Annotated in this window: 100 protein-coding genes, 1 tRNA gene, 1 pseudogene and 1 riboswitch (2 of these 103 only partly in view); of the genes and pseudogenes, 31 read left to right on the top strand and 71 right to left on the bottom strand. The window is 72.4% G+C overall.

Going from position 1 to position 113501, the window contains the following annotated elements:
- The 3 genes in view from ACTYVM_RS01105 to ACTYVM_RS01115 are tightly spaced (at most 5 nt apart) and all read left to right on the top strand, a layout consistent with a single transcriptional unit that may run on beyond the window.
- Positions 1-18, top strand: the end of a protein-coding gene (locus tag ACTYVM_RS01105) for a branched-chain amino acid ABC transporter permease (RefSeq protein WP_445524071.1). Its footprint begins 1812 nt before the window's first position; only the last 18 of its 1830 coding nucleotides appear in the window; its start codon lies off the left edge, out of view; it ends in the stop codon at positions 16-18.
- A 5-nt stretch (positions 19-23) separates the two neighbouring features.
- Complete coding sequence (locus ACTYVM_RS01110) at positions 24-1004, top strand: ABC transporter ATP-binding protein (protein WP_445524072.1); 981 nt, start codon at positions 24-26, stop codon at positions 1002-1004.
- Positions 1001-1717, top strand: coding sequence for an ABC transporter ATP-binding protein (locus ACTYVM_RS01115; RefSeq protein WP_400026215.1), 717 nt, complete (start codon positions 1001-1003; stop codon positions 1715-1717). The genes ACTYVM_RS01110 and ACTYVM_RS01115 overlap by 4 nt, the downstream gene beginning before the upstream one ends.
- 88 nt (positions 1718-1805) lie before the next feature.
- Here ACTYVM_RS01115 and ACTYVM_RS01120 read toward each other — a convergent pair whose 3' ends face one another.
- Positions 1806-2477, bottom strand: coding sequence for an ANTAR domain-containing response regulator (locus ACTYVM_RS01120; protein ID WP_445524073.1), 672 nt, complete (start codon positions 2475-2477; stop codon positions 1806-1808).
- Positions 2478-2583: 106 nt separating this feature from the next.
- Between ACTYVM_RS01120 and ACTYVM_RS01125 the strand changes: the two genes are divergently transcribed.
- Positions 2584-2656 (top strand) — tRNA-Leu (locus ACTYVM_RS01125).
- Positions 2657-2685: 29 nt separating this feature from the next.
- On the opposite strand, the gene pyk is transcribed toward ACTYVM_RS01125, so the two are convergent.
- Together pyk and ACTYVM_RS01135 are read right to left on the bottom strand one after the other, a co-directional pair.
- Complete coding sequence (pyk, locus tag ACTYVM_RS01130) at positions 2686-4122, bottom strand: pyruvate kinase (RefSeq protein ID WP_445524074.1); 1437 nt, start codon at positions 4120-4122, stop codon at positions 2686-2688.
- 158 nt (positions 4123-4280) lie between these two features.
- Complete coding sequence (locus ACTYVM_RS01135; RefSeq protein ID WP_445524075.1) at positions 4281-5003, bottom strand: SIMPL domain-containing protein; 723 nt, start codon at positions 5001-5003, stop codon at positions 4281-4283.
- Between the two features lie 139 nt (positions 5004-5142).
- On the opposite strand from ACTYVM_RS01135, the gene ACTYVM_RS01140 reads away from it, so the two are divergent.
- The gene (locus tag ACTYVM_RS01140; RefSeq protein ID WP_445524076.1) at positions 5143-6963 is read left to right on the top strand and encodes a bifunctional metallophosphatase/5'-nucleotidase; all 1821 of its coding nucleotides are present in this window, start codon (positions 5143-5145) and stop codon (positions 6961-6963) included.
- Between the two features lie 33 nt (positions 6964-6996).
- Here the strand turns inward: ACTYVM_RS01140 and ACTYVM_RS01145 are convergent, their stop codons facing one another.
- The 5 genes from ACTYVM_RS01145 to ACTYVM_RS01165 all read right to left on the bottom strand — a co-directional run bounded on the left by ACTYVM_RS01145 (position 6997) and on the right by ACTYVM_RS01165 (position 14298).
- The gene (locus ACTYVM_RS01145; protein ID WP_445524077.1) at positions 6997-8418 is read right to left on the bottom strand and encodes a lysine N(6)-hydroxylase/L-ornithine N(5)-oxygenase family protein; all 1422 of its coding nucleotides are present in this window, start codon (positions 8416-8418) and stop codon (positions 6997-6999) included.
- On the bottom strand, positions 8415-9818 hold the full coding sequence (locus ACTYVM_RS01150) for a pyridoxal phosphate-dependent decarboxylase family protein (protein WP_445524078.1): 1404 nt from the start codon (positions 9816-9818) through the stop codon (positions 8415-8417). Before ACTYVM_RS01150 ends, ACTYVM_RS01145 begins: the two co-directional genes overlap by 4 nt.
- 134 nt (positions 9819-9952) lie before the next feature.
- Positions 9953-10783, bottom strand: a complete 831-nt coding sequence (locus ACTYVM_RS01155; protein ID WP_445524079.1) for an NmrA family NAD(P)-binding protein — start codon at positions 10781-10783, stop codon at positions 9953-9955.
- A 546-nt stretch (positions 10784-11329) separates the two neighbouring features.
- Positions 11330-13843 (bottom strand): aminopeptidase N, encoded by a 2514-nt coding sequence (gene pepN, locus ACTYVM_RS01160; protein ID WP_445524080.1) that lies wholly within the window; start codon positions 13841-13843, stop codon positions 11330-11332.
- 107 nt (positions 13844-13950) lie between these two features.
- Positions 13951-14298 carry a chorismate mutase gene (locus ACTYVM_RS01165; protein ID WP_445524081.1) on the bottom strand — a complete coding sequence of 116 codons (348 nt, stop codon included), beginning with the start codon at positions 14296-14298 and terminating at the stop codon, positions 13951-13953.
- 115 nt (positions 14299-14413) lie between these two features.
- Between ACTYVM_RS01165 and ACTYVM_RS01170 the strand changes: the two genes are divergently transcribed.
- Together ACTYVM_RS01170 and ACTYVM_RS01175 are read left to right on the top strand one after the other, a co-directional pair.
- Complete coding sequence (locus ACTYVM_RS01170) at positions 14414-15313, top strand: hypothetical protein (protein WP_445524082.1); 900 nt, start codon at positions 14414-14416, stop codon at positions 15311-15313.
- 270 nt (positions 15314-15583) lie between these two features.
- Positions 15584-16498 (top strand): chitosanase, encoded by a 915-nt coding sequence (locus tag ACTYVM_RS01175; RefSeq protein WP_445524083.1) that lies wholly within the window; start codon positions 15584-15586, stop codon positions 16496-16498.
- A gap of 330 nt (positions 16499-16828) precedes the next feature.
- Here the strand turns inward: ACTYVM_RS01175 and ACTYVM_RS01180 are convergent, their stop codons facing one another.
- From ACTYVM_RS01180 to hisI, 14 genes are all read right to left on the bottom strand, one after another.
- Complete coding sequence (locus ACTYVM_RS01180) at positions 16829-18292, bottom strand: glutamate synthase subunit beta (protein WP_445524084.1); 1464 nt, start codon at positions 18290-18292, stop codon at positions 16829-16831.
- Positions 18285-22823, bottom strand: a complete 4539-nt coding sequence (gltB, locus tag ACTYVM_RS01185) for a glutamate synthase large subunit (protein WP_445524250.1) — start codon at positions 22821-22823, stop codon at positions 18285-18287. The genes ACTYVM_RS01180 and gltB overlap by 8 nt, the downstream gene beginning before the upstream one ends.
- A gap of 509 nt (positions 22824-23332) precedes the next feature.
- Entirely contained in the window at positions 23333-24064 is a 732-nt protein-coding gene (locus ACTYVM_RS01190) for a VIT1/CCC1 transporter family protein (RefSeq protein ID WP_445524085.1), read from the bottom strand.
- A 333-nt stretch (positions 24065-24397) separates the two neighbouring features.
- Positions 24398-25408 carry a prolipoprotein diacylglyceryl transferase gene (lgt, locus tag ACTYVM_RS01195; RefSeq protein WP_445524086.1) on the bottom strand — a complete coding sequence of 337 codons (1011 nt, stop codon included), beginning with the start codon at positions 25406-25408 and terminating at the stop codon, positions 24398-24400.
- Positions 25409-25492: 84 nt separating this feature from the next.
- Entirely contained in the window at positions 25493-26266 is a 774-nt protein-coding gene (locus ACTYVM_RS01200) for a DsbA family protein (protein WP_445524087.1), read from the bottom strand.
- Positions 26267-26355: 89 nt separating this feature from the next.
- Positions 26356-27192, bottom strand: coding sequence for a tryptophan synthase subunit alpha (trpA, locus tag ACTYVM_RS01205; RefSeq protein WP_445524088.1), 837 nt, complete (start codon positions 27190-27192; stop codon positions 26356-26358).
- Entirely contained in the window at positions 27189-28472 is a 1284-nt protein-coding gene (gene trpB / locus ACTYVM_RS01210; RefSeq protein ID WP_445524089.1) for a tryptophan synthase subunit beta, read from the bottom strand. The genes trpA and trpB overlap by 4 nt, the downstream gene beginning before the upstream one ends.
- Before the next feature lie 216 nt (positions 28473-28688).
- Positions 28689-28877, bottom strand: coding sequence for a tryptophan biosynthesis modulator TrpM (gene trpM / locus ACTYVM_RS01215; RefSeq protein WP_361411586.1), 189 nt, complete (start codon positions 28875-28877; stop codon positions 28689-28691).
- Positions 28878-28924: 47 nt separating this feature from the next.
- Positions 28925-29734, bottom strand: a complete 810-nt coding sequence (gene trpC / locus ACTYVM_RS01220) for an indole-3-glycerol phosphate synthase TrpC (RefSeq protein WP_400025974.1) — start codon at positions 29732-29734, stop codon at positions 28925-28927.
- Between the two features lie 176 nt (positions 29735-29910).
- Positions 29911-30414, bottom strand: coding sequence for a DUF2752 domain-containing protein (locus tag ACTYVM_RS01225; protein ID WP_445524090.1), 504 nt, complete (start codon positions 30412-30414; stop codon positions 29911-29913).
- A 92-nt stretch (positions 30415-30506) separates the two neighbouring features.
- On the bottom strand, positions 30507-30752 hold the full coding sequence (locus tag ACTYVM_RS01230; protein WP_400025970.1) for an HGxxPAAW family protein: 246 nt from the start codon (positions 30750-30752) through the stop codon (positions 30507-30509).
- Positions 30753-30895: 143 nt separating this feature from the next.
- Positions 30896-31543: a TIGR02234 family membrane protein gene (locus ACTYVM_RS01235; RefSeq protein ID WP_445524091.1), complete on the bottom strand. Its 648-nt coding sequence runs from the start codon at positions 31541-31543 to the stop codon at positions 30896-30898.
- Positions 31544-31604: 61 nt separating this feature from the next.
- Entirely contained in the window at positions 31605-33119 is a 1515-nt protein-coding gene (locus tag ACTYVM_RS01240; protein WP_400025968.1) for an anthranilate synthase component I, read from the bottom strand.
- Positions 33120-33130: 11 nt separating this feature from the next.
- Positions 33131-33532, bottom strand: coding sequence for a phosphoribosyl-AMP cyclohydrolase (gene hisI, locus ACTYVM_RS01245; RefSeq protein ID WP_445524092.1), 402 nt, complete (start codon positions 33530-33532; stop codon positions 33131-33133).
- A 164-nt stretch (positions 33533-33696) separates the two neighbouring features.
- Here hisI and ACTYVM_RS01250 point away from each other — a divergent pair, with 164 nt between their 5' ends.
- Positions 33697-34332, top strand: a complete 636-nt coding sequence (locus ACTYVM_RS01250; protein ID WP_445524093.1) for a TIGR03085 family metal-binding protein — start codon at positions 33697-33699, stop codon at positions 34330-34332.
- 24 nt (positions 34333-34356) lie between these two features.
- Here the strand turns inward: ACTYVM_RS01250 and ACTYVM_RS01255 are convergent, their stop codons facing one another.
- From ACTYVM_RS01255 to hisD, 10 genes are all read right to left on the bottom strand, one after another.
- Positions 34357-35613, bottom strand: a complete 1257-nt coding sequence (locus ACTYVM_RS01255) for an MFS transporter (protein ID WP_445524094.1) — start codon at positions 35611-35613, stop codon at positions 34357-34359.
- A 28-nt stretch (positions 35614-35641) separates the two neighbouring features.
- Entirely contained in the window at positions 35642-36229 is a 588-nt protein-coding gene (locus ACTYVM_RS01260) for an ArsR/SmtB family transcription factor (protein WP_445524095.1), read from the bottom strand.
- A 123-nt stretch (positions 36230-36352) separates the two neighbouring features.
- Positions 36353-37108 carry an imidazole glycerol phosphate synthase subunit HisF gene (hisF, locus tag ACTYVM_RS01265; protein ID WP_445524096.1) on the bottom strand — a complete coding sequence of 252 codons (756 nt, stop codon included), beginning with the start codon at positions 37106-37108 and terminating at the stop codon, positions 36353-36355.
- On the bottom strand, positions 37105-37509 hold the full coding sequence (locus tag ACTYVM_RS01270; protein WP_445524097.1) for a RidA family protein: 405 nt from the start codon (positions 37507-37509) through the stop codon (positions 37105-37107). Before ACTYVM_RS01270 ends, hisF begins: the two co-directional genes overlap by 4 nt.
- A complete protein-coding gene (gene priA / locus ACTYVM_RS01275; protein ID WP_445524098.1) occupies positions 37506-38231 on the bottom strand; it encodes a bifunctional 1-(5-phosphoribosyl)-5-((5-phosphoribosylamino)methylideneamino)imidazole-4-carboxamide isomerase/phosphoribosylanthranilate isomerase PriA in 726 nt (241 codons plus the stop codon). The genes ACTYVM_RS01270 and priA overlap by 4 nt, the downstream gene beginning before the upstream one ends.
- 4 nt (positions 38232-38235) lie before the next feature.
- Positions 38236-38880: an imidazole glycerol phosphate synthase subunit HisH gene (gene hisH, locus ACTYVM_RS01280; RefSeq protein ID WP_445524099.1), complete on the bottom strand. Its 645-nt coding sequence runs from the start codon at positions 38878-38880 to the stop codon at positions 38236-38238.
- The gene (locus ACTYVM_RS01285) at positions 38877-39041 is read right to left on the bottom strand and encodes a CG2302 family histidine operon protein (RefSeq protein WP_445524100.1); all 165 of its coding nucleotides are present in this window, start codon (positions 39039-39041) and stop codon (positions 38877-38879) included. The genes hisH and ACTYVM_RS01285 overlap by 4 nt, the downstream gene beginning before the upstream one ends.
- The gene (gene hisB / locus ACTYVM_RS01290; RefSeq protein ID WP_400025950.1) at positions 39038-39640 is read right to left on the bottom strand and encodes an imidazoleglycerol-phosphate dehydratase HisB; all 603 of its coding nucleotides are present in this window, start codon (positions 39638-39640) and stop codon (positions 39038-39040) included. The genes ACTYVM_RS01285 and hisB overlap by 4 nt, the downstream gene beginning before the upstream one ends.
- Positions 39637-40752 (bottom strand): histidinol-phosphate transaminase, encoded by a 1116-nt coding sequence (locus ACTYVM_RS01295; protein WP_445524101.1) that lies wholly within the window; start codon positions 40750-40752, stop codon positions 39637-39639. Before ACTYVM_RS01295 ends, hisB begins: the two co-directional genes overlap by 4 nt.
- Positions 40749-42074 carry a histidinol dehydrogenase gene (gene hisD / locus ACTYVM_RS01300; RefSeq protein WP_445524102.1) on the bottom strand — a complete coding sequence of 442 codons (1326 nt, stop codon included), beginning with the start codon at positions 42072-42074 and terminating at the stop codon, positions 40749-40751. Before hisD ends, ACTYVM_RS01295 begins: the two co-directional genes overlap by 4 nt.
- 195 nt (positions 42075-42269) lie before the next feature.
- On the opposite strand from hisD, the gene ACTYVM_RS01305 reads away from it, so the two are divergent.
- From ACTYVM_RS01305 to ybaK, 4 genes are all read left to right on the top strand, one after another.
- Complete coding sequence (locus tag ACTYVM_RS01305) at positions 42270-43844, top strand: oxidoreductase (protein WP_445524103.1); 1575 nt, start codon at positions 42270-42272, stop codon at positions 43842-43844.
- A gap of 140 nt (positions 43845-43984) precedes the next feature.
- Complete coding sequence (locus ACTYVM_RS01310) at positions 43985-45031, top strand: hypothetical protein (RefSeq protein WP_445524104.1); 1047 nt, start codon at positions 43985-43987, stop codon at positions 45029-45031.
- A gap of 11 nt (positions 45032-45042) precedes the next feature.
- A complete protein-coding gene (locus ACTYVM_RS01315) occupies positions 45043-45783 on the top strand; it encodes an LON peptidase substrate-binding domain-containing protein (protein WP_445524105.1) in 741 nt (246 codons plus the stop codon).
- 22 nt (positions 45784-45805) lie between these two features.
- Positions 45806-46342 carry a Cys-tRNA(Pro) deacylase gene (ybaK, locus tag ACTYVM_RS01320; protein WP_445524106.1) on the top strand — a complete coding sequence of 179 codons (537 nt, stop codon included), beginning with the start codon at positions 45806-45808 and terminating at the stop codon, positions 46340-46342.
- Between the two features lie 16 nt (positions 46343-46358).
- Here the strand turns inward: ybaK and ACTYVM_RS01325 are convergent, their stop codons facing one another.
- Both ACTYVM_RS01325 and ACTYVM_RS01330 read right to left on the bottom strand, forming a co-directional pair.
- Positions 46359-47975, bottom strand: coding sequence for an amidohydrolase (locus tag ACTYVM_RS01325; protein WP_445524107.1), 1617 nt, complete (start codon positions 47973-47975; stop codon positions 46359-46361).
- Between the two features lie 49 nt (positions 47976-48024).
- Positions 48025-49566: an APC family permease gene (locus ACTYVM_RS01330; protein ID WP_445524108.1), complete on the bottom strand. Its 1542-nt coding sequence runs from the start codon at positions 49564-49566 to the stop codon at positions 48025-48027.
- A gap of 175 nt (positions 49567-49741) precedes the next feature.
- Between ACTYVM_RS01330 and ACTYVM_RS01335 the strand changes: the two genes are divergently transcribed.
- Positions 49742-50350: a TetR/AcrR family transcriptional regulator gene (locus tag ACTYVM_RS01335; RefSeq protein ID WP_445524109.1), complete on the top strand. Its 609-nt coding sequence runs from the start codon at positions 49742-49744 to the stop codon at positions 50348-50350.
- 226 nt (positions 50351-50576) lie between these two features.
- On the opposite strand, the gene ACTYVM_RS01340 is transcribed toward ACTYVM_RS01335, so the two are convergent.
- The 5 genes from ACTYVM_RS01340 to ACTYVM_RS01360 all read right to left on the bottom strand — a co-directional run bounded on the left by ACTYVM_RS01340 (position 50577) and on the right by ACTYVM_RS01360 (position 54751).
- Positions 50577-51170, bottom strand: a complete 594-nt coding sequence (locus tag ACTYVM_RS01340) for a DUF2567 domain-containing protein (RefSeq protein WP_445524110.1) — start codon at positions 51168-51170, stop codon at positions 50577-50579.
- Between the two features lie 253 nt (positions 51171-51423).
- Complete coding sequence (locus tag ACTYVM_RS01345) at positions 51424-52245, bottom strand: ABC transporter permease (RefSeq protein WP_400025935.1); 822 nt, start codon at positions 52243-52245, stop codon at positions 51424-51426.
- Positions 52242-52445 (bottom strand): hypothetical protein, encoded by a 204-nt coding sequence (locus ACTYVM_RS01350; protein WP_445524111.1) that lies wholly within the window; start codon positions 52443-52445, stop codon positions 52242-52244. The genes ACTYVM_RS01345 and ACTYVM_RS01350 overlap by 4 nt, the downstream gene beginning before the upstream one ends.
- Positions 52442-53416, bottom strand: a complete 975-nt coding sequence (locus tag ACTYVM_RS01355; RefSeq protein ID WP_400026597.1) for an ABC transporter ATP-binding protein — start codon at positions 53414-53416, stop codon at positions 52442-52444. Before ACTYVM_RS01355 ends, ACTYVM_RS01350 begins: the two co-directional genes overlap by 4 nt.
- 117 nt (positions 53417-53533) lie before the next feature.
- The gene (locus ACTYVM_RS01360) at positions 53534-54751 is read right to left on the bottom strand and encodes an NYN domain-containing protein (RefSeq protein ID WP_445524112.1); all 1218 of its coding nucleotides are present in this window, start codon (positions 54749-54751) and stop codon (positions 53534-53536) included.
- A 236-nt stretch (positions 54752-54987) separates the two neighbouring features.
- Between ACTYVM_RS01360 and ACTYVM_RS01365 the strand changes: the two genes are divergently transcribed.
- Positions 54988-55167, top strand: coding sequence for a hypothetical protein (locus ACTYVM_RS01365; protein ID WP_445524113.1), 180 nt, complete (start codon positions 54988-54990; stop codon positions 55165-55167).
- Positions 55168-55256: 89 nt separating this feature from the next.
- Here the strand turns inward: ACTYVM_RS01365 and dnaE are convergent, their stop codons facing one another.
- Positions 55257-58796 (bottom strand): DNA polymerase III subunit alpha, encoded by a 3540-nt coding sequence (gene dnaE, locus ACTYVM_RS01370; protein ID WP_445524114.1) that lies wholly within the window; start codon positions 58794-58796, stop codon positions 55257-55259.
- Between the two features lie 230 nt (positions 58797-59026).
- Between dnaE and ACTYVM_RS01375 the strand changes: the two genes are divergently transcribed.
- The 3 genes from ACTYVM_RS01375 to ACTYVM_RS01385 all read left to right on the top strand — a co-directional run bounded on the left by ACTYVM_RS01375 (position 59027) and on the right by ACTYVM_RS01385 (position 62015).
- Positions 59027-60343, top strand: a complete 1317-nt coding sequence (locus tag ACTYVM_RS01375; RefSeq protein ID WP_445524251.1) for a DUF2252 family protein — start codon at positions 59027-59029, stop codon at positions 60341-60343.
- 69 nt (positions 60344-60412) lie between these two features.
- Positions 60413-61111, top strand: a complete 699-nt coding sequence (locus ACTYVM_RS01380) for a hypothetical protein (protein WP_445524115.1) — start codon at positions 60413-60415, stop codon at positions 61109-61111.
- Positions 61112-61196: 85 nt separating this feature from the next.
- The gene (locus tag ACTYVM_RS01385) at positions 61197-62015 is read left to right on the top strand and encodes a thioredoxin domain-containing protein (RefSeq protein ID WP_445524116.1); all 819 of its coding nucleotides are present in this window, start codon (positions 61197-61199) and stop codon (positions 62013-62015) included.
- Between the two features lie 167 nt (positions 62016-62182).
- Here the strand turns inward: ACTYVM_RS01385 and ACTYVM_RS01390 are convergent, their stop codons facing one another.
- The gene (locus ACTYVM_RS01390) at positions 62183-62761 is read right to left on the bottom strand and encodes a dienelactone hydrolase family protein (RefSeq protein WP_445524117.1); all 579 of its coding nucleotides are present in this window, start codon (positions 62759-62761) and stop codon (positions 62183-62185) included.
- 149 nt (positions 62762-62910) lie between these two features.
- On the opposite strand from ACTYVM_RS01390, the gene ACTYVM_RS01395 reads away from it, so the two are divergent.
- Positions 62911-64032, top strand: a complete 1122-nt coding sequence (locus ACTYVM_RS01395; RefSeq protein WP_445524118.1) for a mechanosensitive ion channel family protein — start codon at positions 62911-62913, stop codon at positions 64030-64032.
- Between the two features lie 26 nt (positions 64033-64058).
- Here the strand turns inward: ACTYVM_RS01395 and ACTYVM_RS01400 are convergent, their stop codons facing one another.
- From ACTYVM_RS01400 to ACTYVM_RS01425, 6 genes and pseudogenes are all read right to left on the bottom strand, one after another.
- On the bottom strand, positions 64059-64799 hold the full coding sequence (locus ACTYVM_RS01400) for an SDR family NAD(P)-dependent oxidoreductase (RefSeq protein WP_445524119.1): 741 nt from the start codon (positions 64797-64799) through the stop codon (positions 64059-64061).
- 51 nt (positions 64800-64850) lie between these two features.
- Complete coding sequence (locus ACTYVM_RS01405; RefSeq protein WP_445524120.1) at positions 64851-66437, bottom strand: Na+/H+ antiporter; 1587 nt, start codon at positions 66435-66437, stop codon at positions 64851-64853.
- An 88-nt stretch (positions 66438-66525) separates the two neighbouring features.
- On the bottom strand, positions 66526-66993 hold the full coding sequence (locus ACTYVM_RS01410) for a GNAT family N-acetyltransferase (protein ID WP_445524121.1): 468 nt from the start codon (positions 66991-66993) through the stop codon (positions 66526-66528).
- Entirely contained in the window at positions 66990-67934 is a 945-nt protein-coding gene (locus ACTYVM_RS01415) for an RluA family pseudouridine synthase (protein WP_445524122.1), read from the bottom strand. The genes ACTYVM_RS01410 and ACTYVM_RS01415 overlap by 4 nt, the downstream gene beginning before the upstream one ends.
- Before the next feature lie 42 nt (positions 67935-67976).
- Positions 67977-68654 carry a signal peptidase II gene (gene lspA, locus ACTYVM_RS01420; protein WP_445524123.1) on the bottom strand — a complete coding sequence of 226 codons (678 nt, stop codon included), beginning with the start codon at positions 68652-68654 and terminating at the stop codon, positions 67977-67979.
- A gap of 61 nt (positions 68655-68715) precedes the next feature.
- Positions 68716-69282: pseudogene (locus ACTYVM_RS01425) on the bottom strand (TraR/DksA family transcriptional regulator); the annotation flags it as partial.
- A 1448-nt stretch (positions 69283-70730) separates the two neighbouring features.
- On the opposite strand from ACTYVM_RS01425, the gene ileS reads away from it, so the two are divergent.
- Positions 70731-73871, top strand: a complete 3141-nt coding sequence (gene ileS / locus ACTYVM_RS01430; RefSeq protein ID WP_445524124.1) for an isoleucine--tRNA ligase — start codon at positions 70731-70733, stop codon at positions 73869-73871.
- 206 nt (positions 73872-74077) lie between these two features.
- Here the strand turns inward: ileS and ACTYVM_RS01435 are convergent, their stop codons facing one another.
- From ACTYVM_RS01435 to rsmH, 16 genes are all read right to left on the bottom strand, one after another.
- The gene (locus ACTYVM_RS01435) at positions 74078-75280 is read right to left on the bottom strand and encodes a DivIVA domain-containing protein (protein ID WP_445524125.1); all 1203 of its coding nucleotides are present in this window, start codon (positions 75278-75280) and stop codon (positions 74078-74080) included.
- A 52-nt stretch (positions 75281-75332) separates the two neighbouring features.
- Positions 75333-75623, bottom strand: coding sequence for a YggT family protein (locus ACTYVM_RS01440; RefSeq protein ID WP_141361753.1), 291 nt, complete (start codon positions 75621-75623; stop codon positions 75333-75335).
- Positions 75624-75674: 51 nt separating this feature from the next.
- Positions 75675-76316: a cell division protein SepF gene (locus tag ACTYVM_RS01445; RefSeq protein ID WP_400025907.1), complete on the bottom strand. Its 642-nt coding sequence runs from the start codon at positions 76314-76316 to the stop codon at positions 75675-75677.
- Between the two features lie 127 nt (positions 76317-76443).
- Positions 76444-77163, bottom strand: coding sequence for a YggS family pyridoxal phosphate-dependent enzyme (locus ACTYVM_RS01450; RefSeq protein ID WP_445524126.1), 720 nt, complete (start codon positions 77161-77163; stop codon positions 76444-76446).
- A 6-nt stretch (positions 77164-77169) separates the two neighbouring features.
- Entirely contained in the window at positions 77170-77898 is a 729-nt protein-coding gene (gene pgeF, locus ACTYVM_RS01455) for a peptidoglycan editing factor PgeF (RefSeq protein ID WP_445524127.1), read from the bottom strand.
- A complete protein-coding gene (gene ftsZ, locus ACTYVM_RS01460; protein ID WP_400025902.1) occupies positions 77895-79106 on the bottom strand; it encodes a cell division protein FtsZ in 1212 nt (403 codons plus the stop codon). The genes pgeF and ftsZ overlap by 4 nt, the downstream gene beginning before the upstream one ends.
- Before the next feature lie 278 nt (positions 79107-79384).
- Positions 79385-80182: a cell division protein FtsQ/DivIB gene (locus ACTYVM_RS01465; protein ID WP_445524128.1), complete on the bottom strand. Its 798-nt coding sequence runs from the start codon at positions 80180-80182 to the stop codon at positions 79385-79387.
- A 28-nt stretch (positions 80183-80210) separates the two neighbouring features.
- The gene (murG, locus tag ACTYVM_RS01470; RefSeq protein ID WP_445524129.1) at positions 80211-81299 is read right to left on the bottom strand and encodes an undecaprenyldiphospho-muramoylpentapeptide beta-N-acetylglucosaminyltransferase; all 1089 of its coding nucleotides are present in this window, start codon (positions 81297-81299) and stop codon (positions 80211-80213) included.
- 6 nt (positions 81300-81305) lie between these two features.
- Positions 81306-82691: a putative lipid II flippase FtsW gene (gene ftsW / locus ACTYVM_RS01475; RefSeq protein ID WP_445524130.1), complete on the bottom strand. Its 1386-nt coding sequence runs from the start codon at positions 82689-82691 to the stop codon at positions 81306-81308.
- Between the two features lie 96 nt (positions 82692-82787).
- Entirely contained in the window at positions 82788-84215 is a 1428-nt protein-coding gene (murD, locus tag ACTYVM_RS01480) for a UDP-N-acetylmuramoyl-L-alanine--D-glutamate ligase (RefSeq protein ID WP_445524131.1), read from the bottom strand.
- Complete coding sequence (gene mraY, locus ACTYVM_RS01485) at positions 84197-85267, bottom strand: phospho-N-acetylmuramoyl-pentapeptide-transferase (protein WP_445524252.1); 1071 nt, start codon at positions 85265-85267, stop codon at positions 84197-84199. Before mraY ends, murD begins: the two co-directional genes overlap by 19 nt.
- Positions 85267-86682: a UDP-N-acetylmuramoyl-tripeptide--D-alanyl-D-alanine ligase gene (locus tag ACTYVM_RS01490; protein WP_445524132.1), complete on the bottom strand. Its 1416-nt coding sequence runs from the start codon at positions 86680-86682 to the stop codon at positions 85267-85269. Before ACTYVM_RS01490 ends, mraY begins: the two co-directional genes overlap by 1 nt.
- Before the next feature lie 4 nt (positions 86683-86686).
- Positions 86687-88207 carry a UDP-N-acetylmuramoyl-L-alanyl-D-glutamate--2,6-diaminopimelate ligase gene (locus tag ACTYVM_RS01495; RefSeq protein ID WP_445524133.1) on the bottom strand — a complete coding sequence of 507 codons (1521 nt, stop codon included), beginning with the start codon at positions 88205-88207 and terminating at the stop codon, positions 86687-86689.
- 196 nt (positions 88208-88403) lie between these two features.
- On the bottom strand, positions 88404-90353 hold the full coding sequence (locus ACTYVM_RS01500) for a peptidoglycan D,D-transpeptidase FtsI family protein (protein ID WP_445524134.1): 1950 nt from the start codon (positions 90351-90353) through the stop codon (positions 88404-88406).
- 244 nt (positions 90354-90597) lie between these two features.
- Complete coding sequence (gene ftsL, locus ACTYVM_RS01505; RefSeq protein ID WP_445524135.1) at positions 90598-91176, bottom strand: cell division protein FtsL; 579 nt, start codon at positions 91174-91176, stop codon at positions 90598-90600.
- A 14-nt stretch (positions 91177-91190) separates the two neighbouring features.
- Positions 91191-92147: a 16S rRNA (cytosine(1402)-N(4))-methyltransferase RsmH gene (rsmH, locus tag ACTYVM_RS01510; RefSeq protein WP_445524136.1), complete on the bottom strand. Its 957-nt coding sequence runs from the start codon at positions 92145-92147 to the stop codon at positions 91191-91193.
- A 421-nt stretch (positions 92148-92568) separates the two neighbouring features.
- On the opposite strand from rsmH, the gene ACTYVM_RS01515 reads away from it, so the two are divergent.
- From ACTYVM_RS01515 to ACTYVM_RS01530, 4 genes are all read left to right on the top strand, one after another.
- Positions 92569-93117, top strand: a complete 549-nt coding sequence (locus tag ACTYVM_RS01515; RefSeq protein ID WP_445524137.1) for a beta-class carbonic anhydrase — start codon at positions 92569-92571, stop codon at positions 93115-93117.
- A 272-nt stretch (positions 93118-93389) separates the two neighbouring features.
- Positions 93390-94463 (top strand): AAA family ATPase, encoded by a 1074-nt coding sequence (locus tag ACTYVM_RS01520; protein ID WP_445524138.1) that lies wholly within the window; start codon positions 93390-93392, stop codon positions 94461-94463.
- Positions 94463-95836, top strand: a complete 1374-nt coding sequence (locus tag ACTYVM_RS01525) for a DUF58 domain-containing protein (RefSeq protein WP_445524139.1) — start codon at positions 94463-94465, stop codon at positions 95834-95836. The genes ACTYVM_RS01520 and ACTYVM_RS01525 overlap by 1 nt, the downstream gene beginning before the upstream one ends.
- A 106-nt stretch (positions 95837-95942) precedes the next feature.
- Complete coding sequence (locus tag ACTYVM_RS01530) at positions 95943-98366, top strand: transglutaminase TgpA family protein (protein WP_445524140.1); 2424 nt, start codon at positions 95943-95945, stop codon at positions 98364-98366.
- Positions 98367-98480: 114 nt separating this feature from the next.
- Here the strand turns inward: ACTYVM_RS01530 and ACTYVM_RS01535 are convergent, their stop codons facing one another.
- The 3 genes from ACTYVM_RS01535 to ACTYVM_RS01545 form a co-directional block, all read right to left on the bottom strand.
- On the bottom strand, positions 98481-98876 hold the full coding sequence (locus tag ACTYVM_RS01535; protein WP_400025878.1) for an SCO2097 family morphological protein: 396 nt from the start codon (positions 98874-98876) through the stop codon (positions 98481-98483).
- A gap of 276 nt (positions 98877-99152) precedes the next feature.
- On the bottom strand, positions 99153-99980 hold the full coding sequence (locus ACTYVM_RS01540; RefSeq protein ID WP_445524141.1) for a methyltransferase: 828 nt from the start codon (positions 99978-99980) through the stop codon (positions 99153-99155).
- Positions 99981-100176: 196 nt separating this feature from the next.
- Positions 100177-100782, bottom strand: a complete 606-nt coding sequence (locus ACTYVM_RS01545) for an SAV_6107 family HEPN domain-containing protein (RefSeq protein WP_445524142.1) — start codon at positions 100780-100782, stop codon at positions 100177-100179.
- Between the two features lie 210 nt (positions 100783-100992).
- Between ACTYVM_RS01545 and ACTYVM_RS01550 the strand changes: the two genes are divergently transcribed.
- The 3 genes from ACTYVM_RS01550 to ACTYVM_RS01560 all read left to right on the top strand — a co-directional run bounded on the left by ACTYVM_RS01550 (position 100993) and on the right by ACTYVM_RS01560 (position 104073).
- A complete protein-coding gene (locus ACTYVM_RS01550; protein WP_445524143.1) occupies positions 100993-101622 on the top strand; it encodes a TetR/AcrR family transcriptional regulator in 630 nt (209 codons plus the stop codon).
- 248 nt (positions 101623-101870) lie between these two features.
- Positions 101871-102488, top strand: coding sequence for a DUF4126 domain-containing protein (locus ACTYVM_RS01555; protein ID WP_445524144.1), 618 nt, complete (start codon positions 101871-101873; stop codon positions 102486-102488).
- Between the two features lie 88 nt (positions 102489-102576).
- Complete coding sequence (locus ACTYVM_RS01560) at positions 102577-104073, top strand: phytoene desaturase family protein (RefSeq protein WP_445524145.1); 1497 nt, start codon at positions 102577-102579, stop codon at positions 104071-104073.
- A gap of 72 nt (positions 104074-104145) precedes the next feature.
- Here the strand turns inward: ACTYVM_RS01560 and ACTYVM_RS01565 are convergent, their stop codons facing one another.
- The 5 genes from ACTYVM_RS01565 to ACTYVM_RS01585 all read right to left on the bottom strand — a co-directional run bounded on the left by ACTYVM_RS01565 (position 104146) and on the right by ACTYVM_RS01585 (position 108810).
- Positions 104146-105114 (bottom strand): SCO2102 family sporulation regulator, encoded by a 969-nt coding sequence (locus tag ACTYVM_RS01565; protein ID WP_445524146.1) that lies wholly within the window; start codon positions 105112-105114, stop codon positions 104146-104148.
- 56 nt (positions 105115-105170) lie between these two features.
- Positions 105171-106094 carry a methylenetetrahydrofolate reductase [NAD(P)H] gene (gene metF / locus ACTYVM_RS01570; RefSeq protein WP_445524147.1) on the bottom strand — a complete coding sequence of 308 codons (924 nt, stop codon included), beginning with the start codon at positions 106092-106094 and terminating at the stop codon, positions 105171-105173.
- Between the two features lie 201 nt (positions 106095-106295).
- Positions 106296-106961: a thiamine phosphate synthase gene (thiE, locus tag ACTYVM_RS01575; RefSeq protein WP_445524148.1), complete on the bottom strand. Its 666-nt coding sequence runs from the start codon at positions 106959-106961 to the stop codon at positions 106296-106298.
- A 187-nt stretch (positions 106962-107148) separates the two neighbouring features.
- Positions 107149-107514 carry an Rv2175c family DNA-binding protein gene (locus tag ACTYVM_RS01580; RefSeq protein ID WP_445524149.1) on the bottom strand — a complete coding sequence of 122 codons (366 nt, stop codon included), beginning with the start codon at positions 107512-107514 and terminating at the stop codon, positions 107149-107151.
- Positions 107515-107580: 66 nt separating this feature from the next.
- Positions 107581-108810, bottom strand: a complete 1230-nt coding sequence (locus ACTYVM_RS01585; RefSeq protein WP_445524150.1) for an NAD(P)/FAD-dependent oxidoreductase — start codon at positions 108808-108810, stop codon at positions 107581-107583.
- 121 nt (positions 108811-108931) lie between these two features.
- A riboswitch (TPP riboswitch) is annotated at positions 108932-109043 on the top strand.
- Here ACTYVM_RS01585 and thiO point away from each other — a divergent pair.
- From thiO to ACTYVM_RS01610, 5 genes are all read left to right on the top strand, one after another.
- Positions 109041-110207, top strand: a complete 1167-nt coding sequence (gene thiO, locus ACTYVM_RS01590; protein ID WP_445524151.1) for a glycine oxidase ThiO — start codon at positions 109041-109043, stop codon at positions 110205-110207. It overlaps the preceding riboswitch by 3 nt.
- An 8-nt stretch (positions 110208-110215) precedes the next feature.
- The gene (thiS, locus tag ACTYVM_RS01595) at positions 110216-110416 is read left to right on the top strand and encodes a sulfur carrier protein ThiS (RefSeq protein WP_400026595.1); all 201 of its coding nucleotides are present in this window, start codon (positions 110216-110218) and stop codon (positions 110414-110416) included.
- A gap of 3 nt (positions 110417-110419) precedes the next feature.
- Positions 110420-111214: a thiazole synthase gene (locus tag ACTYVM_RS01600; protein WP_445524152.1), complete on the top strand. Its 795-nt coding sequence runs from the start codon at positions 110420-110422 to the stop codon at positions 111212-111214.
- 111 nt (positions 111215-111325) lie between these two features.
- Positions 111326-113278 carry a Stk1 family PASTA domain-containing Ser/Thr kinase gene (gene pknB, locus ACTYVM_RS01605; protein ID WP_445524153.1) on the top strand — a complete coding sequence of 651 codons (1953 nt, stop codon included), beginning with the start codon at positions 111326-111328 and terminating at the stop codon, positions 113276-113278.
- 48 nt (positions 113279-113326) lie between these two features.
- A protein-coding gene (locus ACTYVM_RS01610) for a deoxyribonuclease IV (RefSeq protein WP_445524154.1) crosses the window boundary here: on the top strand, positions 113327-113501 show its beginning. 716 nt of this gene lie beyond the right edge of the window; 175 of the gene's 891 nt are visible here — the first part of the coding sequence; its start codon is at positions 113327-113329; its stop codon lies beyond the right edge, outside the window.

Genomic DNA, 113501 nt, shown 5'->3' on the forward strand with positions numbered 1-113501 from the left:
AGCAAGACGGGGGCCTGACCACCATGACCACCGACACCACCACCACGGAAACGCCGGCCACCACCACCCCCGGCAACCCCGTCCTCGAAGCCCGCGGCGTCACCATGCGCTTCGGCGGCCTCACCGCCGTACGCGGAGTCGACCTCACCGTCAACAGCGGCGAGATCGTCGGCCTCATCGGACCCAACGGCGCAGGCAAGACCACCTTCTTCAACTGCCTCACCGGTCTCTACGTCCCCACCGAGGGCGAGGTCCGTTACAAGGGCGAGGTCCTGCCGCCCAAGTCCTTCAAGGTCACCGCGGCAGGCATCGCCCGCACCTTCCAGAACATCCGGCTCTTCGCCAACATGACCGTCCTGGAAAACGTGCTCGTGGGCCGTCACACCCGCACCAAGGAGGGCTTCTGGTCCGCCGTCCTGCGCGGACCGGGCTTCCACCGGGCCGAGGCCGCCTCCAAGGCCCGCGCCATGGAACTCCTCGCGTTCGTGGGCCTCGACCACAAGGCGGAACACCTCTCCCGCAACCTCCCGTACGGCGAACAGCGCAAGCTGGAGATCGCCCGGGCACTGGCCAGCGAACCCGGTCTGCTGCTCCTCGACGAGCCGACCGCCGGCATGAACCCGCAGGAGACCCGCGCCACCGAGGAACTGGTCTTCGCCATCCGCGACATGGGCATCGCCGTGCTCGTCATCGAGCACGACATGCGGTTCATCTTCAACCTCTGCGACCGCGTCGCCGTCCTCGTCCAGGGCGAGAAACTGATCGAAGGCGACAGCGCCACCGTCCAGGGCGACGAACGCGTCGTCGCCGCCTACCTCGGCGAACCCTTCGAGGGCGCGCCCGGGGACGAGGAGGTGGCCGAGGTCGAGAGCGCCGAGGCACAGGCCGAGGCCGCACAGGCCCAGGAGCAGGAAGAGACACCGGCCGACGCGGCACCGACGGACAACAACACCCCCGCCGCGACCCCGGCGGACGCCGTGCCCGGCAAGGAGGACGACCGATGACCGCACTGCTCGAGGTCGAGGACCTCCGCGTCGCCTACGGCAAGATCCAGGCCGTCAAGGGCATCTCCTTCACGGTCGAAGCCGGCCAGATCGTCACGCTCATCGGGACCAACGGCGCCGGCAAGACCACGACCCTGCGTACCCTCTCCGGCCTGCTCAAGCCGGTCGGGGGCCAGATCAGGTTCGAGGGCAAGTCGCTCAAGAAGATCCCGGCCCACAAGATCGTCTCGCTGGGGCTCGCCCACTCCCCGGAGGGGCGGCACATCTTCCCCCGCATGTCCATCGAGGACAACCTGCTCCTCGGGGCGTTCCTGCGCAGCGACAAGCAGGGCATCGAGAAGGACGTCCAGCGGGCCTACGACCTGTTCCCCATCCTCGGGGAGCGCAGGAAGCAGGCGGCGGGCACCCTGTCCGGCGGCGAACAGCAGATGCTGGCCATGGGCCGGGCCCTGATGTCCCAGCCCAAGCTGCTCATGCTCGACGAGCCGTCCATGGGGCTCTCCCCCATCATGATGCAGAAGATCATGGCGACCATCGCCGAGCTGAAGTCCCAGGGCACCACCATCCTGCTCGTGGAGCAGAACGCCCAGGCGGCGCTCTCCCTCGCTGACCAGGGCCACGTCATGGAGGTGGGCAGCGTCGTCCTCTCCGGCACCGGCCAGGAGCTGCTGCACGACGAATCGGTCCGCAAGGCGTACCTGGGCGAGGACTGACCCCGGCAGGCGACCACCGAGACGAGAAGGGGCCCGCATCCCGTGAGGGGACGCGGGCCCCTTGCCCGTCGGGGCCGGTCCGCCCGGCTCAGTCCTTGTCGGGCCTGGCGTCCTTCGCGGCCTTCTTCTCGTCGCTGTCCTGGATGACCGCCTCCGCGACCTGCTGCATCGACATACGGCGGTCCATCGAGGTCTTCTGGATCCACCGGAACGCGGCCGGCTCGGTCAGCCCGTACTCGGTCTGCAGGATCGACTTGGCGCGGTCGACCAGCTTGCGGGTCTCCAGCCGCTGGCTGAGGTCCGCGACCTCCTTCTCCAGCTCCTTCAGCTCGGTGAACCGCGAGACGGCCATCTCGATGGCGGGAACGACGTCGCTCTTGCTGAACGGCTTGACGAGATACGCCATCGCCCCGGCGTCCCGGGCGCGCTCCACCAGGTCGCGCTGCGAGAAGGCGGTGAGCATGAGCACGGGCGCGATCCGCTCCTCGGCGATCTGCTCCGCCGCCGAGATGCCGTCGAGCTTGGGCATCTTCACATCGAGGATCACCAGGTCCGGGCGGTGCTCGCGGGCCAGCTCCACGGCCCGCTCCCCGTCACCTGCCTCACCGACGACCCGGTAGCCCTCCTCCTCCAGCATCTCTTTGAGGTCGAGCCGGATCAGCGCCTCGTCCTCGGCGATGACGACGCGGGTCGTCAGCGGAGGCACGTGCGACTTGTCGTCGTCGGACACGTCTACGGGCTCGGGCGACTCGGCGGTCACGGGGGCGCTCCTTGTTCCGGGGCGGGCGGGTACTGCTCCAAGAGCGTACCCAGCTGCGGTAAGGTGAGGGGACGGCGGGTGACCGCCGGTCTTTGTTTCAAAGGGGGCCCCGGTAGCCCAGCGGTAGAGGCAATGGTCTCAAACACCATCCAGCGTCGGTTCGAATCCGACCCGGGGTACGTTTCCTCCGAATCCAAGGTCACGCGTTCTACCTGGGAGTGTCGTCCTCCCCGATGTGGTGAACCCTGACCAGGTTCGTCGAGCCCGCCACCCCCGGCGGTGAGCCCGCTGTGATCACCACCACGTCGCCCTTCTCGCAACGGCCGTACCGCAGCAGCAGTTCGTCGACCTGCCCGACCATGGCGTCGGTCGAGTCGACGCGCGGCCCCAGGAACGTCTCCACGCCCCAGGTGGCGCTGAGTTGGGAGCGGGTGGCCGGTTCCGGGGTGAAGGCGAGCAGCGGGATGGGCGAGCGGTAGCGGGAGAGCCGGCGGGCGGTGTCGCCCGACTGCGTGAAGGCGACCAGGAACCTGGCGCCCAGGAAGTCACCGATCTCCGCGGCGGCACGGGCGACGGCGCCGCCCTGGGTCCGCGGCTTGTTGTGGTCGGTCAGCGGCGGCAGGCCCCTGGCGAGGAGGTCCTCCTCGGCGGCCTCGACGATGCGGGCCATCGTCCGCACCGTCTCCACCGGGTGCTTGCCCACGCTGGTCTCGCCCGAGAGCATCACCGCGTCCGTGCCGTCGAGCACCGCGTTGGCCACGTCCGAGGCCTCCGCGCGGGTCGGGCGGGAGTTGCCGATCATCGAGTCGAGCATCTGGGTGGCGACGATCACCGGCTTGGCGTTCCGCCGGGCCAGCTTGATCGCGCGCTTCTGGACGATCGGGACCTGCTCCAGCGGCATTTCCACGCCCAGGTCGCCGCGGGCGACCATGATGCCGTCGAAGGCGGCCACGATGTCGGCGACGGCCTCCACCGCCTGCGGCTTCTCGATCTTGGCGATGACCGGGACGCGGCGCCCCTCGTCGTCCATGACGCGGTGGACGTCGAGGATGTCCCGGCCGCCGCGGACGAAGGACAGCGCGACGACGTCGAAGCCGGCGCCCAGCGCCCAGCGCAGGTCGTCCTCGTCCTTCTTGGACAGGGCGGGGACCGAGACGGCGACGCCCGGCAGATTGAGCCCCTTGTGGTCGGAGATCACGCCGCCCTCGACCACCCGGGTGCGGACGCGGGGGCCGTCGACGGCCGTGACCTCGAGGCACACCCTGCCGTCGTCGACGAGGACACGCTCGCCGGGGGTGACGTCCTCGGCGAGACCGGCGTGGGTGGTGCCGCAGATGTGACGGTCGCCCTCGACGCCCTCTTCGACGGTGATGGTGAAGGTGTCGCCGCGTTCGAGGAGTACGGGCCCTTCACGGAAGCGGCCGAGCCGGATCTTCGGGCCCTGAAGGTCGGCGAGGACTCCGACGCTGCGTCCGGTCTCGTCGGCGGCCCTGCGTACGTGCCGGTAGCGCTCCTCGTGTTCGGCGTGGCCGCCGTGGCTGAGGTTGAATCGGGCGACGTCCATTCCGGCGTCGACCAGTGCCTTGATCTGGTCGTACGTGTCGGTGGCGGGCCCCAGAGTACAGACGATCTTTGCTCGGCGCATGAGGTGAGCCTAGGCCTTACCAGTGGGTAGACGTTTGGTACGACGTGACCACTCAACAACCTTTGGATGAAGGAGTATTGACAGCTGTTGAACCGTGCGGGGCGGTGCCGGGACGAGCGTTCGACCCGTTCGCGGACCGAAAGACGCAACGGACACGGTCACAGTCTGGGCGGTGCCATGGTGAACCGCGCGTCGAGTTGCGCGTGGACGTGCTGGCGCTCGGGTTCGAGGTCCAGGGGCGCGGCCTCGTCCTGCGGCGCGGCGCCCCCGTAGGCCCGCATCGCCCTCATCCCTCCTCCGGGCGCCGGCGCCCAGGGCTGGGCGTTCTCCGCGCCGATGTCGGCGATCTCGACCAGGGCGGTGAGTGAGGTGCCGAGCGCCTCGGCGTACTCCCTGGCTCGTTGGACGGCCTCCTGCACGGCCTGCCGGCGTGCCTCCCGGTGGGCCGGTGAGCCAGGGCGCAGCGCCCACCACGGGCCGTCCACCCGGGTGAGTTCCACGTCGGCCAGTCGGGTGGTGAGTTCACCCAGCGCGGTGAAGTCGGAGAGTTCGGCGGTGACACGGACGGCGCCGTGGTACGCGCGAACGCGCTCGCCGCGGCCGTGCCGGGTGGGTTCGGGCGCGATGGAGAAGGCACCGGTCTCCAGGTGTTCCACCGCCTGGCCGTAGGACTTGACGAGGTCGAGGACGTGGGCGTTGCGCCGGGTGAGGTCGTCCAGGGCGGAACGGCGGTCCTTGCCGCGGGCGGTGACGGTGATGCCGATCCGGGCGATCTCGGGGTCGACTTCGAGGTGTGCCTCGCCGCGGACGGCGATCCGGGGTGCGTCGGGGGTGCCGTAGGGGACGGCGGGGCCGGGCTCCGGTGCGGGGGCTGAGGTCATACGCCCCACTCTGTCACCTGTACCCGGTGCTCCACGCCCGCCGGTCACCAGATCGCAACCTTCCAGGGGTGTTGCGGTTCGCCGCGGGCGGCCAGAATCTACGCGCGTCATCGACCTGTTTCATCGAGGAGAGCCTGACATGCCGTTGAACCGCCGGAAGTTTCTGACGAAGTCCGCCGCCACCGGGGCGGGGGTGGCGCTGGTCGGCGCCGCGGCGGCTCCGGCGGCCGAGGCCGCGCCGGCCTCTCCCGCGGCGGGCAAGAAGCCCGAGAAGCCGGGCAAGCGCTACTCGCTGACCATCATGGGCACGACCGACCTGCACGGGCACGTGTTCAACTGGGACTACTACAAGGACAGCGAGTACAGCGACGCGGCGGGCAACGCCCAGGGGCTGGCCCGGATCTCGACGCTGGTGGACCAGATCCGCACGGAGAAGGGCCATGAGCACACGATGCTCCTGGACGCCGGTGACACGATTCAGGGCACCCCGCTGACGTACTATTACGCGAAGGTCGACCCGATCACCGCCAAGCGCGGTCCGGTGCACCCGATGGCCAAGGCGATGAACGCCATCGGGTACGACGCGGTGGCGCTCGGCAACCACGAGTTCAACTACGGCATCGAGACGCTGCGCAAGTTCGAGGAGCAGTGCGACTTCCCGCTGCTCGGTGCGAACGCGGTGGACCACAAGACGCAGAAGCCGGCCTTCCCGGCGTACTTCATGAAGAAGTTCCACTCGCCGGGTGCCGCCCCGGTGACGGTGGCCGTGCTGGGCCTGACCAACCCGGGCATCGCGATCTGGGACAAGGCCTACGTGCAGGGCAAGCTGGACTTCCCCGGTCTGGAGGAGCAGGCCGCGAAGTGGGTGCCCAAGCTGCGTTCGATGGGCGCTGACGTCGTCATCGTCTCGGCGCACTCGGGCACGTCCGGCACCTCGTCGTACGGCGACCAGCTGCCGTACGTGGAGGACGCCGCCGCGAACGTCGCCCGGCGGGTGCCCGGCATCGACGCGATCCTGGTGGGCCACGCGCACCTGGAGATCCCGGAGCTGAAGGTCGTCAACGAGCAGACCGGCAAGACGGTCGTGCTGTCGGAGCCGCTGTGCTACGCCGAGCGGCTCTCCCTCTTCGACATCGAGCTGGTGTTCGTCAAGGGCAAGTGGGAGGTGGAGTCCGTCTCCGCCTCGCTGCGCAACACCAACACCGTCGCCGACGACCCGAAGATCACCAAGCTGCTCAAGGACGAGCACGCGAAGGTCGTGACGTACGTCAACCAGGTGGTCGGCCGGGCCACGGAGACCCTCACCACGGTCGACGCCCGCTACAAGGACGCCCCGATCATCGACCTGATCAACAAGGTCCAGGAGGACGTGGTCAAGGCCGCCCTGGAGGGCACGCAGTACGCCGCGCTGCCGGTCGTCTCGCAGGCCTCCCCCTTCTCGCGCACCTCCGAGATCCCGGCCGGCGACGTCACGATCCGGGACCTGTCCAGCCTGTACGTGTACGACAACACGCTGGTCGCCAAGTTGATGACGGGTGCCCAGCTGCGGGCGTACCTGGAGTACTCGGCGCAGTACTTCGTGCAGACGGCCGCCGACGCGCCGGTCGACGTGGACAAGCTGACGAACGCGGGCGGTCGCCCGGACTACAACTACGACTACGTGTCGGGGCTGCAGTACGACATCGACGTCGCGCAGCCGGTCGGTTCGCGGATCAAGAACCTGACGTTCGACGGTGCGGCGCTGGACGACGCGCAGGAGTTCGTGATGGCGGTGAACAACTACCGCGCGAACGGCGGCGGTGACTTCCCGTACGTGGCGTCGGCGCAGGAGCTGTGGGCGGAGTCGACCGAGATCCGCACGCGGATCGCGGAGTGGGTCACGGCCAAGGGCGAGCTGGACCCGAAGGACTTCGCGTCGCTGGACTGGAAGCTGACGCGCAACGGCACGCCGGTGTTCTGATCGGCCTACCAGGGTCTTTCGTGAGGGACGGCCTCAGATCCCGTCCGCCAGGGGCGTCAGCGTCCTGATCTGGCGGGACGGCGGGATCTGGGGCCGTCGCCGTTCCAGGCCGAAGGTGGTGAAGGCGGTGCGGGCGGGCAGCGGGTAGGCCTGTGTCCCGGTCACCGCGTTGAGGATGGTGGCGCTGCGCCAGGCGGCGAGGCCGAGGTCGGGGGCGCCGACGCCGTGCGTGTGGCGTTCGGCGTTCTGCACGTAGACGTGGCAGCCGGTGGCGGTGATGGCCGGGTCGAGGGCGAGGCGGAACTGCTCGTCGACACGGAGGCGTTCCTTGCCGTCGCGGCGCAGGTAGGGGTCGAGGCCGGCGAGGACGGGCGTGAGGGGGCGTTCGCGGTAGCCGGTGGCAAGGACGACGGCGTCGGTGGTGAACCGGGTGCGGGTGCCCTGTTGAAGGTGTTCCAGGTGGAGTTCGATCCGGGCGCCGGCGACCCGGCCGGCGGTGCGGACCCGGACGCCGGGGGTCAGGACGGCGTCGGGCCAGCCGCCGTCCAGCGTGCGGCGGTAGAGCTCGTCGTGGATGGCGGCGAGGGTGTCGGCGTCGACGCCCTTGTACAACTGCCACTGACCGGCGACGAGCCGGTCGCGCACGGGTTCGGCCAGGGCGTGGAAGTAGCGCATGTAGTCGGGGGTGAAGTGCTCCAGGCCGAGCTTGGAGTACTCCATCGGGGCGAAGGCCTCGGTGCGGCCGATCCAGTGCAGCCGCTCGCCGCCGGCCGGGCGGTGGCGCAGCAGGTCGAGGAAGACCTCGGCGCCGGACTGCCCGGAACCGACGACGGTGACGTGGCCGGCCGCGAGGAGGGCGTCGCGGTGGTCGAGGTAGTCGGCCGCGTGGACGACGGCGACGTCGGGGGCGTCGGCGAGGGGCCTCAGCGGGGCGGGCACGTGGGGTTCGGTGCCGATGCCGAGGACGACGTTGCGGGTGTGGGCGCGGCCGACGGCCTCCGCTTCGCCGTCGGCGTCGAGCTGGGTGAAGTCGACCTCGAAGAGGCGGAGTTCGGGGTTCCAGCGGACGGCGTCGACATGGTGGCCGTAGCGCACCGCGGGCAGGTTCTCGGAGACCCAGCGGCAGTAGGCGTCGTATTCGGCGCGCTGGATGTGGAAGCGCTCGGCGAAGTAGAAGGGGAAGAGCCGGTCGCGGATCCTGAGGTAGTTGAGGAAGGACCAGTCGCTGGCCGGGTCGGCGAGGGTGACCAGGTCGGCGAGGAAGGGCACCTGGACGCGGGCGCCGTCGATGAGCAGGCCGGGGTGCCAGCGGAAGCGGGGGCTCTGCTCGTAGAAGACGGTGTCGAGACCGGTGAGCGGGTGGGCGAGCGCGGCCAGGGAGAGGTTGAACGGTCCGATGCCGATGCCGACCAGGTCGCGGGGTGCCTGGGGTGCGGGGTGCGCGGGGTGGTTCATCGGGGGGTGCTTCCTTCCACCAGTTTCAGCAGGGCGGCCAGGTCTTCGGTCCGGGTGTCCGGGTTGAGCAGGGTGGCCTTGAGCCAGAGCCGGTCGTCGAGACGGGCCCGGCCGAGGACGGCGCGGCCTTCGGTGAGGAGTCGGCGGCGCACGGTGGCGACCGCGTGGTCGGAGGCGCCGGCGGGCCGGAACAGGACGGTGCTGATGGTGGGCCGGTCGTGGAGCTCGAAGCCGGGGTGGTCGTGGATGAGGTCGGCGAACTCGCGGGCGCGGGCGCAGACCTGGTCGACGAGGGCGCCGAGGCCACTGCGGCCGAGCGCCTTGAGGGTGACGGCGATCTTGAGGACGTCGGGGCGGCGGGTGGTGCGCAGGGAGCGGCCGAGCAGGTCGGGCAGGCCGGCCTCGGTGTCGTCGCCGGCGTTCAGGTAGTCGGCGCGCTGGTGCAGGACGGCGAGGTCGCGGGGGTGGCGGACGGCGAGGAGGCCGGCGGCGACCGGCTGCCAGCCGAGCTTGTGCAGGTCGAGGGTGACGGTGTGGGCGGCTTCGAGTCCGGTCAGCTTGTCCCGGTGGCGTTCGCTGAACAGCAGTCCCCCGCCGTGGGCGGCGTCGATGTGCAGCCGGGCGCCGTGGGCGGCGCACAGTCCGGCGATCTGCGGGAGGGGGTCGATGAGGCCGGCGTCGGTGGTGCCTGCGGTGGCGGCTACGACGACGGAGCCGCGGGAGCCGCGCGTGCCGCCGAGGTCGGTGAGGGCGCCGTGCAGGGCCGCGACGTCGAGGGTGCCCAAGGGGGCGGGCACGATCACGGGGTCGGGCAGGCCGAGCAGCCAGGCGGCGCGGGGCAGGGAGTGGTGGGCGTTGGCGCCGCAGACCAGGCGGACGCCGCTGCCGCAGGACTCGCGGGCGAGCAGGAGGGCGAGCTGGTTGGACTCGGTGCCGCCGGTGGTCACGACGGCGTCGGCGAGGCCGGTCTCGTGGGCGAGCGCGCGGGTGACGAGGGCTTCGAGCGCGGAGGCGGCGGGGGCCTGGTCCCAGGAGTCCAGGGAGGGGTTGAGGGCGCTGACGGCGAGGTCGGCGGCGGTGGCCACGGCGAGCGGCGGGCAGTGCAGATGGGCCGCGCACAGCGGGTCGGCGGGGTCGGCGGCGCCTTCGGCGAGAGCGTGTACGAGGCCGCGCAGGGCGTCCGGGTCGCCGTGCTCGGGCAGGACCTCGCCCACGGCGCCGCGCACCCGGGCGGCGACCGCCTCGGGCCCTCCCGCGGGCAGGGGGCCGCCGCGGGCGCGGCGGCCGCTGTCGAGGGCGTCGAGCACGGTGTCCAGCAGGGTCCGCAGGGCGTGCGGGCCGCCGGGACCGGAGGCGAGGCGGGCGGGGTGGTCCGGCGGCGGGGTGCACGGGGTGCTCATGGGGCTGTCCTCCGTGGCGCGGGGGCAGGGACCTCCAGCTTGTACGCAGTGAAGCCGGATACGCCCGAAGGATCGACGATCGGAACCCGAAAGTGGGTACTGCCGTACGGGGAAAGCCTGTTGGGGTCCCGCCGTCAGCCGAGGAAGTCGGGCCGGTGGTCCTCGGCCCAGCGGGCGAAGGGGCGGGCCGGCGCGCCGGTGATCTCCTCGACGGTGCGGGTGATCTCCGGGGGAACGCCGACGGTGGACTCGAAGGTCCTCATGAGGCCCTGGAACAGGTGCGGCGGCACGTGCGGGAAGAGCTCGGGGCCGGCCTGTTCCGGTGGGACCTCGACGAAGGCCAGGTCACGGCCGAGGGCGCGGCCGATCGCGGCGATCTGTCCGGCGTTGGTGACGGCCTCCGGACCGGTGAGGCGGTGGACGGCGCCCTCGTGGCCGGGGTCGAGGAGGGCGCGTTCAGCCACGGCCGCGATGTCGTCCTCGTGGATGGGCGCGGTCAGGGCGTCGGCGAAGACGCCGCGGACGGTGTTCCCGGCGCGGATCTGGGGCGCCCACTGGAGGGCGTTGGCGGCGAAGGCGTTCGGCCGCAGGAAGGTCCACGCGAGGCCGCTGTCGCGGATCCTCCGCTCGGCACCGGCGTGCATGACGTGGATGGGATGGGTCTCGTCGGCGCCGTCGCGGACGATCCCGGAGGAGAGCAGCACGACGTGCCGGACGCCGGCCTCGCGGGCCGCCCGCAGCAGGGCGCCGCCGTCACCGGCGGCCTGGACGTACAGGAAGAGTCCGGTCACCCCCGCGAACAGGGCGGCCGGGTCGTCGGTCCGGAACCGCACGGCCTCGGCGCCCGCGGGCAGCGCGGCCCGTTCCGGGTCGCGGGTCAGCGCGCGCACGGGCCGGCCGGCGGCGACGAGACGTTCGACGAGGGCACGGCCGACGTTGCCGGTCGCTCCGGTCACTGCGATCACGGGTCCGCCTCCGGGGGCTCGGCCGGTCGTCCTGACTCCAGCAGCCTAGGCCCTGTCGTCAAACTCCCGTCTGCCCCGCGACGCCATGCACGCTCCCCCAAGCTCTTCGAGCAGGGGGAACCCCCACTCGCCGCACCGGGCCCTGACCCAAGTACATCCAGTACGAGGGCCAGGGCCCGGCACTCCCCCAAGCTCTTCGAGCAGGGGGGACCCCCAGAGCACGCACCTGACGCCGCGAGGCCCGCCCTCCGGGCGGACGACGGGAGTTTGACGACAGGACCTAGGAGCGGACGGCCGACCCCGCACGGAAACACCGGCAACCGCGCGCCCCACCCGGCCCACCGGTCCGCCCGGTCGGCGCGCTCGCCGAGGCCTGCCCCCTGCACCCCGGCGTCGCCCACGTTCAGCGGTTCGCCGCCGTGCCGGTGGTCGCGGGTACCGGCGCGGGCGTCGGCCGGGTGGTGGCTCGCGCCGCGCACCCCCCCCGGGTCGGCCGGATCGCCCCGGCCGAGCCGGCGGGCGACCGGCTCGGACCCGGAGTTCGCGCTACGCCTCCCGGACGCGCAGTGCGCGGGCCAGGTCGTCGAGTTGGTCGACGAGCTTGCGGCGCAGCGCCGGGGTGGGGTCGCCGTCGCGCAGGCAGGCCTCGCCCCGGCGCAGGTGATCGGCGTCGACGGCGTACATCGGGAACGCCCAGCGTCCGGCGGCCTCGGCGATGGCGGGGCCGCGGCGGGCGGCGAGGGCGATGGCGTCCTCGTAGAAGCGGGAGACGTAGTCCTGTACGAGATCGGCCTGTTCGGGCTGCCAGAAGCCCTGCGCGGTGGCGGTGAACAGGTAGTTCGACAGGTCGGTGCGCTCGTCGGTGGCGAACATCGACTCCCAGGCGGCGCGTTTGGCCTCGGCGTCGGGCAGCGCGGCCCGGCAGCGGGCGGCACCCTCCTGGCCGGTGGCGGACGGGTCGCGGTCCAGTTCGGCGGCGATGGCGGCCTCGTCGGTGGCGCCGAGGGCGGCGAGGCGGGCCAGGACGCGCCAGCGCAGCTCCGGGTCGAGTTCGGGGCCGCCGGGGACGGTGCCGTCTGTGAGCCAGGCGGCGATGGTGTCCGGGTGGGCGGCGACGTCGATGAAGTTGCGTACGGCGGTCAGGCGCAGGCCGGGGTTGTCGCCGTCCTCGGTGCGGCGGATGAGGTCGCGGCACAGGGAGCTGAGGGTGGCCAGGGCGGCGGGCCGCTGGTCGGGGCGGGTGTACCGGTCGGCGATCTGCGCGGTGGCGAAGGTCAGGACGCCCTGGACGAGGGCGAGGTCGGTCTCCTCGGGCAGATGGGCGCAGGCGGCCGTCAGGTAGTCGGCGGGGGCGAGTTCGCCGTCGCGGACCATGTCGCGCAGCGCGTTCCACACCACGGCGCGGGTGAGCGCGTCGGGGATGCCGGACAGGCCGCGCAGGGCGGTCTCCAGGGAGGTCTCGTCCAGGCGGATCTTGGCGTAGGTCCGGTCCTGGTCGTTGGGCACGACGAGGGCGGGCCGGGTGCCGGAGCGGGGGCGGCGGGTGCCGTCCTGCGGGACGTCGATCTCGTAGCGCTCCCGGACCACCAGGCTGCGGCCGTCGCCCAGGTCGCGGTCGTAGACGCCGACGGTGACGCGGTGCGGGCGGCTGCCGTCGCGGTCGAGGGCGAGGGTCCACTGGCCGGGCTCGGCGTCGACGGACGCGGTGAGCGTGTCCACGCCGGTGGTGCGCAGCCAGGACTCGGCCCAGGCGTGCACGTCGCGGTCGGTGGCGGAGGCGAGGGAGTCGATGAAGTCGGCGAGGGTGGCGTTGGCGAACCGGTGCCGCTCGAAGTGGGTGTTGATACCGGCCAGGAAGTCCTTCTCACCGAGCCAGGCGACCAGTTGGCGCAGGGCGGAGGCGCCCTTGGCGTAGGAGATGCCGTCGAAGTTGAGCAGCGCGGAGGCGGTGTCGTCGACGGCGTCGGGGGCGACGGGGTGGGTGGAGGGGCGCTGGTCGGCGTCGTAGCCCCAGGCCTTGCGGGCGACACCGAAGTCGGTCCAGGTGTCGGTGAAGCGGGTGGCCTCGGCGGTGGTCTGGTAGCCCATGTACTCGGCGAAGGACTCGTTCAGCCAGATGTCGTCCCACCACCTGAGGGTGACCAGGTCACCGAACCACATGTGGGCCATCTCGTGGGCGATGACCATGGCGCGGGTCTGCCGCTCGGTGTCGGTGACGGCGGAGCGGTAGACGAACTCGTCGCGGAAGGTGACCAGGCCCGGGTTCTCCATGGCGCCCGCGTTGAACTCGGGGACGAAGGCCTGGTCGTAGGAGTCGAAGGGGTAGGGCTCGTCGAACTTCTCGTGGTAGCGGTCGAAGCAGCCGCGGGTGACGTCGAGGATCTCGTCGGCGTCGGCGTCGAGGTGGGGCGCGAGCGAGCGGCGGCAGTGGATGCCGAAGGGCAGGCCGCGGTGCTCGGTGCGTACGGAGTGCCAGGGGCCGGCGGCGACGGCGACGAGGTAGGTGGAGATCAGCGGGGTGGGCGCGGCCTTCCAGACGCCGTCGCCGGTGTGCTCGGTGACCCCGTTGGCGAGAACGGTCCAGCCGTCGGGGGCGGTGACGGTGAGGTCGAAGACGGCCTTGAGGTCGGGCTGGTCGAAGGCGGCGAAGACGCGCTGGACGTCTTCCATGAAGAGCTGGGTGTAGACGTAGGTCTCGCCGTCGGTGGGGTCGGTGAAGCGGTGCATGCCCTCGCCGGTACGGGAGTAGCGCATGGCGGCGTCGACGCGCAGTTCGTGCTCACCGGGGGTGAGGTTCTTCAGCGGCAGGCGGTTCTCGACGAGGTCCTGCGGATCGAGGGGCCGGCCGTCGAGGGTGGCGGAGCGCAGGTGGGCGGGCTTGAGCTCGACGAACGTGTCCGTGCTGTCCCGGCCCGCCCGTACGGTGAACCGGATCACGGTCACGGAGTCGAAGGTGTCGTCCCCACCGGTCAGGTCGAGGTCGACGCTGTAGTGGTGGACGTCGAGGAGCGTGGCACGGGTCTGCGCTTCGTCGCGCGTGAGTACGGACATGGACGCCATGCTGCCTGATGGCCCCGAGCGGGCACGAGGGGGTGTCGCCGACGGACTCGAGACGTTCGCGGCCCACGGGGGCGCGTTCGGCGGCGCGCGGGCGGTCGGGCCGGCGGTCAGGTCGCCGGGGTCTCGCCGTTGCCGGCGTCCTCGGCGATGCGCTCGTGGTGGCGGATCACCTCGGCGATGATGAAGTTCAGGAACTTCTCGGCGAATGCCGGGTCCAGTTTGGCGTCCTCGGCCAGGGCGCGCAGGCGGGCGATCTGCCGGGCCTCGCGGGCCGGGTCGGCGGGCGGCAGCTGGTGGGCGGCCTTGAGGTGGCCGACCTGCTGGGTCGCCTTGAACCGCTCGGCGAGCATGTGGATGACGGCCGCGTCGATGTTGTCGATGCTGTCGCGCAGCCGCGCGAGTTCTTCGTTGACGGCGGGGTCGGCGTCACCGGTGGCGGTGTTGCTGGTGGTCATGGGCTCCCACCCTACGGGGTGGGCGGGCGCCGGACGGGCGGGTGAGGATCCGCGGGCCCGCGCCTGCCCGCCTACAGTGGGAAGCAGTTGAGGGCGTCTCCTTGGGGGTTCGGACGTGGCGAACGGCGGACCGGTGGTGCACGGCTACCCGCATCTGGAGACGGTGCGGGCCGCGATCACCTCGCTCTACAAGCGGCTCTCGTACGGCACCGTGCAGACGTTCGCGACCAGCGTGGCCCCGGCCGACGTGGCCTTCTGCGACACCGACGACCTGCATCTGGGGACGCAGCGCGTGGCCCACGAGCTGGTCCGCCACTTCCGGCTGCCGGACGCCCGCATGATCGTCAGCTTCCGCGAGATGACGCACGCGGCGAACGTCGAGCTGGCGGCGGGCCCCGAGTACTTCGTCGAGCTGAACGACCGCTTCCGCACCCACCGCCGGGACATCGGCGCGGCCCTCGCCCACGAGGTGACCCACGTCTACCTGCACCGCCTGGACCTGTCCTTCCCCAGCACCCGCGACAACGAGATCCTCACGGACACGGTGGCGACGTACCTGGGCGCGGGCTGGCTGCTGCTGGACGCCTTCCGGGAGGACGGCGTGTCGTCGCAGAAACTCGGCTACCTCACGCCGGAGGAGTTCGGCTATGTGCTGGCCAAGCGGGCGCTGGTGTTCGGCGAGGACCCCTCGACGTGGTTCACCAGCCCGCAGGGGTACGAGGCGTACGTCAAGGGCATGGCCAGGGCCCGCCGTGACGAGCAGCAGCCGCCCCTGACGGCGGCGGGCTGGGCGGGCCGCCGCCGGTACGCGCGCGACCGCCGGCACGCCCAGGACCACGGCCAAGTGCCGCTCCCCCAGCCGGAAGCGCCGTACTGCTTCAGCCCCGGCGGCCGCGAGCCGCTGCGGGTGTCCTTCGCCTGCCCCACCTGCCACCAGCGCATCAGGGTTCCGGTCCAGGGCCGGATGCGCGCCCGGTGCGCCCTGTGCCGCACGGTTCTGGAGTGCGACACCTGACCCGAGTGCGGTTCCGGGATCGCGGGCCCCGCCTTTACCATCTGTCACAGCAGTTCGCTATTTTGTTCGCCGCCGTCCCCACCGATGCTCGGGCGCGGGCCGGCGGGGGGCGGCGTCGACCGGTGCATGGCGGGCCTGCTGCTGTGGTTGGTGTCTTCGCCGGCCTCACGTCCCGGCGGGCCCTGCTGGTCCTGCTCATGACGCTCAGCTGGGCGAAGGTCTCGGAACTGTCGGGAGGGGCGGCCTGATCAGGCCGTACAGGTATCTGTCATGAAACGTCCTGGAATATTGCTTCTGGTGGCCGCTCCAGTCGTCGCGTTCGCGGTGCTGCTCGCCGTCGATCCCCGGGATCCGGGTCCGGCCGCGGGGACGGGGAAGCACGCGTCGGTCGCCCACGAGTCCCGCAAGGGCACCAAGGCGCGTGCCGAGCGGTCGCAGGAGGAGGCCGAGGACGACGAGGTGGTCGCCGATGCCGCTCCGGGCCTCGCCGCGCCCAAGAAGAAGGATCTGGCCCAGCAACTCGTGGCGAGCGCCGTGCACTCCACGCTCGACTGGCGCAGCAGCTACGGCTCCATCGAGGACTTCGGCGACGGCCAGGGGTACACCGCGGGCGTCATCGGCTTCTGCACCGGCACCCAGGACCTGCTCACGCTGGTCGAGCACTACACCAAGGACCACCCGGACAACGCCCTCGCCGCGTACCTGCCGGCGCTGCGCGAGGTCGACGGCACGGACTCCCACGAGGGCCTGGACCCCGGCTTCACCGCGGCCTGGAAGGCCGAGTCGGAGCTGCCGGCCTTCCGCGAGGCCCAGGAGGCGGAGCGCGACCGCGCCTACTTCAACCCCGCCGTCCGCCTCGCCAAGCTGGACGGCCTGGGCACGCTCGGCCAGTTCGTCTACTACGACGCGATGGTCTTCCACGGCCCCGGCACCGACCCCGACAGCTTCTACGGCCTGCGCGAGCGCGTCCTGCAGGAGGTCGACACCCCGGCCATGGGCGGCAGCGAGAAGGCGTACCTCGACATCTTCCTGGACATTCACCGCAAGATCATGAAGGAGACGAAGCCCGACGTCGGCACCGAGCGCATCGACGCGGCCCAGCGGCAGTTCCTGAACGACGGGAACATGGATCTTCGGACTCCGCTGGTGTGGACGCTGCACGGCAAGACGTACCGGGTGCCCTAGTGCTGTGACCGGAAAGGTTTGCCGGGAAGCTCGCGGCGTCCGGTGCTGGGGGTACCTCCCACGCCGTCCAGGCAGTGGGGGAGCATCGCAAGGCGGAGCATCGCCCGCGTACTGGATGTACTCGGGTGATGCGACAACGCGGCGAGGTGCCGTGCCGGGCGCCGCGAGCCGGTGAACCTTTCCGGTCGCAGCACTAGGCGCTGGTCACGGTGCATGCGGCGGCGCCTGCCCAGTCGTCCGGTCGGGGACTGGGGCAGGCGCCGTCTGGTGCTCCGTACGCCGTTGTACGGACGTCTGCACGGGGACCGTCCGGTCCCCCGGTGGCCGTCGTCAGACCGTCAGCGCGCGGTCCGTCGGCCGGATCGGGGCCGGCAGGTCGCCGGCGCCCCTGAGGTGGCGGTCGACACCGCTGGCGGCGGAGCGGCCCTCGGCGATGGCCCACACGATGAGGGACTGGCCGCGGCCGGCGTCACCGGCGACGAAGACACCCGGCACGTTGGTCTGGAAGTCGGCGTCACGGGCGATGTTACCGCGCTCGTCCAGTTCCAGGCCGAACTGGTCGACCAGGCCGTTCTCCCGGTCGGTGCCGGTGAAGCCCATGGCGAGGGTGACCAGCTGGGCCGGGATCCTGCGCTCGCTGCCCGGCTTCCGGGCCGGCCTGCCGTCGACGAACTCGACCTCGGCCAGGTGCAGCCACTGCACGTTGCCGTCCTCGTCGCCCTCGAAGTGGGTCGTGGAGGCCGAGTAGATCCGCTCGCCGCCCTCCTCATGGGCCGAGGTGACCTTGTAGAGGATCGGGAAGGTCGGCCAGGGCTGGTCGACCGGGTGCCGCTCGTCGTTCGGGCGGGGCATGATCTCCAGCTGGGTGACGGAGGCCGCGCCCTGGCGGTGGGCGGTGCCCACGCAGTCCGCGCCCGTGTCGCCGCCGCCGATCACGACGACGTGCTTGCCCTGCGCCGAGATCGGGGCCACCACGTAGTCGCCCTCCTGGACCTTGTTGGCCAGGGGCAGGTACTCCATCGCCTGGTGGACGCCCCGCAGTTCACGGCCGGGGACGGGCAGGTCGCGGGCGGTGGTGGAGCCGGCGGCGATGACGACCGCGTCGTAGCGCTTCCTCAGGTCGGTGGCCTTGAGGTCGCGGCCGACCTCGACGCCGGTGCGGAAGCGGGTGCCCTCCGCGCGCATCTGCTCGACACGGCGGTTGATGTGCCGCTTCTCCATCTTGAATTCGGGGATGCCGTAGCGCAGGAGGCCACCGACGCGGTCCGCGCGCTCGTAGACGGCGACCGTGTGGCCCGCCCTGGTCAGCTGCTGGGCGGCGGCCAGGCCCGCCGGTCCCGAGCCGATGACGGCGACGGTCCTGCCGGACAGCCGCTCGGGGACGCGCGGGGCGACGTCGCCGTTCTCCCACGCCTGGTCGATGATCGAGACCTCGACGTTCTTGATGGTCACCGGCGGCCGACTGATGCCGAGCACACAGGCCGACTCGCAGGGCGCCGGGCACAGCCGGCCGGTGAACTCGGGGAAGTTGTTGGTCGCGTGCAGCCGTTCGGAGGCGGCGGCCCAGTCCCCGCGGTAGGCGTAGTCGTTCCACTCCGGGATCAGGTTCCCGAGCGGACAGCCGTTGTGGCAGAACGGGATGCCGCAGTCCATGCACCGGCCGGCCTGCCTGCTGATGATCGGCAGCAGCGAGCCGGGGACATGGACCTCGTTCCAGTCCTTGGTGCGCTCCTCGACCGGGCGGGACTCGGCGACCTCGCGGCCGTGGTTCAGAAAGCCCTTCGGGTCAGCCATGGATCGCCGCCTCCATCATCTTCTCGGTGATCTCGGTCTCGGACAGACCGGCCCGCTCGGCGGCGTCCTTGGCGGCGAGCACTGCCTTGTACGTACGGGGGATGATCTTGCTGAAGCGCTCCACCGCCGTGTCCCACTCGGCGAGCAGCTTCTCGGCGACGGTCGAGCCCGTCTCCTCCTGGTGCCGGCGCACGACGTCGTGCAGCCACTGCCGGTCGAAGTCGTCCAGCGCCTCGACCGCCGCCGCGTTGCCGGGGTTGACGTTGTCGCGGTCGAGGTCGACGACGTAGGCGATGCCGCCGGACATGCCGGCCGCGAAGTTGCGGCCGGTCTCGCCGAGGACCACCGCGCGCCCGCCGGTCATGTACTCGCAGCCGTGGTCGCCCACGCCCTCGGAGACGACCGTCGCGCCGGAGTTGCGCACGCAGAACCGCTCACCGGTCCTGCCACGCAGGAACATCTCGCCCCCGGTCGCGCCGTAGGCGAGGGTGTTGCCCGCGATGACGCTGTACTCGGCGAGGTGGTCGGCGGCGCGGTCCGGACGGACCACGATCCGGCCACCCGACAGGCCCTTGCCGACGTAGTCGTTGGCGTCGCCCTCCAGGCGCAGCGTGATGCCGCGCGGCACGAAGGCGCCGAAGGACTGGCCCGCCGAGCCGGTGAAGGTGATGTCGATGGTGTCGTCGGGCAGTCCCGCGCCGCCGAACCGCTTCGTCACCTCGTGGCCGAGCATGGTGCCGACCGTGCGGTTGATGTTGCGGATGGCGACCCGGGCGCGCACCGGCTGCGCGTCGGCGGCGCCCGTCGCGGCCAGGGAGTCGGCGGCGAGCCTGATCAGCTCGTTGTCGAGCGCCTTCTCCAGGCCGTGGTCCTGGGCGGTCACCTGGTGGCGCACCGCGCCCTCGGGCAGCTGGGGCACGTGGAACAGCGGCTCCAGGTCCAGGCCCTGCGCCTTCCAGTGGTCGACCGCCCGGGTCACGTCGAGGGCCTCGGCGTGGCCGACGGCCTCCTCGATGGAGCGGAAGCCCAGTTCGGCGAGGAGTTCGCGGACCTCCTCGGCGATGAACCGGAAGAAGTTCGCCACGTGCTCGGCCTGCCCGGTGAACCGCTCGCGGAGCACCGGGTTCTGGGTGGCGATGCCGACCGGGCAGGTGTCCAGGTGGCACACGCGCATCATGATGCAGCCGGAGACGACCAGCGGCGCGGTCGCGAAACCGAACTCCTCGGCGCCCAGGAGCGCGGCGATCACCACGTCGCGGCCGGTCTTGAGCTGGCCGTCAGTCTGCACGACGATGCGGTCCCGCAGTCCGTTGAGCAGGAGCGTCTGCTGGGTCTCGGCCAGGCCCAGCTCCCAGGGGCCGCCCGCGTGCTTCAGCGAGGTCAGCGGGGAGGCACCGGTACCGCCGTCGTGTCCGGAGATCAGGACCACGTCCGCATGCGCCTTGGAGACGCCCGCGGCGACCGTGCCGACGCCGACCTCGGAGACCAGCTTGACGTGGATCCGCGCCCGCGGGTTCGCGTTCTTCAGGTCGTGGATCAGCTGGGCCAGGTCCTCGATGGAGTAGATGTCGTGGTGCGGCGGCGGGGAGATCAGGCCGACGCCGGGGGTCGAGTGCCGGGTCCTGGCCACCCACGGGTAGACCTTGTGGCCGGGCAGCTGGCCGCCCTCGCCGGGCTTGGCGCCCTGGGCCATCTTGATCTGGATGTCGTCGGAGTTGACGAGGTACTCGCTGGTCACCCCGAAGCGGCCGGAGGCCACCTGCTTGATGGCGGACCGGCGGGCCGGGTCGTACAGGCGGTCCGCGTCCTCGCCGCCCTCGCCCGTGTTGGACTTGCCGCCCAGCTGGTTCATGGCGATGGCGAGGGTCTCGTGCGCCTCCTTGGAGATGGAGCCGTACGACATGGCGCCGGTGGAGAAGCGCCTGACGATCTCGCTGAGCGGCTCGACCTCGTCGACGGGGATCGGCGCGCGGCCGGAGGCGAAGCCGAACAGGCCGCGGAGCGTCATCAGGCGCTCGGACTGCTCGTTCACCCGGTCCGTGTACTTCTTGAAGATGTCGTAGCGGCCGGTGCGCGTGGAGTGCTGGAGGCGGAAGACCGTCTCCGGGTCGAACAGGTGCGGCTCGCCCTCGCGGCGCCACTGGTACTCGCCGCCGATCTCCAGCGCGCGGTGCGCCGGGGCGATGCCGGAGGCCGGGTAGGCCTTGGCGTGGCGGGCGGCGACCTCCTCGGCGATGACGTCGATGCCGACGCCGCCGATCTTGGTGGTGGTGCCGTTGAAGTACTGGTCGACGAAGTCGTCGTCCAGGCCGACGGCCTCGAAGACCTGGGCGCCGCGGTAGGAGGCGACGGTGGAGATGCCCATCTTGGACATGACCTTCAGCACGCCCTTGCCGAGGGCGTGGATGAGGTTGCGCAGGGCGTTCTCGGGCTCGCCGCCCGGCAGGAAGGTGCCGGCGCGGACCAGGTCCTCGACGGACTCCATGGCCAGGTACGGGTTGACTGCGGCGGCGCCGTAGCCGATCAGCAGGGCGACGTGGTGGACCTCGCGGACGTCGCCGGCCTCCACCAGCAGGCCCACGTGGGTGCGCTGCTTGGTGCGGATCAGGTGGTGGTGGACGGCCGCGGTGAGCAGCAGCGACGGGATAGGGGCGTGCTCGGCGTCCGAGTGGCGGTCGGACAGGACGATCAGGCGGGCGCCGTTGCCGATGGCGGCGTCGGCCTCGGCGCATATCTCCTCGATGCGCGCGGCCAGCGCGTCGCCGCCGCCGGAGACCCGGTACAGGCCGGAGAGGGTCGCGGCCTTGAAGCCGGGCATGTCGCCGTCGGCGTTGATGTGGATGAGCTTGGCCAGCTCGTCGTTGTCGATCACCGGGAAGGGCAGGACGACGCTGCGGCAGGAGGCCGCGGTCGGCTGGAGCAGATTGCCCTGCGGGCCGAGCGAGCTGCGCAGGGAGGTGACCAGCTCCTCGCGGATCGCGTCCAGCGGCGGGTTGGTGACCTGCGCGAACAGCTGGGTGAAGTAGTCGAAGAGCAGCCGCGGGCGCTCGGAGAGGGCCGCGATCGGCGAGTCGGTGCCCATGGAGCCGATCGGCTCGGCGCCGGTCCTGGCCATCGGTGCGAGCAGGACGCGCAGCTCCTCCTCGGTGTAGCCGAAGGTCTGCTGGCGGCGGGTGACCGAGGCGTGGGTGTGCACGATGTGCTCGCGCTCGGGCAGGTCGCCCAGCTCGATCTCGCCGGCCTGGACCCAGTCGGCGTAGGGCTGCTCGGCGGCGAGGGACGCCTTGATCTCGTCGTCCTCGATGATGCGGTGCTCGGCGGTGTCGACGAGGAACATGCGGCCGGGCTGGAGGCGGCCCTTGCGGACGACCCTGGCCGGGTCGATGTCGAGCACGCCGACCTCGGAGCCGAGGACGACGAGGCCGTCGTCGGTGACCCAGTAGCGGCCGGGGCGCAGGCCGTTGCGGTCGAGCACGGCGCCGACCTGGGTGCCGTCGGTGAAGGTGACGCAGGCCGGTCCGTCCCAGGGCTCCATCATCGTGGAGTGGTACTCGTAGAAGGCGCGCCGGGGCGGGTCCATGGCGTCGTGGTTCTCCCACGCCTCCGGGATCATCATCAGCACGGCGTGCGGCAGCGAGCGGCCGCCGAGGTGGAGCAGTTCCAGGACCTCGTCGAAGGAGGCGGAGTCGGAGGCGCCCGGCGTGCACACCGGGAAGATCCGCTCCAGCTTCTCCCGGGGACCGAACAGGTCGGAGGCCAGCCGGGACTCCCGGGCGCGCATCCAGTTGCGGTTGCCCTGGACGGTGTTGATCTCGCCGTTGTGCGCGACGAAGCGGTACGGGTGCGCGAGCGGCCAGCTCGGGAAGGTGTTCGTGGAGAAGCGGGAGTGGACGAGCGCGATGGCCGAGGCGAAGCGGCGGTCGGACAGGTCCGGGAAGAAGGGCTCCAGCTGACCGGTGGTGAGCATGCCCTTGTAGACAAGGGTGCGGGCCGACAGCGACGGGAAGTAGACGCCGGCCTCGCGCTCGGCGCGCCCCCGCAGCGCGAACGCCTTGCGGTCCAGGGCGATGCCCTCGCTCATGCCTCCCCCGGACTCCGTCCGGGAGGTGCCCCCAGAGACGAACAGCTGGCGGAAGACGGGCATGGTGGAGCGGGCGGTGGCGCCGAGCAGTTCGGGAGCGACCGGGACCTCGCGCCAGCCGAGGACGGTCAGGCCCTCGTCCGCCGCGATCGTCTCGATGCGGGAGACGACCTCCTCGGTGCCGTCCTCGGGCAGGAAGGCGATACCGACGGCGTAGGCGCCGGCCGCGGGCAGTTCGAATCCGGCCACCTCGCGCAGGAACGCGTCGGGCACCTGGGAGAGCAGGCCGGCGCCGTCGCCGGAGTCGGGCTCGGAGCCGGTCGCGCCGCGGTGTTCCAGGTTGCGCAGAACCGTGAGCGCCTGCTCGACCAGCGCATGGCTCGCCTCGCCGGTGAGGGTGGCGACGAAGCCGACGCCGCAGGCGTCGTGCTCGTAGCGGGGGTCGTACATGCCCTGTGCGGCAGGGCGGGCATCCATGAACGACCAGTTCTGGTCGTTCGCGGAGTGCTGGGACGGCTGGCGCGGCATACGCATCGGCTCTCCCGTCGTCGTCATCTGGCTGGGGGTCCCCTCCAGGCCGTTCAGGCTCTGGGGGAGCGCGTGCCGAGGGACGACGCTGGCCCTCTGTCTGAAATACGATATTTCGTGCAGATTACATGATGGAGGGTTTCTCGGGAATCGGAAACCGTGTTCCAGCATGCGGGCACCCCGGACTGACGGCGATGCACCGCGCCCGGCGGTGGAAGCTGTGGGGCGACGGCGGACGAGATCGGTCGGATCGGTGTCCGTCGGCCCGGGAGAGAGCAGGAAAGGGCGGAGTCGCCCGGCCCTGCGCATGCGGGTCAGGCCTCATTGCCTGTGAGTGCTTACGGCTCATGCCCCGCGGTCACACGGTCGAAACCAACGAGTGGACGAGCGACGGTGTACTTGTACGGTGATGCGCACAAGTATCAGCGGCCTCATCCTACGGCGGTTCCGAACAGGGTGCCCAGGGCGTAGGTCACAGCGGCGGCGGCACCACCCAGGGCAAGCTGCCGCAGACCGCTGTACCACCAGGTCCGCGCCGTCACCTTGGCCACCACCGCGCCACAGGCGAACAGTCCGACGAGGGCGAGCAGCACGGCCGGCCACAGCGCGGAGGCACCCAGCAGGTACGGCAGCAGCGGCAGGAGCGCGCCGAGCGCGAACGAGCCGAACGACGACACCGCGGCGACCAGCGGGGAGGGCAGGTCGCCGGGGTCGATCCCCAGCTCCTCCCGGGCGTGAATCTCCAGGGCCTGCTCGGGGTCCTTCGACAGCTGCCGGGCCACCTCCTGGGCGAGCCCGGGCTCCACGCCGCGCGAGACGTACAGGGCGGCGAGCTCCCGCTCCTCGTCCTCCGGATGCTTGCGCAGCTCACGGCGCTCGACGTCCAGCTCGGCCTGGACCAGCTCGCGCTGCGAGGCGACGGAGGTGTACTCGCCGGCGGCCATGGAGAAGGCACCCGCCGCAAGACCCGCGAGGCCGGTGAGGACGATGGTCTGCTGGCCCACCGCGCCGCCCGCCACACCGGTCATCAGGGCGAGGTTGGAGACCAGGCCGTCCATCGCGCCGAAGACCGCGGGGCGCAGCCAGCCACCGTTCACGTCGCGGTGCGTGTGGTTGTCGCGGTGCGCCTCGTGGAGCGTCGCTTCGGTGTCGATGATGGCCATGGCGTGGTCCCCCTGAGAGCTGGGCGCGAACTTAGGTAAGGCTGACTTTTGGACAAGTTCTATTTTTCGACAACGCCGAATCTACGCTCGAAATTTCACCGCCGCCAGCAAGGGAAGGCTGGGCTAACCTGCGGTTTTGCGTTGTCGCGCTCGTTCGCGACCTGACCTACGGCACCGACGTGGCGGGCGTCGACCGGGAGGAGGCGGCAGCCCCGGACCGCAAGGAGTACGCCCGCACGACCACCGCCCCGGGGGCGCCGAGGACGGGGCGCCGAACGACGAGGGCGCCCCGGTGGTCCGGGGCGCCCTCGCCTGCGTACGACCGGCCGGCCGTCAGCTCTTCCGCGCCGACTCGGCTCCGTCCTTCAGGTCGTCCTTCGCATCGTCGTCCGCGCCGTCCTTCGCTCCGGGGGACACGTCGGCGGTCGCTCGCGCGTCCTCCGTGCCCCGCGCGTCCCGCTCTCCGGCCGGCTTCTCGTCCTCGGTGCCCGCGCCGGTCCCGGCCGCGGTCGCCTCCTCGGCGGGTGCCAGGTCCGGCTCGACCTGCGGTTCGCGGCCCGGCCGCTTCTTGGCGGACACCCAGATGTAGGCCACCGCGAGCAGGAAGACGAGCAGCGCCGTCCAGTCGTTCAGGCGCACGCCCAGGAAGTGGTGGGCGTCGTCGACGCGCATGTACTCGATCCAGGCGCGGCCCACGCAGTACGCGGCGACGTACAGCGCGAACGCCCGTCCGTGGCCCAGCTTGAAGCGGCGGTCGGCCCAGATGACCAGGAAGCCGACACCGACGCACCACAGGGACTCGTACAGGAACGTCGGGTGGTAGTACCCCGGCATCCGGCCGTCCGTCGCGGAGGTGATGTGCAGCGCCCACGGAACGTGCGTCTCGCTGCCGTACAGCTCCTGGTTGAACCAGTTGCCCCAGCGGCCGATCGCCTGGGCGAAGGCGATGCCCGGTGCCACGGCGTCGGCGTACGCGGGCATCGGGATGCCCCGGCGCCGGGCGCCGATCCAGGCGCCGAGCCCGCCGAGCGCGATCGCGCCCCAGATACCGAGGCCGCCCTCCCACACCTTGAAGGCGTCCACCCAGTCACGGCCCTCGCTGAAGTACAGCTCGTAGTCCGTGATCACGTGGTAGAGGCGTCCGCCGACCAGGCCGAAGGGCACGGCCCAGACCGCGATGTCGGCCACCGTGCCGGTCCGCCCGCCCCGGGCGATCCAGCGCTTGTTGCCGAGCCAGACGGCAACGAAGACGCCGATGATGATGCAGAACGCGTAGCCGCGCAACGGAATCGGGCCGAGGTACAGCACACCGCGCGACGGGCTGGGAATGTAGGCAAGTTCCATGGCAGGGTCGACGCTACCGCAGCCGGAGCGGGACGGCCGCAAGCAGCCCGGCTACGGGTCCATAACGGGCGGTTCGTGCCTCACTCATTTGGTGTCGGCCGCCTCCACCATCTGCTTCAGCTTCGCCGGCGTCATCGTCTGGTCCTGGAGGATGTTCTTCCCGTTCAGCAGGACGGTCGGGGTGCCCGAGAAGCTGCCGGCCTGGAAGGCCTGGTGGGACTTGTCGACCCAGCCGTCGTGCGTGCCGTCCTTGACGCACTTGTCGAAGGCCGGGGTGCTCAGGCCGCTCACCTTGCCCGCGAGCTGGATGAGCTTGGTGTTGTCGGCGAAGGCGTCGTCGGTCTCCTTGGGCTGGTTGTCATAGAGCACGTTGTGGTAGGCGGGGAACTTGCCGGCGTCCTGGGCGCAGGCCGCCGCGTTGGCCGCGCGCAGGGAGCCGGTGCCCCCGAGGTTGCCGTCGATCAGCCTGACCAGGTGGTACTCGATTCTGAGCTTGCCGGAGTCGGTCAGCTCGCGGATCGTCGGCCGGTACGCCGTCTCGAAGGCCTGGCAGGCCGGGCAGCGGAAGTCCTCCCACACGGTGAGCGTCGACTTGGCTCCGTCCCGGCCGACCGGGATCGCCAGGCTGTCCTTGCCCTGCGCGCCGGAGGGCGCCACGACCGGGCCCGCGCTGCTGCTCTTGTGCTTGCCGGAGTTGGCGGCCACCACGCCGATCACCGCCGCCAGGCCCAGGACGCAGACCACGGTCGCGGCCACGATCAGCGTGCGCCGCCGCCTCTCCGCGGACTTCTGCTTCTCGCGCTCGGCCGCCAGACGCTGTCTGGCGCTGCGCTTTCCCTGATGGTTCTTCTCGCTCACACCCCCTGAACGAACCGGGGAGGCCCAATGTGCCTCCCCGGTGCGCGGACCACTCGTTCGGGCGATCGAGGGCGGTGCCGCGGCCGTCGTCACGCCTGCCGGCGCACCCCGCTCGCCAGCTCGCCCGCGAGGGCGCGGACGGCCTCGACGCCGGCCGCCGGGTCCGGGGCCTCCAGCATCCGCTTGACGAAGGCCGAACCGACGATCACACCGTCGGCGAAGCCGGCGACCTCCGCGGCCTGGGCGCGGTCGGAGACGCCGAGGCCGACGCAGACGGGCAGGCCCGTGCCGGTGGCCCGGGTGCGTTCCACCAGGTCCTGGGCCTGTGAGCCCACCGACTCACGAGTGCCGGTGACGCCCATCAGGGAGGCGGCGTAGACGAATCCGGAGCCGGCCGCGGTGATCTCGGCGAGCCGCTCGTCCTTGCTGCTGGGCGCGACGACGAACACCGTCGCCAGGCCGTGCTTCTCGGCGTGCTCCCGCCACAGGGCCGACTCCTGGACCGGCAGGTCCGGCAGGATGCAGCCGGCGCCGCCCGCCTCGGCGAGTTCGGCGGTGAACCGCTCCACGCCGTAGCGGTCGACCGGGTTCCAGTACGTCATGACGAGCACCGGCTTGCCGGTGGCCGCGTGGGCCTCCTTCACCGTGCGCATGACGTCCGCGATCCTGACACCGCCGCGCAGGGCGATGTCGTCGGCCGTCTGGATGACGGGGCCGTCCAGGACCGGGTCGCTGTGCGGCAGCCCGACCTCGACGACGTCGGCGCCCCCGTCGAAGACCGCCTTGATGGCCTCGATGCCGCCGTCCACGGTCGGGAACCCGGCCGGCAGGTAGGCGATGAGGGCGGACCGGCCCTCGGCCTTGGCGGCGGCCAGGGTGTCGGCCAGCAGCCGGCCCTGCCCACCGGTCGTCGTGGTCGCGCTCACTTGGCGTCCCCCTCGATCTCGGCGGTGTCGGCCGCGTCGGCGGCCACCGCGGCGTCGGCGTCGTACAGGCCGAAGTAGCGGGCGGCGGTGTCCATGTCCTTGTCGCCGCGGCCGGAGAGGTTGACCACGATCAGCCCGTCCTCGCCCAGTTCCCGGCCCACCTCGAGGGCGCCGGCCAGCGCGTGCGCGCTCTCGATCGCCGGGATGATGCCCTCGGTGCGCGACAGCAGCCGCAGGGCCTGCATGGCGGCGTCGTCGGTGACCGCGCGGTACTCCCCGCGGCCGGAGTCCTTGAGGTAGGAGTGCTCGGGGCCGATGCCCGGGTAGTCCAGGCCGGCGGAGATGGAGTACGGCTCGGTGATCTGGCCCTCGTCGTCCTGGAGGACGTAGGAGCGGGAGCCGTGCAGGATGCCGGGCTCGCCCGCGGTCAGGGTGGCCGCGTGCTCGCCGGTCTCGATGCCGTGCCCGGCGGGCTCGCACCCGACGAGGCGGACGTCGGCGTCCGGGATGAAGGCGTGGAAGAGGCCGATGGCGTTGGAGCCCCCGCCGACGCAGGCGACGGCCGCGTCGGGCAGCCGCCCGGCGTGCTCCAGGATCTGACGCCGTGCCTCGACGCCGATGACCCGGTGGAAGTCGCGGACCATGGCCGGGAAGGGGTGCGGTCCGGCGACGGTCCCGAACAGGTAGTGGGTGCGGTCGACGTTGGCCACCCAGTCGCGGAATGCCTCGTTGATGGCGTCCTTCAGGGTGCGGCTGCCGGACTGCACGGCGACGACCTCGGCGCCGAGCATGCGCATCCGGGCCACGTTCAGGGCCTGCCGCTTCGTGTCGATCTCACCCATGTAGATCGTGCACTGGAGGCCGAAGAGCGCGCAGGCGGTGGCGGTCGCGACGCCGTGCTGCCCGGCGCCGGTCTCGGCGATCACCCGGGTCTTGCCCATCCGCTTGGTGAGCAGGGCCTGGCCGAGCACGTTGTTGATCTTGTGGGAGCCGGTGTGGTTGAGGTCCTCGCGCTTGAGGAACACCCGGGCGCCGCCGGCGTGCTCGGCGAAGCGGGGCACCTCGGTCAGGGCGCTGGGGCGGCCGGTGTAGTGGGCGAGCAGGTCGTCGAGTTCGCGGGCGAACTCGGGGTCGGCCTTGGCCTTGTCGTACTCGACGGCGACCTCGTCCACGGCGGCGACCAGCGCCTCCGGGATGAACTTGCCGCCGAACGCGCCGAAGTAGCCCTCGGCGCTCGGCACCTGGCCCTCCGGGTCGGGAATGAAGAACTCGCTGGGCATGCGGATACCTCACAGGGGCGTCTGCCCCGGGATCGGTCGGTCTGAGGGTCACGGTGGTCGCGTGCGCGTGCCGTGCCGTGCTCCGTGCGTACCCGCACGGGCGTCAGCGGGCGGGCCACCGGGCCGGCGGCCGAACCGCGGTCGGGGTACGACGACGGGGGCCGGGAGCGGCGGGGACCGGGGCGACCGACTGGAAACCGGACGACGCGGCTCGGCTCACCGCTGGTGGCGCGCACGCGGGCGACGCCATCGCATGCCGTTGACCTGGCCCGGTTCGTCACCGATGACGTACCGCACCCTGCGGCCGTGCACGCGGCGTGCGGGCGCGCGGCAACCACGGGGCCGGCAGCCGCGCGCGAGGCGGGCGTACGGGTCCCGGGAGGGTTCGGCGATCGGGAGGGTCATCGCGGCACACTCTACCGGCGTGCGGCCACTCGGGTGAGCGGCTCGCGTCAGCCGCGCCCGTGCCTCAGCGCCGGGTGCGCCCCGGCCGCCACCATGTCGGCGACCGCCGTCTTCGGGTCGCGGCCGGTGACGAGGGACTCGCCGACCAGGACCGCGTCGGCGCCGGCGTTGGCGTAGGCGATGAGGTCGTGCGGGCCGCGCACCCCGGACTCGGCGACCTTGACGAGACCGTCGGGGATCTCCGGGGCCACCCGCTCGAAGGTGTCACGGTCGACCTCGAGCGTCTTCAGGTTGCGCGCGTTGACACCGATCACCTTGGCGCCCGCGTCCACCGCGCGCTCGGCCTCCTCCTCGTCGTGGACCTCGACGAGCGGGGTGAGCCCGATGGACACCGCGCGCTCGATCAGCGACTCCAGGGCCGGCTGGTCCAGGGCGGCGACGATGAGCAGGGCGAGGTCGGCGCCGTAGGCCCGGGCCTCCCACAGCTGGTACGAGGTGACGATGAAGTCCTTGCGCAGGACCGGGATGTCCACGCGTGCGCGGACCGCCTCCAGATCGGCCAGCGAGCCGCCGAAGCGGCGCTGCTCGGTCAGCACCGAGATGACGGAGGCGCCGCCGGCCTCGTAGTCCGCGGCGAGCCCGGCCGGGTCGGCGATCGCGGCCAGCGCGCCCTTGGACGGGCTGGAGCGCTTGACCTCGCAGATGACCTTGACGCCGTCGCCACGCAGCGCGGCGGCTCCGTCCTTGGCCGCGGGCGCCTTCGCCGCGCGCTCCTTGAGCTCGTCGAGGCTGACGCGCGCCTGCCGCTCCGAAAGGTCGGCACGGACTCCGTCGATGATCTCGTCGAGCACACTCACGCGAGCGGCCCCCTTCCGGGCGGTGGACTGTTCCAGCGGGTCGATCGGCCCCCGGCGGTCCGCCGCGAGCCGACGAGGCGGGCGGAACCGGTGGTCACTGCGATGGTATCCGGAGCTGGGCGCCGACCTCGCATCCGGTGGACGGCGGTCCCACTACCTGGACATACCGTGCCCGATCAAGGATGGAGCAGGCCACCGAACGGCAGGTTCCGGACAACGGTGAATAGCAGCAGCAGGGCACCGAGGCTCCACAGGTGCGCCGGCCCGAGCACGAGGCGCGTGGGCCGCCCGCGTGCGGCGCGCACGGCCCACAGCGTCCACCCCACGGCGAAGACCAGGTAGCCCACGACGGCGAGGGCGTTGTCGTGCAGGGCGGTCGCGAGGTCCCCGTGGACGAAGGCGTGGGCGCTGCGCAGCCCGCCGCAGCCGGGACAGTAGACACCGGTGTAGCGCAGCAGGGGGCAGACCGGATAGTGGCCGGGCTCGTTGGGGTCCACGGCCCCGACGTAGGCGAAGGCCCCGGCGACGGCGGCCAGGACCCCGGCGGGTACCGCGAGCCGCCCGAGCACGGAGGTGGCGCGGCCGGGGACGGCGGTGGCGTCCTGGACGCGGCGTGGGCGGGGCAGGGGCGTCCGGCCGTGCGTCACCTTCTGGTGGCTGTCGGGGTTCACGCCTCGCATTCTGCCTCCGACCGGGCACACACGCGCGCGAGGGGCGGCACCGGGCCGCCCCTTCCACGGTCGAGTCGTACGGGTCCCGCCCCGCGCGGACCTCAGCTCTCGACGCGGGCCGCCTCGCGCGGGCCGACCTGGTGCACCGGGTGCTCGTTCTTCTGACCGAGGCCCATCATGCGCATGATGCCGCCGACGACGCCGCCGGCCAGCACGATCCCGATGCCGACCCAGAAGCCGACCGGCTGGGCCATCACCATGAAGGCGCCCGCGACGCAGAAACCGATGAAGGCGATGATGACACCGGTCCAGGCGGCCGGGGTGTGACCGTGGCTGCTGCCCGCCATGACTTGCTCCTCGTTGCTGTGTTCTTGTCTGAGCCGGACGCTCGGCTCCATTGTCCCGCACGCGTGCACACGACGTGAGCGGGGGTGGCTCCTCGCGACCGCCGTTCGGGCCCGGCGGGAATCGCGTCCCGGCCGGGCCGCGGTCAGGCGGGTCCGGTGCCGGTCGGGTCCTCGCCGCGGTCGAGGGCCTTCCACAGGTCCTCGGGGCGGTCGGGGTCGGCCGGGCGGGGCGCGCGGGAGCGGGGGGCGCCGGAGCGCTCGTAGCGGCCGGACATGCCCGGCCACAGGCGCCCGTAGCGCAGGGCGAGCAGGCCGGACAGGAGCAGCAGCACCCCGCCGACGGCCGCGACGTAGGGCCAGCCGGTGTGGCCGAGCGCGGCGGCGGTCGCGGCGGTGTCGCCGGAGACCTGGGCGGCCTTCTCGTCGAGGGCGGCGCCGTCGGCGGCGCCGAGCAGGGCGGCGGCGACCGTGCCCGCGCCGGAGAGCGCGAGCAGCAGGGCGACCAGGACGCGGCCGGAGCGGCGGACGGCGAAGACGGCGACGAGCGCGGCCAGGCCCACTATGGCGAGCGCCGCGGGCACGCCCGTGACCTCGCTGCCCTTGGCGGTCAGCGGGAAGGCGCCGCCGGCCACCGTCGCGGTGCCCTCCGCCCAGCGCTGCCGGGAGGCGAGCAGCGCCACGGCCGCGCCGAGCGCGCCGCAGAGCAGGGCGACGGCGAGGCTGCGGCGGCCGGACCGGACGGGGTCGGCGGCTTCGGAACGGGGGTGAGGTAGGGCAGTCACGTACTCCACTATCGCTCGGACCGCGGGCGCGGCGTCATCCGGGGTTCATGTGCCGGACGTGAGAAACGCCCTACTGTCCCAGCCGGTTCGCGGTGTGCACCGCCCGCAGCACGGCCGCGGCCTTGTTGCGGCACTCGGTGTCCTCGGCCACCGGGTCGGAGTCGGCGACGACGCCGGCGCCCGCCTGGACGTAGGCGGTGCCGTCGCGCAGCAGGGCGGTGCGGATGGCGATGGCGGTGTCGGAGTCGCCGGCGAAGTCCAGGTAGCCCACGCAGCCGCCGTACAACCCCCGCCGGGACGGCTCGAGTTCGTCGATGATCTGCATGGCCCGGGGCTTCGGCGCGCCCGACAGGGTGCCGGCCGGGAAGCAGGCGGTGAGCACGTCGAAGGAGGTGCGGCCCGCCGCGACCCGTCCGGTCACGGTGGAGACGATGTGCATGACGTGCGAGTACCGCTCGACGGACATGAAGTCGACGACCTCGACGGAGCCCGGCTCGCAGACCCGGCCCAGGTCGTTGCGCCCGAGGTCGACGAGCATCAGGTGCTCGGCGCGCTCCTTGGGGTCGGCGAGCAGCTCTTCGGCGAGGGCCTGGTCCTGCTGCGGGGTGGCGCCGCGCGGCCGGGTGCCGGCGATGGGGTGGACCATGGCCCGCCCGTCCTCGACCTTCACCAGGGCCTCCGGGGACGAGCCGACGACGTCGAAGGCGTCTCCGTCCCCGCAGGGGAAGCGGAACAGGTACATGTACGGCGAGGGGTTGGTGGCCCTGAGCACCCGGTAGACGTCCAGCGCGCTCGCCGTGCACGGCGTCTCGAAGCGCTGCGAGGGGACGACCTGGAAGGCCTCGCCCGCGCGGATGCGCTCCTTGACGTCCTCCACGGCCGCCTGGAAGTCCGCGCCGCCCCACAGCGCGGTGTACTCGGGCAGTTCGGAGGGCGGCAGCGCGGCGGGTGGCTGGACGACCGGGCGGGACAGGTCCGCCTCCATGGCGTCCAGTCGGGCCACCGCGTCGGCGTACGCCTCGTCGACGCCGGTGTCCAGGTCGTTGTGGTTGATCGCGTTGGCGATCAGCAGGACCGTGCCGTCCCAGTGGTCGAGGACCGCGAGGTCGGAGGTGAGGAGCATGGTCAGCTCGGGCAGCCGCAGGTCGTCGCGCTCGCCGGGGCCGATCTTCTCCAGGCGGCGCACGATGTCGTAGCCGAGGTAGCCCACCATGCCGCCGGTGAAGGGCGGCAGGCCCAGGTCGTGGGCGAGGTCGCGGGGGGTGTGCAGGGTCTCGACGGTGGTGCGCAGGGCGGCGAGCGGGTCGCCCTCGGCGGGGACGCCGACGGGCGGGGTGCCGAGCCAGTGGGCCTGCCCGCCGCGCTCGGTGAGGGTGGCGTCGCTGCGGACGCCGACGAAGGAGTACCGGGACCAGGTGAACGCGTTGCTGCCGTTCTCCGCGGACTCCAGCAGGAAGGTGCCGGGGCGTTCGGCGGCGAGCTTGCGGTAGAGCCCGACCGGGGTGTCGCCGTCGGCGAGGAGCTTGCGCGTGACCGGGATGACGCGGCGGTCGGTGGCGAGCTTGCGGAACGTCTCGAGGTCCATGGCCGCTGACCCTACTGACCTTCGGTGTCCGCGCCGGAACCGGCGTCCTTCAGCAGGACGTCGGCGTCGAAGCAGGTGCGGTCGCCGGTGTGGCAGGCGGCGCCCACCTGGTCGACCTTGACCAGCACGGTGTCGGCGTCGCAGTCCAGGGCGACGGACTTGACGTGCTGCACGTGCCCGGAGGTGTCGCCCTTGACCCAGTACTCCCGGCGGCTGCGCGACCAGTAGGTGCAGCGGCCGGTGGTCAGCGTGCGGTGCAGCGCCTCGTCGTCCATCCAGCCGAGCATCAGTACCTCACCGGTGTCGTACTGCTGGGCGATGGCGGGCAGGAGGCCGTCGGCGCTGCGCTTGAGGCGGCGGGCGATCTCCTGGTCGAGGCTGCTGGGCGTGGGTGAGCCGGGCGTGCTGGTCATGGGTGCCATTGTGCCGCGCGGGACCGCCGCCCGGGGCCGGTGTTCCACTGGGTGGGCGCCGTGGCGCGACGGGGCCTTCGGGCGCCGGCCCCGAGGGGTCCCGTCGCCGCGGGGTGGCCGGTCGACGAGTGGGCGTGCGCGCTACGTGGTCGTAGGCTGGCTGTATGTCGACCTTTGCCAAGCGTGAACGGCTCCTTCTCGCCGATCTCTTGGAGACCGCCGGTCCCGAGGCGCCCACCCTCTGCGAGGGGTGGCTCACCCGTGACCTGGCGGCGCACGTGGTGGTGCGTGAGCGGCGTCCCGACGCGGTCGGGGGCGTCCTGATCAAGCCGCTGGCTCCCCGCCTCCAGAAGGTGATGGAGGAGTACGCGGCGAAGCCGTACGAGGAGCTGATCCAGCTGATCCGTACCGGCCCGCCGCGCTTCTCACCCTTCCAGCTCAAGCAGATCGACGAGGTGGCCAACACCGTCGAGTTCTACGTCCACACCGAGGACGTGCGCCGCGCCCAGCCCGACTGGGCGCCGCGCGAGCTCGACCCGGTCTTCCAGGACACCCTGTGGTCCCGGCTCGAGCGCACCGCCAAGCTGCTGGGCCGGGGCATCCCCACCGGCCTGGTCCTGCGCCGGCCCGACGGCCGGACGGCCGTCGCGCACCGGGGCACGCCGGTGGTGACGGTGACCGGCGAGCCGTCGGAGCTGCTGCTGTTCGCGTTCGGCCGGCAGAGCGCGGCCCGGGTCGAGGCGGTCGGTGACCAGGACGCGGTCACGAAGCTTTCGGAGACCAAGCAGCTGGGGCTCTGAACCCCGCCGCGCCGCCGTGCGCGGTCAGGTGGGCAGTTCGGCGCGGCGCAGGGCGGGGGTGGCCAGGGCGACGACCCCGCCCAGGGCGCACACCGCCGCGCTGCCGGCGAACACCGGGCCGGTCCCCCAGGCCCCGATCGCGGCGGCGGACAGCGGCATGCTGAGCGGGGCGAAGCCGAGGCTGGCCAGACTGGCGACGGCGGTGACCCGGCCGAGGTAGGCGGGTTCGGACTGGGTCTGGAGCAGCGCCCCGCACAGGGCGCCGCTCAGGCCGGTGAGAAGGCCGACCAGCACGGCCACCGCGCCGGCGCCGAACACGTTGGGCACGTAGGCAAGGGCGCCGATGGCCGCCGAGCCGACGAAGATCGAGCAGCCGGCCAGGCTCCCCGCGCGGGGCATCCGCCCGCGGACGGTCAGCAGCAGGGAGGCGGCTCCGGCCCCGATGCTGAACCCGGCCACCACCCAGCCCATGCCGGAGGCACCCCAGCCGCGCTGGTCGGCCAGCAGGGCCAGCCCCACGTTGAGCGGGCCGACGAAACCGAGGTCGCCGAGGGCGATGGCCAGCATCAGCGGGGCGAGGACGCGGTGGTGGCGGATGTACCGCAGGCCGCCCACCAGGTCCCGCCAGGCGGTGGAGTCACCGGCGCCGGCGGCGTCGTCCGGCGGCAGGTCCCCGATCCGTACGGAGACCAGCAGCGGCACCGACACGGCGATCAGCAGCCCGGCCAGCCCGAACGCCGTGGCGGCGCCCCCGAGGGCGACACCGAGGCCGCCGAGCGGAGCGCCGACGACGCTCGCGAAGCGGATCGCCAGCCCGCGCATGCCCTGTACGCGAGCGAGTTGGCCCCGGCTCGTCACCCGCGCGGGCAGGGCGCCCACGGCGGGCATGAACACGGCGTCGACGGCGCCGAAGACCAGGGCGAGCAGGGCCAGCGGCCACAGGCCGGGACTGGTCGTCCAGAGCAGCGCCGCCACGGCGAGCACGGCGGCGCACCGCACGACGTCGCTGCCGATGACGACCCTGCGCGGCCCGAGCCGGTCGGCGATCACTCCCCCGCCCAGCATCAGCAGGGCCCTGGGCAGCGCGCTGACCGCCATCACCACTCCGGCCTGCGCGGGCGACCCGGCACGGACGGCCGCCCAGGACAGGGCGATGTAGTAGACGTTGTCGCCCATCATCGAGGCGGTGTAGGCGGCGAGCCAGCGCAGCACGTTGCCGTCGCGGTGGGCGGGGCGCTCGGCGGCGCGTTCGCCGTCGGATATCGCGGAGGCGGTGGTCAAGGCAGGACCTCTCTCGGACGCGGAACTCTCAGACACGGAACGGGAACCCGTACGTGTGCAGCGCGATGTGTTCGCGCCCTTCGGTGTCGCCGGCCGCCTCGCGGGCCCGGCTCTGCTCGTCGTACTTCCTCACCAGGTCGTGCATGGCCTCTTTGAGCTCGGCCAGTTCGGCGGCCGTCAGCCGCAGCAGCGACTCCGAGTCGAACGCGGCCTCGTTCCACTCCCGTCCCCAGTGGGAGCGCTCGTCGAGGTACGTGCGGTACATCTCGACCCGCTGCGCCAGGAAGAGCCGGGAGGCCGCGAGGTGCGCCGCCACCTTCTCGGGCGCGTCCTGGAAGTCCTTGTCGCGGATGGAGACGCCGGCCGAGGCCGGCTGCCACCAGCGTTCCCGCGCGTCCCCGCTGCGCGGCTCGGCCTGCTCGATCAGACCGTGCTCGGCGAGCTTGCGCAGGTGGTAGCTGACCAGGGACACCGCTTCGTCCACCTGTTCGGCCAGGTGTGAGGCGGTCGCCGTCTCGGCCACGAACAGCAGCCGGTAGAGCTTCATGCGCAGTGGATGGGCGAGCGCCTTGAGCGTGCCCAGATCGGTGATCTTCCGGTTCTCCTCGCTTGGCATGCACCCACCCTAGATACGAAAGAAACGTTGCACAATAAGAATTGCGCAACTTTCCTTTCGCGTGTCCCCATGAGAAGGCCCCGGCCACCTCGCAGGGCGACCGGGGCCGTGTGCTGCCTGGGGCTACCTGACGGGGTGCCCCGCCTCGCGCAGGGTCTCCTTGACCTGGCCGATGCGCAGGTCGCCGAAGTGGAAGACCGAGGCGGCCAGGACCGCGTCCGCGCCCGCCGTGACGGCCGGCGGGAAGTCGGCGAGCCGGCCGGCGCCGCCCGAGGCGATCACCGGTACCGTCACGTGCTTGCGGACGGCGGAGATCATCTCCAGGTCGTAGCCGTCCTTCGTGCCGTCCGCGTCCATCGAGTTGAGCAGGATCTCGCCCGCGCCCAGCTCCGCCGCCCGGTGCGCCCACTCCACCGCGTCGATGCCGGTGCCCCGGCGCCCGCCGTGGGTGGTCACCTCGAAGCTCCCGGACGGGGTGCGGCGGGCGTCGACGGACAGGACCAGCACCTGGCGGCCGAAGCGCTCGGCGATCTCCCGGACCAGGTCCGGGCGGGCGATCGCGGCCGTGTTGACGCCGACCTTGTCCGCGCCCGCCCGCAGCAGCCTGTCCACGTCCTCGGCGGTGCGGACGCCGCCGCCCACCGTCAGCGGGATGAACACCTGCTCGGCGGTGCGGCGCACCACGTCGTACGTCGTCTCCCGGTCGCCCGAGGACGCGGTGATGTCCAGGAACGTCAACTCGTCGGCGCCCTCGGCGTCGTACACCTTGGCCATCTCGACGGGGTCGCCGGCGTCACGCAGGTTCTGGAAGTTGACGCCCTTGACCACCCGGCCGCCGTCCACGTCCAGGCAGGGGATGACTCGGACCGCCAGGGTCATGAATCCACGGCTCCTCTGTATGCCTCTAGCTCGATCTCGACCAGGATGCGCGGATCCACGAAGCCCTCGACCACCAGCAGGGTCGAGACCGGACGCACCGAGTCGAAGAGTTCCTTGTGGGCCCGGCCCACCTCGTCCACGTCCCGCGAATGGGTCAGGTACATCCGGGTCAGGACCACCGCCTCGGGGCCCAGACCGAACTCGGCGATCGCCTCCAGCGCGTCGGCGAACGCGGTCTTCGCCTGCTCGTACGGATCGCCCTCCCCGTACAGCACATGGCCCTTGAAGGCCGTCGTGCCGGCCACCAGGACCCGGTCGCCCGCCGCGACGGCGCGCGCGAAACCGAAGGTCTCTTCCCAAGGACTTCCGCTCTGCACGCGCCGTACGGCTTTTGACGTCATGACGCCACTGCCTCCAAGGCCTCTTCCAGGGTGAACGCCTTCGCATACAAGGCCTTCCCGACGATGGCGCCCTCGACACCGAGCGGCACAAGGCCGGCGAGCGCCCGCAGGTCGTCCAGCGAGGAGACGCCGCCCGACGCGACCACCGGGCGGTCGGTGGCCGCGCAGACGTTCTTCAGCAACTCCAGGTTGGGGCCCTGAAGGGTGCCGTCCTTGGCGATGTCGGTGACGACGTAGCGGGCGCAGCCCTCCTTGTCGAGGCGCTCCAGCGTCTCGTACAGGTCGCCGCCGTCGCGGGTCCAGCCGCGGCCGCGCAGCGTGGTGCCCCGTACGTCCAGGCCGACCGCGATCCGGTCACCGTGCCGGGCGATGACCTCGGCGACCCACTCGGGGGACTCCAGGGCGGCGGTGCCGAGGTTCACGCGGGTGCAGCCGGTGGCCAGGGCGGCGGCGAGGGTGTCGTCGTCGCGGATGCCGCCGGACAGCTCCACCTTGATGTCCATGGCGTGGGCGACCTCGGAGATCAGCGCGCGGTTGTCGCCGGTGCCGAACGCGGCGTCCAGGTCCACCAGGTGCAGCCACTCGGCGCCCGCGCGCTGCCAGGCCAGGGCGGCCTCCAGCGGGGAGCCGTACGAGGTCTCCGTGCCGGACTCGCCGTGCACGAGGCGCACGGCCTGGCCGTCGCGGACGTCGACGGCGGGGAGGAGTTCGAGCTTGGCCATGTCTCTACAGGGTTCCGATCCAGTTGGTGAGCAGCTGCGCGCCGGCGTCGCCGGACTTCTCGGGGTGGAACTGGGTGGCCCACAGGGCGCCGTTCTCCACGGCCGCCACGAAGGGCTTGCCGTGCGTCGCCCAGGTCACCCTGGGGGCGCGCAACGCCGGGTTGAGGCTCTCCAGCCGCCAGTCGTGGACGGCGTAGGAGTGCACGAAGTAGAAGCGGGCTTCCTCGTCCAGGCCGGCGAACAGCTCCGAGCCGTCCGGCGCCTGCACGGTGTTCCAACCCATGTGGGGCACGACGTCCGCCTGGAGCGGCTCGACCGTGCCCGGCCACTCGTCCAGGCCCTCCGCCTCCACCCCGTGCTCGATGCCGCGCGCGAAGAGGACCTGCATGCCGACGCAGATGCCCATGACCGGGCGCCCGCCGGACAGCCGGCGGTCGATGATCCAGTCGCCGCGCACGTCCTTCAGGCCGCGCATGCAGGCGGCGAACGCGCCCACGCCCGGCACGAGGAGGCCGTCGGCGTTCATCGCCGCGTCGTAGTCGCGGGTGATCTCGACGTCGGCTCCCGCGCGGGCGAGGGCCCGCTCGGCGGAACGGACGTTGCCGAAGCCGTAGTCGAGGACCACCACTCTTTTCGTACCGGTGCTCAATTCCACGCCTCCAGCCGCATCACGCCCGCGACGAGGCACATCGCCGCGCCGATGGACAGCAGCACGATGAGGCTCTTCGGCATCTGCTGCTTGACGAAGGAGACGATGCCGCCGAGCAGGAACAGGCCGACGACGATCAGCAGGGTCGACAGACCGGTCACAGCGCGCCCTTCGTGGAGGGGATGATGCCGGCCGCGCGCGGGTCACGCTCGGACGCGTACCTCAGGGCCCGGGCCAGCGCCTTGAACTGGCACTCCACGATGTGGTGCGCGTTGCGCCCGTAGGGCACGTGCACGTGCAGGGCGATCTGCGCCTGGGCGACGAAGGACTCCAGGATGTGGCGGGTCATCGTGGTGTCGTACTCGCCGATCATGGGCGCCATCTTCTCGGGCTCGGTGTGCACGAGATACGGACGGCCGGACAGGTCGACGGTGACCTGGGCGAGGGACTCGTCCAGCGGGACCGTGCAGTTGCCGAAGCGGTAGATGCCCACCTTGTCGCCGAGCGCCTGCTTGAAGGCGGCGCCCAGCGCGAGGGCGGTGTCCTCGATGGTGTGGTGGGAGTCGATGTGCAGGTCGCCGTCGGTCTTCACGGTCAGGTCGAACAGACCGTGCCGGCCGAGCTGGTCGAGCATGTGGTCGTAGAAGCCGACGCCGGTGGCGATGTCGGTCCTGCCGGTGCCGTCGAGGTCGATCTCGACCAGGACCGAGGTCTCCTTGGTGGTGCGCTCGACCCTGCCGACGCGTCCCTCGCGAGTCATCCGCTCTGCTCCTGTTCCTTCTTCAGTTCCCGTGCCGCGTCGAGGAACGCGTCGTTCTCCTGGGGCGTTCCGGCACTGACCCGCAGCCATCCCGGCACGCCGTTGTCCCGGATCAGGACGCCCCGGTCCAGGATCCGCCGCCAGGCGGTGTGGGCGTCCTCGAACCGCCCGAACTGGATGAAGTTGGCGTCCGACTCGACCACGTCGTAGCCGATCGCGCGCAGTTCGCCGACGAGCCGGTCCCGCTCGGACTTCAGCTTCTCGACACAGGCCAGCAGCGTGTCGGTGTGCTCCAGGGCGGCCAGCGCCGTCGCCTGCGTGATCGCCGAGAGGTGGTACGGCAGCCGGACCAGCTGCACGGCGTCCACGACCGCCGGGTGCGCCGCGAGGTAGCCCAGGCGCAGGCCCGCGGCGCCGAACGCCTTCGACATGGTGCGGGAGACGACCAGGTTCGGCCGGCCGTCCAGCAGCGGCAGCAGCGAGGCGCCGTGGCTGAACTCGACGTACGCCTCGTCCACGACCACCATGGACGGCTTGGCCGCCTGCGCCGCCTCGTACAGCGCGAGGACCGCCTCGGGCGGCACCGCGTTGCCGGTGGGGTTGTTGGGGGTGGTGACGAAGACGACGTCGGGGCGGTGCTCCGCGATCGCCCGCTCGGCGGCGGCGACGTCGACCGTGAAGTCCTCACGCCGCGGCCCGGAGATCCAGCCGGTGCCCGTGCCGCGTGCGATGAGCGCGTGCATGGAGTACGAGGGCTCGAAGCCGATCGCGGTGCGGCCGGGACCGCCGAAGGTCTGCAGCAGCTGCTGGATCACCTCGTTGGAGCCGTTGGCCGCCCAGACGTTCTCGACGCCGACCCGGTGGCCGCCCGTCCTCGTCAGGTACCTGGCGAGTTCGGTCCGCAGTTCCACCGCGTCCCGGTCGGGGTAGCGGTTGAGGTGGCGGGCCGCCTCGCGGACCCGTTGGGCGATCCGCTCGACCAGCGGCTCGGGCAGCGGGTAGGGGTTCTCGTTCGTGTTCAACCGTACGGGGACGTCCAACTGCGGCGCGCCATAGGGGGACTTGCCGCGCAGCTCGTCCCGTACGGGAAGATCGTCGATTCCGAAGCTCACTTGCTCGTCGGTACCTTCCAGCCGAACCTCGCCTTGACCGCCGCGCTGTGCGCGGGCAGGTCCTCCGCCTCCGCCAGCGTCACCACGTGGTGGGCGACCTCGGCGAGGGCGTCCCGGGTGTAGTCCACGATGTGGATGCCGCGCAGGAAGGACTGGACGGACAGGCCCGAGGAGTGACAGGCGCAGCCGCCGGTGGGGAGCACGTGGTTGGAGCCGGCCGCGTAGTCGCCGAGGGAGACCGGCGCCCAGGGGCCGACGAAGACCGCGCCGGCGTTGCGCACCCGGTCGGCGACCGCCGCCGCGTCGGCCGTCTGGATCTCCAGGTGCTCGGCGCCGTAGGCGTCTACCACCTTCAGGCCCTCGTCGAGTCCGTCGACCAGGACGATCGCGGACTGCTTGCCGGACAGCGCCGGACGGATCCGGTCCTCGACGTGCTTGGTCGCCGCGACCTGCGGCTCCAGCTCCTTCTCGACCGCGTCCGCGAGCTCCACGGAGTCGGTGACCAGGACGGCGGCGGCCAGCGGGTCGTGCTCGGCCTGGCTGATCAGGTCGGAGGCGACGTGCACCGGGTCGGCGCCGGCGTCCGCGAGGATCGCGATCTCGGTGGGGCCGGCCTCGGTGTCGATGCCGATCCTGCCGGTGAAGTAGCGCTTGGCGGCGGCGACCCAGATGTTGCCGGGGCCGGTGACCATGTTGGCGGGCGGGCAGGACTCGGTGCCGTGGGCGAACATCGCGACGGCCTGGGCGCCGCCCGCCGCGTACACCTCGTCGACGCCGAGCAGGGCGCAGGCGGCGAGGATCGTCGGGTGCGGCAGCCCGCCGAAGTCGGCCTGAGGGGGCGAGGCGAGCGCGACCGACCCGACGCCGGCCTCCTGGGCGGGCACGACGTTCATGACCACGGAGGACGGGTAGACCGACCGGCCGCCCGGCGCGTACAGCCCGACACGCTCGACCGGCACCCACTTCTCGGTCACGGAGCCGCCGGGCACCACCTGGGTGGTGTGCGTGGCGCGGCGCTGCTCGCGGTGGACGAGCCGGGCGCGGCGGACGGACTCCTCCAGGGCCGCGCGCACCTTGGGGTCGAGCTGCTCCAGCGCGTCCTTGAGCGCCTGGACCGGGACCCGCACCGACTCCAGCCGTACGCCGTCGAACCGCTCCGCGAAGTCGATCAGCGCCGCGTCGCCACGATGATGCACGGCCTCGCAGATCGGACGCACCTTCTCCAGGGCGGCCGAGACGTCGAAGTCGGCTCGGGGCAGCAGGTCGCGCAGGGCGGGGCCCTCGGGGAGGGCGTCGCCGCGCAGATCGATTCGGGAGATCACGGTGCCAATTCTCTCAGACCGCACGCGGGCACCGTCCGTCCGTATCAGTGGCTGATACAGAACGCCGCACCAGTGGCTGATGCGGCACACGGAAGGCCGCCTTCACGTTTCGTGTTCAGAGCGTCACCGATCGGGCATGACCGGTTGTACGAAGCGTAGTCAACCCGAGAACAGCCGGGGGAGGGAGGGAGGCTCGTGGCCGAGGGGGCCGGCTTCCACTCGGGGGACCTGTCCGACGACCTGACCGCCACCGAGGCGGGGATGTGGCAGGCCTTCCGCAACGGCAGCGTGTACGACCTGCGCAGCGGCGACGCCGCGGTCGACGATCCGCATGGCGGGCATCCCTGGGGGCCCGAGCGGACCGTGCGGGCGCGCGTCGTCTGCTGGCTGCTCCTCGACGGGCCGCCCGCGCTCGCCGGCCGCGTGTCGTCCCTGAAGCTCCGCGGCCTGCGGATCACGGGCGCCCTGGACCTCGCCGGGGGCGCGGTGCTGCCGTACGTGGAGCTGAACGGCTGCCGGTTCGACCAGGAGGTCCTGCTGCCGGAGGCGCACTTCACCACCGTGCGTCTGGTGGACTGCTCGGTGCCGCGGCTGGAGGCGGCGCGTGTGCACACCGAGGGCGACCTGCACCTGCCGCGCTGCCGGTTCACCGGCGGGATACGGCTGACCGACGCGCACATCGGCACGGACCTGCTGCTCAACCAGGCGGTCGTGCACCGGGACCGGGCCGGCCGCTCGATCACCGCCGACGGGATGACGGTGGGCCAGGACCTCCAGGCGGAGCTGCTGGAGTCGTACGGCGAGTTCAGCCTGCGCAGCGCGAAGATAGGCGTCTCGCTGAGCCTGCGCGGCGCGCGGCTCGCCAACCCGCGGGAGCAGTTCGCGCTGAACGCGCCGCAGCTCACCGTGGAGCGCACCCTGTACCTCACCCCGGCGGGCGTGGGCGGCCCGCTGAGCGGGGTCACGCCCGCGCACGGCACGCGGATTCAGCCCTTCGAGTGCCGGGGCGGGGTGCGTCTGGACGACGGGCGGTTCGGCGACGCCGTCGATCTGGAGCGGGCCCGTTTCACCCTGACCGACGAGCAGGTGCTGTCGCTGCGCCGGGTGCAGACGCCGGAGCTGCGCTTCCTCGGGGAGCGTCCGCCGCGCGGGCAGGTGCTGCTGTCCGGGGCGCGGGTCGTCACCCTCGTCGACCGGGCGAGCAGCTGGCCGGGCCCGGGCAGTCTGCACATGGGCGGCTTCGCCTACGAGAACCTGGTGCCGCGGGGCCCGTTCCCGCTGACCGCGCGGCTGGACTGGGTGGCGGCGGCGACCGCCGAGTACAACCCGGAACCGTACGAGCGGCTGGCCGCCGTGCTGCGGGAGGCGGGCGAGGACGTGGACGCGCGCGAGGTGCTGCTGGCCAAGCAGCGCCGCCGCCGCGAGACCCTGCCGCTCGCCGCCAAGCTCGTGGGGTACGTGCAGGACTGGACGGTGGCCTACGGGTACCGGCCGGGCCGGGCCGCGGTGTGGATGGCGGTGCTGTGGGCGGCCGGCTCGCTCGCCTTCGCGCGCGCGGGCCCACCCCCGGCCGACCCCGGCGGCCACCCGGAGTGGAACCCCGCCCTGTTCGCCCTGGACCTGCTGCTGCCGGTCGTCGATCTGGGCCAGGCGCGGGAGTGGCAGCTGCACGGCGGCTGGCAGTGGCTCGGCGCGGCGCTGATCCTGCTGGGCTGGACCCTGGCCACCACGGTGGCGGCGGGCGCCACACGGCTGCTGCGGCGGGGCTAGGCGGAGCCGTTCTCCGCCGCTCCCGCACAGCGTGTCCACAGTTGTTGAACCGTCACCTTTTACTTGACCTTGACTGTCCGCCGTACAACTTTCCTCGCCTTGCCCGAACCCCCTGGCGCGTCCGCGACCTGCGTCTTTCAATGGTCGGCACCATGGCATCGCTGCCCGCGTTCATCCGCCCCACCCGGATGGCAAGAACCGCCCCCCGCCCCGCTGCCGGGCTCACCACCGCCGGGCTCGTCCCCGACGACGAGGTGCTCCTCGACGCGCCGGACGAGCCCCTCGGCCCGGCGCTGGTCGCCGCCGCCCGGGGCGTGTACCGGCCCGCCGCGGCACTGCTCGCCGGCACCCGGGAGGGGGCCCGGTGGGAGGAGCGCGACCGGTACGCGACCCGGCTCGCCGCCATCGCCCGCTCGCGCCCGGAGTGGCTGGACGCGTGGCGCGCCGCCGCCCCGCACGACCCGGACGCGCTGCTGGTCGCCGCCCAGCTCGCGGTCGACCGCGCCTGGCCCTCGCCCGCGCGGACCGAGCTGCTGCGCGCGGTCAGCCCGCTGATCACGGCCGCCGCACGCGCCGACGGCCGGGACCCGGTGCCGTGGCGGGTCGCGCTGGACCACGCGCGCGGCAGCCGCGCCGGGCACCGGTACTTCGAGGAGCTGTGGGCGGCCGCGGTCCGCCGTGCCCCGCACCACTACGGCTGCCATGTGGCCGCCCTGCGCTATCTGGCCGCCGCCTGGCGCGGCTCGCACCGCGCGTGCTGCGACTTCGCCGACCTGGCCGCCCAGGACGCCCCGGCCGACTCGCTCGTCCAGGCACTGCCGGTGCGGGCCGCCTACGCCTGCCTGACCGACGGCTGCGGGCCGCAGGTGCCGCGGGCCCGGCTGCACGCGGCGGCCGACCGGGCGATCGCGTTCTCCGCCCGCTTCCCGGCGGCCGTGACCTGGCCCGCGGAGATGCGCAACCTGCTGACCTGCGTCCTGCTGCGGCTCGGACGCCACGATGACGCCCTCGCGCAGCTGCGCCTCATCGGCCCGTACGCCACCTCCTTCCCCTGGGACCGGCTGTCGGACGACCCGCTGGGCCTCTTCCTGGAACTGCGTGCCGATCTGGGGTCGGCACCGCCCCCGCGGCCGTCCCGGCGCCCTCGATACGGGCTCGGCGGACGCGCCGGTCGCGGCGAGCATTAGGCTTTTGCGCCGTGACCACCGTCCGCCTTCCGCTCTTCCCCCTGAACACGGTGCTGTTCCCGGGGCTGGTGCTGCCCCTGAACGTCTTCGAGGAGCGCTACCGCGCCATGATGCGCGCGCTGCTGAAGACACCCGAGGACGAACCGCGCCGGTTCGCCGTCGTCGCGATCCGCGACGGCCACGAGGTGGCCGTCAGCGCCCCGGGCATGCCCGATCCGATGGCGCTGCCCGACCGCGGCCCCACCGCCGGGTTCGGCTCCGACCCGGCCAAGGCCTTCCACTCCGTGGGCTGTGTGGCGGACGCGGCGACGATCCGGGAGCGGGCCGACGGCACCTTCGAGGTGCTGGCCACGGGCACGACCCGGGTCCGGCTGCTGTCGGTGGACGCCTCCGGCCCGTTCCTCGTGGCGGAGCTGCGGGAGCTGACCGAGGAGCCCGGCGACGAGGCGGGCGCGCTGGCCGAAGGCGTGCTGCGGTCCTTCCGCCAGTACCAGAAGCGGCTGGCGGGCGCGCGGGAGCGGTCGCTGTCGACGGCCGCGGAGCTGCCGGACGAGCCGAGCGTGGTGTCGTACCTGGTGGCGGCGGCGATGATGCTCGACATCCCGACGAAGCAGCGGCTGCTCCAGGCGCCCGACATCTCCTCCCGGCTGCGTGACGAGCTGAAACTCCTTCGCGGGGAGACGGCGATCCTCCGTAGCCTGCCCTCGTTGCCGGCCGCGGAGCTGACCCGCGGCCCGACGAGTCTCAACTGAAGGACCGAGGGAACGGGTCGGGATGGCCAAGAAGGCGAAGAAGCAGCAGGGAATGCAGGGAAAGCAGGGAAAGCAGGAAAAGGGGTCGGGCGGCACCCCGGCGACGGTGGCGCTGACCGCGGCGGGCGTGCACTACACCGTGCACGCCTACGACCACGACCCCTCCCACCCCTCCTACGGCGAGGAGGCGGCCGAGGCGATGGGCGTCTCCCCGGACCGGGTCTTCAAGACCCTGGTGGCGGACGTCGACGGCGCCCTGACGGTGGCCGTGGTGCCGGTCGCGGGCTCCCTGGACCTCAAGGCCCTGGCGGCAGCGGTCGGCGGCAAGCGCGCGGCGATGGCCGATCCCGCCCTCGCGGAGCGCACCACCGGCTACGTCCGCGGCGGCATCTCCCCCCTCGGCCAGCGCAAGAGGCTTCCCACGGTCCTGGACGACTCGGCCCCCGCCCACACCACCATCTGCGTCTCGGCGGGCCGCCGCGGCCTGGAGGTGGAACTGTCCCCCGGCGACCTCGCCCACCTCACGGACGCGACGCTGGCACCGATCGCACGCGCGTGACCGGCAGCACCGTGCCTCACACACCGGCGCGGTGCACCACGCGGCCGTCGACCACGGTGGCCGCCACCGGCAGCCGCGGCAGCTCGTCGGCCGGGCAGTTCAGCGGGTCGCCCGCGAACACCGTCAGATCGGCGCGCAGTCCGGGGGCGATCCGGCCCGCGACCGCCTCCTCGCCGGCGCCGTACGCGGCGCCGACGGTGTAGCCGCGCAGGGCCTGCAGCGGGGTGAGGGCCTGCCCGGGCAGGTGCGGGGCGCGGCCGGTCTGTCCGGCGGGCCTGCGCAGCACGGCGCCGGCCATGACCTCGCGCGGATCGTAGGGCGCGATGGGCCAGTCCGAGGCGAGGGCGACCTGGCCGCCGGCGGCCAGGATGTCGGCGTAGCGCCACGCCTGGCCCGCGTGCACGGGGCCCACCCGGCGCGACCAGTTGTCGTTGCCGTCCGGGAGGGTCCAGTCCATGTGGGTGGGGTTCATCGAGGCGACGACGTCCAGCTCCGCGAAGCGCGCCACGTGCTCGTCGTGCAGCACCTCGATGTGCTCGATCCGGTGGCGTCCGCCGCCCACGGGCTTCCCGGCGTCGGCGTAGGCCTGGAGCGCGTAGGCGACGCCCTCGTCCCCGATGGCGTGGGTGAAGCAGGGCAGGCCGAGGGCGGTGAAGGTGGCGACGGCCGCGCGGTACGCCTCGGGGTCGCGCCAGAGGGACCGGTCGTTCTGCCCGAGGTGGTCGGCGTGGCAGAGCCAGGCGCCACCGCCGTCCACCGCGCCGTCCACGAAGAGCTTGACCGCGCCGGTGCGCCACAGCCGTCCGCCGCGCTCGCGCAGCCGGGCGATCAGTTCGACGGTGGCGTCCGTGGAGCCGGGCAGGCACCAGGGGGCCAGCAGGGTGCGTACGGTCAGCTCGTCACGGGAGTCGAGCAGGCGCAGGACGTCGTCGGTGCCGGGCATGAAGTCGAGGATGTGCACGCCGGTGACGCCGGTCCGGTTCTGGGCGGCGAACAGCTCCTTGAGCCGTGCTGCGAACTCCTCGGTGGTGGGGGCCGGCACCGCCGCCTGCCCCAGCAGCACCGCCTGGAGTTCGTGCAGCTCGCCGGTGGGCGTGCCGTCGTCCTCGACCACGATCCGCGAGCTGTCGGCGAACTCCCGCTCGCCGCTGATGCCCGCCCGCCGCAGGCCGTCGCTGCTCAGCAGCGCCGTGTGCCCGTCGACCATCCACAGGAAGGCGGGCCGGCCGCCCACGGCCTCGTCGATCAGCGAGCGGTGCAGGGGCCGGGTGCCGAAGGCGTTGTACTGGACGCCGTGGGCCACCACCCAGTCGTCCGGCCCGAGCCGGTCGGCTTCGGCGCGCAGCCGGGCCAGCACGGTGTCCAGGTCGTGCGCGTCCATGAGGTCCAGCCCCCGGGACTGGGCGATGCCCATCAGCGGGTGCTGGTGGGAGTCGACAAGACCGGGGGTGACGGTCAGTCCGCGCCCGTCCAGCTCCTCGGTGCCGGGACCGGCCAGCGCACGGATCTCGGCGTCCGTGCCGACGGCGGTGATCAGGCCGCCGGAGACGGCGACGGCGGTGGCCGCCGGGTGGGCGGGGTCCAGAGTGTGCACCGTTGCGCCGGTGATGACGAGTGCGGTCTGCGGGGACATGCGGAGCTGCTCCTCCTGGTGGTGCGGGGGTGGTGCGGTGCGAGGCGGTTCAGACGGCGGGGCCGGAGTCGGCGAAGGCGGCGCTGCGGCGGACCTTGTCCTGCGGCCGGGCGACGGCCAGGTACACCAGGCCGACGGCCAGGGCGATCGCGGTGACCAGGGGCGCGGCCCAGATGACCCACCAGGGGGCGCCGGGTGGCGCGAGCACGCTGCGCGGCCAGGCGATGTTGATCAGTTCGAAGCCGAGCCACAGCACCGCCAGGACGTTGGCGACGGTGCCCAGGCGGCCGAGGCGGACATGTCCCGACGGCACCCAGGTGCCGCGCAGCCGGGCGATCAGCGCGGCCACGGCGATCAGCAGGAACTGCAGATACAGGCCCGCGCTGCCGAAGGTCAGCAGGGCGGCGACGGCCGAGCCGTTCAGGGTGAACACCAGTCCGGCCAGGCCCACGACGGTGACCACGCTCAGGGCGACGACCGGCACCTGACGCCCGCTGACCCGCTTCAGCTGCCGTGATCCGGGCAGTACGTCGTCACGGGCGATGGAGTAGAGGTTGCGGGCGCAGGCGCCCTGGGCGGCCAGGCCGCAGGCGAGGAACGCGATCACCACGACCACCGCGAAGGGCTTGGCGGACCAGGAGCCGAAGGACGCGGCGACCGCGGTGGACACCGGGTCGGCGTCCTTGCCCGCGACCACGGCGGCCGGGTCGGGGTGGGCCAGTTCGGTGGCGACGGCGCCCACGATGACCATGGCACCCACGCTGAGCAGCGCGATCCACACGGCGCGCGGCACGTGCCGGGCCGCGTCGCGGGTCTCCTCGGCGGTGGCCACGCAGGCGTCGAAGCCGATGAAGGCCCAGCCGCCGATCGCGACGGCGGTGACGAACGCGGTGGTGAAGGAGCCGCCGGACAGGGACTGGGCGCCCAGGCTGTCGAACAGCAGCGACCAGGGCTGCTGCCGGAAGACCAGCAGCAGGGCGAAGCCCACCAGCACCGAGGCCACCGCCTCCGCGGCCACGCCCAGGGCGAGCGCCCGGCGCAGCACGTCCACGCCGAGGCCGTTGAGCAGTGAGCACAGAATGACGAATCCGGCGGCGACGGCGGTCGTGCGCGCCGCGGTCGGGGCGAGGCCGGCCACCGAGAGCACCCAGGGGGCGGCCAGGTAGGCGATGGTGGTGTTGGCGACCAGGGCACCGAACAGGGCCAGCCAGCCGTTGAGCCAGGCGTAGCCGGGGCCGATCAGCCGACGGGTCCACTGGTAGGCGCCGGCCGACACGGGGAACTGTGAGGCGAGTTCGGAGTAGACGACCAGCAGCAGGCACTGGCCGAGCAGACACACCGGCAGGGCCCACACCCAGGCGGGTCCGGCCACGACGGTGCCGATCAGCGCGACGGCGTAGAGGCCGACGACGGGCGAGATGGTGGCGAAACCCATGGCCACGTTGCCGAACACGCCCAGCCCGCGGCGCAGTTCCGGTTCGTAGCCGAGTTCGCGCAGCCGGGCGGCGTCGGCGTCCGCCGCGGGGGCCGTCGGGGGAGCCGTCGGGGAACCGCCCGTAAGGGCGGAGCCGACAGGGGTGTCCTCCTGCACAGGGGACTCCTTCGCGTTAACTAACTAAGTTAGTCACGCACTGTAGACGTCCTGGGTGCCGGTGGGAATACCTCGTTCCCCAGCACTTCCGGGCGGCTCGCTAGACTCCACCGGTGCCGCGTCCGCACGCGTCCACGCAGGCGAGCGCGGGGAGAGAAGCGGAAGGGGAGGGCGCATGGCCAGGGCCGGAGGGGCGGGGCTGAGCCGGCGGACCATCGCCGGGGCGGCGCTGGCGGTCATCGACGAGGAGGGGGCCGACGCGCTCACCGTCCGCCGGATCGCCGACCGGCTGGGGGTCCGGGCGCCCTCGCTCTACAACCACGTCCCCTCACGCGACGACATCCTCGACGCGGTCACCGAACTCATCATCGAAAAGATCGACTTCAGCGCGCTGGACTCCCCCGACCCGCACACCGGGATCGCCGCCCTCGCCCGCTCCTACCGCCGCGCCTTCGGCGCCCATCCGAACGCGGTCGGCCTGATCGGCGGACGCTCGGTGCGCACCACCATGGCCCTGAGCCACTACGACGGCATGGTGGCCGCCCTGCTGCGGGCGGGCCGGCCGGCCGACGACGCGATGCGGATCCTGCTCGCCATCGACTACCTGGCGCTCGGCGCCGCCTTGGCCCCCTTCGCCGCGGGCTTCGGCCACCTCACCGGCACGACGGGCGGCGAGGGCGACCATCCGCACCTCAGCGCGGCACTGGCCGCCGTCGACCCGGCGACCGTCGACGACCAGGCGTTCGAGCGGGTTCTGGCCGCCTTCCTCGACACCATGACGTGACCGGCCCCGCCGGCCCGGTGCCGTCCACTCGACGAACGGCCCGGATTGGGCTGGTATGGAGACATGTCGAAGAGGACCCGCAAGCGCTCATGGCGCATGAAGAAGGGCCATGCGAATCACGGCCACCGCCCGGCGTGACCCCACGCCCCGACCCGGGCGCCGGACCGCCCCACGGCTGCTCCGGCGCCCGCAGGACGACCGGGGCGTACGACTCACCGCGTACGGCTCACACCGGTGGCAGGGTCGGTCCGAACGGCGCCGTGTCCGGCTCCGGGTCCCGCGGCCCGAACAGGGCCGTCATCCCCAGGTGGACGAGCAGCGCGGCCAGCGGCCAGGCCAGCAGCGCACCCTGGGCCTGGAGCTTCAGCGGTGCCGGGAACGTCACACCTTTGCCCACCGCCTTGGCGTGGGCGATCACGTTCTGCTCGGGCCCGAGCCACACCCCGAGCCGCCACGCCAGCAGCGACCCGAGCAGTCCTCCGACGCACAGGGCCACCACCAGCGGCACGCCTCCGCGCCGCCGCCACAGGAAGACGGCCACCGCGCTCAGCACGCCGAGGGCCAGGGCCAGCAGCGTGAACGTGCCGTCGACGCCGATCGCCTGCTCCCCCTCGGTGTCCTTGAGGTAGACGACCCAGTTGCTCCCCGACACATCGGCGATCAGCGGCACCCTCGGCGCCAGCCGCAGCCAGAGCAGTCCCAGCGGCACCCCGCAGAGCGCCACGGCGACCATGACGACGAGGGCCTCCCGGATCTCGGCCGCCCATCCGGGCCCGTCCTGTTCGTAGGCGCTCACCGGCCGGGCTCCGGCGGGCGGCACCTGCCAGGGCGAGACCGGCCCCGGCTGCCGGGCCTGCCCGGACTCCGAGGACTCCGAGGACTCCGAGGAACCCGAGGAACCTGAGGAACCTGAGGAACCCGAGGACTCTGAGCGCGCTGAGGGCTCTGAGCGCTCAGAGGGATCTGAGGACCCGGACGGCCCGGACTGCTGTGAGGAGCGCCGGTGCGGCGGCGGTGGCGGAGTCAACGGAGCTGTCACCTTGTCATCGTGCCAGGTGCGGGGGACGGCCGCGTCACCGGACGGCAGCCCGGCGATAGGCCCAGGTGGCGACGGCCAGCGAGACCACCCCGACCCCGGCGCAGACGGCCATGTCACCGGCCACCAGAGCCCAGTCGGGACGGGCCGCGAAGGTGTGCGCGTACGCCTCCACACCGTACGTGGACGGCAGCAGGTCGCGCAGGAGCCGTACCGCCTCGGGCATGCGGTCGGGGGGCAGCACGCCCAGCAGCAGCGCCGCGGACATGCCCAACTGACCCAGCAGGGTGGCCAGTTCAGGGCGCGGTGCGAGCAGCCCGCAGGCCGCGCCGAGCCCGGAGAGCGCGGCACCGGCGAGCGGGATCACCACCACCAGCACCCACAGGTTGCCGAGCGGCAGCCCGAACAGCACGCACCCGAAGACCGCGGTCACGAGTGTGCCCGGCACCGTGAAGGAGGCGTACGCGGCCGCCGCGCCCAGCACCACGGCCGCGGGCGGCACCGGCAGGGTCGCGTAGTGGTCGAGCCCGCCGCTGGCCCGCAGCTGCCCGAAGTACTGGGCGAGCAGGTTCAGGGCCACGTAGGCGACGACGACGACCGAGGCGCCGGACACCACGAACCGGGCCTCCCCGCCGCCGCTCACCACACCCCGCATCATGATCATGATGCCGACGGACTGGAAGGTCGCCACGAACAGCAGCGGGATCCGCGCCACCCGCGCCCGGGACAGCTGGGCCCGGTACACGGCGGCCAGCGAGGGCCACAGCCGTGCCCGCGGCCCGAGCACGGCCGCCTTGGCGGCACTGCCGTCCTGTACGGCCGTCGCGCCCGGCAGCACACCGGCGGGTACGACACTCACGTCGAACTGCTCCTCTTCCCTGCGGCAGCGAGCGCGGCCGGCTTGTCCACGGCGGCGAACGCGGCCCGCACGGCGGGCGCGGTCGCGTCTCCCGCGCCGGACGTGTTCCCCCCGGCGCCCGCGCGGTCCCCTACGAAGTAGTCCCTTGCGAAGTAGTCCCCTGCGTGGTCCCCGCCGAATCCGTCGGTCCCAGCGTTCATGCCTTCACCAGCCCCTGCCGGGCGGCGCCGCCCAGTGCCAGGTACACGTCCTCCAGGCTGGGCGTGGTCAGGGTGAAGTCGTCCAGGGCGGCGAAGGCGGCCCCGCCGGTGACCGTGGCGACGGCGGCGCGGGCCTCCTCGGGCGCCAGCCGCAGCGTCCAGCGGCGCCCCGACTCCACGGCCCGCTCCCTGAGCGCGGCGACCGCCGCCACCTCCAGGGGTGCCTGCTCCCGCCACACCAGCTCGACCCGCACCTCGCCGGAGACGCGCTCCTTGAGCCGGGCCGGGGTGTCGCAGGCGATGACCCGGCCCCGGTCCAGGACGGCGACCCGGTCCAGGACGGTCTCGGCCTCGATGACGTTGTGGGTGACCAGGACGACGGTCGTGCCGTGTTCGGCCCGCCGCCGGTCGACGGCGGACCACACCGCCCGCCGGGCCACCGGGTCCATGCCGGTGGTCGGCTCGTCGAGCACGAGCAGCGGGCGTTCGCCGACCAGCGCGGCCGCGAAGCAGGCGAGCCGCCGCTGGCCGCCGGAGAGCTTCTTCAGCGGGCGCCCGGCGATCGGCGCGAGACCGAGTTCGTCGAGGACGGCGTCCCGCTCGGCGCGCGCCCGCCTGAGGTCCAGGCCGCGCAGCCGCCCGGTGGTCTCGGCGGCGAGCGAGACGGTCAGCTCGTCCAGGGCGGAGGACTCCTGCCCGAGGTAGGCGAGGATCCGCGCGGCCCGCTCGGGGTGCGCCACGATGTCGTGGCCGAGGATCTCGACCGTGCCGCTGTCGGGGCGCAGCAGCCCGGTGAGCTGGCGTACGAGGGTGGACTTGCCGGCGCCGTTCGGCCCGAGCAGTCCGAAGATCTCGCCGCGCCGGACGTCGAGCTCGACCGCGTCGGTGGCCAGCACCGCGGGCGTCCCGGGGGCACCGCGTCGGCCGCGCACCGCGGGGTAGGTCCTGGTCAGTCCGCGCACCGCGCACACGACGTCGTCCCCGGGGCGAAGTGCCTGTGCCGTGCGCGTACTCACAAGGGACGAGGGTACGGGGTCGCGGAGTCCTCCTCGCCCTCGGGGCGCCTCGAGCCGGTCCGGTCCCGCGGTTCAGTCGCCTGCGGGAGCGCGCTCGGTGGACGTCCGTACGTCGATCTCCCGCCAGAACCCGGCGCGGATGGCATACCGGTCGTGCTCGTCGATCTGGTCGTCCTTGTGCGCGAGCAGTCCGAAGCGGGCGGCGTAGCGCAGCAGCTCGCCGTCGACGCGGTGCGGGATGCGGGGGTACATCGACGACAGTTTCTGAAGGTGCGCGGGGTCGCCCAGCCGCTCCACCCAGCGCCGGGCGAAGACCTGCCCCACCTCGTACGGGTCGCCGCCGACGGTCGTGATGTCCTCCTCCCGGTCCGCCCAGCGCTGCTCGGCCGTCGTCAGCTGGGCGAGCGTCGGCATGGAGGCGGCCTCGGCGGGTTCGCCGGGCTGGCCCGGCCGGTCCACCCAGCCGCGGTCCGAGGACCAGCGCAGGGTCGCCGTGGTGGGGTGCTGCGCGGGCGGGGTGCCGGGGGCGCGCAGGGCGGCGAGGTCCTTGGGGGTGGGCACGCCCTTGGCGACGGTCACCCGCTCCTCGGCCGCGCCGCGCCCCGCGACTGCGGCCGGGTGCTGCCGTTCTTCGGCGGGGCTCTCGGCGGGCTGGGTGAGTGTGGACTCGGGCAGCGGCGCGGAGAGGATCGCGGCGATCTCGGGACGGGGCGCGGGCGGTGGCGCGCAGACACCGCCGAGTTCCTTGGCGCGTACGGCCTTGGTGATCCAGGTGCGGTCCAGCACGCGCCGCTCGTCGGCCTCGGCGACCAGGTCCTCGGACTGGTTGTAGTCGCCGTCGGCGGCCTGCACCGCCCACAGGTGGACGGCGACGCCGTGTTCCTTGGCGGCCATCATGCCGGGCAGCAGATCGCCGTCGCCGGTGACGAGGACGACGTCGGAGCAGGCGCGGTTGCGGGCCAGTTCGGTCAGTTCGGCGTGCATCGCGGCGTCCACGCCCTTCTGCGCCCAGCGCCCGTCGCTGCGGGTGAGCGCGCCGAGCCGGACGGTGACCCGGGGCATCACGCGCAGCCGACGGTGCTCGGGCTGCGGTACGCGGTCGGGCGCGCCGTCGAACCAGTAGATGCGCAACAGGGGCCGCTCCGTGTCGCACTCGGCCTGTTCACGCAGCCCCTGCACGAGGGCGGTGTGGTCGACGGTGATCCGGGAGCGCGACGGCTCCCCGGCAAGGAGACTGGCCGCGGCGCCCAGCAGATACCCGGCGTCCACCAGGACGATGCAGCGGTCCACGCGATCCACCCTCTTTCCGGGAGGTTGCTCAGGGATGTGCTTCGGGATGTGCTTCGAGTCTGCCCGACCCGGCCGGGGTTAACGGCCCGAACTCGATCTTCGGCGTGGCGTTTCGGGCGCCCGCGCGCCGACACCCCGCGTTACATACGGTAATTATCCAACATGCGTTCATTGTCGGCCTATGTGAATCTGGTCCCGGCCCTGGCCCCTAGATCCCCCACAGGAGGCTGATCACCATGGCCAAGAACCGCAAGCAGGACCGCAGCCGGCAGAAGGCGTCCGTGGCCGCGAACGGCCCGCAGGAGACGGAGCACTCCGCGTCGGAGCAGCCGTCCGAGCACCACGCCCACGGGCCGCAGACGAGTCCGACTGCCATGGCCCGCAAGGGACGTCAGAAGCGCTTCGGTCACAACTGAGCGCGTTTCATGGGCTGTTGAGCACGTGCGGTAAGCCGGTAATCGACGAGGGGCGTACCCGATGCGCACGGGTACGCCCCTCGTTCGTCTCAGCCGGCCAGGCAGGACGGGCCGAGCAATACCTTCAGATCGCCGAACAGCGCCGGATCCGGCTTGACCCGGTGCCGGTCAAGACGCAGCACGGTCGTCCTGCTCGGCCCCTGGAGCTTGATGCGGACCTCGCTGTCGCCCTTGTGGTGGCTGAGGATCTCGCCGAGGCGGCTGACCATGGGCGGGGTCACCTTCAGCGCCGGGATGGTGAGGACCACCGGCGCATTGCTCCCCGCGTTCGACAGGTCGGGGATCATCAGCTCCATCGCCACCAGGCGCGGCACGTCCTCCCGCTTGTCGAGCCGACCCTTGACGAACACCACGGCGTCCTCGACGAGTTGGGTCGACACCAGCTGGTAGGTCGCCGGGAAGAACATGCACTCGATGGAGCCGGCCAGGTCCTCGACGGTGGCGATCGCCCAGGCGTTGCCCTGCTTGGTCATCTTACGCTGGAGGCCGGAGATGATGCCGCCGATGGTGACGACCGCGCCGTCGGCGTGCTCGCCGCCGGTGAGCTGGGCGATGCCCGCGTCGGCCTTGTCCGCGAGCACGTGCTCCAGGCCGAAGAGCGGGTGGTCGGAGACGTACAGACCGAGCATCTCCCGCTCCTGGGCGAGCAGATACGTCTTGTCCCACTCCTCGGTGGAGAACTCCACGTCGAGGCCGAAGCCGGGCTCACCGCTGGGCTCCTCGCCCATCCCGCCGAAGAGGTCGAACTGCCCCTCGGCCTCCTTGCGCTTGACCGCGACCACGTTGTCGATCATGGGCTCGTAGTGCGCGGTGAGGCCCTTGCGGGTGTGCCCCATCTCGTCGAAGGCGCCGGCCTTGATCAGCGACTCCGTGGTGCGCTTGTTGCAGACCACCGCCTCGACCTTGTCGAGGTAGTCGGGGAACGAGGCGTACTTCCCCTTGGCCTTGCGGGACTTGATGATCGACTCGACTACGTTGGTGCCGACGTTGCGCACCGCGGACAGGCCGAAGAGGATCACGTCGTCGCCCTGCGCGGCGAAGTTCGACTGGGACTCGTTGACGTTGGGCGGGAGCACCCGGATGCCCATGCGGCGGCACTCGTTGAGGTAGACCGCCGACTTGTCCTTGTCGTCCTTGACGGAGGTCAGCAGGCCGGCCATGTACTCGGCGGGGTGGTTGGCCTTGAGGTAGGCGGTCCAGTACGACACCAGGCCGTACGCGGCCGAGTGGGCCTTGTTGAACGCGTAGCCGGCGAAGGGGACCAGCACGTCCCACAGGGCCTGGATGGCCTCGTCGCTGAAGCCCTTGTTGCGGGCGCCGTCCTGGAAGATGGTGAAGTTCTTCGCCAGTTCCTCGGGCTTCTTCTTGCCCATCACGCGCCGCAGCACGTCGGCCTCGCCGAGCGAGTAGCCGGCGACGATCTGGGCGGCCTTCTGCACCTGCTCCTGGTAGACGATCAGGCCGTAGGTGACGTCCAGGACCTCCTTGAGCGGCTCCTCCAGCTCCGGGTGGATGGGCGTGATCTCCTGCTGGCCGTTCTTGCGCAGGGCGTAGTTGGTGTGGGAGTTCATGCCCATCGGGCCCGGCCGGTACAGGGCCGAGACGGCGGAGATGTCCTCGAAGTTGTCCGGCTTCATCAGGCGCAGCAGCGAGCGCATCGGGCCGCCGTCGAACTGGAAGACGCCGAGGGTGTCGCCGCGCTGGAGCAGTTCGAAGGTCTTGGGGTCGTCCAGCTCCAGGCCGAGGAGATCGATGTCGATCCCCTTGTTGGACTTCACCATCTTGACGGCGTCGTCCATGATCGTGAGGTTGCGCAGGCCGAGGAAGTCCATCTTCAGCAGGCCGAGCGACTCGCAGCTCGGGTAGTCCCACTGCGTGATGGTCACGCCGTCCGTGTGCCTGACCCAGACCGGGACGTGCTCGGTGATGGTCTCGCTGGACATGATCACGCCGGCCGCGTGCACGCCCATCTGCCGGACCAGGCCCTCCACACCGCGTGCGGTGTCGATGACCTTCTTCACGTCCGGCTCGTTCTCGTACATCCCCCGGACCTCGCCCGCCTCCGAGTAGCGGGGGTGCTCGGGGTCGGTGATGCCGGACAGCGGGATGCCCTTGCCGAGGACGTCGGCGGGCATGGCCTTGGTGATCCGGTCGCCCATCGCGTACGGGTAGCCCAGCACGCGCGCGGAGTCCTTGATCGCGTTCTTGGCCTTGATGGTGCCGTAGGTTCCGATCATGGCGACCTTGTCGGCGCCGTACTTCTCGGTCACGTACCTGATCACCTCGACGCGCCTGCGCTCGTCGAAGTCGATGTCGACGTCGGGCATGGAGATGCGCTCGGGGTTGAGGAACCGCTCGAAGATCAGGCCGTGCGGGATCGGGTCGAGGTCGGTGATGCCGAGCGCGTAGGCGACGATCGAGCCGGCCGCGGAGCCACGGCCGGGGCCCACCGCGATGCCGTTGTTCTTGGCCCACATGATGAAGTCGGCGACCACGAGGAAGTAGCCCGGGAACCCCATCTGGATGATGACGTCCATCTCGTACTCGACCTGCTTCTGGCGGTCCTCGGGGATGCCGCCGGGGAAGCGGCGCTCCATGCCGAGGCGGACCTCCTCCTTGAACCAGGTGACCTCGGTGTAGCCCTCGGGGATGTCGAACTTGGGCATGAGGTCGCGCTTCTCGAACATGCCGGTGGTGTCGACCATCTCGGCGACCAGGAGCGTGTTGGCGCAGCCCTCCTGCCAGGCGTCCGAGGAGTCGATGGCGTACATCTCCTCGGTGGACTTCAGGTAGTAGCCGGTGCCGTCGAACTTGAAGCGGTCGGGGTCGGAGAGGTTCTTGCCGGTCTGGATGCACAGCAGGGCGTCATGGGCCGTCGCCTCGTGCGCGTAGGTGTAGTGCGAGTCGTTGGTGACCAGGGGCGGGATGCCGAGCTTCCGGCCGATCTCCAGCAGGCCGTCGCGGACCTTGCGCTCGATGTCGATGCCGTGGTCCATCAGCTCCAGGAAGTAGCGGTCCTTGCCGAAGATGTCCTGGTAGTCGGCGGCGGCCTTCAGTGCCTCGTCGTACTGGCCGAGGCGCAGCCGGGTCTGCAGCTCCCCGGAGGGGCAGCCGGTGGAGGCGACGATGCCCTCGGACCACTGGGCGATCGTCTCCTTGTCCATCCGGGGCCACTTCTGGAGCCAGCCCTCGGCGTAGGCGTCGGAGGAGAGACGGAAGAGGTTGTGCAGCCCGGTCCTGTTCACCGCCCACATCGTCTTGTGGGTGTAACCGCCGGAACCGGAGACGTCGTCCCGCTTCTGGTGCGGCTGGCCCCACTGGATCTTGCGCTTGTTGCGCCGGGACTCCGGGGCGACATACGCCTCGATCCCGATGATCGGGGTGACTCCGGCCTTCTTCGCGGAGTGGAAGAAGTCGTACGCGCCGTGGAGGTTGCCGTGGTCGGACATGGCGATGTGCGTCATGCCCATCTCGTTGCACGCGTTGAACATGTCCTTCAGCCGCGCGGCACCGTCCAGCAGCGAGTACTGGGTGTGGACGTGCAGGTGCGTGAACGGCGGCTTCGACACGGTTCGGCCTCCATGGACAACATAGACGACGGGCATCGGACAGTCTGGGGGACAGCGTCGAAGTCTATGCCCCGGCACTGACACGCGGCGGCGTTCCGGCCGTACCTTCAGGCGGTACAGCACGGGCACTCCGCCGCACCGCCGGACGTTGGTTCGGGGGAACGCTCCTGCCGGACCCACTCCACACGTCATGCACCACCTGCACCAGGAGGCACTCCGCGATGTCAGCGATGTCGGTCCCCCAGCTCAGCGACGAGCAGCGCGGCAAGGAGATCATCGCCGTCCTCGACACCGCCTTCGGCGAGCTCCTGGCCGACGACCCGGACGCGTTCCGCACGAGGCTGCGGAGGACGGCGGCCTCAGCCCTCGCCTTCCACCGGGGCACGGCCTGCCTCTTCCACCACGACCTGGCCGCCGACCGGCGCGGCGGACCCTACCTGGACGACCGCACCTCGCGCGTGTGGATCCACGGCGACCTGCACGCGGAGAGCTTCGGCACCTACATGGACGCCGACGGCCGGCTGGTCCTCAGCGCCACCGGCTTCGACGAGGCCTACGTCGGCCCCTTCACCCGGGACCTCAAGCGGTTCGCCGCCTCCCTCGCCCTCGTCGGGTACACCAAGGCGCTCGGCGACGACCGGATCACCGAGCTGGTGACGCTCTACGCGACCGCCTACCGCGACCGGATCCACGCCCTGGCCACCGGCGCCAAGAGCGACGAGGTGCCGCCCTTCACGCTGGACACCGCCGACGGCCCCCTCCTGGACACGCTGCGTGACGCCCGCGCGCTGACCCGTACCGGACTGCTGGAGTCGATGACGGAGATCCGCGACTTCGAGCGCCGCTTCGCGCCCGGCGGCGGCGCGGTCGAGCTGGACGCCGCCACCCGCTACAAGGTCCTCGCGGCCTTCGACGGCTATCTGGAGTCCCTGCCGGACGCGTCGCTGGCCCGCCCGGAGTCCTACCGCGTCAAGGACGTCGTCGGCCGCCGCGGGATCGGCACGGCCGCCCTGTCCTACGACATCCTGCTGGAGGGCCACAGCGACGCCCTGGAGCACGACGTGGTGATCTCCGTCCAGCGGGCCCACACCGCGGCGGCCTCCCGGCACGTCATGGACCTGGCCGTCCGCGACCACTTCCAGCACGAGGGCCACCGCACGGTGGTCTGCCGGCGCGCTCTCCAGGCGCACACCGACCCGTGGCTGGGCTGGACCGAGCTGGACGGAGCGGGCCGGCTGGTCACCGAGGTCTCGCCGTACGCCGTGGACCTGGACTGGGACGACATCGACGATGCGGAGGAGATCGCGCAGGTGGTCGCCGACCTGGGCCGGGCCACGGCCGCCATGCACGCGGCGGCGGACGACACCTCGGGCGAGTCGCTGGTGCCGTTCTCCACCGAGCGGGCCATCGACGCGGCGATCGCGGGGGACGAGGAGGGCTTCGCGCCGCTGCTCGTCGACTTCGCGCACGCCTACGCGGCACGCGCGCGCGAGGACCACCGCATCTTCGTGGAGCTGCTTCGTGACGGGGGGATTCCGGGTCTGTGACGGACGGGCCGCTCACAGGAACCCTTTAGGGGTCTCTTACCGGCCCACGTGACACACTCTTGTCTCGCTATGGACATATCCGGGACCAAGCTCAGAGCCGTGCGCGCGGCGCTGTTCACAGCCATGGTCGTGACGCTCAGCACCGCGTCGCACGTGCTGCTGTCCCGGGTCCCGCTGCCGTTGAACACGGTGGCCGCCGTCGCGGCCGCCGTGTTCCTGCTCTCCTACGCGCTGGCCGGCCGGGAGCGCGGCTTCGGGCGGATCGCGGCCCTGCTGGTCCCGCTGGAGCTGGCCGCCGACACCGTCTTCACCACCGGCCAGCACCTCTGCTACGGCCCCGCGGGCGGCCCGGTCGCCGGTCCCCTGCGCTCGGTCGGCTTCGACGTGCTGTGCGGCGGGCACACCGACGTCGGCACCCCGCTGGCCCAGATGGCCGGCACCGACACCGGCCGGCTGACCGCCCTGCTCGCGCACGCCGACCCGGCCACGGCCTGGCTGCTGCTGGCCGCGCACATCGGCGTCGGCCTGCTCGCGGCCGGCTGGCTGCGCCGCGGCGAGCGGGCGCTCGCCCAACTGCTGTGCGCGGCGGCCGCCACGACCTTCCGACCGCTGCTGCTCGCGGTGGCGGCGATCACGGTGCGCCGCACCCGCCCGCTGGTCCGGCCCACGCGTCCCGCGCCGCGGATCGCCACGCTGCGCGCCCGCATCCTCGTCCACTCCCTGGGACGGCGCGGACCGCCGTGCCCGGACGCCCTCGCGCTCGTCTGAGCGACACCCCTGGGCGCCCCGAGCACGACAGTCCCCACTCGTATCCCGCGCACGACAGCTGCGCGTCCCACAGGAGAACACCACCATGAGCAAGCGGAACACCCAGTCGGCGAAGACGGCGGCCCGGGAGCGGCTGCGCGCCGAGCGCGAGCGCGAGGCCAAGCGGGCCAAGGTCAAGCGGCAGCTCGTCGTGGCCTGCACGGTCGTCGCCGTACTGGCGGCGGCCGGCGGCATCGGCTACGCCGTCGTCCAGGCCAACAAGCCCGGCCACTGGGAGGCCGTGAAGGACGAGAAGGTCGTCGCCCCGGCCAACACCACCGGCACCGACGGTACGACCGTGGTCATCGGCAAGAGCTCGGCCGAGAAGACCCTCAAGATCTACGAGGACCCGCGCTGCCCGATCTGCGGCCAGTTCGAGGAAGCCGTCGGCGCGACCGTCAAGAAGGACGTCGACGACGGCAAGTTCAAGCTCCAGTACATCGGCGGCACCTTCCTCGACAACCACGACAACGGCGAGGGCTCCAAGAACGCGATGAGCGCCATGGGCGCCGCGCTCAACGTCAGCCCCGAGGCGTTCCTCGACTACAAGGCCGCGCTCTACTCGGCGAAGTGGCACCCGGACGAGAACGACGACAAGTTCAAGAGCGACGACTACCTCCTCAAGGTGGCGGACACCGTGCCGGCGCTGAAGAAGAACACGTCGTTCCAGAAGGACGTCAAGAGCGGCAAGTACGACGCCTGGGCGGTCGCCATGTCGAAGACCTTCGACGACAACAAGGACGGGGTGGACGGCACCCCGAGCCTGGTCATGGACGGCAAGAAGGTGACCGTGGCCGGCACCGAGAACCCGCCGATGACGGTGGACGAGTTCAACACGGCGATGGACGCGGCCCTCAAGGGCTGACCCCCGGCCGGACGGCGTCGCCGCCGTGCATCCCGCGCGAGGGGCGGGCGGACCTCTGCCGGACCGCCCGCCCCTCGTCCGCTGAGCGCCCGGCCCGGGCCGGGCGGTTCCGCGCCCCAGTCCGCTCCGAGCCCCAGTCGGTTCCGCACCCCAGTCGGTTCCGAGCCCTAGTCGGTTCCGAGGTCCGCGAGGAAGCCGAGCGCCACCCGCCAGGTGGCCTCGGCGGCCTCCTCGTCGTAGTCCGGCAGGTCGGGGTCGGTGTAGAGGTGGCCGGCCCCGGCGTAGCGGTAGACCTCCACGTCCGCGCCGGTCCGGCCCATCTGGAGGTACCAGGCGCTCAGCCAGTCGTCCGGCTCGAACGGGTCGGGTTCGGCCACGTGCAACTGGACGGGCAGTCCGTCCGCGCTCGCGTTCGGCGCGATGTCCGAGGTGCCGTGCAGCAGGAGCAGACCGCGGGCCTTCTCGTCGCCGAGGGCGAGCGTCTGCGCGGTCGCGGCCCCGAACGAGAACCCCGCGTAGACCAGACCCCGCTCCGAGTAGGGCGCCGCGGCCAGCACGGCCCGCCTGAGCAGTTCGTCGTTGCCGATCGACTCCTTGCAGGCCCTGCCCTCCTCGACCGTGTCGAACGAGCGGCCGTCGAAGAGATCCGGCGTCCACACCTCGTGCCCGGCGGCACGCAGCCGGTCCGCGGCCTGGCGTACGGCGGGTCTGAGGCCGTAGGTCGAGTGGAAGAGCACGATGTTCATGCGCTCATGGTGCCAGCCGGGTACGACGGCGTCCGCCCGGCAGGGTGAGCGGCCGGCCGAGGAGAGCCTCGTCACACCGCCCCCGCCCTACCTGCGTTCTTCACGTCCACACGTGTTCACTCAGCGCGTCGCGGGTTAGGTTCGCAAGCATGGAGAACGTACTCCGCCCCCTGATCGTCGCCGGCGGCTCGGTCGTCCTCACCCTGGTCATCGGCTGGGCCACCGACCTGCTGCTGCGCAAGGCCGACGCACGGCACCACGACCAACCGGTGTGGTGCCTGCTGCGCCGTGCCCGCGTCCCCTACCAGCTCGTGCTGTGCTCAGCCCTGCTGAGAGGCTCCTACGACCAGGCCGAACTGCTCCAGGAGCACCGGGTCGGCATCGGCCGGACACTGACCCTCGTGCTGATCGGCTCGGCGGCCTGGCTGGTGATCCGGATCGCGGGGGCCGTCGTCGAGACCACGTACTCGCGCTACGCCAGTGCCCAGGCACACCGGGACCCGGCCCGGGTGCGGCGGGTGCGCACCCAGGTCGAGCTGATCATGCGCGTGGTCTCGGCGGTGGTCATCGTGGTGGCGGCGGCCTCGATGCTGCTGACGTTCCCGGCGATGCGCGCGGCCGGTGCCTCGCTGCTGGCCTCGGCCGGCCTGCTCGGCATCGTCGCCGGTGTCGCGGCGCAGTCCACGCTGAGCAACATGTTCGCGGGGCTGCAGATCGCGTTCGGCGACATGGTGCGGCTCGGTGACACCGTCGTCGTCAACGGCGAGTGGGGCACGATCGAGGAGATCACGCTGACCTTCCTGACGGTACGGACCTGGGACGAGCGCCGGATCACCATGCCGGTGTCGTACTTCACGTCCAACCCGTTCGAGAACTGGTCGCGCGGCACCCCTCAGATGACCGGCACCGTCTACCTCCACCTCGACCACTGCGCGCCGCTGGACGCGATGCGCGAGAAGTTGCGCGACATCCTGCGCGAGTGCCCGGCCTGGGACGGCCGCGCCTACAACCTGGTGGTCACGGACACGACGCCGACCACGATGCAGGTACGGGCGCTGGTGACGGCGAAGGACGCCGACGACATCTGGACGGTACGGGTCGTGGTCCGCGAGCAGTTGCTCCGCTGGCTGTGCGAACACCACCCCTACGCCCTCCCCCGCGTCGCCACGGCCGAGGCCGTACCGGCCCCGGGCCGCCCCGACCTCCCCACCCCGTTCCACGACGGCACGCCCCACCCCGCCGTCAGCAACTCCCCGACGACCCGCGGCTGACCGCGGCCGTCACGGGCGTGGCGGGCTCAGTGGCCGCGTTCCGCGCCGCCGTTGACCTGGATGATCTGGGAGGTGATGTGGGCGGCGGCCGGTGAGGCGAGCCAGTGGAGGGTGGCCGCGATGTCGCCCGGGGTCCCGGGGCGGCCGGTGGAGGTCTCGGCGACGAGCCGTTCGCGGCGGGCGTCGTCCATCGCGTCGCCGAAGAAGTCGGTGTCCTCGACGTATCCGGGCGCGACCACGTTCACCGTGATCCCGCGCGGGCCCAACCGGCGGGCCAGGTCGTGGGCGTAGGGATGCAGCGCGGCCTTGGAGGCGGCGTAGGCGCCGCTGCCGGAACCGCGGTAGGCGGCGATGGAGCTGAGGAACAGCACCCGGCCGCCCGGTTCGGCGAGCCGCTCCCTGAGGGCCTCCGTCAGCAGCACGGCGGTCAGGGTGTTGATCCGGAAGTTGACCATCCAGTCGTCGGCGACGCGGTCGAGCGGATCCTCCCGCTCCGCCCGGGACTCCAGCCGCCCCGACCCTCCGGCGCTGTGGATCAGCACGTCCACGGCCCCGAGCTCGTCGGCCACGAAGCGGGCGACCGACCGTACCCCGGCCACGTCACCCACGTCGGCGGCGAACGTCAGCGCGCCCGGCACCCCGGCCCGCTGCAGTACCTCGCCCCGCCGCCCGAGCAGCAGCACCCGGTCCCCGTCGGCCGCGAAGGTCCGCGCCGCGGCGAGTCCGATCCCCGTACCGCCCCCGCTGATGACGACGTTGCGACTCATGATCCGAGCGTACCGAGACGGCACCGGCCGGGCCCGTACGCCGAGCGCGGCTCACCGCAGACTGCGTACGTCCAGGTGGCGCAGTACCCGGTCCACGATCTCCGGGTCGGCCCCCGGCTCCCGGCGTGCCGCCAGCACCTCGTGCCGCGCCGCGCTCAGCATCTCGCTCTGGATCCGCCGCAGCCGGCGCAGCCGCCGTACGCGCTTGTCGTGGCCCTCCCTGCGCTCCTCCTCCCCCCACTGCGGGCTGATCCGCAGCCCGATGTCGAAGGCCCGGCGCAGCATCTGCTCGGACAGTTCCTCCGGCAGTTCCTCGACCGCCTCGATCTCCCGCAGCCGCCGCCTGGCCGCCCGCGACGCGCGCGCCGCCAGTTCCTCCTCGAACGCCTTCTCCCGTTCGCTGTCCGCCCGTACCCCCAGCCGTTTGACCAGCCACGGCAGCGTGAGCCCCTGGAGCACGAGCGTCGCCATGATCACCCCGAAGGCGATGAACACGATCTCGTCCCGGTCGGGGAAGGGTGCGCCGCTGTCCGTCTTCAGCGGAATGGCCAGGGCGAGCGCCACCGAGGCCACGCCGCGCATCCCGGACCACCACATGACGACGGTCTCCCGCCAGGTCATGGGGATGTCCTCCTCGTAGTCGCGCAGCGCGTGCAGCCGTTTGGTGAGCCAGGTGGCCGGCAGCAGCCACACCAGCCGTACGAGCACCACCACGGCCACGACCACGCCCGCCCAGCCGAGCAACTCGCCCCACCGGCCCGAGGCGGTGCGCAGCGCGTTGTGCAGTTCGAGGCCGATCAGCCCGAACGCGACCCCGGTGACGAGCGTGTCCACGACGTCCCAGACGGTGTGCCCGGCCAGCCGGGTCAGCACGTCGTCGGCGTCGGAGGCGTACTCGGCGAGGAACAGCGCGGTGGTGAGCACGGCGAGGACGCCGGAACCGTGCAGCTCCTCGGCCAGCACGTAGGAGGCGTAGGGCACGAGCAGCGTCAGCCCGATCTGCAGGGTCGGGTCCCCCAGCAGGTCCAGCACCTTGTTCGTGCCCCAGCCGAGCACCATGCCCACGGCCACCGCCACCACCGCCGAGAGCACCAGGTCGAGCCCGGCCCGCCAGACCGAGAACTCCCCGCTGACGGCGGCCGCGATCGCCACGTGGTAGAGGACGATGGCCGTGACGTCGTTGAACAGCCCCTCGCCCTCCAGGATCGACACCAGGCGGCGCGGCAGTCCGAGCTGCCCGGCCACCGCGGTCGCCGCGACCGGGTCGGGCGGCGCGACCAGCGCGCCCAGGGCCACGGCGGCGGCGACGGACAACCCCGGCACGATGGCGTGCGAGACGGCGGCGACGCAGAAGGTGGTGACGAACACCAGTGCCACGGCCAGCAGGAAGATGGGCCGTTTGTGTGCCGTGAACTGCCGCCAGGACGTACGCCGTACGGCGGCGTAGAGCAGCGGCGGCAGCAGGGCGGGCAGGATCAGGACGGGTGGGATGGCGACGTTCGGCACGAAGCCGAGCACGGCGAGGACGATCCCGAGCAGCGTCATCAGGACCGGCGCGGGCAGCCCGAACCGGTCGCCGACCGGGACGCTGATCACGGCCCCCAGCAACACGACGAACAGCAGGGCCAACTGATCCACGCTCAGCGCTCCGGAACGTCGGACGATCACACGGCAGGTTTCCAGCCTGCCACGCCACCCCGCTCACCGGCCGCTTCGGACCCGTGGACTACAGGGCGCGCCGCATCGCCCGGTGCGGGATGCCCGCGTCGGGGAACTCCGGTCCGTACGCCTCGTACCCCAGCCGCTCGTAGAAGCCGAGCGCGTGGCTCTGCGCGTGCAGGTCCACCGCCGAGAGGCCGCGCGCGCGTGCCGCGTCCTCGACGGCGCGCACCAGGGCGACGCCGATGCCGAGACCGCGCGCGTCCCCGGTGACGGCGAGCCGCCCGAGGGAACCGAGCGCCGGGTCGCCGCCGGTCTTCGCGGCGGCCTCGGCGCCGTACAGCAGCCGTCCGGTGCCGAGCGGCACGCCGTCCTCGCGGACCGCCAGCACGTGCACGGCGACGGCGTCGTACGCGTCGTACTCGAGGTCCTGCGGAACGCCCTGCTCCACGACGAAGACCTCCTTGCGCACCGCGAAGCAGGCCTCGCGGTCGGCGGGGTCCTCGGCGACACGCACCACGTACGGCAGGCTCATGCGTACGTCTCCTCGCGGACCCGGTCCAGGGCCTTCTGGAGGTCCTCGGGGTAGTCGCTGGCGAACTCCACCCACTGGCCGTCGCCGGGGTGCTCGAAGCCGAGCCGCACCGCGTGCAGCCACTGGCGGGTCAGCCTCAGCCGCTTGGCGAGGGTGGGGTCGGCGCCGTAGGTCAGGTCGCCGACGCAGGGGTGGCGGTGGGCGGCCATGTGGACGCGGATCTGGTGGGTGCGCCCGGTCTCCAGCTTGACGTCGAGCAGGGAGGCGGCGCGGAACGCCTCGATCAGGTCGTAGTGCGTGACGGAGGGCTTGCCGTCGGCGGTGACGGCCCACTTGTAGTCGTGGTTCGGGTGCCGCCCGATGGGCGCGTCGATGGTGCCGCTGGTCGGGTCGGGGTGGCCCTGGACCAGGGTGTGGTAGCGCTTGTCGACCGTGCGCTCCTTGAACTGGCGCTTGAGCGACGTGTACGCGCGCTCCGACTTGGCGACCACCATCAGGCCCGAGGTGCCGACGTCGAGGCGGTGCACGATGCCCTGGCGCTCGGCGGCGCCGGAGGTGGAGATGCGGTAGCCGGCCGCCGCGAGGCCGCCGATCACGGTCGGTCCCGACCAGCCGGGGCTGGGGTGCGCGGCGACGCCGACCGGCTTGACGATCACGACCACGTCGTCGTCGTCGTGCACGATCTCCATGCCCTCGACCGGCTCGGCGACCACCTGCACGGGCGCGGGTGCCTGCGGCATCTCGACCTCGAGCCAGGCACCGCCGCGCACCCGCTCGGACTTGGCGGCCACCGTGCCGTCGACCAGCACCTTGCCCGCGGCGGCCAGCTCCGCCGCCTTCGTACGGGAGAAGCCGAACATCCGGGAGATGGCGGCGTCGACGCGCTCGCCCTCCAGGCCTTCGGGCACGGGCAGGGTACGGATCTCGGGAATCGTGCTCACCCGTCGAGTATGACGGACCGGACCGGCGGCCCGGTCCCGGGCTCAGTCCTTGTGGACGGTCCCGTCCGGGTCGAGGCCGCGGAAGGAGAGCAGCACGATCAGGATGCCGCCGCACACGATCGCCGAGTCGGCGAGGTTGAACACGGCGAAGTGCTTGGGCGAGATGAAGTCGACGACCGCGCCCTCGAACACGCCCGGCGCGCGGAAGAGCCGGTCGGTGAGATTGCCCAGCGCGCCGCCGAGCAGCAGGCCGAGCGCGATGGCCCAGGGCAGGCTGTAGAGCTTGCGGGCGAGGCGGGCGATCACCACGATCACGGCGGCCGCGATGACCGTGAAGATCACGGTGAAGGCCTCGCCGAAGCCGAAGGCCGCGCCCGCGTTGCGGATCGCCTCCAGCTGCAGCCAGTCGCCGATGATCCGGATCGACGGGCGGTGCTCCAGCTTGGCCACCACGAGCATCTTGCTGGCCAGGTCGAGGGCGTAGGCGATGGCCGCGACCGTGAACAGCACGGCGATGCGGCGCCGGCCGCGGGGCCGCTCGGCGGCGGGTGCCCGTCCGTCCGCGCCGGCCCGCGTCCCGTTCGTCTCGTCCGCGCCCGCCGCCGTGCCGTCGGCGCCGGACGGGCCGCCCCGCACGGCGTCCTCTCCGGGGCGTCGCCGCCCCGCTCCCGCCGCGTCCGGAGTGTCCGGCGTACCGATGATGCGCTCCGCCTCTGCCACGTGAGTCCCTTGACCTAGGTACCTGACTGAGGACGAGACTACGGCACGCCTCGCACCCGGTTCAGTACCGGCGTTCCTGCTTCTGCTTGCACGCCACGCACAGGGTGGCCCGCGGGAAGGCCTGCATGCGGGCCTTGCCGATGGGGTCGCCGCAGTTCTCGCACAGGCCGTAGGTGCCCGTGTCGAGCCGTTGCAGGGCCCGCTCGGTCTGGGTGAGCATCTCGCGCGCGTTGGCGGCCAGCGCCAGCTCGTGCTCGCGCGTGATGTTCTTGCTGCCGGTGTCCGCCTCGTCGTCGCCCGCGCCGTCGCCGGAGTCCCGCATCAGGCCCGCGAGGGACTCCTCGGACGAGGTGATCTCGGTACTCAGCCGTTCCATCTCGGACTCCAGCTCCGCGCGGGCCGCCGAGACCTCCTCCAGGGTCCAGGGATCCTCGCCCGGGCGTACCGGGAGGTCGCCCGGATCCACCGCCGCGGCGATGCGGGCCTTCGGGACGGCGGTCTTCGCCGCCGCGGCCGTGCCAGGAGTCTTCTTCGCAACCACTGTCGTGGCTCCCGTCTGCTTCGCGGCCCGAGCCGCGCCCACCTTCTTGGCCGTCCTCTTCCTGCCCGCACCCGCACCGGAGACACCAGGAGCCGCCACGCGACCCGCGCCGTCCCCGTCCCCAGCCCCTGTCCCCGCCCCGTCGGCGCGGCCGTCCGGGGCCGCCGCCCGTGCGGGGACCGTCCCCGCACTCGCCTTCCGGCCGCCCTTCCGCCGGCCGCCCGCCCCCGTGCTCTCCCCCACCGGCTCCTCGCCGCCCTGCTCCCGCGCGCCCGCCTCCTCGGCTGCCGCACCCCCACCGGTGGCAACCGCCTTCCGGGCGCCCCCGCGCCCGCCCGCCTTCCGGGCGCCCTGCTTGCCGGTGCCGGTTTCCGCTTCGGGGGGCTTCTCCCCCGCGTCCTGGGCCTCGGCGGGGGTCTTTGTGCCCGTGGCCCGCCTGCCCGGGGGCTTCTTCGCCTCGGCGCCCTCGGGGCGGGGTCCCCCGGCGGCGGGCCCGCTCTCCGGTGCCGCCTTCGGCGCGGTCGCCTCCGGTGGGGCCTTGCCCGCCGACCCACGGGGCTCCCTCGCGGCCGCCTTCTTCGCCGTCGCCCTCCTCGCGCTCTTCGCGGGAGCCGCCGGTGCGGGTTCCACGGGCGCCGTCGGCCTCTGTCCGGCGGCAGCGGGTTCCTCCCCGGGCCCCGAGGCCTCGGGCGGCCGCTGCCCGACCCCCTTCGCCGCGGGCGGCTTGGACGCGTTCGTCCTGGTCGCCGGGCCCCTGCGCCCGCGTCCCGTCGTCGGTCCGGCCTTGGCCGTCTGCTTCGGCGTGACCCTCTCCTTCATGGCCACCGCCTCCTTCGCGGCCGTGCTTGACGCCCTGGCCGCCGTTCGGGTGGTCTTTCGGGCCGCGCCGCCGGCGGCGTCGGGACCGGAGCCCCGGAACCTGCCGGACGCCGACTGCTCGGCGGTCTTCTTCGCCACCATGGCCGCGGCCCCTTCACATATTGTGATCTTGCTCGCGAATCGTGCTGGGACGATAAATCGACTCGAGTCCCGCGGCAACGGGGCACGCCGCCCGATTCGCCCGCCTCGCGTGGATCGCGCGGCCGACATGCATGCGTTGTGCCCAGCTCGCCGCCACGTAATCCGACCAGTCTCCCGTCCTACGATCCGAACGGCAGCACCGCGCCATCCGGGTCACCGCCGCTTGGGAAATCGGGTCGGCCGCGACCGCCCGGGCGCCGTACACTGGGCGGAGCGAAAAGCGTGGATGGGGACGAGTAGCGGCGTACGCAGCCCAGAGCGACCCGGGGACGGTGTGAGCCCGGGGGCGAGCACGACGTGAAGATCACCCCGGAGCCGCCGGAAGAAAGCCCCAGCACGGAGCCAGGGGCCGGTAGAACCGGCATCGCGACCCCAATGAGGGGGCTCGTCGGAGCGTACGGCGCACCGGTGGGCCAAGGAGGGTGGTACCGCGGGAGCGCGCCGCACACGGCGTGGACAGCACAAAGGCTCTCGTCCCTCCGACGGAAGGCAGCACATCCGCCGGAGGAAGCTCGTTGAACACGCAGCCGCAGTACCGCCAGGTGCCCGCCCAGGTCGACCTGACCGCCCTCGAGCACGCCGTGCTCGACTTCTGGCGCGAGCAGAAGATCTTCGCCAAGAGCCTGGAGCAGTCCGAGGGCCGCCCCGAGTGGGTGTTCTACGAAGGCCCGCCCACCGCCAACGGCATGCCGGGCGCCCACCACATCGAGGCCCGCGTCTTCAAGGACGTCTTCCCCCGCTTCCGCACCATGCGCGGCTACCACGTGGCCCGCAAGGCCGGCTGGGACTGCCACGGCCTGCCGGTGGAGCTGGCGGTCGAGAAGGAGCTCGGCTTCAGCGGCAAGAAGGACATCGAGGCGTACGGCATCGCCGCGTTCAACGAAAAGTGCCGCGAGTCCGTGCTCCGCCACACCGACGCGTTCTCCGAGCTGACGACCCGCATGGGCTACTGGGTCGACCTCGACGAGGCATACGTCACCATGGAGCCCGAGTACATCGAGTCCGTCTGGTGGTCGCTGAAGGAGATCTTCAACAAGGGCCTGCTGGTCCAGGACCACCGGGTCGCCCCCTGGTGCCCCCGCTGCGGCACGGGCCTGTCGGACCACGAGCTGGCCCAGGGCTACGAGACGGTCGTCGACCCGTCCGTCTACGTCCGCTTCCCGCTCACCTCCGGCCCGCTCGCCGGCCAGGCCTCGCTCCTGGTGTGGACGACGACCCCGTGGACGCTGGTGTCCAACACCGCGGTCGCCGCGCACCCCGAGGTGACCTACGTGGTCGCGACGGACGGTACGGAGAGGATCGTCGTCGCCGAACCGCTCGTCGCCAAGGCGCTCGGCGAGGGCTGGGAGACCACGGGCGAGACCTTCACGGGCGCCGAGATGGAGCGCTGGACGTACCAACGCCCGTTCGAGCTCGTCGAGTTCGACGCGCCCGCGCACTACGTGGTCAACGCCGAGTACGTCACCACCGAGGACGGCACGGGCCTGGTCCACCAGTCCCCCGCCTTCGGCGAGGACGACCTCAAGGTCTGCCGGTCCTACGGCCTGCCCGTGGTCAACCCCGTCCGCCCGGACGGCACGTTCGAGGAGGACGTGCCGCTGGTCGGCGGCGTGTTCTTCAAGAAGGCCGACGAGCGGCTCACCGCGGACCTCGGCGACCGCGGCCTGCTGTTCCGGCACGTGCCGTACGAGCACAGCTACCCGCACTGCTGGCGCTGCCACACCGCGCTGCTGTACTACGCGCAGCCGTCCTGGTACATCCGCACCACCGCGATCAAGGACCGGCTGCTCGAGGAGAACGAGAAGACCAACTGGTTCCCTTCGAACGTCAAGCACGGCCGGTACGGCGACTGGCTGAACAACAACATCGACTGGGCGCTGTCCCGCAACCGCTACTGGGGCACCCCGCTGCCGATCTGGCGCTGCGAGGACGGCCACCTCACCTGCGTCGGCTCCCGCGCGGAGCTGACCGGCCTGACCGGCACCGACCAGTCGGAGCTGGACCCGCACCGCCCGTTCATCGACGAGGTCACCTTCCCGTGCCCGCAGTGCGAGAAGACGGCCACGCGCGTGCCCGAGGTCATCGACGCCTGGTACGACTCGGGTTCGATGCCGTTCGCGCAGTGGGGCTACCCGTACAAGAACAAGGAGCTGTTCGAGAGCCGGTACCCGGCGCAGTTCATCTCCGAGGCGATCGACCAGACCCGCGGCTGGTTCTACACGCTGATGGCGGTCGGCACGCTGGTCTTCGACAAGTCGTCGTACGAGAACGTCGTCTGCCTGGGCCACATCCTCGCCGAGGACGGCCGGAAGATGTCCAAGCACCTGGGCAACATCCTCCAGCCCATCCCGCTCATGGACCAGCACGGCGCGGACGCGGTGCGCTGGTTCATGGCGGCCGGCGGCTCCCCGTGGTCGGCCCGCCGGGTCGGTCACGGCGCCCTCCAGGAGGTCGTCCGTAAGACGCTCCTCACCTACTGGAACACCGTCGCCTTCCAGGCCCTGTACGCCCGTACGTCCGCCTGGGCGCCCACCGGGGCCGACCCGGCCCCCGCCGACCGCCCGCTGCTCGACCGCTGGCTGCTCAGCGAGCTGCACGCGCTGACCGACCAGGTCACGCAGGCCCTGGAGGCGTACGACACCCAGCGCGCCGGCAAGCTGCTGTCCGCGTTCGTCGACGACCTGTCGAACTGGTACGTCCGCCGCTCGCGCCGCCGCTTCTGGCAGGGCGACAAGGCCGCGCTGCGCACGCTGCACGACGTGCTGGAGACGGTGACCCGGCTGATGGCGCCGATCACCCCGTTCATCACCGAGCGGGTCTGGCAGGACCTGGTCGTGCCGGTGACCCCGGGCGGCCCGGAGTCGGTGCACCTGGCCACCTGGCCCGAGGCGGACCTGACGGCGATCGACCCGGAGCTGTCGCAGCAGATGGTCCTGGTGCGCCGCCTGGTGGAGCTGGGCCGTGCCACCCGCGCCGAGTCCGGCGTCAAGACCCGCCAGCCGCTGTCGCGCGCGCTCGTCGCGGTGGCGGGCTTCGAGTCCCTGGACCGGGAGCTGCACGCGCAGATCACGGAAGAGCTGAACGTCTCCTCCCTGGCATCGCTCAGCGAGGTCGGCGGGTCCCTGGTGGACACCACCGCCAAGGCCAACTTCCGTGCGCTGGGCAAGCGGTTCGGCAAGCGGGTGCAGGACGTCGCCAAGGCCGTCGCCGGCGCGGACGCGGCGGCGCTGTCGCTGGCGCTGCGCGAGGGCACGGCGTCGGTGGAGGTCGACGGCGAGACGGTGACGCTCGCGCCGGACGAGGTGATCATCACCGAGACCCCGCGCGAGGGCTGGTCGGTGGCGTCCGACTCCGGTGCCACGGTCGCCCTGGACCTGGAGATCACGGAGGAGCTGCGCCAGGCCGGGCTGGCCCGTGACGCGATCCGGCTGATCCAGGAGGCCCGCAAGAACAGCGGCCTCGACGTGGCCGACCGGATCGCGCTGCGCTGGACCGCCACGGACCCGGCGACCATCGCCGCGCTGAGCGAGCACGCGTCGCTGATCGCCGAGGAGGTCCTGGCGACGGACTTCGCCCAGGGCGAGGCGGACGCCTCCTACGGCGACGCCTTCAGCGACGAGGGCCTGTCCCTGACGTTCCGCCTCCACAAGGCGTAACCCACAAGGGGGACGGCACTCGCCCCGGCGGGGAGCGCACCGGTCGCGAACCGGAGGGCTCCCCGCCTCCGTACGCCCCCACCACACGGACGCCGGGCGCCGCCCACGGCGTTACGGGAACACGGGAGCGGCCCCGGAGGGATGTCCCTCCGGGGCCGTTCTCTCAGGCTGCCGACGCCTAGTCACCAGAACCCTTCAGGGTTCCCTCAGTTGTCGTCCTCGTCGATCAGGAAGCCGCGCATCGGCGAGGGCGCCTGACCCATCGGGGCCGGACCCTGCGGACGCACCGGGGCCATCGGCTGGGTCATCGCCGGGGCCATCTGCTGCTGACCACCGTAGGACGGACCGGTCGGGCCGGGCGCACCGCCCATCGGCTGGCCGCCACCGTACGACGGGGCGCTCGCGCCGGCCGGGGCCATGGAGGGCGCCGGGGACGGCGGGAGGGACGGGGCCGCAGGAGTGCGCGGCGGGGCGAGGGAGTCGTCCGCCTGGGTCTCCAGCTGGCGCAGCTGCGACTCCAGGTACGACTTCAGGCGCGTGCGGTACTCGCGCTCGAAGCCGCGCAGGTCCTCGACCTTGCGCTCCAGCGTGGCGCGGGCGGACTCCAGGGAGCCCATCGCGACGCGGTGCTTCTCCTGCGCGTCCCGCTCCAGGGCGTCGGCCTTGGCACGGGCGTCACGCTCCAGACCCTCGGCACGCGAACGCGCCTCGCCGACGATCTTGTTGGCCTCGGACCGCGCCTCGGCGATCGCCTGGTCGGCGGTCTGCTGGGCCAGCGACAGGACGCGCGCGGCGCTGTCGCCACCGGGACCCTGACCCATCGGGCCGGGGCCGCCCATGGGACCGGGGCCGCCCATCGGACCGGGGCCCATCTGACCCTGCATCGGGCCCTGACCCATCTGACCCTGGCCCATCGGACCCTGACCCATCGGACCCTGACCCATCGGACCCTGACCCATGGGGCCCTGACCCATGGGGCCCTGACCCATCTGGCCGGGGCCGGGGCCGGGGCCGGGACCCTGGGGACCCTGACCGCCCGGGCCGGCAGGCAGCTGCGGGGCACCGCTGGGCAGCTGGGGCGGGCCACCCATGGGGCCGCCCATCTGCTGCTGCGGCGGGCCCGATATCCCGGCGGGCACCGGAGCGCCCGGTCCTCGCATGCCCTGCTGCTGAGGATGAGGTGGTTGCTGCTGGTCCTCCGGAGGCTTGCGCATGTTCTGCTGGTTCTGGGCAGCAGCACGCGTGGCCGCGGCCAGCTTGGCGCGCAGGTCCTCGTTCTCGCGGAGCAGACGGGTCAGCTCGGCTTCGACCTCGTCGAGGAAGGCATCGACCTCGTCCTCGTCATAGCCTTCTCGGAGGCGGACGGTCGTGAACTGCTTGTTCCGCACGTCCTCGGGGGTCAACGGCATCTCTTCACCTCAACGTAGTCATCGGCAGTCGGCAAGACCGTATCGTCCACAGTCACCTCGCGAGATTCCCCACCACGGAGATCAGGATGTAGACGATGATCATCAGTACGAAGAAGGACAGGTCGAGCGCCACGCCCCCGAGACGCAGCGGCGGGATGAACCGCCGCAGAAGCTTCAGCGGTGGATCGGTGACAGTGTAGGTGGCCTCCAGAACGACCACCATCGCCTTGCCGGGTTGCCACGAGCGGGCGAACTGGAACACATAGTCCATGACCAACCGAAAGATCAGCACGATGAGGAACACCATCAGCGCGATGTAGAGAACCTCCATGGCCACACGCATGATCGGTGCTTCCCTCTCCCCTGTTCCGTGCCAGTACTTCGGTGGTGCGTCTCAGCTCTGGTTGAAGAACCCGCCCTCTGCGATGCGGGCCTTGTCCTCCGCCGTGACATCGACGTTAGCAGGCGACAACAGGAACACCTTCTGCGTCACCCGCTCGATACTGCCGTGAAGACCAAACACCAAACCGGCGGCAAAGTCGACAAGTCGCTTCGCATCTGTGTCATCCATCTCAGTCAGATTCATGATCACCGGGGTGCCCTCACGGAAGTGTTCCCCGATGGTACGGGCCTCGTTGTAGGTCCGGGGGTGAAGTGTGGTGATCCGGTACGGCTCTCGTTCCGACACGACCTTGGGCATGATCACCGGTGCGTTCTTCTCCAGGCTTGCACGGTCTTGTGTGATGGACGCCACGGGCGCGATGCGCGCCGGCCGCCCGGATTCCGCCGGGAGCGAAGCGGAATGCGACACCGGTTCGCGGGGCGCCGGAGGCTGCACCACTCGCACCGCTTCATCCCTTTGGGGCTGATGCGTTCCATGCGACTGGTGCGGCGGATCGTGCCGTCGACGGTCCCGCTCGGGTTCCGGGTCCAGTTCGGGTTCGAAGTCGTCATCGGGGTCGAATCCCCGGCCGTCGTACCCATCGTCCTCCACGAGGCCGAGGTAGACCGCCATCTTGCGCATCGCGCCGGCCATGCTCTGAGTCCTCCGCTCTGTGGTGGATCCGCTGACGACCGCCAAGTGCCCGCGATCCACGAGGTCGTTGCGCCCCGTTGGGCGATATTGACCATATTTTCTGCTGTGGTCCGACTTCTTGGCGACGTTACCCGAGCCTGGGGCGGACTCCGAGTACCGCGCTGCCGACGCGCACATGTGTCGCTCCGGCGGCCACGGCCTGTTCGAGGTCCCCACTCATCCCTGCCGAAACCATGGTGGCAGCCGGATGGGCCGCGCGCAGGCCGGTCGACAAATCCATGAGGCGCTCGAACGCGGCCTGTTGCCGGCCGGCGTACTCCCCGGTCAGCGGGGCGACGGTCATCAGTCCGTCGAGCCGGAGTCCCTCGGAGCGGGCGACCAGGTCGGCCAACTCTTCGATTCCGCCGGGCCCCACGCCTCCCCGCTCCCCGCGTCCACTCGCCCCCGCGTCCAGCGCCACCTGGATGAGGCAGCCGAGCTCACGCTCCGCCCGCACGGCCTCCCTGGAGAGCGCGGTGACGAGCCGGGAACGGTCGATCGACTGGACGACATCGGCGTAACCGACCACGGATCGCACTTTATTGGTTTGAAGTTGACCAACAAAATGCCACGTCAGGGGCAAATCAGCACACTCGGCGGCCTTGGGCGCCGCCTCCTGGTCCCGGTTCTCGGCGGTGTGCCGCACCCCGAGTTCCGACAGCATCCGCACATCCGCGGCCGGGTAGGTCTTGGTGACCACGATGAGGGTCACCTCCTCCCGCGCCCGGCCCGCGGCCGCGCACGCGGCGGCGATGCGCCGCTCCACCTTCGCCAGGTTTCCGGCGAGTTCGTTCCTACGGTCCGTCATGCCCCATCAGTCCAGCCAGACATAGCCCGCGAGCCGACCCGTGGTGCGGTCGCGGCGGTACGAGAAGTGATCATCCGACTCCCGTGTGCACACCGGGGACTGCTCCCGGTCGTGCACCCCGAGACGTTCGAGTTGCGCGTGCACGCCGGCGCTCACATCGACGGCCGGTGTGCCCCAACTCGTCTCGGAGTGCGCCGCCGGCTCCACGGCGGCCACCTCGGCGCGCAGGTCCTCCGGCACCTCGTAGCACCGGCCGCACACGGCGGGTCCGATGCGGGCGGTGATGCGGTCGGGCCGGGCGCCGAGCGACTCCATCGCCTCGACCGCGGCCGGGACGACCCCCTTGACCATGCCGGGCCGCCCGGCGTGGACCGCGGCGACCACTTCGGCGACCGGGTCGGCGAGCAGTACCGGAACGCAGTCGGCGGTGAGCACGGCCAGGGCGAGTCCGCGGGTCGCGGTCACCAGACCGTCGACCGCCGGGATGCGCCGCGTGGCCCACGGCCCGTCGACCTCGGCGATGTCGTTGCCGTGCACCTGGTTCATCCAGACCACCCGGTCCGGATCGAGTCCGAGCGACGCGGCGGCCCGTTCGCGGTTGGCGCGTACCGCGCCGGGGTCGTCGCCGACCGCGCCGCCGAGATTGAGCTCCTCGAACGGAACGGCGCTCACCCCGCCCCACCGGTCGGTGAAGGCGAAGTGCGCGCCGCTCGCGGTGTCGTGCAGACCTATCACTTGAGGAAGTCCGGGACGTCCAGCTCCTCGGCCGCGCTGTCGGAGTAGCTGCGCGGCGACGGGGTGACGGGCGGGGCCACGGGCGGCAGGTCCTGCACCGGCTCGGGTGCGACGGGCTCCTGCTCCTCCTTCGGCGTCACGCTGCCGAGCGAGCCGAAGGTCGGGCGGCTCTCCGACTGCCGCACCGGGGCCGGCTCCTCGCGGCGGGCCGCGGGCGGGGTGGAGGCCGAGCCGAGGACGTTGTCCCGGCGGGCCGGCGGCTGGCCGCCGTCGAAGCCGGCCGCGATCACGGTGACCCGGACCTCGTCGCCGAGGGCGTCGTCGATGACCGCGCCGAAGATGATGTTGGCCTCGGGGTGCGCGGCCTCACTGACCAGCTGGGCGGCCTCGTTGATCTCGAACAGACCGAGGTCGGAGCCGCCGGAGATGGACAGGAGCACGCCCCGGGCGCCGTCGATGGAGGCCTCGAGGAGCGGGGAGGAGATCGCCATCTCGGCCGCGGCCACCGCGCGGTCGTCACCGCGGGCCGAGCCGATGCCCATGAGCGCCGAGCCGGCCTCGGACATGACCGACTTCACGTCGGCGAAGTCCAGGTTGATCAGGCCGGGGGTGGTGATCAGGTCGGTGATGCCCTGCACACCGGACAGCAGCACCTGGTCCGCGGACTTGAACGCGTCGAGCACGCTGACCTGGCGGTCCGAGATGGACAGCAGCCGGTCGTTGGGGATGACGATAAGGGTGTCGACCTCTTCGCGGAGCTCGGCGATGCCGTCCTCGGCCTGGTTCGCGCGGCGCCGCCCCTCGAAGGTGAACGGGCGCGTGACCACACCGATGGTGAGGGCACCCAGCGAGCGCGCGATGTTGGCCACGACGGGCGCGCCGCCGGTACCGGTGCCGCCGCCCTCACCGGCCGTCACGAAGACCATGTCGGCCCCCTTGAGGACCTCCTCGATCTCCTCACGGTGGTCCTCGGCGGCCTTGCGGCCGACGGCCGGGTTGGCCCCGGCGCCGAGCCCGCGTGTGAGTTCGCGGCCGACATCGAGCTTGACGTCGGCGTCGCTCATCAACAGCGCCTGCGCGTCGGTGTTGATGGCGATGAACTCGACGCCCTTGAGACCGACCTCGATCATCCGGTTGATGGCATTGACACCACCGCCGCCGACACCGATGACTTTGATGACTGCGAGGTAGTTCTGCGGTGCTGCCACGTCGAAGGCCTCTCGCCTCGAGTTACGTGTCGCCGCCTCGCGGTCCTGCCGCGACCCGACGACTGATGCCGAATGGGACGGTCCGAACGCCGACCCGAACCCTAACCCTGAAGTTTAGGGTTACCAGTGTGTCTGTTCCTTGAAGTCTTCGGAACAGGACACTAAGTCGACAAGTGGCGCCCGTTCAACGAACACGCCGAACCTCCCGTTTTTCTTTTCACCCTATGTGATCAGCCGTAGCCGCACTCAACCAGGGTGTTGGCCTGCGCTGATGTGCGTCAACTCCCCGATGACGCGGGAGCGGTGGGAACCCGGACGTCGAAGTGCCGCGCGCCGGGCGCCGCTTTCATCAGCGCGGTCAGGGTGCGGGCCTTCAGCCGGCCGTCCTCGCTGCTGCCCCAGGCGACGGTGCGGCCCCTGCTCAACTCCAGTGAGATGTCGTCGTAGGTACGGACCTTGACGGTCCGGGTCTCCCGGGCGACCGCGGCGGGAATCCGGCCCGCGACCGCGACCGCCTCACGCACGAGCCGGGCCTCTCCGAAGCGCCGCAGACTCGCGGCGGCCGCACTGGAGCGGGAAAGTGACAATTCCAGCAGGGGCACGCCTTTCGGCGCCTGGGAAACCGTGGCGAACCGGACGCCCTTCGCGTCCACTTCGACGAACTTTCCGCCCTTTTCCTCCACCATGACCGGAGTACGCTCGACCACTTTCAACCCGATTCCGTGTGGCCATGAGCGCACCACGTCAACCGAGTCAATTCGGGGCAATTCATGACGCAGCCGAGCCTCGACCGCATCGGTGTCGACGGAAATCAGCTGCGTTCCGAGCCGTACTCCGGCGGCCGCGCGCACCTGATCGGGCGTCAGGACGTCGGCACCGGAGACGGACACGTGCTCCACGCGCGCCCACTGCGAGCCGTACAGGACCCACAGGGAACCGGCGCCGAGACACACCAGGACCAGCGAAAGGATGACGATCGTACGAGGGCGCAGCCGTCTCAGCCGGTGGACCAGTGGCGGGCCGGACGACGACTCCTGCTGGCGTTCACCGCGTTCCACGGTCGTCGGTCCGGCCACGCTCTCAAGCCCTTTCGTGCCTACGGTCCTAACGGTGCGAGGCGATGGCCTCGTACACCATGCCGACGAGCAGCTCGTCGGCGTCCCGGCGGCCGAACTCCCCGGCGGCGCGGGACATCTGGTACAGCCGGTGCGGATCGGCGAGCACGGGCAGAACGTTCTGCTGCACCCACTCGGGGGTGAGTTCCGCGTCGTCGACCAGCAGGCCGCCGCCGGCCTTGACCACCGGCTGGGCGTTCAGCCGCTGTTCGCCGTTGCCGATGGGCAGCGGAACGTAGGCGGCCGGGAGCCCGACGGCGGAGAGTTCGGCGACGGTCATCGCGCCGGCGCGGCAGAGCATCATGTCGGCCGCGGCGTACGCGAGGTCCATCCGGTCAAGGTAACTTACCGGGATGTAGGGCGGCATTCCCGGCATCTGCTGAACCTGGGGCAGTTCGTTCTTCGGACCGACCACGTGCAGGATCTGGATGCCCGCCTGCTGGAGCCAGGGCGCGACCTGCTGGACCACCTCGTTGAGCCGGCGGGCGCCCTGGGAGCCGCCGGAGACCAGCAGCGTGGGCAGGTTCGGGTCGAGCCCGAACGCCGCACGGGCCTCGGGGCGCACGGCCGCCCGGTCCAGGGTGGCGATGGCGCGGCGCAGCGGAATGCCGATGTAACGGGCACCGCGCAGCTTGCTGTCGGGCGTGGAGACGGCGACCTGTGCCGCGTACCGCGAACCGATCTTGTTGGCCAGACCCGGGCGGGCGTTGGCCTCATGGACGACGATGGGCACACCGAGCCGCTTGGCGGCCAGATAGCCGGGCAGGGCGACGTAGCCGCCGAAGCCGACCACGGCGTCCGCCTTGGTGCGCTCCAGGATCTGCTCGGCCGCCTTGATCGTGCCGCGCAGCCGGCCCGGGACGGTGATCAGCTCGGGGGTGGGCTTGCGCGGCAGCGGCACCGCCGGGATCAGCCCGAGCTCGTAGCCCCGCTCGGGCACGAGCCGGGTCTCCAGGCCGCGCTCCGTGCCCAGGGCCGTGATCCCCACGGTCGGGTCCTGCCTGCGCAGGGCGTCCGCGAGGGCGAGCGCGGGCTCGATGTGGCCCGCGGTACCTCCGCCGGCAAGTACGACATGCACCGAAATTCACCGCTCTCCGGACGGACGCGCCGCAGAGGCACGCCGTCGCATCGTGTTCCATCTCCGAGGCTCGCGACCGGATCCGCGGTCGGATCCCCGGCCCGGCGCCAAGCCTCCTGCCCGCTTTCTACCAAAGCGAGGTTGCCGCATGGCAAGCGCAGCCCGCGCAGCGGGCTCGTCCCGCGCGAACGCGATCAGCAGCCCGATGGCGAACATGGTCGGCAGCAGGGCGGATCCTCCGTAGGAGAACAGCGGGAGCGGGACGCCGGCGATCGGCAGCAGGCCGAGCACCGCACCGATGTTGATCACCGCCTGCACGGTGATCCAGGTGGTCACGCCTCCCGCGGCGTATCTCACGAAGGGGTCCTCCGTGCGTCCGGCCACGCGGATGCCCGCATAGCCTAGAGCGGCGAACAGGGCGAGCACCGACAGCGTCCCCGCCAGGCCCAGCTCCTCACCGGTGACGGCGAAGATGAAGTCGGTGTGGGCTTCGGGGAGTTGGCCCCATTTCTCCACACTGGCACCCAGTCCGGAACCGAACAGCCCGCCGGAGGCCAGGGCGTAGATGCCGTGCACCGCCTGCCAGCACTTGTTCGCGTCGCTGGAGCCGACGCAGGCGAACCGGCCGAGGCGGTTGGGGCTCATCTGGATGAACAGGAAGCCGATCACGCAGGCGAACGACAGCACCCCCACGAAGAGCCGGGTGGGCGCGCCCGCCAGCCACAGCAGGCCGAAAAGGATCGCGGTGAGGATGATCGCGGTGCCCATGTCGCCGCCGAGCATGATCAGCCCGAGCAGCATGAAGGCGACCGGGACGAGCGGCACCAGCATGTGCTTCCACTGGGACAGCAAACGCTTGTCCTGCTTGCGCGCGACCAGGTCGGCTCCCCACAGCACCAGCGCCAGCTTGCCGATCTCGCTGGGCTGGATCTGGAAGGAGCCGCCCAGCGAGATCCAGTTCTGGTTGCCGTTGACCGCCACCCCTATTCCCGGCACCTGCACCAGCGCCATCAGGGCCACCGCGCCCGCCAGGATCGGGTAGGCCAGCGCCCGGTGCAGCCTGACCGGCATCCGGGCGGCGAGCAGCAGCAGCCCGGTACCGATCACGGCCGCGAGCAGTTGTTTGCGGAAGAAGAACGAGCCCGGCAGCGCCTTCTGCAACGCGGTGATCTGGGAGGCCGAGTAGACCATCACCAGACCCAGCACGGTGAGCAGCAGGCTGCCGCCGAGGATCAGGTAGTAGGCGGTCAGCGGCCGGTCCCAGGCCCGACGCGCGCGCACGAGCAGGCCCGCCACGGAGACCTGGCCGGGGGCCGGGTCGGCCGTCGGGCGCTTGACGGTCCGCTGCACGGGCGGCCGGCCGGTACGGCTGCTGCCGGGGCTACCGGGCATCGGGTCCTCCGCTGTACGTCGGCCGCGCAGGTCCGGATCGGCTCACGGGTCCCACGCCTCCCTCCCGAGGTCGCCCGGCAGCGGGGGCGGCCGGGATCAGGCGCCGAGTCCGGATACGGCCTCCGCGAACGCCTCGCCGCGCCTGTTGTAGTTGGCGAACATGTCCATGGAGGCACAGGCCGGGGCCAGCAGGACCGTGTCGCCGGGCCGTGCGAGCCGCCGCGCCTCCTGGACGGCCTGGAGCATCGCCCCAGTGTCGGTCCGGTCGAGGTCGACGACGGGTACTTCCGGGGCGTGTCGCGCGAGGGCGTCACGGATGAGCGCGCGATCGGCTCCGATGAGGACGGCGCCGCGCAGCCGCTTCGCCGCGCTCGCGACGAGCTCGTCGAAGGTGGCGCCCTTGGCGAGACCGCCCGCGATCCACACGATCGACTCGTACGCCGCCAACGAGGCCTGCGTCGCGTGGGTGTTGGTGGCCTTGGAGTCGTCGACGTAGGCGACACCGTCCACGTCGGCCACGTGCGCGATGCGGTGGGCGTCCGGGGTGAAGGCCCGCAGGCCGTCCCGGACGGCCTGCGCCGGAACGCCGAAGGCGCGTGCCAGGGCCGCCGCGGCGAGGGCGTTGGCGATGTTGTGCGGGGCGGGCGGGGTGACGTCGGAGACCTCGGCCAGCTCCTGGGCGTTCTTCTGCCGGTTCTCGACGAAGGCGCGGTCGACCAGGATGCCGTCCACGACGCCGAGTTGGGAGGGGCCGGGCGTGCCGAGCGTGAACCCGACGGCGCGGCAGCCCTCCTCGACGTCCGCCTCGCGCACCAGGTCCTCGGTCGCCTTGTCGGCGGCGTTGTAGACGCAGGCGACGCGATTGCCCTCGTAGATACGGCCCTTGTCGGCGGCGTAGGCCTCCATGGAGCCGTGCCAGTCGAGGTGGTCGGGGGCGAGGTTGAGGACGGCGGCGGAGTGGGCGCGCAGCGAGGGCGCCCAGTGCAGCTGGTAGCTCGACAGCTCCACCGCCAGGACGTCGTAGCGCTCCTCGCCGAGGACGGCGTCGAGGAGGGAGACGCCGATGTTGCCGACGGCCGCGGTGCGCAGGCCCGCCGCCTCGAGGATGGCGGCGAGCATCCGCACGGTGGTGGTCTTGCCGTTGGTGCCCGTCACGGCGAGCCAGGGGGCTGCTTTTCCACCGCCGCGGCCGCGCAGCCGCCAGGCGAGTTCCACGTCGCCCCAGACCGGTACGCCGGCCTGCTCGGCGGCGTGGAACAGCGGCTTGTCCGGCTGCCAGCCGGGCGCGGTGACGATCAGCTCGGTGCCCTCCGGCAGGGTGTCCCCGTCACCGAGGCGCACGGTGACACCGAGCGCCTCCAGCTCGGCCGCCTGGGTCCGGGCGCGCTCGTCGTCGCCGTCGTTGACGACGGTGACGTGCGCGCCGAGGCCGTGCAGGACCTTGGCCGCCGGGACACCGGAGACACCGAGTCCCGCGACGGTGACGTTCCTACCCTGCCAGTCGGTCACTTGTCCGCTGCCCATCCCGCGTAGAAGAGACCCAGTCCGACAATCACACAGATGCCCTGAATGATCCAGAAACGGACCACGACGAGCACTTCGGACCAGCCCTTGAGTTCGAAGTGGTGCTGGAGCGGCGCCATCCGGAAGACCCGCTTTCCGGTGAGCCGGAAGGAGCCGACCTGGATCACCACCGACATGGTGATGAGCACGAACAGGCCGCCCAGCAGTGCGACCAGCAGCTCGGTGCGGGAGCAGATCGCCAGGCCCGCGAGCACACCGCCGAGCGCGAGCGAACCGGTGTCACCCATGAAGATCTTGGCCGGCGAGGTGTTCCACCACAGGAAGCCGAGGCAGGCGCCCATCAGCGCTGAGGCCACGACCGCGAGGTCGAGCGGGTCGCGCACCTCGTAGCAGGCGTTGGGGTTGGTCAGGGTCATCGCATTGGCGCAGGACTCCTGGAACTGCCAGACACCGATGAAGGTGTAGGCGCCGAAGACGAGCACGGATGCGCCGGTGGCCAGACCGTCCAGACCGTCGGTGAGGTTCACGCCGTTCGACATCGCGAGGATCATGAACAGCGCAAAGACCACGAACAGCACCGGGCCGATCGTCCAGCCGAAGTCGGTGATGAACGACAGCTTCTTGGAGGCGGGGGTGTTGCCGCGGCTGTCGGCGAACTGCAGCGCGAGCACCGCGAAGGCGATGCCGACGATCAGCTGGCCGGCCATCTTCGCCTTGGCCCGCAGACCCAGCGAACGGCGCTTGACGATCTTGATGTAGTCGTCGAGGAAGCCGACCAGGCCCATGCCGACCATCAGGCCGAGCACCAGCAGGCCCGAGTAGGTCGGGGTGTAACCGGTGATCACCTTGGACAGGAAGTACGCGGCGACCGTGGCCAGGATGAAGGCGATGCCACCCATGGTCGGCGTACCGCGCTTGCTGGCGTGCTCGCGCGGGCCGTCGTCGCGGATGTACTGGCCGTAGCCCTTGCGGGCCAGCAGCTTGATCAGCAACGGGGTGCCGACCAGCGTCAGGAAGAGGCCAATGACTCCCGCGAACAGGATCTGCTTCATCATCGGGCTGCGACCTCACCCTCGGCACCGGTCTCGAGCAACGCCTGGGCGACGCTCTCGAGGCCGACCGAACGGGACGCCTTCACGAGGACGACGTCCCCTGGGCGCAACTCGCTGCGCAACAGGTCGATCGCCGCCTGTGCGTCGGACACGTGCACCGACTCCTCACCCCACGAACCCTCGTTATATGCGCCCAGTTGCAGCCAGGACGCTTCCCTGCCCCCGACCGCGACGAGCTTGCTGACGTTGAGCCGAACGGCGAGCCGTCCGACCGCGTCGTGCTCGGCGAGCGCCTCGTCCCCGAGCTCGGCCATCTCGCCGAGCACCGCCCAGGTCCGCCGTCCCCCGCCCATGGCCACGAGCGCGCGCAGCGCGGCCCGCATGGACTCGGGGTTGGCGTTGTAGGCGTCGTTGACGACCGTCACGCCGTCCGGGCGCTCGGTGACCTCCATCCGCCACCGGGAGAGGGAGCCCGCCTCGGAGAGCGCGGTCGCGATCTCAGTTGCGGACATGCCCAGCTCATGGGCGACGGCGGCCGCGGCGAGCGCGTTCGACACGTGATGCTCACCGTACAGGCGCATCGTCACATCGCTTGCACCGGAGGGTGTGTGAAGCCTGAAGGCGGGCTGCCCGCTGTCCGTGAGTCTCACGTTCTCGGCGCGTACGTCCGCTTCGCCGGACTCTCCGAAAAGGAGCACCTTCGCCTTCGTACGGGAGGCCATGGCCCGTACCAGCGGATCGTCCGCGTTGAGGATCGCGGTTCCGCCGTCCTCGGCCGCGGGCAGGCTCTCCACCAGCTCGCCCTTCGCCTGGGCGATCTGCTCACGGCCGCCGAACTCGCCGATGTGGGCGGTGCCGACGTTGAGCACCAGGCCGACCTTCGGCGGGGTCAGTCCGGCCAGGTACCGGATGTGACCGATACCGCGGGCGCCCATCTCCAGCACGAGGAACCTCGTCTCCTCGGTGGCGCTCAGCGCGGTCAGCGGCAGCCCGATCTCGTTGTTGAGGGAGCCGGGCGTGAACACGGTCGGCGCCTTGCGCCGCAGCACCTGGGCGACGAGGTCCTTGGTGCTGGTCTTGCCCGCGGAGCCGGTGAGGGCGACCAGGGTCGCGCCCAGCCGTTCGACGACGTGGCGGGCGAGCGCGCCGAGCGCGGACTGCACGTCCTCGACGACGATCGCGGGCACGCCGACGGGGCGGGACGCCAGCACGGCGGCCGCTCCCGCCTCGACGACGGCCGCGGCGAAGTCGTGGCCGTCCACGCGCTCGCCGACGAAGGCGACGAAGAGGCTGCCGGGCACCACCTCGCGGGAGTCCCGGACCACCGGCCCGGTGACCTTCACGGACGGATCCGGTATGTCGTGCGTCTGCCCGCCGACGACTGCTGCGATCTCGGCGAGGGAGAGGGCGATCACAAGTTCATCCCTGGGTCTTCTGGATAGCTTCGCGAAGCACCTGGCGGTCGTCGAAGGGACGGACCACTCCGGCGATGTCCTGGCCCTGCTCATGGCCCTTGCCCGCGACCAGCACGGCGTCCCCGGGCTGCGCGCGGTCGACCGCGGCGGCGATCGCCGCGGCCCGGTCCTCGAAGAGGAGGACCTCGCCGCGCTCGTGCGCGGGCACCGAGGCCGCGCCCTCGAGCATGGCGGCGAGGATCGCCAGCGGATCCTCGGAGCGGGGGTTGTCCGAGGTCAGCACGGCGATGTCGGCGAGCCGGGCCGCGGCGGCGCCCATGGGCGCGCGTTTGGACCGGTCGCGGTCCCCGCCGCAGCCGAGCACGATGTGCAGCCGTCCCTTGGTGACCTTGCGCAGCGCCTTGAGGACCGACTCCACGGCGTCCGTCTTGTGCGCGTAGTCGACGACCGCGAGGTACGGCTGACCGACGTCGACGCGCTCCAGCCGGCCCGGTACGCCCGGAACGGCGGCGATGCCGTCGGCGGCGGCCTGCGCGTCGAGGCCCGCGGCGGCCAGGGCGACCACGGCGGCCAGGGTGTTGGCCACGTTGAACGGGCCCGGCAGCGGCGATCTGGCGGCGATCCGCCGACCCTCGGGGCCGACCACGGTGAAGGTGGAGTCGACCGGCCCGACCTGGACGTCCTCGGCGCGCCAGTCGGCGTCGGGGTGGCCCTCGGCGGAGAAGGTGACGACCGGGACCGTGGCCTCCTTGGCGAGGCGGCGCCCGTACTCGTCGTCGTAGTTGATCACGCCGAGCCGGCTGCGGGCGGGCGTGAAGAGCCGCGCCTTGGCCTGGAAGTAGTCCTCCATGCCGGAGTGGAACTCCATGTGCTCCGGGCTGAGGTTGGTGAAGACACCGATGTCGAAGACGCAGCCGTCGACGCGGCCGAGCACCAGGGCGTGGCTGGAGACCTCCATGGCGACCGCCTCGACCCCGCGCTCGCGCATGACCGCGAACAGGGCCTGGAGGTCGGTGGCCTCGGGGGTGGTGCGCTCGGACCTGATGCGCTCCTCGCCGATGCGCATCTCGACGGTGCCGATCAGCCCGGTGGACTTCGCGGTCTTCAGGCCGCCCTCGACCAGGTAGGCGGTGGTGGTCTTGCCGGAGGTGCCGGTGATGCCGATCTGGAGCAGGTCCCGGCCGGGGCGGCCGTAGATCGCCGCCGCCAGCTCGCCCATCCGCCCGCGCGGGTCCTGAACGGCCAGGACCGGCAGGCCGGTGGCGGCGGCACGCTCGGCGCCGGCCGGGTCGGTCAGCACGGCGGCCGCGCCCAGGCTCGCCGCCTGGGTGACGAAGTCGGCACCGTGCGTGCGGGCGCCGGGCAGGGCCGCGTACAGGTCGCCGGGGCGCACGGCGCGCGAGTCGTGGGTGATGCCCGTGACCTCGGCGGCGCCGTCCGGAGCGGTGATCCCCAGCTGATCGGCGAGCTCCGCGAGAGGTGTGGCGGAGACCTGAACCGGTCGCGGCGGTCCCGGATATGTCACGGAAGCGCCCTTCTGGGTGGTTGGGGACTGATCAGCGTGTGGCACGGCGGTGAGCGTACCGGGCGTACCCGCTGCGGGGCTAAAAAGGGGACCGCGCGCTGCGCCGTCCGGCGTGGACGTGGGCCGGGGCGACGGGCGGTTCCCGGGGCCGGGAGTGATCGTTGTCACGGGCTGGTTCCTGGTCGTTCTGGTCCGGTCACGGCTTGAAGTCGACGGGCAGGTTCGCGGGCTGCGCACCGGTCGGCGGCACCTGGAGCGTCTTCAGCGCGAACTCCATGACCTGCTTGTAGATCGGGCCGCAGATCTGGCCGCCGTAGTAGCTGCCCTCGGTGGCGTTCTGGATCGCGCAGTAGACGGTGACGCGGGGGTTGTCGGCGGGGGCGAACCCGGCGAAGGAGGAGGTGTAGCCGTGGTAGCGGCCGGTGGCCGGATCCACGCGGTTGGCCGTGCCGGTCTTGCCCGCCACCCGGTAGCCGGGGATGCGCGCCTTGACGCCGGTGCCCTGCTCGTCGTCGACCACGGACTCCAGCATCTGCGCGAGCACCTTCGCCGTCTTCGCGCTCACGACCCGTGTCCTCTCCGGCTCGGCGGCCGGTGTGAAGCGGCCGTCGGCCCCCTTGGTCCCGCGCACCAGCGTCGGCTCGACGCGCACCCCGCCGTTGGCGATCGTCGAGTAGACGGAGGCCGCCTGTACGGCGTTGATGGAGAAGCCCTGGCCGAAAGGGATCGTGTACTGCTGCGAGGTGGACCACTTGTCCGGCGGGGCCAGGATGCCCCTGGTCTCGCCGGGCAGGTCGAGTCCGGTCGGCTCGCCGATGCCGAACTTGCGCAGGTAGGAGTAGAGGACCTTGTTGGCCTCCGGCTGGGTCCCGCCGAGCTGGCCGGTGGCCAGGATGGTGCCGATGTTGCTGGACTTGGCGAGCACACCGTTCAGTGTGAGGTACCAGGTGTCGTGGTCGACGTCGTCCTGGAAGAGGCGGTCGCCGCGGTGCAGCCGGTTGGGTACGACGACGTGGGTGAGCGGTGTCGCCGCGTTCTCCTCCAGTACGGCGGCCATGGACATGACCTTGGCGGTGGAGCCGGGCTCGTAGGCGTCCTGGACGGCGGCGTTGCCGAGTGCGGCCGGGTCGGCGTGGTAGAGGTCGCCCGGGTCGAAGCCCGGGGAGTTGGCCAGGGCGAGGATCTCGCCGGTCCGGGTGTCCTGCACGATGACGTAGCCGCGGTCCGCCCCGGACTTCGCCACCTGCTCGGTGATGGCCTTCTGGGCGGCCCACTGGATGTCGCGGTCGATGGTGAGCTCGGTGTCGGAGCCGGGCACCGCGCGGGTCTCGGTGGAGCCGGCGGTGGGCACCTCGCGGCCGCCGGACTGGGCGTAGCGGATCTTGCCGGGCTTGCCGGCCAGCTGCTCGTTCAGCTGCTGCTCGATGCCGCCGCCGCCCTTGCCGTCGGCGTTGACCCAGCCCAGTATCCCGGCGGCGAGGTCGCCGTTGGGGTAGACCCGCTTGCTGCTGGGGTCGGAGAAGACGCCGGCGAGCACGTTGACGGTGGTCCCGTCGCTCTGGGCCTTCTTCGCCAGGGCCGTCTTCAGGTCCTTGATCTGCTTCCAGACCTGCGGGGTCTCGCGGCGGGCGAGCAGGACGTAGCGGGTGTTCGGCGTGCGGAGCTTGGTGGTGAGGGCCTCCTGGTCCTGGCCGAGGATCGGGGCGAGCAGCGCGGCCGCCTGCTCGGGGCCGTCGCCGACGCCCAGCTGGTCGCGGCCGAACATGGTGGGGTCGGCGGTGATGTCGTCGGCGTCCACGCTGGTCGCCAGGTCGACGCCGTTGCGGTCGGTGATGCGGCCCCGCTCGGCGGCCAGGGTGTGCACCACGTACCGGTTCTCCTCGGCCTTGGCGGCGTACGCGCTCGCGTCGACGGCCTGCACCTGCAGCAGCCGTACGGCGAAGACGAGCAGCACCAGGGTCAGCGCGAGAGCGACCAGACGCAGCCGCGGGCGGGGGCTGCCGAGCCGGATGCGCGCGGACCGGGGGCGGGCCGGCGCCGGGCGGCGGGCCGGCCGGGCACCGGGGCCGGGGCGCTGCCGGGCGGCCGGACGGGCCGGCCTGGCGGGTCCGGGCACCCGGCGACGCGGCGGTTCCCTGTCGGACACTTCCGTCACCTGCCGAAAGTCGAGGTCGAAGCGGACCGGGGCGCGGCCGCGACAGCCGACACCACACCCCCGGAAGCCAAACACACCCGAGCCCGCGGCCCTGCGGGCACCGGGCGGCGCGACGATTCCCCGCCGCCGGCCGAGGCCGGACCGAACCAGGAAACAGCCGCCGCAGCCGGGCACACCCGCGTCCGCGGTCCGGCAGGCGCCGGGTGGCGTGGCGGTTTCCTGTCGGGCACGGCCGTCACCTGCCGGGAGTCGCGGTCGGGGCGGGCGAGGGCGCGGTCGGGAGGGCCGGAGCGGTGGGTGCGGTGCTCTGCGGGGCCGGGGCGGAGCCCTGGGCGGACGGCGGCGTCAGGTTCGCGGTCGCCGCGACGCTGCCGTCGGTGGCGGACGGGGAGGAGGTGAGCGCCTCGGGCGGCAGGAGCGACAGCGGCGTCTTGTCCGCGGGGGGCGGCGTGGGAGCGGCCGAGGGGACGCCCTTGACGGTTCCGTCGGCGCCCAGGAAGGCCGGGTCGCCGCCGGGCACCATGCCCAGCCGGCGGGCGCGGAGCTGGAGGGCGTCCGGGGCGGAGTAGGAGTCGATGTCCCGCTGGAGGGCCTGCTCCTCGTCGGTGAGGTTCTTGGCGTCCTTCTGGAGCCCCTCCCGCTGGAACGCCCCTTCGCTGAGGGCGGAGTTCAGCATCAGCAGCCCGATGAGGCCACCGCCGAGCAGGAGCACGACGAGGAGGACGAAGGGGGTGCGGGCGGCCTGGCCGCGACCGGCCGGGAAGAGCCGGGCGAGCCGGGCGGCGCGGCCCTTCAGTTCGGGTTTACTGCTCACTGCTCCCCCCTGCCTCACTCGACGTCCTCCCTGACCCGCTCGGCGCCGCGCAGCCGGGCCGGCGCCGCCCGCCGGTTCTCGGCGATCTCCTCCTCGGTGGGAAGTTCGGCACCGCGGGTGAGCAGCTTGAGCCGGGGCTGATAGCGCTCGGGCACGACCGGGAGCCCGGGGGGCGCAGTCGACGTGGCACCGGCCGCGAACACCTGCTTGACCAGCCGGTCCTCGAGGGAGTGGTACGAGAGCACGGCGATCCGCCCGCCGACCTCCAGCGCCTTCACCGCGGCCGGGATCGCCCGCTCCAGCACGGCCAGCTCGCCGTTGACCTCGATCCGCAGCGCCTGGAAGGTGCGCTTGGCGGGGTTGCCGCCGGTGCGCTTGGCGGCCTGCGGCAGCGCGTCGCGGATCAGCTCCACCAGCCGGGCGCTGTTGGTGAACGGCTCCTTCTCGCGCTCGCGCACGACGGCGGCCACGATCCGCTTGGCCTGCTTCTCCTCGCCGTACGCCCGCAGGATGCGGACCAGCTCGCCGGGCGGGTAGGTGTTGAGGACCTCGGCGGCGCCGATCCCGGTGCTCTGGTCCATCCGCATGTCCAAAGGGGCGTCCTGGGCGTAGGCGAAGCCGCGGTCGGCCTCGTCGAGCTGCATCGAGGACACACCGAGGTCGAACAGGACGCCCCGCACGCGCGGGAGGCCCAGCCGGTCGAGCACGTCGGGCAGCTCGTCGTAGACGGCGTGCACCAGGGTGGCCCGGTCACCGAAGGGGGCCAGCCGCCGGCCGGAAAGCCGCAGGGCCTCCTTGTCGCGGTCGAGGGCCACCAGCCGCGCCTCGGGGAAGCGGGTGAGCAGCGCCTCACTGTGCCCGCCGAGGCCGAGGGTGCAGTCGACGACCACCGCTCCCGGCCGCTCCAGGGCGGGCGCCAGCAGGTCCAGGCACCGCTGGAGCATCACGGGGACGTGTCGGCTGTCGCTCAAGGAGCCCTCTCAGTCCGGCGCGTCCCGCACGCACCGCCGGGTCCCCGACCGCTCAGGAGGGCAAAGGGCCTGCCGGCGCCGGAAGCGTCAGCCGACCGGAAGCGGGAGGAGGCCGAGCCGTACGTACGCGCCGCGCACGTGGGGAGACCGCCGGCACGTGGGCCGGGGCCTGTGGGAAATGCAGTCCAGCAGGGAGGGCCGCGCCTCCCGCTTCGCGTCACTTTAGTGCACCCCGTCCCACGGTCAATCAACCGGCCTGCGCGTCGCCCGAGGGAGCACCGGCGGCACGGCGGGGTGAGAATTCACTCGTACGGGTGCAGGTTCGCCCTGTGTGCGGGGGCGCTCACAACAAGCCATGACGACGTTCTTTGTACCGTCTCACGACAGGACCCGGGCCCGGACGCCCACTAACGTCATGACTATGACGACATCTGCATCAGTCCCCGCCGGGTCCGAGGACGCCATAAACCGTAGCGGCACCGTCACCGACCGTCTCACGGAGGCCAACGAACGCTACGCCGCGGCGTTCAGCGACCCGGGGATGGATGCCCGGCCCGTGCTGAAGGTCGCGGTCGTGGCGTGCATGGACGCCCGTCTCGACCTGCACGCCGCGCTCGGCCTGGAACTCGGCGACTGCCACACCATCCGCAACGCGGGCGGCGTGGTCACCGACGACGTCATCCGCTCGCTCACCATCAGCCAGCGAGCCCTGGGCACCCGCAGCATCGTGCTGATCCACCACACCAACTGCGGCCTGGAGTCCATCACCGAGGAGTTCCGGCACGAACTGGAGATGGAGGTCGGGCAGCGTCCGGCCTGGGCCGTGGAGGCCTTCCGGGACGTGGACCAGGACGTGCGGCAGTCGATGCAGCGCGTACGCACCTCGCCCTTCCTGCTGCACACCGACGACGTGCGCGGTTTCGTCTTCGACGTCAGGACGGGCGCGCTGCGCGAGATCGACCCCGCCTGAACCGCCCGCCGCGCGCCGGGAGTCCGGTGCGCGGCACGCCGCCGTCACCAGCGAAAGCCGCAAGCCCCGACATATCGCAGCCAGTTGTCCACAGGCGAGTGACACGAATCGGTAACGGCGGCAAGAATGCGGGAGTGGCCTCACGCGGAACGTTGCGCGCGTGGTGCCTGATTCGGGGTGGGCCGGTCCGCACAGCAGAGCGTCGGCCCGGGAAAGTTGGGGAATCCCCCGCTCGCCGTCGAGCGTGGGGGAGGGCCGAGGAGGGCCGCCGGGTGACGACCTATGACGATCGAGCGAGCCATGGGGGTGCCCCCGCTCGAACGGAGCCGAGAGTGGGGGCCGATCTCGCCGCCACCGTGGAGCGGGTCCACCGTTCGGTGGAGGAAGTGATCGAGGGCAAGCCCGAGGTGGTACGGCTCTCGCTGACCGTGCTGCTCGCCGAGGGACATCTTCTGATCGAGGACGTTCCCGGGGTGGGCAAGACGATGCTCGCCAAGGCGCTGGCGCGGTCCATCGACTGCTCGGTGCGGCGCATCCAGTTCACGCCCGACCTGCTGCCGTCGGACATCACCGGCGTGTCCATCTGGGACCAGCAGCGCCGGGACTTCGAGTTCAAGCCGGGCGCCATCTTCGCGCAGATCGTGATCGGCGACGAGATCAACCGGGCCTCGCCCAAGACCCAGTCCGCGTTGCTGGAGTCCCTGGAGGAGCGGCAGGTCACCATCGACGGGCAGACCTACGAACTGCCCTCGCCGTTCATGGTGGTGGCCACGCAGAACCCGGTCGAGATGGAGGGCACCTATCCGCTGCCCGAGGCTCAGCGCGACCGCTTCATGGCCCGGGTGTCCATCGGGTACCCGAGCCCGGACGCCGAGCTGCAGATGCTGGACGTGCACGGCGGGGTGAGCCCGCTGGACGACCTCCAGCCGGTGGCGCACGCGCACGAGATCGTGAAGCTGATCGAGGCCGTGCGCGGGGTGCACGTCGCCGAGACGGTGCGGCGGTACGCGGTGGACCTGGTCTCCGCCACCCGCACCCACCCCGACCTCAGACTCGGCGCCTCGCCGCGCGCGACGCTGCACCTGCTGCGCGCGGCGAAGGCGTCCGCCGCACTGAGCGGCCGGGAGTACGCGCTGCCCGACGACGTGCAGGCGCTGGCCGTGGCCGTCCTGGCCCACCGGCTGCTGCCCACCGCCCAGGCCCAGCTCAACCGCCGCACCGCCGAGCAGGTCGTCGAGGAGATCGTCCAGCGCACCCCGGTGCCCGCGTCGCCCCAGCACTCCGGCGGCTTCGGCCTGGGCCGGGGCGCGCCGGCGTACGACCAGCATCCGCCGCGGAGCCTGTGATGACGGACGCGGGAACGGCGCACGCGGAGGACGACCGCGGACAGCGGGGCGGCGTCCGCACCGCGCTGGCCGGTCTGACCACCCGCGGGCGTTCGTTCCTGGCCGCCGGAATCGCCGCCGCCGTCTGCGCCTACGTCCTCGGCCAGAGCGACCTCCTGCGGGTCGGGCTGCTGCTGGCGGCACTGCCGCTGGTGTGCGCCACGGTGGTCTTCCGCACGCGCTACCGGGTCGCCGGCAGCCGCCGGCTCTCCCCCGCGCGCGTGCCCGCGGGCAGTGAGGCCCGGGTGCACCTGCGGATGGACAACGTCTCGCGGCTGCCCACCGGCCTGCTGATGCTCCAGGACCGGGTGCCGTACGTGCTCGGACCGCGGCCCCGGTTCGTGCTCGACCGGGTCGAGCCGGGCGGCCGCCGCGAGGTGTCCTACCGGGTCCGGTCCGACCTGCGCGGACGGTATCCGCTGGGCCCGCTGCAACTGCGGCTGACCGACCCCTTCGGGATGTGCGAGCTGACCCGCTCCTTCTCGGCCCACGACACGCTGACCGTGATCCCGCGGGTGGAGCCGCTGTCGCCGGTACGCCTGAGCGGCGAGGCCAAGGGGTACGGCGACGGGCGGCAGCGCTCGCTGGCGCTGGCCGGCGAGGACGACGTCATCCCGCGCGGCTACCGCTACGGCGACGACCTGCGCCGCGTGCACTGGCGGTCCACCGCGCGCTACGGCGAGCTGATGGTGCGCCGCGAGGAACAGCCGCAGCGCGCCCGCTGCACGGTGCTCCTCGACACCCGGGCGCTCGCCTACCGGGGCGCGGGACCCGACTCGGCCTTCGAGTGGGCCGTGTCCGGTGCCGCGTCGGTCCTGGTGCACATGCTGGAACGGGGCTTCTCGGTCCGGCTCCTGACCGACACCGGCAACGCCGTGCCCGGCGAGGGCGGCGACGGGTTCGCGGGCGCCAGCCAGGAGTCGGCGGACGCGGCCGGACTGATGATGGACACCCTGGCCGTGATCGACCACTCCGACGGGGCGGGCCTGTCCCGCGCCTACGACGTGCTGCGCGGCGGCAACGAGGGACTGCTGGTGGCCTTCCTCGGCGACCTCGACGAGACGCAGGTCGCGATCGCCGCCAGGATGCGGCAGCGCAGCGGCGGCGCGGTCGCCTTCGTGCTGGACAGCGGCACCTGGGTCCGGGAGCCGGGCGACACGCCCGGGCCCGCGTCCGAGGCCGACGACCGCCTCCGGCTGCTGCGCGACGCGGGCTGGACGGCCGTACCCGTGCCCGCGGGCACGGTCCTGGACGACCTGTGGCGCCGGGCGGACCAGGAGCGCACCGGCGCGGGCGCGGCCGGCGGGACGGGCCTGGGCGGGGGATGGGCATGAGCGCGGTGACGGGCATGAGCACGGTGACGGGCGGGGCGGCCCAGGACCGGCGCCGGGACCGGCGGGACGCGCCTATGGGCGGCATCGGCGCCGGGGAGGGGCGGGTATGAGCGGGCGGACGCGCTTGGCGCTGTGTGCGGCGGCGGCGACGCTGATGGCGTCGTGCGCGCTGCTGCCGCTGGTCTCGCCCGCCACATGGATCGTCCAGGCCGTCCTGATGCTGGCGGTGCAGTCGGCGGTCGGCGCGGTGGCCCGGCGGGTGCCGCTGGCACGGCCGCTGACCGTGGCGGCGCAGGCCCTGGCCACACTGATGATGCTGACCCTGGTCTTCGCCCGGCAGCAGGCCTTCGCCGGGCTGATCCCGGGCCCGCAGGCCTTCCTGCACCTGGCCGAACTACTGCGGGAGGGCGCGGACGACGTCGGGCGGTACGCCATCCCGGCGCCGCAGACCGACGGCATCCGGCTGATGCTCGTCGGCGGCGTCCTGGTGGTCGGGCTGATCGTGGACACGCTCGCGGTGACCTTCCGCAGCGCGGCCCCCGCGGGCCTGCCGCTGCTCGCCGTGTACTCCGTGGCCGCCGGCCTGTCCGACGACGGCACCGGCTGGTGGTGGTTCCTGGTCGCGGCCGCCGGCTACCTGGTCCTGCTGCTGGCCGAGGGCCGGGACCGACTCTCGCAGTGGGGACGGGTGTTCGCCGGGGCACCGCGCGCGGGCGACGTCGAGACGGGCGGCGCGACCGCACCGGCGCGCACCGGGCGCCGAATCGGCGCTCTCGCCCTCGGCATCGCCCTGGTGGCGCCGCTCGCCCTGCCGGCGATGCAGGGCGGGCTGCTGGGCGCCGCCGGGACCGGAGTCGGCCAGGGCAGCGGCGACGGCGGCACGATCTCCGCGGTGAACCCGCTGGTGTCGCTGCGCGACAGCCTGAACGTCGACGAGGACCGCACGGTCATCACCCTGCGCACGGACACCTCCGACGCCTCCGACCTGTACCTGCGGATCGTGTCCCTGGACGACTTCGACGGCACCACCTGGAAGCCGTCCCAGCGGCACATCGTGAACGTGCCCGACCCGCTGCCCGCGCCCCTGGGCCTGGACGGCGGCGTCAAGCGCAGGGAGGTCACCACGACGATCTCGGCGGCGGACTCGTACGCGCAGGACTGGCTGCCGATGCCGTACCCGCCGAGCGCCGTGCGGGTCAAGGGCAGTTGGCGCTACGAGCCCGTGGGCATGACCCTCGTCGGCGACCACAAGCAGACCACGCGCGGGCTGACCTACGAGGTGAGGAGCCTTCAGGTGCGGCCGACCGCCGAGCAGCTCGCGACGGCGCCGAAGCCCCCGGCGGCGCTGAGGCGCGAGTACACCAAGGTGCCCAAGTCGCTGCCGGCGGACGTCGCGAGCACCGCCCGCCGGGTCACCGAGGGCGCCGCGAGCCCCTACGACCAGGCGGTCGAGCTCCAGGACTGGTTCGCCCTCGACGGCGGCTTCCAGTACGACACCCGGGTCGAGGCGGGCAGCGGACCGCGGGCCATCTCTCGGTTCCTGAAGGACAAGCGCGGCTTCTGCGTGCACTTCTCCTTCGCGATGGCCGCCATGGCCCGCACGCTGGGCATACCGGCCCGGGTGGCGGTGGGCTTCGCGCCCGGCACCACGCAGCCCGACGGCACCGTGGCGGTGGGGCTGAAGGACGCGCACGCCTGGCCCGAGCTGTACTTCGAGGGCGTCGGCTGGACCCGCTTCGAGCCGACCCCGACCCGCGGCACGGTGCCGTCGTACACCCGGCAGGACACACCGAGCACCGGCCTGCCGGAGCAGTCGTCGCCCTCGCAGGAGGCGAGCACGGTGCCTTCCGCCGCCTCGTCGGTGAACCAGAGCTGCCCGCCGGAGATGCGGCGGCTCCAGGAGTGCGGAGCCCCGACCGAGCAGGCCCTGCCGGCCGAGGGCGGCGGCGGTCCCCACTGGTACGCCGTTGTGGGGTGGACGCTGGGCGGCCTGCTGGTCGCCGCCCTGCCGCTGACGCCGATGCTGTGGCGACGGCGGATGCGCGCCGTACGGCTGGGCGCGCACGGCCGCGGCGAGGCGGACGCCGTGCCGCACATCCTGACGGTCTGGCAGGAACTGGGCGACACCGCCTGGGACTTCGGGATCCCGCCGGACGAGTCGCAGACTCCGCGCAAGGCGGCGGTCCGGATCATCCGCCTCGGGCGTCTCGACGAGGTGGCCGCCGCCTCGGCGCACCGGCTGGCGGACGCGGTGGAGCAGGTCCTCTACGCGCCGCGTCCGCGTCCGGTCGCGGGGCTCGCCGAGGACGTCCGCCGGGTCGCCGCCGGTCTGCGGGGCACGGCGTCCCGCCGCACCAGGCTGCGGGCCGCGCTGGCCCCACGCTCGACCGTGCGCGTGGTCTGGGCGGCGTCGGCCCGGTGGAACGCGCTCAGGTCCCGTGCCGGCGCCCGCGTCGCCGCCGTCCGGACGGCGCTGCGCGGGCGGTCGGGGCAGCGGGGCTCGGGGGACGAGGCCGAGGCTTCCGGCTGACGGGCCCCGCGGAGCCGGCGCCCGTCCCGGCTTCCGGACATGCGTGAGGGGGTGGCCACCATCGGTGGCCACCCCCTCGTGCAGGACTGCTCATGCAGGACCGCGGGTGTTCGGCTAGCGGCCACCCTGCTCGTCGCGGCGGCGCTGCCAGCGCTGTTCGATGCGGTCCATCATGGAACGCTTCGTACGGGCCTGGCGGCGGGCCTGCGGGCCGCCTGCGGCCTGCTCTCCCGGCTTGGGAGCCTTGCGCCAGCCGGTCACGACCAGTACGGCGCAGCCCAGCATGACAAGGAAACCCACCACACTGACCCAGATGAGCTTCTGGACGACCATTCCTGCCATGAGGAGCGCGATACCTACGAGGAAGCCCACGACCGCCTGGTAGACCCGCCGTCGGGTGTACGTACGCAGTCCGCTTCCCTCGAGCGCCGACGCGAACTTGGGATCTTCGGCGTACAGCGCTCGCTCCATCTGCTCGAGCATGCGCTGCTCGTGCTCCGAGAGCGGCACGGAGTCCTCCTCATCGTGCAGTCGCCGGGGCGACTCGGGGGGTCCCTTAAGGATAGGCAGGGAATCGCCCCCGTGAAACCCGCCCCTCTGCGCCAATTGGCCAACCGGAATCCGCCATGTCGTCCCGGTCCGCTGAGGCTTCCATTCCCCGGCGGGCGGGCCGTCATGCCGGACGGTCTCCCTCGATCATACGGCGGGAAGCCCGCGTCCGGGCGGCCTGTGGCGGACTGCATGCCCCGCCGAAGGCCCGGTCGGCGGCCCGCCCCGTGGGGCGGCTCAGGCCTCTGCCGCGCCCCTGCTCTCACCGAGTACGTGGAGTTGCGTGGCCACGGAGTGGAACGCGGGCCGCTCGGCCGCCGCCGCCTCCAGCTTCAGCAGGGCGTCCAGCGCTCCGGGCTCGGTGTCCACGAGCACGCCGGGCACCAGGTCGGCGAAGATCCGCACCCCGTGCACGGCGCCGATCCGCAGCCCCGCGCCCTCGACGAGCGCGGTGAGCTGTTCGGCGGTGAAGCGGCGCGGCACCGGGTCGCCCTCGCCCCAGCGCCCCTCGGGGTCGTCGAGCGCCTGCCGGGCCTCCTTGAAGTGCCCGGCCAGGGCGCGCGCGAGCACGGCGCCGCCGAGACCGGCGGCGAGCACGCTCAGGACGCCCTCGCAGCGCAGGGCGGCCACCGCGTTGCGCACGCCCTCGGCGGGGTCGTCGACGTACTCCAGGACGCCGTGGCACAGCACGGCGTCGTAGGCGCCGCGCTCGACCACGTCGAAGAGTCCGCGGGCGTCGCCCTGCACGCCCCGCACCCGGTCGGCCACGCCGGCCTCGGCGGCGCGGCGCTCCAGCGCGAACAGCGCGTTGGGGCTGGGGTCGACGACGGTGACCCGGTGGCCGAGCCGGGCGACGGGCACGGCGAAGTTGCCGCTGCCCCCGCCGGTGTCGAGGACGTCCAGGCACTCCCGGCCCGTGGCCTTGACCCGGTGGTCGAGGGCGTCGTGCAGGACCTCCCAGACCACGGCGGTACGGAGGGAGGCGCGCGGGCGGGAGGGGTCGGAGCGCAGCGGCGCCGATTCGGGCTGGTGGGGGGAGGCGGGCGGGCGCATCGGGTCCGACACGGCAGTTGACTCCTCGGCGCGGCACCGCCTCTTGCACGGCGGAGCGATCGGGCTGCTCCTCCCCGCCCGGCACGCGGGTTCGGGAAGGGCTTCAGGCGCCCTCCACCCTATTGCCTCCACCCCCCGACCTGCCCCTCGGCTCCACCGCCACGACCGTCGTCGGGGCGGTGGCGGCCGTACGGGGGACTGCCGTGTGTCAGCTCGCGTCCGGGAGGGTGTGGTGGGGGGTGCGTTCGGGACGGGAGGGGGGCGGCGGTACGGGCGATTCGTCCGGGACGGTCGGGGGGTCGGTGTCGAGGCGGGGCTGGGAGGGGATCGGCTGGAGGAGGAGCATGCGTTCGACCAGGCGGATGAACGTCGCCACGTCCCGTATCAGGTCGTCGGCGTCGCGTGGGCCGGCCGCGCCCCGGATGCCGGCCTCGGCGCGGGCACGGCGCGCGGCGCCCGCGGCGAACAGCGCGCTCCACTCGGCGAGTTCGGGCGCCATCTCGGGGAGCACTTCCCAGGCGCTCCTGATGCGGGCCCGCCGGTGCGGGGTGGGATCCGGGCGCCCCCGCGCGGCGAGCACGGCGGCGGCGGTGCGCAGCGCGGCGAGGTGGGCCGTCGCGTAGCGCTCGTTCGGAGTGCGGAGGGTGGTGGCCTCTTCCAGGCCCGCGCGGGCCTGGGCGAGCAGGCCGAGGGCGGCGGGCGGGGCCGAGGCGCGGCGCGGGACGGGGTGCACGTCGCTCGCCGGGCCGGTCAGTGAGGGGGCAGGGCCGGCGGCGCGGGGCCGACGAGCGGCGGCTGCGGACGAGTGGGCCATGACGAACCTCCTGTCGTCTGGGTGACGGCACGGGTGCCGTATGTGCCCATCGTGAGGTAGGGCACTGACAATCCGTTCCGACCTGGGATTTCGCTTCGCCCGTACGTTCGGTGGCGCGGGGCCCCCGGCACGCGGTGAGGCTCCCGCCACCGCGCCGCCGGCCTCCCTTCCGCGCCCTTGGCAGGGTGCGCACCTGTGACAATCAGGGCCATGGAACGCAGCAGCGCCACGCCGGGCGGCGGTACCCGCCGCGAGGCCACCCGGCAGAAGCTCTTCGAGGCGGCCGTCGTCCTCATCGCCGAGCAGGGGTTCTCCGCCACCACGGTGGACGAGATCGCCGAACGGGCGGGGGTCGCCAAGGGCACGGTCTACTACAACTTCGCCAGCAAGTCCGTCCTCTTCGAGGAGCTGCTGCGGCACGGCGTGGGACTGCTCACCGCCTCCCTGCGTGAGGCGGCCGAGCGGACGGCGCGGGAGGGCGGCAGCCGGGTCGACACCCTGGACGCCATGGTCCGCGCCGGGCTCGTCTTCATCGACCGCTACCCGGCCTTCACCCAGCTCTACGTGGCCGAGCTGTGGCGCACCAACCGGGCCTGGCAGTCCACGCTCCTGGTGCTCCGGCAGGAGGCGGTCGCGGTCGTCGAGGGCGTACTGCGCGACGGCGTGGGGGGTGGGGAGTTCAGCGAGGACGTCGACGTACCGCTGACCGCGGCCGCGCTGGTCGGCATGGTGCTGGTGGCCGCGCTGGACTGGAAGTCCTTCCAGCCCCAGCGCTCCCTGGACGACGTGCACGCGGCGCTGTCCCGGCTTCTTCAGGGACGGGTCAGCGGGCGCCTCTAAGGCCGCGCCCGCCTCCCCCGGTTCCCCCGTGCCTCGCTCCCGGCGGCAGGAGCGGTCGAGGGCCGCGCCGTTCCGCCGCCCCGTGTCGGCGGTGCCGGCGCCGTGCCCCCTTCCGTGCCCCCACTCTCCCCTCCACGCGGTGCGCGGGCCATCCGCGCGCGTACTCATCTCGGCCGCTAGGTACGGATACTCAGCCCTGCGTGCCCGGCCCCAGGACGCCGGACGGCCCACTGGCTACGATCGCCTCCGTGTCCGTACTCCCCCTGGTGTTCACAAGCGGCTGGGCCAGCGGCATCAACGCGTACGCGGTGGTGCTGCTGCTCGGTGTGTTCGGCGCGACCGGACTGAGCGACGACGTCCCCGGCGCCCTGCAACGGCCGGAGGTGCTGATCGCCGCGGGCGTGCTGTTCGTGCTGGAGGCGGTCGCCGACAAGATCCCCTACGTGGACTCGGTGTGGGACACGGCGCACACCGTGATCCGCCCGGTCGCCGGGGCCTGGGTGGGCGCACTGCTCGCGGGGCAGAGCGGCTCGCTGTCGGATGTCACGGCGGCCCTGGTCGGCGGCGGTACGGCCCTGGCCAGCCACCTGGTGAAGGCCGGGACGCGGATGGCGGTCAACACCTCCCCCGAGCCCGTGAGCAACATGGTCGTGAGCCTGGCCGAGGACCTCGGCGTGGCCGGACTCGTCACCTTCGCGATCTTCCACCCGGTGGCGGCGTCGGTCGTCGCCGGCGTCCTGCTGCTCGCCGGGGCCGTGATCGTCGTCTTCCTGGTCTCCCGGATCCGCCGCTTCCTGCGCCGCCGGGCCCAGCGCCGGGAGGAGAGACGCCGGCGCGCGGCCGCTGCGGGGGCTCCGCCGGGCTGAGCCCGCCCGCGGCCCCGCACACCGCGGAAACCGCTGGTCAACGCCCCCGTGGCAGGGATTGTCAGGGGCGGTCGATAAAGTCGCGCACATGGCACGGATTGCGGTGATCGGCGCCGGGATGGGCGCGATGGCGGCCGCCGCCCGGCTGGCCGTCGCGGGCCACCGGGTGACGGTGTACGAGCGTACGGAGACGTACGGCGGCGCGCTGCGCCGTTTCGAGCGGGACGGTTTCGCCTTCGACACCGGGCCCGGGCTGCTCCCGCTGCCCGCGGTCTACCGCGATCTGTTCGTCAAGACCGGCAAGGAGCCGCTGGAGGACCGCGTCGAGCTGGTCCAGGTGGACCCGTCCGCGCGACACGTCTTCGCGGACGGCACCGAGGTGTCCCTGCCGAACGTCTCGCGCGCGGGCGTCGTCGCCGCGCTGGAGGAGGCCCTCGGCGCGGGTGCCGGGCAGCGCTGGGGCGACTTCCTGGTACGGGCCCGCGAGGCCTGGGACCGCGCCCGCCGCCCGCTCCTGGAGGAGCCGCTGTGGCCCAACTGGCAGGTGCTGGCCGAGCGCGAGCCCTACCCGGCGGTGCCGCACAAGCGCCTGCTGCGCACCCGGCGGGCCGGCACGCTCGCCGAGGTCGGTGCCTGGGAGCTGCGCGACCCGCGCCTCGCCGCCCTCCTGGAGAGCCACGCGCTCGCGTACGGCCTCGATCCGCGGACCGCCCCGGCGAGCGCGGCCGTACTGCCGTACCTGGACCACGCCTTCGGCACCTGGTACGTGCGCGGCGGCCTGCGCGAGCTGGCGCGCGCGGTGTACGAGCGGTGCCGGGCCCGCCGGGTCGAGTTCATGTTCGGCGCCGAGGTCACCGGGATCGCCGACAAGGACGGCCGGGCGGCGGGCGTGGAGCTCGCCGACGGGACGCCGGCCGAGGCGGAGTTCGTGGTCGCCGGTGTGCCTCCCCGGACGCTGGACGGCCTGGTCCGTGGTGCGGCCCCGCGCGGTGAGGGCGAGGTGCCGCCGCAGCCGGGGGCGCCCAGTCGCCTGACCGTGCTGCTGGCGCTGCGCGGCGCCCGTCCCGAGGGGACGGCCCACCGGACCGTGGTGCACACCGAGGACCGCGTGGCCGAACTCGACGCGCTGTTCGGTGCGCCCGCCGGGCTGCCCGAGCGGCCCACGGTCGCGGTGTCGCGCCCCGACGATCCGGCGCTGGTCCCGGACCCGGAGCACGAGGCGGTCACGCTCACGGCGACGGTCCCGGCGTCCGTCCCGGCGGATCCGCGGACGCAGGCCGACCGTATGATCGCCGTCGCCTCGCGGGCGATACCCGGGCTCCGCGACCGCCTGCTCTGGCACGAGGTGCGCACCCCGGCCGACATCGCCCGGGAGACGGGCGCGGAGGGCGGGGCCGTCCCCGCGCCGGCGCTGGCGGCCGCTCAGGGGCGTCTGCTGCACCCGGCGAACACCACGGGACTTCCCGGACTGTTCACCGTGGGCGGCTGGTCGCACCCCGGGGGCGGGCTGCCGCACGCCGGGATGTCGGGGGCCCTGGTGGCCGGGCTGGTCGTGGAGGGACCGGAGTTCCGCGGCTCCCAGTGAGCCGGGGAGCGTGCTGACCGTGCTGAACGCCCTGCGTGGGACGTTCAACACGGTGTTCAGAAACGACGGTGTTCAGAAACGGTACTGCTCGTCGTAGCCCGTGCCGTTCTGCGCGTGCCCCTGGTGGTCGCCCTGGTACGGGTAGGGCTGCTGCTCCTGCGGGAGTTCTCCGCCGTAGGAGTCGTCGCTGCGCTGCTGCGGGACCCACACCCCGCCCGCCGGGGTCTCGCCGCCGTAGCCGCCGGCGTAGGCGTCCTGGGTGCCGTAGCCCTGCTGGCCGTAGTCCTGCTGGGCGCCGTAGCCGGTGTCGTAGGCGCCGCCGCCGTAGGACTGGGCGTACGGGTCGGAGTAGGCGGCGTACTGCTGCTGGCCGGAGGCGTCGTAGCCGTAACCCTGCTGCCCGTAGCCGGAGTAGTCGTACGCGTGGCCCTGCTCGGCGCCCTGGGCCGCGGCGGCGTACTGGTCCTGGGTCTGGCCGGACCCCGGGTAGGGCGAGTGCGTGGCGTGCTGGCCCGAGTCGCCGTAGATGCCGTAGGAACCGGTGTCGTCCGGCAGGGGCTGCGGCTCGTACACGGCGGCGGCCTCGGCGGCCGCGGGCTGGGCGGGGGCGAAGACGTCGTCCTGGTCGTCGTCACCGTGGCCGTGGCCGTAGGGCGGGTCGTCGTGGCCGTGCAGGGCCTCCATGGTGCCGGTGTCGCCGCCGGACGCCTCGAGGTCGGAGACCTCCAGGTCCGGGTCCTGGTACTCGCCCCTGCCGCGGCGGCGCGGCTTGTCGCCGTCGGCGCCGGGGCGGTTGACCGCCCAGCCCTCCGCGAAGCCGCGCCGGAAGGACAGCGTGACGTAGGTCTGGCCGATCGCGAACGCGACCGCGCCCAGACCGATCACGACGACGGACGGGATCAGGACCCCGAGGACGACGCAGAGGAAGCCGCCGAAGGCCAGCAGCCTCCAGCGCAACCGCGCCTTGTACTGAAGCAGCACCTCACCCAGCAGCCACAGCGCGACGATGCCGAACGCGATGTAGAGGACCGTCCAGCCCATGTACGCCCCTCTCCCAGTGGCCGCTCCGCAGTGTGTCGCACGCGGGTGCGGCCGGTCTAGGTCCGCGGCCGGTGGTGCAGACCCAGGTTCTCGTAGATTTCCAGCGTCGCCGTGGAGTTGTTGAGCGTGATGAAGTGCAGCCCGGGCACTCCCTCGGCCAGCAGCCGCCCACAGAACTCGGTGGCGAACTCGATCCCAAGGGAGCGTACCGCCGCCGGGTCGTCCTCCGCCGCGCGGATGCGCTCTTCGAGTCCGTCCGGGATGGCGGCGTTGCTGAGTTGGGGCAGCCGCTCGAGCATCTTCACGCTCGTGACCGGCATGATCTCGGGAATGACCGGTGTCGCGCAACCGGCGGCGGCGACACGGTCGCGCAGGCGGAGGTACGACTCCGGATCGAAGAACATCTGCGTGATGGCGTAGTCGGCGCCCGCGCGGCACTTGTCGACGAAGTGCGCGACGTCGGTGTCCCAGTCGGCGGAGCGGGGATGCATCTCGGGGAACGCCGCCACGCCCACGCAGAAGTCGCCCGACTCCTTGATGAGCCGGACGAGTTCGGCGGCGTACGTCAGGCCGCGGGGGTGCGGGACCCACTCGCCCATCGGGTCGCCGGGCGGGTCGCCGCGCACCGCGAGCATGTTGCGGATCCCGGCGTCCGCGTACTGGCCGATGATGTTGCGCAGTTCGGCGACGGAGTGGTTGACGGCGGTGAGGTGCGCCACCGGGGTGAGTGTGGTGTCGGACGCGATCTGCTCGGTCGCCCTGACGGTGCCCGCGCGGGTGGAGCCGCCGGCGCCGTACGTCACCGAGACGAAGTCGGGAGCGACGGCCTCGACCCTGCGCAGCGCGTTCCACAGGTTGCGCTCGCCCTTCGCCGTCTTCGGCGCCCAGAACTCGAAGGAGTACGTGCTCTTGCCGGTGGCGAGGATGTCACGCACGGTGCGCGCGCGATCAGTCCTGGTGGATGCGGTTCCGAGGGCCATACCGGCAGGCTATCCAGGGCACGGCGGTCTCCCAACCGAGCCCCGGAAATTTGCCGGAATTGTCGACTTCTTGTCCACCCTTCGGACAATGGGGCCGAAAACAAGCGGGCCGGGCCGGACCGACTGTCCGAAAAATGAGACGCCCAGCTGTCGCGCCCGGGCCTGCCCGGCCCCTGCTGCCGTGCCGGACCGTGTCGCGCCCTACCCCGCCCGACGCAGCCGCGCGGCGAACTCGGACGCCGCCGCTCCGGGGTCGTCGGCCTCGGTGATCGCCCGGACCACGACGACACGGCGGGCGCCGGCCTCCAGGACCTGGTCCAGGTTGCCGAGGTCGATGCCTCCGATGGCGAACCAGGGCCGGTCGGTGCCGAGCGAGGCGGTGTACCGGACCAGGTCCAGGCCGGGGGCGGGACGGCCGGGCTTGGTGGGCGTGGGCCAGCAGGGTCCGGTGCAGAAGTAGTCCACGCCGTCCTGCACGGCCGCGGCGGCGGCCTCGTCCGCGGCGTGTGTGGACCGGCCGATCAGGACGCCGTCGCCGAGGATCGCGCGGGCGGCGGGCACCGGGAGGTCCCCCTGCCCCAGGTGCAGCACGTCGGCACCGGCCGCGTGGGCGACGTCCGCCCGGTCGTTGACCGCGAGCAGCTTCCCGTGCCGGGCGCACGCGTCGGCGAACACCTCCAGCCGGTCCAGCTCCTCCCCGGCCTCCATGCCCTTGTCCCGCAACTGCACGACGTCGACACCCGCCGCCAGCACCGCGTCCAGGAACCCGGCCAGGTCACCCTGCCGTCTCCGGGCGTCCGTGCACAGATACAGGCGCGCGTCGCCGAGCCGGTCACGGGCGTCGGCTACGGCAGCGGTCTCGGGCATACGCGGGTCCCCCCGGCTCGTCGGTTCGGTGGCTCGTCGGTTCGACGGTCCGCCGGTTCGGTGGCTCGTCGGTTCGGTGGATCGTCCGACCACTCGAACGGACCCTACCCGCCGCGCGCGGCCGGCCCGCGGGAACGCCGAGGCCCCGGCCGAGGGCCGGGGCCGGGTGCGCAGGCGGGTGGCCGGGTCAGACGGCGAGGGCCTGGGCGCGGCGCTTCACCTCTGTGCCGCGGTTCTCACTCAGGGCCTGGGCGGGGGTGCCGGGCAGGGTCGGGTCGGGGGTGAACAGCCATTCGATCATCTCTTCGTCCGTGAAGCCGTCGTCCCTCAGGAGCGTCAGGGTGCCGGACAGGCCCTTGACGACCTTGTCGCCGTCGATGAAGGCGGCGGGGACGTGCAGCGCGCGGTTCTCACCCCGGCGTACGGCGATGAGCTGGCCCTCCTTGACCAGCTGCCGCACACGCGTCACCTCGACGCCGAGCTGTTCGGCGATGTCGGGAAGCGTGAGCCACGCGGGGACGAGAGCGTCGATCTTCGTGTCAATCTCGGTCACGGAAACAAGCGTGCCATCTGCCACTGACACTCGGAAGCCAGACCCGTCCACCCGGGGCGGCGTGCCTCACGCCGTCGCCGTCTTCAAGGGCCTCGCCGGGTCCGCGAGCAGCCGCGGATCCATGGGCGTGCCGGACTCGATCAGCCGCCGCCCCTGCGCCAGATCGCGCGGCCGGCCGACGGCCAGCAGGGCGACGAGCCGGCCTTCGCGGAGCCAGCAGACCGTCCACGCCGGTCCGGTGCGCTCGCCGCGCCAGACGAGGGTGTCGGCCGACGTGTGGTGGCCGGCGTACTGCACGAAGCGCCCGAACTGCTCGGACCAGAAGTACGGCACCGGGTCGTAGACCACGGGGGTGAGGCCGATGATGTCGGCCGCGACCGTGCGCGGGCCCTGGAGCGCGTTGTCCCAGTGGTGGATCAGCAGGCGCTCGCCGTACCGACCCGAGGGGAAGGAGGCGCAGTCGCCGACCGCGTACACGTCCGGCACGGACGTGCGCAGGTGGTCGTCGGCCAGGACGTCCCCGTGCCGGCCCAGCTCGATGCCGGAGCCGGCCAGCCAGCCCGTGGCGGGGCGCGCGCCGACGCCGACCACGACGGCGCCCGCGGGCAGCCGCGAGCCGTCGTCGAGCACCACCGCGCCGGGTTCGACGCGCTCCACGCGCGCGTCGGTGCGCAGTTCGGCGCCGCTGTCGGCGTACCAGGTGGTCATCGGCTCGGCCACCTCCGCGGGCAGCGCGCCCGCGAGTGGCCGGTCCGCGGCCTCCACGACGGTCACGGCGCAGCCCGCCTCGCGCGCGGCGGTGGCGAACTCGGCGCCGATCCAGCCCGCGCCGACGACCACGACGTCGTGCTGCTCGGTGAGCACCGGCCGCAGCCGTTCGGCGTCGTCCAGGGTGCGCAGCAGGTGGACCCCGGGAACGCCCTCCGTGCCGGGCAGCCGGATCGGTTCGGCACCGGTGGCCAGGACGAGGACGTCGTACGGCACCGGTCCGGCCGAGGTCTCCAGCACATGCGCGTCGGGCCGCACGGCCAGCGCCTCGCAGCCGAGCCGCAGTTCGAGACCGAGCGCCTCGAAGTCGATGTCGAAGGCCGAGCCCTCGGCCTTGCCGAGCAGGACGGCCTTGGACAGCGGCGGCCGGTCGTAGGGCTGGTGGGGTTCGGCGCCGATCACTGTCACGGTGCCGGTGAAGCCCTGCTCGCGCAGCGCGACCGCGGTCTGCACGCCGGCCATGCCCGCGCCCGCGACGACCACGCGCCGCGGCCCTGATGCGCCCTGTTCCTGCGTCTCGTCGCTCATCTGATCACCATAAGCCACCTGACGGACCGTCAGTCAGGGCCCTCGGGCACCTGCCGGAGGGCGGGCCGGGGCGGGGGCTCCCTTACCGGGGCGGCGCTCCGCGGGCTAGGGTGGCCCCGGTACAAGCACTCGCGGGAGCCCGGACGCACCGGGCTGAGAGGGAGGCTGGCGGCCTCCGACCGTACGAACCTGATCCGGGTCATGCCGGCGAAGGGAGGGGCTGGACGCCCATGTCGTCGCCACGTACGTCAGACGTCCTCGTCGTGGGGGGCGGGATCATCGGCCTGGTGACGGCCTGGCGCTCGGCGCAGCGCGGGTTCGCCACGGCGGTGGTGGACCCCGAGCCGGGCGGCGGGGCCGCGCAGGTGGCCGCCGGGATGCTGGCCGCCGTCACCGAACTGCACCACGGCGAGCAGACCCTGCTCGGACTCAACCTGGCCTCTGCCCGCCGCTACCCGGACTTCGCGGCCGAGCTGACCGAACTGACCGGCCATGACCTCGGCTACCGCCGGTGCGGCACCCTCGCCGTCGCGCTGGACGCCGACGACCGCGCCCACCTGCGGGAACTGCACGACCTTCAGCGCCGGTCGGGACTGGACTCCGAGTGGCTGTCCGGGCGGGACTGCCGTCGCCTCGAGCCGATGCTCGCACCGGGCGTGCGCGGCGGGCTGCGGGTGGACGGCGACCACCAGATCGACCCGCGCAGGCTCGCCCGCGCCCTGGTCGCGGCCTGTGAGCGGGCGGGCGTGGTCTTCCACCGCGGCTGGGCCGAGCGGCTCACCGTGGCCCGCGGCCGGGCCACGGGCTGTGTGCTGCGCGACGGCACCGCGCCGGCCGCGGACCGGGTGGTGCTCGCGGCGGGCAGCCGCAGCGGACGGCTCGCGGGCGTCCCGGACGACGTGCTGCCGCCGGTGCGGCCGGTGAAGGGGCAGGTGCTGCGGCTGACGGTGCCGAAGCGGTACGCGCCGTTCCTGAGCCGTACCGTGCGGGCCGTGGTGCGCGGCAGCCAGGTCTACCTGGTGCCGCGGCTCGACGGCGAGCTGGTCGTCGGGGCCACGAGTGAGGAGCTGGGCTGGGACACGACGGTGACGGCGGGCGGCGTGTACGAGCTGCTGCGCGACGCGCACGAGCTGATGCCCGGGATCACCGAGCTGCCGCTCACGGAGACGCGGGCGGGGCTGCGGCCCGGCTCCCCCGACAACGCGCCGCTGCTCGGCCCGACCGGCCTCGACGGCCTGCTGCTGGCCACCGGGCACCACCGCAACGGCGTGCTGCTCACGCCGGTCACCGGTGACGTCATGGCCCACGTCCTGACCACCGGCGAGCTGCCGGACGAGGTCCGGCCCTTCTCCCCCAGGCGCTTTCACGCCGCGGCACTCACGGAGCAGCCCGTATGAACGACTCCATGAACATCTCCGTCAACGGTGAGCCCCGCCGGATCACGCCCGGCACGTCCCTCGGCGCCGTCGTGCGGACCCTGACCGCGGCGCCCTCCGGAGTGGCCGCCGCCCTCAACGAGACCGTCGTCCCGCGCACGCGGTGGTCGGCCACGGCCCTGGCCGAGGGCGACCGCGTCGAGGTGCTGACCGCCGTCCAGGGAGGCTGAGCCATGGCCGACGACCCCTTCGTCCTCGGTGGTACGCCCTTCACCTCCCGGCTGATCATGGGCACCGGCGGCGCGCCCAGCCTGGAGGTCCTGGAGCGGGCTCTGGTCGCCTCCGGCACGGAGCTGACCACGGTCGCGATGCGGCGGGTGGACCCCTCCGTGCACGGCTCGGTGCTGTCGGTGCTGGAGTCGCTCGGGATCCGGGTGCTGCCCAACACCGCCGGCTGCTTCACCGCGGGTGAGGCGGTGCTCACCGCCCGGCTGGCACGGGAGGCGCTGGGCACGGACCTCGTCAAGCTGGAGGTCATCGCCGACGAGCGCACGCTGCTGCCGGACCCGATCGAGCTGCTGGACGCGGCGGAGACGCTGGTCGACGACGGGTTCACGGTGCTGCCGTACACGAACGACGACCCGGTGCTGGCGCGGAAACTGGAGGAGGTGGGCTGCGCCGCGATCATGCCCCTGGGCTCGCCCATCGGATCCGGGCTCGGCATCCGCAACCCGCACAACTTCCAGCTGATCGTGGAGCACGCGCGCGTGCCGGTGATCCTGGACGCCGGGGCCGGTACGGCCTCGGACGTGGCGCTGGCCATGGAGCTGGGGTGTGCCGGAGTGATGCTCGCCTCGGCGGTGACGCGGGCGCAGGAGCCGGTGATGATGGCCGCGGCGATGCGGTCCGCCGTGGAGGCGGGCCGGCTGGCCCGGCTCGCCGGGCGGATCCCCAAGCGCCACTTCGCCCGGGCGTCGTCCCCGGCGGAGGGCCTGGCCGGGCTGGACCCGGAGCGGCCCGCATTCTAGCCGGTCACCGCCTCGCAGGCGTGCGGGTACCGCGTCACAGGTCGGCTTCAGTCCCGCCGCGACACCGTCCGCGACCCGTGGGTGTCCGTGACGGCTCGTAGACTCGCCTGCGTGGATACGACCCTTCAGGACCCCCTCGTCGGGCAGGTGCTCGACGGCCGCTATCGCGTCGACGCGCGGATCGCCGTCGGTGGGATGGCCACGGTCTACCGGGCCCTGGACACCCGCCTGGACCGGGTCCTCGCGCTCAAGGTGATGCACCCCGCGCTCGCGGCCGACGGCTCGTTCGTGGAGCGGTTCATCCGAGAGGCCAAGTCGGTCGCGCGGCTGGCCCACCCGAACGTCGTGCAGGTCTTCGACCAGGGCACGGACGGGTCGTACGTCTACCTCGCCATGGAGTACGTGGCCGGCTGCACCCTGCGCGACGTGCTGCGCGAGCGCGGGGCGCTCCAGCCCCGCGCGGCGCTGGACATCCTGGAGCCGGTGCTCGCCGCGCTGGGGGCCGCGCACCGGGCCGGGTTCGTGCACCGCGACATGAAGCCGGAGAACGTCCTGATAGGGGACGACGGCCGGGTCAAGGTCGCCGACTTCGGCCTTGTGCGGTCCGTGGACACGGTGACGAACACCAGCGGTGCCGTCCTCGGCACCGTCTCCTACCTGGCCCCGGAGCAGATCGAGCGCGGCACCGCCGACCCCCGGGTCGACGTGTACGCGTGCGGGGTCGTGCTGTACGAGATGCTGACCGGCGGCAAGCCGCACCAGGGGGAGTCCCCCGCCCAGGTGCTGTACCAGCACCTCCACGAGGACGTGCCGGCCCCGTCGGCCGCCGTGCCGGGACTGTCCCTGGAACTGGACGAACTGGTCGCGGAGGCCACCGCGCGCACCCCGGACATCCGGCCGCACGACGCGGTCGCGCTGCTCGCGCGGGTCCGCGAGGCGCGGTCCGCGCTCGGCCCGGACCAGCTGGACGCGCTGCCGCCGCGGGCCCTCACCGCGGAACACGACAACGCAGAGGACCGTACGAGCGTCATCCCGCGCGCGCTGACGACGCGGATCCCCGGCAGGGACGGTGAGGCCGGTGAGGACGGGGCGCGGTCCGAGGCCGCCCTCAACCGCACCAGCCGGCTTCAGGCGCCCCCGCCCCCACCGGGGCCCGCCGGTGCGCGGCGCCCCGGGCCACCCCGTCGGACGCTGCTCGTGGTGGTCGCCGCGGTCCTGCTGGCCCTCGGGGTCGGCGGCGGGGTGTGGTACATCAACTCCGGCCAGTTCACCAAGGTCCCGCCGCTGCTGGCGAAGACGGAGGCACAGGCCAGGGAGCGGCTCAAGGCGGCCGGTCTCGGCGTCGACCGGGTCGAGCACGCCTACAGCGACACGGTCCGGCGCGGCACGGTCATCAGCACCGATCCGCAGGCGGGCGCCCGGATCCGCAGTAACGGCTCCGTGACGCTCACGGTCTCCGACGGGCCCGAGACCGTGAACGTGCCCGATCTGAAGGGCCACCGGCTGGGCGAGGCGCGGACCCTGCTGAAGAAGGAGGGCCTGGAACCGGGCATGGTGAGCCGGGAGTTCAGCGACGACGTCCCCCGCGACGTCGTGATCGGCACGGACCCCGAGGCGGGCACCGAGCGGCGCGCCGGCTCGGCGATCGCGCTCACCGTCAGCAAGGGCCGCGCGGTGAACGTGCCGGACGTCACCGGCGAGGACCTGGACGAGGCGCGGTCCGACCTCCAGGACGCCGGCCTGAAGGTGCGGGTCTCCACCGAGCAGGTCACCTCCGACTTCGACAAGGGCGAGGTCGCCCGGCAGAGCCCGGCGGGCGACAGCCAGGCGGCCGAGGGTGACACGGTCACGCTGACGCTGTCCAAGGGCCCGGAGATGGTCGAGGTGCCGGACGTGACGGGCAACAGCGTCGACGACGCGAAGAACACGCTCCAGAAGGCCGGTTTCCAGGTGCGGGAGGACCGCGGGCTGCTCGGCCTGTTCGGCGACACCGTCAAGAAGCAGTCGGTGCGGGGCGGCGACCGGGCGCCGAAGGGCTCGACGATAACGATCACCATCCGGTGACATCGGCCCGGCGGCCGGTGACCGCCGGGCACATGACACCCTGGACGGGTGAGCAGTCAGCGGTCCCGTCCCCTCCCCGGCCCGTCCCGCAACCCGATCGGCGGCCATGTGCCCGTCGCCGGCGGGCTGCACTCCGTGGGCCTGTCCTACGCCCGTGACCTCGGGGCCGAGACCGTGCAGGTCTTCGTCGCCAATCCACGCGGCTGGGCCACGCCCGCGGGCA

This window comes from Streptomyces cyslabdanicus (genome assembly GCF_052663305.1).

What these genes read in the sequence shown, in the direction of transcription:
- murD (WP_445524131.1), bottom strand. Translation starts at nt 84,215, where the DNA reads ATGGGCAGCGGACAAGTGACCGACTGGCAGGGTAGGAACGTCACCGTC.
- ACTYVM_RS01240 (WP_400025968.1), bottom strand. Translation starts at nt 33,119, where the DNA reads ATGGACCTCGAGACGTTCCGCAAGCTCGCCACCGACCGCCGCGTCATC.
- ACTYVM_RS01110 (WP_445524072.1), top strand. Translation starts at nt 24, where the DNA reads ATGACCACCGACACCACCACCACGGAAACGCCGGCCACCACCACCCCC.
- hisI (WP_445524092.1), bottom strand. Translation starts at nt 33,532, where the DNA reads ATGACCAGCACGCCCGGCTCACCCACGCCCAGCAGCCTCGACCAGGAG.
- ACTYVM_RS01585 (WP_445524150.1), bottom strand. Translation starts at nt 108,810, where the DNA reads ATGAGCGACGAGACGCAGGAACAGGGCGCATCAGGGCCGCGGCGCGTG.
- trpM (WP_361411586.1), bottom strand. Translation starts at nt 28,877, where the DNA reads ATGACCCTCCCGATCGCCGAACCCTCCCGGGACCCGTACGCCCGCCTC.
- ACTYVM_RS01515 (WP_445524137.1), top strand. Translation starts at nt 92,569, where the DNA reads ATGACGACATCTGCATCAGTCCCCGCCGGGTCCGAGGACGCCATAAAC.
- thiS (WP_400026595.1), top strand. Translation starts at nt 110,216, where the DNA reads ATGAACATCTCCGTCAACGGTGAGCCCCGCCGGATCACGCCCGGCACG.
- metF (WP_445524147.1), bottom strand. Translation starts at nt 106,094, where the DNA reads ATGGCCCTCGGAACCGCATCCACCAGGACTGATCGCGCGCGCACCGTG.
- ACTYVM_RS01150 (WP_445524078.1), bottom strand. Translation starts at nt 9,818, where the DNA reads ATGAGCACCCCGTGCACCCCGCCGCCGGACCACCCCGCCCGCCTCGCC.
- hisF (WP_445524096.1), bottom strand. Translation starts at nt 37,108, where the DNA reads ATGACCCTGGCGGTCCGAGTCATCCCCTGCCTGGACGTGGACGGCGGC.
- ACTYVM_RS01525 (WP_445524139.1), top strand. Translation starts at nt 94,463, where the DNA reads ATGACGGACGCGGGAACGGCGCACGCGGAGGACGACCGCGGACAGCGG.
- ACTYVM_RS01600 (WP_445524152.1), top strand. Translation starts at nt 110,420, where the DNA reads ATGGCCGACGACCCCTTCGTCCTCGGTGGTACGCCCTTCACCTCCCGG.
- ACTYVM_RS01565 (WP_445524146.1), bottom strand. Translation starts at nt 105,114, where the DNA reads ATGGGCTGGACGGTCCTCTACATCGCGTTCGGCATCGTCGCGCTGTGG.
- ACTYVM_RS01165 (WP_445524081.1), bottom strand. Translation starts at nt 14,298, where the DNA reads ATGACCACCAGCAACACCGCCACCGGTGACGCCGACCCCGCCGTCAAC.
- gltB (WP_445524250.1), bottom strand. Translation starts at nt 22,823, where the DNA reads ATGTACGACCCCCGCTACGAGCACGACGCCTGCGGCGTCGGCTTCGTC.
- ACTYVM_RS01270 (WP_445524097.1), bottom strand. Translation starts at nt 37,509, where the DNA reads ATGACGTCAAAAGCCGTACGGCGCGTGCAGAGCGGAAGTCCTTGGGAA.
- thiO (WP_445524151.1), top strand. Translation starts at nt 109,041, where the DNA reads ATGTCGTCGCCACGTACGTCAGACGTCCTCGTCGTGGGGGGCGGGATC.
- ACTYVM_RS01395 (WP_445524118.1), top strand. Translation starts at nt 62,911, where the DNA reads ATGGAGAACGTACTCCGCCCCCTGATCGTCGCCGGCGGCTCGGTCGTC.
- ACTYVM_RS01445 (WP_400025907.1), bottom strand. Translation starts at nt 76,316, where the DNA reads ATGGCCGGCGCGATGCGCAAGATGGCGGTCTACCTCGGCCTCGTGGAG.
- ACTYVM_RS01560 (WP_445524145.1), top strand. Translation starts at nt 102,577, where the DNA reads ATGGCACGGATTGCGGTGATCGGCGCCGGGATGGGCGCGATGGCGGCC.
- ACTYVM_RS01145 (WP_445524077.1), bottom strand. Translation starts at nt 8,418, where the DNA reads ATGAACCACCCCGCGCACCCCGCACCCCAGGCACCCCGCGACCTGGTC.
- ybaK (WP_445524106.1), top strand. Translation starts at nt 45,806, where the DNA reads ATGGCCAAGAAGGCGAAGAAGCAGCAGGGAATGCAGGGAAAGCAGGGA.
- ACTYVM_RS01530 (WP_445524140.1), top strand. Translation starts at nt 95,943, where the DNA reads ATGAGCGGGCGGACGCGCTTGGCGCTGTGTGCGGCGGCGGCGACGCTG.
- ACTYVM_RS01385 (WP_445524116.1), top strand. Translation starts at nt 61,197, where the DNA reads ATGAGCAAGCGGAACACCCAGTCGGCGAAGACGGCGGCCCGGGAGCGG.
- trpB (WP_445524089.1), bottom strand. Translation starts at nt 28,472, where the DNA reads ATGCCCAGCGAGTTCTTCATTCCCGACCCGGAGGGCCAGGTGCCGAGC.
- ACTYVM_RS01190 (WP_445524085.1), bottom strand. Translation starts at nt 24,064, where the DNA reads ATGGCCATCATCGACACCGAAGCGACGCTCCACGAGGCGCACCGCGAC.
- ACTYVM_RS01140 (WP_445524076.1), top strand. Translation starts at nt 5,143, where the DNA reads ATGCCGTTGAACCGCCGGAAGTTTCTGACGAAGTCCGCCGCCACCGGG.
- ACTYVM_RS01180 (WP_445524084.1), bottom strand. Translation starts at nt 18,292, where the DNA reads ATGGCTGACCCGAAGGGCTTTCTGAACCACGGCCGCGAGGTCGCCGAG.
- ACTYVM_RS01260 (WP_445524095.1), bottom strand. Translation starts at nt 36,229, where the DNA reads ATGCCAAGCGAGGAGAACCGGAAGATCACCGATCTGGGCACGCTCAAG.
- mraY (WP_445524252.1), bottom strand. Translation starts at nt 85,267, where the DNA reads ATGAAGCAGATCCTGTTCGCGGGAGTCATTGGCCTCTTCCTGACGCTG.
- lgt (WP_445524086.1), bottom strand. Translation starts at nt 25,408, where the DNA reads ATGGAACTTGCCTACATTCCCAGCCCGTCGCGCGGTGTGCTGTACCTC.
- ACTYVM_RS01175 (WP_445524083.1), top strand. Translation starts at nt 15,584, where the DNA reads ATGAAACGTCCTGGAATATTGCTTCTGGTGGCCGCTCCAGTCGTCGCG.
- ACTYVM_RS01325 (WP_445524107.1), bottom strand. Translation starts at nt 47,975, where the DNA reads ATGTCCCCGCAGACCGCACTCGTCATCACCGGCGCAACGGTGCACACT.
- ACTYVM_RS01135 (WP_445524075.1), bottom strand. Translation starts at nt 5,003, where the DNA reads ATGACCTCAGCCCCCGCACCGGAGCCCGGCCCCGCCGTCCCCTACGGC.
- ACTYVM_RS01230 (WP_400025970.1), bottom strand. Translation starts at nt 30,752, where the DNA reads ATGGCGGGCAGCAGCCACGGTCACACCCCGGCCGCCTGGACCGGTGTC.
- ACTYVM_RS01250 (WP_445524093.1), top strand. Translation starts at nt 33,697, where the DNA reads ATGTCGACCTTTGCCAAGCGTGAACGGCTCCTTCTCGCCGATCTCTTG.
- priA (WP_445524098.1), bottom strand. Translation starts at nt 38,231, where the DNA reads ATGGCCAAGCTCGAACTCCTCCCCGCCGTCGACGTCCGCGACGGCCAG.
- ftsW (WP_445524130.1), bottom strand. Translation starts at nt 82,691, where the DNA reads ATGCCCGGTAGCCCCGGCAGCAGCCGTACCGGCCGGCCGCCCGTGCAG.
- ACTYVM_RS01545 (WP_445524142.1), bottom strand. Translation starts at nt 100,782, where the DNA reads ATGGCCCACTCGTCCGCAGCCGCCGCTCGTCGGCCCCGCGCCGCCGGC.
- ACTYVM_RS01350 (WP_445524111.1), bottom strand. Translation starts at nt 52,445, where the DNA reads ATGAACGCTGGGACCGACGGATTCGGCGGGGACCACGCAGGGGACTAC.
- ACTYVM_RS01365 (WP_445524113.1), top strand. Translation starts at nt 54,988, where the DNA reads ATGGCCAAGAACCGCAAGCAGGACCGCAGCCGGCAGAAGGCGTCCGTG.
- ACTYVM_RS01225 (WP_445524090.1), bottom strand. Translation starts at nt 30,414, where the DNA reads ATGCGAGGCGTGAACCCCGACAGCCACCAGAAGGTGACGCACGGCCGG.
- ACTYVM_RS01335 (WP_445524109.1), top strand. Translation starts at nt 49,742, where the DNA reads ATGGCCAGGGCCGGAGGGGCGGGGCTGAGCCGGCGGACCATCGCCGGG.
- pepN (WP_445524080.1), bottom strand. Translation starts at nt 13,843, where the DNA reads ATGGCGTCCATGTCCGTACTCACGCGCGACGAAGCGCAGACCCGTGCC.
- ACTYVM_RS01410 (WP_445524121.1), bottom strand. Translation starts at nt 66,993, where the DNA reads ATGAGCCTGCCGTACGTGGTGCGTGTCGCCGAGGACCCCGCCGACCGC.
- ACTYVM_RS01435 (WP_445524125.1), bottom strand. Translation starts at nt 75,280, where the DNA reads ATGCCGTTGACCCCCGAGGACGTGCGGAACAAGCAGTTCACGACCGTC.
- ACTYVM_RS01440 (WP_141361753.1), bottom strand. Translation starts at nt 75,623, where the DNA reads ATGCGTGTGGCCATGGAGGTTCTCTACATCGCGCTGATGGTGTTCCTC.
- thiE (WP_445524148.1), bottom strand. Translation starts at nt 106,961, where the DNA reads ATGCCCGAGACCGCTGCCGTAGCCGACGCCCGTGACCGGCTCGGCGAC.
- ACTYVM_RS01400 (WP_445524119.1), bottom strand. Translation starts at nt 64,799, where the DNA reads ATGAGTCGCAACGTCGTCATCAGCGGGGGCGGTACGGGGATCGGACTC.
- ACTYVM_RS01380 (WP_445524115.1), top strand. Translation starts at nt 60,413, where the DNA reads ATGGACATATCCGGGACCAAGCTCAGAGCCGTGCGCGCGGCGCTGTTC.
- ACTYVM_RS01550 (WP_445524143.1), top strand. Translation starts at nt 100,993, where the DNA reads ATGGAACGCAGCAGCGCCACGCCGGGCGGCGGTACCCGCCGCGAGGCC.
- pyk (WP_445524074.1), bottom strand. Translation starts at nt 4,122, where the DNA reads ATGCGCCGAGCAAAGATCGTCTGTACTCTGGGGCCCGCCACCGACACG.
- ACTYVM_RS01390 (WP_445524117.1), bottom strand. Translation starts at nt 62,761, where the DNA reads ATGAACATCGTGCTCTTCCACTCGACCTACGGCCTCAGACCCGCCGTA.
- ACTYVM_RS01450 (WP_445524126.1), bottom strand. Translation starts at nt 77,163, where the DNA reads ATGACGGACCGTAGGAACGAACTCGCCGGAAACCTGGCGAAGGTGGAG.
- ACTYVM_RS01375 (WP_445524251.1), top strand. Translation starts at nt 59,027, where the DNA reads ATGTCGGTCCCCCAGCTCAGCGACGAGCAGCGCGGCAAGGAGATCATC.
- ACTYVM_RS01310 (WP_445524104.1), top strand. Translation starts at nt 43,985, where the DNA reads ATGGTCGGCACCATGGCATCGCTGCCCGCGTTCATCCGCCCCACCCGG.
- hisB (WP_400025950.1), bottom strand. Translation starts at nt 39,640, where the DNA reads ATGACTCGCGAGGGACGCGTCGGCAGGGTCGAGCGCACCACCAAGGAG.
- ACTYVM_RS01115 (WP_400026215.1), top strand. Translation starts at nt 1,001, where the DNA reads ATGACCGCACTGCTCGAGGTCGAGGACCTCCGCGTCGCCTACGGCAAG.